This window comes from Paeniglutamicibacter sp. NPDC091659, from assembly GCF_044756805.1.
In the GTDB taxonomy this organism is placed as follows: domain Bacteria; phylum Actinomycetota; class Actinomycetes; order Actinomycetales; family Micrococcaceae; genus Paeniglutamicibacter.
In genome coordinates, this window is record NZ_JBIVTO010000004.1 from 1 (window position 1) to 114441 (window position 114441).

102 protein-coding genes, 1 tRNA gene and 1 other RNA gene (1 of these 104 only partly in view) are annotated in these 114441 nt (G+C 66.0%); 72 read left to right on the forward strand and 32 right to left on the reverse strand.

The annotated features are described in order from the left end of the window. The 3 genes from ACIQLF_RS09055 to ACIQLF_RS09065 all read left to right on the forward strand — a co-directional run. Window positions 1-1461, forward strand: a 1461-nt coding sequence (locus ACIQLF_RS09055; protein WP_400297083.1) for a biotin/lipoyl-containing protein, incomplete at its 5' end; no start/stop codon positions are given. A 235-nt stretch (window positions 1462-1696) separates the two neighbouring features. Then, window positions 1697-2368 carry a hypothetical protein gene (locus ACIQLF_RS09060; RefSeq protein WP_400297085.1) on the forward strand — a complete coding sequence of 224 codons (672 nt, stop codon included), beginning with the start codon at window positions 1697-1699 and terminating at the stop codon, window positions 2366-2368. Window positions 2369-2371: 3 nt separating this feature from the next. Next, window positions 2372-3817, forward strand: coding sequence for a mycothione reductase (locus ACIQLF_RS09065; protein ID WP_400297088.1), 1446 nt, complete (start codon window positions 2372-2374; stop codon window positions 3815-3817). Between the two features lie 173 nt (window positions 3818-3990). Here ACIQLF_RS09065 and ACIQLF_RS09070 read toward each other — a convergent pair whose 3' ends face one another. The 3 genes from ACIQLF_RS09070 to ACIQLF_RS09080 form a co-directional block, all read right to left on the reverse strand. Beyond that, window positions 3991-5805 (reverse strand): AMP-dependent synthetase/ligase, encoded by a 1815-nt coding sequence (locus ACIQLF_RS09070; RefSeq protein WP_400297090.1) that lies wholly within the window; start codon window positions 5803-5805, stop codon window positions 3991-3993. Window positions 5806-5984: 179 nt separating this feature from the next. Continuing rightward, window positions 5985-6461, reverse strand: coding sequence for a hypothetical protein (locus tag ACIQLF_RS09075; RefSeq protein ID WP_400297092.1), 477 nt, complete (start codon window positions 6459-6461; stop codon window positions 5985-5987). Beyond that, the gene (locus ACIQLF_RS09080; RefSeq protein WP_400297095.1) at window positions 6454-7236 is read right to left on the reverse strand and encodes an alpha/beta hydrolase; all 783 of its coding nucleotides are present in this window, start codon (window positions 7234-7236) and stop codon (window positions 6454-6456) included. Before ACIQLF_RS09080 ends, ACIQLF_RS09075 begins: the two co-directional genes overlap by 8 nt. Window positions 7237-7423: 187 nt before the next feature. On the opposite strand from ACIQLF_RS09080, the gene ACIQLF_RS09085 reads away from it, so the two are divergent. Together ACIQLF_RS09085 and ACIQLF_RS09090 are read left to right on the forward strand one after the other, a co-directional pair. Beyond that, complete coding sequence (locus tag ACIQLF_RS09085) at window positions 7424-8131, forward strand: lysophospholipid acyltransferase family protein (protein ID WP_387532240.1); 708 nt, start codon at window positions 7424-7426, stop codon at window positions 8129-8131. Between the two features lie 108 nt (window positions 8132-8239). After that, window positions 8240-9637: a class II 3-deoxy-7-phosphoheptulonate synthase gene (locus ACIQLF_RS09090; RefSeq protein WP_400297098.1), complete on the forward strand. Its 1398-nt coding sequence runs from the start codon at window positions 8240-8242 to the stop codon at window positions 9635-9637. Between the two features lie 227 nt (window positions 9638-9864). On the opposite strand, the gene ACIQLF_RS09095 is transcribed toward ACIQLF_RS09090, so the two are convergent. Together ACIQLF_RS09095 and ACIQLF_RS09100 are read right to left on the reverse strand one after the other, a co-directional pair. Beyond that, window positions 9865-12087 carry a PASTA domain-containing protein gene (locus ACIQLF_RS09095; protein ID WP_400297101.1) on the reverse strand — a complete coding sequence of 741 codons (2223 nt, stop codon included), beginning with the start codon at window positions 12085-12087 and terminating at the stop codon, window positions 9865-9867. Between the two features lie 160 nt (window positions 12088-12247). Further along, entirely contained in the window at window positions 12248-12496 is a 249-nt protein-coding gene (locus ACIQLF_RS09100) for a WhiB family transcriptional regulator (protein WP_068738138.1), read from the reverse strand. 325 nt (window positions 12497-12821) lie between these two features. On the opposite strand from ACIQLF_RS09100, the gene ACIQLF_RS09105 reads away from it, so the two are divergent. Continuing rightward, window positions 12822-13280, forward strand: coding sequence for a hypothetical protein (locus tag ACIQLF_RS09105; RefSeq protein WP_400297104.1), 459 nt, complete (start codon window positions 12822-12824; stop codon window positions 13278-13280). Window positions 13281-13329: 49 nt separating this feature from the next. On the opposite strand, the gene ACIQLF_RS09110 is transcribed toward ACIQLF_RS09105, so the two are convergent. Further along, window positions 13330-17406, reverse strand: a complete 4077-nt coding sequence (locus ACIQLF_RS09110) for an FtsK/SpoIIIE domain-containing protein (protein WP_400297107.1) — start codon at window positions 17404-17406, stop codon at window positions 13330-13332. 332 nt (window positions 17407-17738) lie between these two features. Between ACIQLF_RS09110 and ACIQLF_RS09115 the strand changes: the two genes are divergently transcribed. The 13 genes from ACIQLF_RS09115 (at window position 17739) to ssrA (ending at window position 28529) form a co-directional block, all read left to right on the forward strand. Continuing rightward, window positions 17739-18965 carry a CpaF family protein gene (locus ACIQLF_RS09115; RefSeq protein ID WP_400297109.1) on the forward strand — a complete coding sequence of 409 codons (1227 nt, stop codon included), beginning with the start codon at window positions 17739-17741 and terminating at the stop codon, window positions 18963-18965. Next, window positions 18962-19813 carry a type II secretion system F family protein gene (locus tag ACIQLF_RS09120; RefSeq protein ID WP_400297112.1) on the forward strand — a complete coding sequence of 284 codons (852 nt, stop codon included), beginning with the start codon at window positions 18962-18964 and terminating at the stop codon, window positions 19811-19813. Before ACIQLF_RS09115 ends, ACIQLF_RS09120 begins: the two co-directional genes overlap by 4 nt. Further along, complete coding sequence (locus ACIQLF_RS09125; protein WP_400297114.1) at window positions 19810-20751, forward strand: type II secretion system F family protein; 942 nt, start codon at window positions 19810-19812, stop codon at window positions 20749-20751. The genes ACIQLF_RS09120 and ACIQLF_RS09125 overlap by 4 nt, the downstream gene beginning before the upstream one ends. Window positions 20752-20935: 184 nt before the next feature. Then, entirely contained in the window at window positions 20936-21169 is a 234-nt protein-coding gene (locus ACIQLF_RS09130) for a hypothetical protein (protein WP_400297117.1), read from the forward strand. Between the two features lie 118 nt (window positions 21170-21287). Beyond that, the gene (locus tag ACIQLF_RS09135) at window positions 21288-21716 is read left to right on the forward strand and encodes a TadE family protein (protein ID WP_400297119.1); all 429 of its coding nucleotides are present in this window, start codon (window positions 21288-21290) and stop codon (window positions 21714-21716) included. A gap of 106 nt (window positions 21717-21822) precedes the next feature. Then, entirely contained in the window at window positions 21823-22206 is a 384-nt protein-coding gene (locus ACIQLF_RS09140) for a hypothetical protein (protein WP_400297122.1), read from the forward strand. Beyond that, window positions 22199-22732 carry a hypothetical protein gene (locus tag ACIQLF_RS09145; RefSeq protein WP_400297125.1) on the forward strand — a complete coding sequence of 178 codons (534 nt, stop codon included), beginning with the start codon at window positions 22199-22201 and terminating at the stop codon, window positions 22730-22732. Before ACIQLF_RS09140 ends, ACIQLF_RS09145 begins: the two co-directional genes overlap by 8 nt. A gap of 112 nt (window positions 22733-22844) precedes the next feature. Then, a complete protein-coding gene (gene prfB / locus ACIQLF_RS09150) occupies window positions 22845-23960 on the forward strand; it encodes a peptide chain release factor 2 (protein WP_400297126.1) in 1116 nt (371 codons plus the stop codon). Window positions 23961-24293: 333 nt separating this feature from the next. Then, window positions 24294-25100, forward strand: a complete 807-nt coding sequence (gene ftsE / locus ACIQLF_RS09155) for a cell division ATP-binding protein FtsE (protein WP_400297129.1) — start codon at window positions 24294-24296, stop codon at window positions 25098-25100. Further along, window positions 25097-26011 carry a permease-like cell division protein FtsX gene (ftsX, locus tag ACIQLF_RS09160; RefSeq protein ID WP_400297131.1) on the forward strand — a complete coding sequence of 305 codons (915 nt, stop codon included), beginning with the start codon at window positions 25097-25099 and terminating at the stop codon, window positions 26009-26011. The genes ftsE and ftsX overlap by 4 nt, the downstream gene beginning before the upstream one ends. A gap of 53 nt (window positions 26012-26064) precedes the next feature. Further along, window positions 26065-27519 carry a peptidoglycan DD-metalloendopeptidase family protein gene (locus ACIQLF_RS09165; protein WP_400297133.1) on the forward strand — a complete coding sequence of 485 codons (1455 nt, stop codon included), beginning with the start codon at window positions 26065-26067 and terminating at the stop codon, window positions 27517-27519. A gap of 56 nt (window positions 27520-27575) precedes the next feature. Beyond that, window positions 27576-28058, forward strand: coding sequence for an SsrA-binding protein SmpB (gene smpB / locus ACIQLF_RS09170; RefSeq protein ID WP_400297136.1), 483 nt, complete (start codon window positions 27576-27578; stop codon window positions 28056-28058). Between the two features lie 100 nt (window positions 28059-28158). Then, window positions 28159-28529: a transfer-messenger RNA gene (gene ssrA, locus ACIQLF_RS09175) on the forward strand. Between the two features lie 226 nt (window positions 28530-28755). Here ssrA and ACIQLF_RS09180 read toward each other — a convergent pair. Next, window positions 28756-30606, reverse strand: coding sequence for an HNH endonuclease signature motif containing protein (locus ACIQLF_RS09180; protein ID WP_400297139.1), 1851 nt, complete (start codon window positions 30604-30606; stop codon window positions 28756-28758). A 953-nt stretch (window positions 30607-31559) separates the two neighbouring features. Here ACIQLF_RS09180 and ACIQLF_RS09185 point away from each other — a divergent pair. Next, window positions 31560-32381 (forward strand): DUF2568 domain-containing protein, encoded by an 822-nt coding sequence (locus ACIQLF_RS09185; protein WP_400297141.1) that lies wholly within the window; start codon window positions 31560-31562, stop codon window positions 32379-32381. 90 nt (window positions 32382-32471) lie between these two features. Here the strand turns inward: ACIQLF_RS09185 and ACIQLF_RS09190 are convergent, their stop codons facing one another. From ACIQLF_RS09190 to aroA, 4 genes are all read right to left on the reverse strand, one after another. Further along, complete coding sequence (locus ACIQLF_RS09190; protein WP_400297144.1) at window positions 32472-33134, reverse strand: metal-dependent transcriptional regulator; 663 nt, start codon at window positions 33132-33134, stop codon at window positions 32472-32474. Continuing rightward, window positions 33134-33934: a histidinol-phosphatase gene (hisN, locus tag ACIQLF_RS09195; protein ID WP_400297147.1), complete on the reverse strand. Its 801-nt coding sequence runs from the start codon at window positions 33932-33934 to the stop codon at window positions 33134-33136. The genes ACIQLF_RS09190 and hisN overlap by 1 nt, the downstream gene beginning before the upstream one ends. 81 nt (window positions 33935-34015) lie before the next feature. Next, entirely contained in the window at window positions 34016-35119 is a 1104-nt protein-coding gene (rsgA, locus tag ACIQLF_RS09200; protein WP_400297150.1) for a ribosome small subunit-dependent GTPase A, read from the reverse strand. A 4-nt stretch (window positions 35120-35123) separates the two neighbouring features. After that, window positions 35124-36470: a 3-phosphoshikimate 1-carboxyvinyltransferase gene (gene aroA / locus ACIQLF_RS09205; protein ID WP_400297152.1), complete on the reverse strand. Its 1347-nt coding sequence runs from the start codon at window positions 36468-36470 to the stop codon at window positions 35124-35126. Between the two features lie 403 nt (window positions 36471-36873). Here aroA and ACIQLF_RS09210 point away from each other — a divergent pair, with 403 nt between their 5' ends. Together ACIQLF_RS09210 and rsrA are read left to right on the forward strand one after the other, a co-directional pair. Then, window positions 36874-37527, forward strand: coding sequence for a sigma-70 family RNA polymerase sigma factor (locus tag ACIQLF_RS09210; RefSeq protein WP_400297155.1), 654 nt, complete (start codon window positions 36874-36876; stop codon window positions 37525-37527). Continuing rightward, a complete protein-coding gene (rsrA, locus tag ACIQLF_RS09215) occupies window positions 37527-37793 on the forward strand; it encodes a mycothiol system anti-sigma-R factor (RefSeq protein WP_400297157.1) in 267 nt (88 codons plus the stop codon). The genes ACIQLF_RS09210 and rsrA overlap by 1 nt, the downstream gene beginning before the upstream one ends. A 149-nt stretch (window positions 37794-37942) precedes the next feature. Here rsrA and ACIQLF_RS09220 read toward each other — a convergent pair whose 3' ends face one another. The 3 genes from ACIQLF_RS09220 to ACIQLF_RS09230 form a co-directional block, all read right to left on the reverse strand. Then, complete coding sequence (locus ACIQLF_RS09220) at window positions 37943-38017, reverse strand: 50S ribosomal protein bL37 (RefSeq protein WP_374954809.1); 75 nt, start codon at window positions 38015-38017, stop codon at window positions 37943-37945. A gap of 96 nt (window positions 38018-38113) precedes the next feature. Further along, complete coding sequence (locus ACIQLF_RS09225; RefSeq protein ID WP_400297159.1) at window positions 38114-38719, reverse strand: GDSL-type esterase/lipase family protein; 606 nt, start codon at window positions 38717-38719, stop codon at window positions 38114-38116. A 128-nt stretch (window positions 38720-38847) separates the two neighbouring features. Then, window positions 38848-42636 (reverse strand): multifunctional oxoglutarate decarboxylase/oxoglutarate dehydrogenase thiamine pyrophosphate-binding subunit/dihydrolipoyllysine-residue succinyltransferase subunit, encoded by a 3789-nt coding sequence (locus ACIQLF_RS09230; protein WP_400297162.1) that lies wholly within the window; start codon window positions 42634-42636, stop codon window positions 38848-38850. Between the two features lie 688 nt (window positions 42637-43324). On the opposite strand from ACIQLF_RS09230, the gene ACIQLF_RS09235 reads away from it, so the two are divergent. The 5 genes from ACIQLF_RS09235 to ACIQLF_RS09255 all read left to right on the forward strand — a co-directional run bounded on the left by ACIQLF_RS09235 (window position 43325) and on the right by ACIQLF_RS09255 (window position 48516). After that, window positions 43325-44677 carry a hemolysin family protein gene (locus tag ACIQLF_RS09235; RefSeq protein ID WP_400297165.1) on the forward strand — a complete coding sequence of 451 codons (1353 nt, stop codon included), beginning with the start codon at window positions 43325-43327 and terminating at the stop codon, window positions 44675-44677. Next, entirely contained in the window at window positions 44674-45741 is a 1068-nt protein-coding gene (locus tag ACIQLF_RS09240) for a hemolysin family protein (protein ID WP_400297168.1), read from the forward strand. The genes ACIQLF_RS09235 and ACIQLF_RS09240 overlap by 4 nt, the downstream gene beginning before the upstream one ends. Window positions 45742-45808: 67 nt before the next feature. Next, window positions 45809-46831 carry a metal ABC transporter solute-binding protein, Zn/Mn family gene (locus ACIQLF_RS09245; RefSeq protein WP_400297170.1) on the forward strand — a complete coding sequence of 341 codons (1023 nt, stop codon included), beginning with the start codon at window positions 45809-45811 and terminating at the stop codon, window positions 46829-46831. 7 nt (window positions 46832-46838) lie between these two features. Then, window positions 46839-47636, forward strand: coding sequence for a metal ABC transporter ATP-binding protein (locus ACIQLF_RS09250; protein ID WP_400297737.1), 798 nt, complete (start codon window positions 46839-46841; stop codon window positions 47634-47636). 4 nt (window positions 47637-47640) lie between these two features. Then, on the forward strand, window positions 47641-48516 hold the full coding sequence (locus ACIQLF_RS09255) for a metal ABC transporter permease (RefSeq protein WP_400297173.1): 876 nt from the start codon (window positions 47641-47643) through the stop codon (window positions 48514-48516). A gap of 132 nt (window positions 48517-48648) precedes the next feature. Here the strand turns inward: ACIQLF_RS09255 and ACIQLF_RS09260 are convergent, their stop codons facing one another. Continuing rightward, the gene (locus ACIQLF_RS09260; RefSeq protein WP_400297175.1) at window positions 48649-49074 is read right to left on the reverse strand and encodes a Fur family transcriptional regulator; all 426 of its coding nucleotides are present in this window, start codon (window positions 49072-49074) and stop codon (window positions 48649-48651) included. A gap of 169 nt (window positions 49075-49243) precedes the next feature. Here ACIQLF_RS09260 and ACIQLF_RS09265 point away from each other — a divergent pair, with 169 nt between their 5' ends. Beyond that, window positions 49244-49921 carry an MBL fold metallo-hydrolase gene (locus ACIQLF_RS09265; protein ID WP_400297178.1) on the forward strand — a complete coding sequence of 226 codons (678 nt, stop codon included), beginning with the start codon at window positions 49244-49246 and terminating at the stop codon, window positions 49919-49921. 25 nt (window positions 49922-49946) lie between these two features. Continuing rightward, window positions 49947-50459: a hypothetical protein gene (locus ACIQLF_RS09270; RefSeq protein WP_400297181.1), complete on the forward strand. Its 513-nt coding sequence runs from the start codon at window positions 49947-49949 to the stop codon at window positions 50457-50459. On the opposite strand, the gene ACIQLF_RS09275 is transcribed toward ACIQLF_RS09270, so the two are convergent. Beyond that, a complete protein-coding gene (locus ACIQLF_RS09275; protein WP_400297740.1) occupies window positions 50456-51478 on the reverse strand; it encodes a PLP-dependent cysteine synthase family protein in 1023 nt (340 codons plus the stop codon). The genes ACIQLF_RS09270 and ACIQLF_RS09275 overlap by 4 nt on opposite strands. Window positions 51479-51673: 195 nt before the next feature. Here ACIQLF_RS09275 and ACIQLF_RS09280 point away from each other — a divergent pair, with 195 nt between their 5' ends. The 4 genes from ACIQLF_RS09280 (at window position 51674) to ACIQLF_RS09295 (ending at window position 54674) form a co-directional block, all read left to right on the forward strand. Continuing rightward, window positions 51674-52513 carry a sulfurtransferase gene (locus ACIQLF_RS09280; RefSeq protein ID WP_400297184.1) on the forward strand — a complete coding sequence of 280 codons (840 nt, stop codon included), beginning with the start codon at window positions 51674-51676 and terminating at the stop codon, window positions 52511-52513. A gap of 219 nt (window positions 52514-52732) precedes the next feature. After that, the gene (locus tag ACIQLF_RS09285) at window positions 52733-53023 is read left to right on the forward strand and encodes a hypothetical protein (protein ID WP_400297186.1); all 291 of its coding nucleotides are present in this window, start codon (window positions 52733-52735) and stop codon (window positions 53021-53023) included. A 47-nt stretch (window positions 53024-53070) separates the two neighbouring features. After that, window positions 53071-54249: an NAD(P)-dependent alcohol dehydrogenase gene (locus ACIQLF_RS09290; RefSeq protein ID WP_400297188.1), complete on the forward strand. Its 1179-nt coding sequence runs from the start codon at window positions 53071-53073 to the stop codon at window positions 54247-54249. Further along, window positions 54246-54674, forward strand: coding sequence for an HIT family protein (locus ACIQLF_RS09295; RefSeq protein ID WP_400297190.1), 429 nt, complete (start codon window positions 54246-54248; stop codon window positions 54672-54674). The genes ACIQLF_RS09290 and ACIQLF_RS09295 overlap by 4 nt, the downstream gene beginning before the upstream one ends. 100 nt (window positions 54675-54774) lie before the next feature. On the opposite strand, the gene ACIQLF_RS09300 is transcribed toward ACIQLF_RS09295, so the two are convergent. The 3 genes from ACIQLF_RS09300 to hrpA all read right to left on the reverse strand — a co-directional run bounded on the left by ACIQLF_RS09300 (window position 54775) and on the right by hrpA (window position 60173). Further along, the gene (locus ACIQLF_RS09300) at window positions 54775-55008 is read right to left on the reverse strand and encodes a hypothetical protein (RefSeq protein WP_400297192.1); all 234 of its coding nucleotides are present in this window, start codon (window positions 55006-55008) and stop codon (window positions 54775-54777) included. Between the two features lie 348 nt (window positions 55009-55356). Continuing rightward, window positions 55357-56010, reverse strand: coding sequence for a hypothetical protein (locus ACIQLF_RS09305; RefSeq protein WP_400297195.1), 654 nt, complete (start codon window positions 56008-56010; stop codon window positions 55357-55359). A gap of 179 nt (window positions 56011-56189) precedes the next feature. Continuing rightward, window positions 56190-60173 (reverse strand): ATP-dependent RNA helicase HrpA, encoded by a 3984-nt coding sequence (gene hrpA, locus ACIQLF_RS09310; RefSeq protein ID WP_400297197.1) that lies wholly within the window; start codon window positions 60171-60173, stop codon window positions 56190-56192. Window positions 60174-60585: 412 nt separating this feature from the next. Here hrpA and ACIQLF_RS09315 point away from each other — a divergent pair, with 412 nt between their 5' ends. The 3 genes from ACIQLF_RS09315 to ACIQLF_RS09325 all read left to right on the forward strand — a co-directional run bounded on the left by ACIQLF_RS09315 (window position 60586) and on the right by ACIQLF_RS09325 (window position 63400). Beyond that, entirely contained in the window at window positions 60586-61602 is a 1017-nt protein-coding gene (locus ACIQLF_RS09315; RefSeq protein ID WP_400297199.1) for an ABC transporter substrate-binding protein, read from the forward strand. 93 nt (window positions 61603-61695) lie between these two features. Next, window positions 61696-62616 (forward strand): ABC transporter permease, encoded by a 921-nt coding sequence (locus ACIQLF_RS09320; RefSeq protein WP_400297202.1) that lies wholly within the window; start codon window positions 61696-61698, stop codon window positions 62614-62616. Next, the gene (locus ACIQLF_RS09325; RefSeq protein WP_400297204.1) at window positions 62609-63400 is read left to right on the forward strand and encodes an ABC transporter ATP-binding protein; all 792 of its coding nucleotides are present in this window, start codon (window positions 62609-62611) and stop codon (window positions 63398-63400) included. The genes ACIQLF_RS09320 and ACIQLF_RS09325 overlap by 8 nt, the downstream gene beginning before the upstream one ends. A 174-nt stretch (window positions 63401-63574) precedes the next feature. Here the strand turns inward: ACIQLF_RS09325 and ACIQLF_RS09330 are convergent, their stop codons facing one another. From ACIQLF_RS09330 to ACIQLF_RS09345, 4 genes are all read right to left on the reverse strand, one after another. Further along, window positions 63575-63901, reverse strand: a complete 327-nt coding sequence (locus tag ACIQLF_RS09330) for a hypothetical protein (protein WP_400297207.1) — start codon at window positions 63899-63901, stop codon at window positions 63575-63577. A 144-nt stretch (window positions 63902-64045) separates the two neighbouring features. Beyond that, window positions 64046-65554: a cardiolipin synthase gene (gene cls, locus ACIQLF_RS09335; RefSeq protein WP_400297209.1), complete on the reverse strand. Its 1509-nt coding sequence runs from the start codon at window positions 65552-65554 to the stop codon at window positions 64046-64048. A 92-nt stretch (window positions 65555-65646) separates the two neighbouring features. Continuing rightward, window positions 65647-67113 (reverse strand): carboxylesterase/lipase family protein, encoded by a 1467-nt coding sequence (locus ACIQLF_RS09340; RefSeq protein WP_400297212.1) that lies wholly within the window; start codon window positions 67111-67113, stop codon window positions 65647-65649. Window positions 67114-67500: 387 nt separating this feature from the next. Next, window positions 67501-68121 (reverse strand): D-alanyl-D-alanine carboxypeptidase family protein, encoded by a 621-nt coding sequence (locus tag ACIQLF_RS09345; protein ID WP_400297215.1) that lies wholly within the window; start codon window positions 68119-68121, stop codon window positions 67501-67503. Window positions 68122-68317: 196 nt separating this feature from the next. Here ACIQLF_RS09345 and ACIQLF_RS09350 point away from each other — a divergent pair, with 196 nt between their 5' ends. The 3 genes from ACIQLF_RS09350 to ACIQLF_RS09360 all read left to right on the forward strand — a co-directional run bounded on the left by ACIQLF_RS09350 (window position 68318) and on the right by ACIQLF_RS09360 (window position 71499). Then, window positions 68318-69619, forward strand: coding sequence for a sensor histidine kinase (locus ACIQLF_RS09350; RefSeq protein ID WP_400297743.1), 1302 nt, complete (start codon window positions 68318-68320; stop codon window positions 69617-69619). 8 nt (window positions 69620-69627) lie between these two features. After that, window positions 69628-70281, forward strand: a complete 654-nt coding sequence (locus ACIQLF_RS09355; protein WP_400297218.1) for a response regulator — start codon at window positions 69628-69630, stop codon at window positions 70279-70281. A gap of 369 nt (window positions 70282-70650) precedes the next feature. After that, the gene (locus tag ACIQLF_RS09360) at window positions 70651-71499 is read left to right on the forward strand and encodes a slipin family protein (protein WP_400297221.1); all 849 of its coding nucleotides are present in this window, start codon (window positions 70651-70653) and stop codon (window positions 71497-71499) included. Window positions 71500-71584: 85 nt separating this feature from the next. Here ACIQLF_RS09360 and ACIQLF_RS09365 read toward each other — a convergent pair. Further along, window positions 71585-71660 (reverse strand) — tRNA-Arg (locus tag ACIQLF_RS09365). Window positions 71661-71862: 202 nt separating this feature from the next. Here ACIQLF_RS09365 and argS point away from each other — a divergent pair. From argS to ACIQLF_RS09470, 21 genes are all read left to right on the forward strand, one after another. Continuing rightward, window positions 71863-73503 carry an arginine--tRNA ligase gene (gene argS, locus ACIQLF_RS09370; RefSeq protein WP_400297224.1) on the forward strand — a complete coding sequence of 547 codons (1641 nt, stop codon included), beginning with the start codon at window positions 71863-71865 and terminating at the stop codon, window positions 73501-73503. 4 nt (window positions 73504-73507) lie between these two features. Continuing rightward, entirely contained in the window at window positions 73508-74929 is a 1422-nt protein-coding gene (gene lysA, locus ACIQLF_RS09375) for a diaminopimelate decarboxylase (RefSeq protein WP_400297227.1), read from the forward strand. Between the two features lie 8 nt (window positions 74930-74937). Next, window positions 74938-76224, forward strand: a complete 1287-nt coding sequence (locus ACIQLF_RS09380) for a homoserine dehydrogenase (protein ID WP_400297230.1) — start codon at window positions 74938-74940, stop codon at window positions 76222-76224. Further along, window positions 76225-77325 (forward strand): threonine synthase, encoded by a 1101-nt coding sequence (gene thrC / locus ACIQLF_RS09385; RefSeq protein WP_400297232.1) that lies wholly within the window; start codon window positions 76225-76227, stop codon window positions 77323-77325. A 29-nt stretch (window positions 77326-77354) separates the two neighbouring features. Next, window positions 77355-78290, forward strand: coding sequence for a homoserine kinase (gene thrB, locus ACIQLF_RS09390; RefSeq protein WP_400297234.1), 936 nt, complete (start codon window positions 77355-77357; stop codon window positions 78288-78290). Window positions 78291-78617: 327 nt separating this feature from the next. Then, window positions 78618-80789, forward strand: a complete 2172-nt coding sequence (rho, locus tag ACIQLF_RS09395; protein WP_400297237.1) for a transcription termination factor Rho — start codon at window positions 78618-78620, stop codon at window positions 80787-80789. Between the two features lie 131 nt (window positions 80790-80920). After that, on the forward strand, window positions 80921-82003 hold the full coding sequence (prfA, locus tag ACIQLF_RS09400) for a peptide chain release factor 1 (RefSeq protein WP_400297240.1): 1083 nt from the start codon (window positions 80921-80923) through the stop codon (window positions 82001-82003). Between the two features lie 6 nt (window positions 82004-82009). Then, window positions 82010-82879: a peptide chain release factor N(5)-glutamine methyltransferase gene (gene prmC / locus ACIQLF_RS09405; protein ID WP_400297242.1), complete on the forward strand. Its 870-nt coding sequence runs from the start codon at window positions 82010-82012 to the stop codon at window positions 82877-82879. Between the two features lie 21 nt (window positions 82880-82900). Then, window positions 82901-83686 (forward strand): L-threonylcarbamoyladenylate synthase, encoded by a 786-nt coding sequence (locus ACIQLF_RS09410; RefSeq protein ID WP_400297245.1) that lies wholly within the window; start codon window positions 82901-82903, stop codon window positions 83684-83686. After that, window positions 83683-84801: an MraY family glycosyltransferase gene (locus ACIQLF_RS09415; protein WP_400297247.1), complete on the forward strand. Its 1119-nt coding sequence runs from the start codon at window positions 83683-83685 to the stop codon at window positions 84799-84801. Before ACIQLF_RS09410 ends, ACIQLF_RS09415 begins: the two co-directional genes overlap by 4 nt. Window positions 84802-84957: 156 nt before the next feature. Beyond that, window positions 84958-85464, forward strand: a complete 507-nt coding sequence (locus ACIQLF_RS09420) for a hypothetical protein (protein ID WP_400297249.1) — start codon at window positions 84958-84960, stop codon at window positions 85462-85464. Then, on the forward strand, window positions 85448-85681 hold the full coding sequence (locus ACIQLF_RS09425) for a hypothetical protein (RefSeq protein WP_400297252.1): 234 nt from the start codon (window positions 85448-85450) through the stop codon (window positions 85679-85681). The genes ACIQLF_RS09420 and ACIQLF_RS09425 overlap by 17 nt, the downstream gene beginning before the upstream one ends. Before the next feature lie 94 nt (window positions 85682-85775). After that, entirely contained in the window at window positions 85776-86582 is an 807-nt protein-coding gene (atpB, locus tag ACIQLF_RS09430; protein WP_400297254.1) for a F0F1 ATP synthase subunit A, read from the forward strand. Between the two features lie 99 nt (window positions 86583-86681). Continuing rightward, window positions 86682-86897 carry a F0F1 ATP synthase subunit C gene (locus tag ACIQLF_RS09435; RefSeq protein ID WP_209996269.1) on the forward strand — a complete coding sequence of 72 codons (216 nt, stop codon included), beginning with the start codon at window positions 86682-86684 and terminating at the stop codon, window positions 86895-86897. A gap of 73 nt (window positions 86898-86970) precedes the next feature. After that, window positions 86971-87525 carry a F0F1 ATP synthase subunit B gene (locus ACIQLF_RS09440; RefSeq protein WP_400297256.1) on the forward strand — a complete coding sequence of 185 codons (555 nt, stop codon included), beginning with the start codon at window positions 86971-86973 and terminating at the stop codon, window positions 87523-87525. Continuing rightward, a complete protein-coding gene (locus tag ACIQLF_RS09445; protein WP_400297258.1) occupies window positions 87525-88337 on the forward strand; it encodes a F0F1 ATP synthase subunit delta in 813 nt (270 codons plus the stop codon). The genes ACIQLF_RS09440 and ACIQLF_RS09445 overlap by 1 nt, the downstream gene beginning before the upstream one ends. A 114-nt stretch (window positions 88338-88451) precedes the next feature. Further along, a complete protein-coding gene (atpA, locus tag ACIQLF_RS09450; RefSeq protein ID WP_400297260.1) occupies window positions 88452-90089 on the forward strand; it encodes a F0F1 ATP synthase subunit alpha in 1638 nt (545 codons plus the stop codon). A gap of 78 nt (window positions 90090-90167) precedes the next feature. After that, window positions 90168-91061 (forward strand): F0F1 ATP synthase subunit gamma, encoded by an 894-nt coding sequence (locus tag ACIQLF_RS09455; protein WP_400297262.1) that lies wholly within the window; start codon window positions 90168-90170, stop codon window positions 91059-91061. 58 nt (window positions 91062-91119) lie between these two features. Further along, window positions 91120-92577, forward strand: a complete 1458-nt coding sequence (atpD, locus tag ACIQLF_RS09460; protein WP_400297265.1) for a F0F1 ATP synthase subunit beta — start codon at window positions 91120-91122, stop codon at window positions 92575-92577. 2 nt (window positions 92578-92579) lie between these two features. Beyond that, window positions 92580-92864, forward strand: a complete 285-nt coding sequence (locus ACIQLF_RS09465) for a F0F1 ATP synthase subunit epsilon (protein WP_209996275.1) — start codon at window positions 92580-92582, stop codon at window positions 92862-92864. Between the two features lie 7 nt (window positions 92865-92871). Continuing rightward, on the forward strand, window positions 92872-93309 hold the full coding sequence (locus tag ACIQLF_RS09470; RefSeq protein ID WP_209996276.1) for a DUF2550 domain-containing protein: 438 nt from the start codon (window positions 92872-92874) through the stop codon (window positions 93307-93309). A gap of 150 nt (window positions 93310-93459) precedes the next feature. Here ACIQLF_RS09470 and ACIQLF_RS09475 read toward each other — a convergent pair whose 3' ends face one another. From ACIQLF_RS09475 to nucS, 3 genes are all read right to left on the reverse strand, one after another. Further along, window positions 93460-93663, reverse strand: coding sequence for a cold-shock protein (locus ACIQLF_RS09475; protein ID WP_068735141.1), 204 nt, complete (start codon window positions 93661-93663; stop codon window positions 93460-93462). 211 nt (window positions 93664-93874) lie between these two features. Next, window positions 93875-95110 (reverse strand): N-acetylglucosamine-6-phosphate deacetylase, encoded by a 1236-nt coding sequence (locus ACIQLF_RS09480; RefSeq protein WP_400297270.1) that lies wholly within the window; start codon window positions 95108-95110, stop codon window positions 93875-93877. A 152-nt stretch (window positions 95111-95262) separates the two neighbouring features. Next, entirely contained in the window at window positions 95263-95958 is a 696-nt protein-coding gene (nucS, locus tag ACIQLF_RS09485; RefSeq protein ID WP_400297273.1) for an endonuclease NucS, read from the reverse strand. Window positions 95959-96048: 90 nt separating this feature from the next. Here nucS and ACIQLF_RS09490 point away from each other — a divergent pair, with 90 nt between their 5' ends. Further along, entirely contained in the window at window positions 96049-96399 is a 351-nt protein-coding gene (locus ACIQLF_RS09490) for a hypothetical protein (protein WP_209996280.1), read from the forward strand. A 19-nt stretch (window positions 96400-96418) separates the two neighbouring features. Here the strand turns inward: ACIQLF_RS09490 and ACIQLF_RS09495 are convergent, their stop codons facing one another. Beyond that, window positions 96419-97741 (reverse strand): AI-2E family transporter, encoded by a 1323-nt coding sequence (locus tag ACIQLF_RS09495; protein ID WP_400297276.1) that lies wholly within the window; start codon window positions 97739-97741, stop codon window positions 96419-96421. A gap of 223 nt (window positions 97742-97964) precedes the next feature. Between ACIQLF_RS09495 and ACIQLF_RS09500 the strand changes: the two genes are divergently transcribed. Next, a complete protein-coding gene (locus ACIQLF_RS09500; RefSeq protein WP_400297278.1) occupies window positions 97965-99680 on the forward strand; it encodes a hypothetical protein in 1716 nt (571 codons plus the stop codon). A 127-nt stretch (window positions 99681-99807) separates the two neighbouring features. Next, the gene (locus ACIQLF_RS09505) at window positions 99808-100731 is read left to right on the forward strand and encodes a tetratricopeptide repeat protein (protein ID WP_400297281.1); all 924 of its coding nucleotides are present in this window, start codon (window positions 99808-99810) and stop codon (window positions 100729-100731) included. 99 nt (window positions 100732-100830) lie between these two features. Here the strand turns inward: ACIQLF_RS09505 and ACIQLF_RS09510 are convergent, their stop codons facing one another. Both ACIQLF_RS09510 and ACIQLF_RS09515 read right to left on the reverse strand, forming a co-directional pair. Next, the gene (locus tag ACIQLF_RS09510; protein ID WP_400297284.1) at window positions 100831-101499 is read right to left on the reverse strand and encodes a hypothetical protein; all 669 of its coding nucleotides are present in this window, start codon (window positions 101497-101499) and stop codon (window positions 100831-100833) included. Beyond that, complete coding sequence (locus tag ACIQLF_RS09515; protein WP_400297287.1) at window positions 101496-104120, reverse strand: AMP-binding protein; 2625 nt, start codon at window positions 104118-104120, stop codon at window positions 101496-101498. Before ACIQLF_RS09515 ends, ACIQLF_RS09510 begins: the two co-directional genes overlap by 4 nt. 147 nt (window positions 104121-104267) lie before the next feature. Here ACIQLF_RS09515 and ACIQLF_RS09520 point away from each other — a divergent pair, with 147 nt between their 5' ends. From ACIQLF_RS09520 to ACIQLF_RS09540, 5 genes are all read left to right on the forward strand, one after another. Then, window positions 104268-105047, forward strand: coding sequence for an ABC transporter ATP-binding protein (locus ACIQLF_RS09520; protein WP_400297289.1), 780 nt, complete (start codon window positions 104268-104270; stop codon window positions 105045-105047). Next, window positions 105029-106597, forward strand: coding sequence for a transporter (locus ACIQLF_RS09525; RefSeq protein WP_400297292.1), 1569 nt, complete (start codon window positions 105029-105031; stop codon window positions 106595-106597). The genes ACIQLF_RS09520 and ACIQLF_RS09525 overlap by 19 nt, the downstream gene beginning before the upstream one ends. 74 nt (window positions 106598-106671) lie before the next feature. After that, the gene (locus ACIQLF_RS09530; RefSeq protein ID WP_209996285.1) at window positions 106672-106968 is read left to right on the forward strand and encodes a DUF3039 domain-containing protein; all 297 of its coding nucleotides are present in this window, start codon (window positions 106672-106674) and stop codon (window positions 106966-106968) included. Window positions 106969-107050: 82 nt separating this feature from the next. Continuing rightward, the gene (locus ACIQLF_RS09535; protein ID WP_400297295.1) at window positions 107051-108847 is read left to right on the forward strand and encodes a DEAD/DEAH box helicase; all 1797 of its coding nucleotides are present in this window, start codon (window positions 107051-107053) and stop codon (window positions 108845-108847) included. A 183-nt stretch (window positions 108848-109030) separates the two neighbouring features. After that, on the forward strand, window positions 109031-109927 hold the full coding sequence (locus tag ACIQLF_RS09540; protein WP_400297297.1) for a GIY-YIG nuclease family protein: 897 nt from the start codon (window positions 109031-109033) through the stop codon (window positions 109925-109927). A 20-nt stretch (window positions 109928-109947) separates the two neighbouring features. Here the strand turns inward: ACIQLF_RS09540 and ACIQLF_RS09545 are convergent, their stop codons facing one another. Continuing rightward, window positions 109948-110598 (reverse strand): isochorismatase family protein, encoded by a 651-nt coding sequence (locus ACIQLF_RS09545; RefSeq protein WP_400297300.1) that lies wholly within the window; start codon window positions 110596-110598, stop codon window positions 109948-109950. A 53-nt stretch (window positions 110599-110651) separates the two neighbouring features. Beyond that, complete coding sequence (locus ACIQLF_RS09550; protein ID WP_400297303.1) at window positions 110652-111959, reverse strand: nicotinate phosphoribosyltransferase; 1308 nt, start codon at window positions 111957-111959, stop codon at window positions 110652-110654. Between the two features lie 270 nt (window positions 111960-112229). Between ACIQLF_RS09550 and clpS the strand changes: the two genes are divergently transcribed. From clpS to ACIQLF_RS09570, 4 genes are all read left to right on the forward strand, one after another. Continuing rightward, entirely contained in the window at window positions 112230-112526 is a 297-nt protein-coding gene (clpS, locus tag ACIQLF_RS09555; RefSeq protein ID WP_387532907.1) for an ATP-dependent Clp protease adapter ClpS, read from the forward strand. Between the two features lie 2 nt (window positions 112527-112528). Beyond that, a complete protein-coding gene (locus ACIQLF_RS09560; RefSeq protein ID WP_400297305.1) occupies window positions 112529-113098 on the forward strand; it encodes a DUF2017 domain-containing protein in 570 nt (189 codons plus the stop codon). A gap of 66 nt (window positions 113099-113164) precedes the next feature. Beyond that, on the forward strand, window positions 113165-114094 hold the full coding sequence (gene murI / locus ACIQLF_RS09565; RefSeq protein WP_400297307.1) for a glutamate racemase: 930 nt from the start codon (window positions 113165-113167) through the stop codon (window positions 114092-114094). Then, window positions 114091-114441: the 5' portion of an MBL fold metallo-hydrolase gene (locus tag ACIQLF_RS09570; protein WP_400297310.1), read on the forward strand. The gene runs 555 nt beyond the window's last position; only the first 351 of its 906 coding nucleotides appear in the window; the start codon lies at window positions 114091-114093; its stop codon lies off the right edge, out of view. The genes murI and ACIQLF_RS09570 overlap by 4 nt, the downstream gene beginning before the upstream one ends.

The following is a 114441-nucleotide window of genomic DNA, read 5'->3' on the forward strand; positions in this document are numbered from 1 at the left end:
GTCTCGCAGATGGCCCCGGCGATCAAGGCGGTCCGCGCGACCGGCACCGCGGTGGCCGAGGTGGCGCTGTGCTACACCGGCAACCTGCTGGATCCGAACGAGGACCTGTACACGCTGGACTACTACCTGAACCTGGCCCAGGAAATCGTCGACGCCGGCGCGCACATCCTGGCGATCAAGGACATGGCCGGGCTCCTGCGCCCGGCCGCCGCGGCGAAGCTTGTCACGGCCCTGCGCGAGCGCTTCGAGCTGCCCGTGCACCTGCACACCCACGACACTGCCGGCGGCCAGATGGCCACCCTGATGGCCGCGATCAACGCGGGCGTCGACGCCGTGGACGTGGCGGCGGCCTCGATGGCCGGGACCACCTCCCAGCCCTCCTCCTCGGCGCTGATCGCCGCGCTGGAGAACACCGAGCGCGACACCGGCATCTCCCTGGAGGCCGCGGCTTCCCTGGAGCCGTACTGGGAATCGGTGCGCGCCATGTATGCGCCGTTCGAGTCCGGGCTCACGGCCCCGACCGGCCGCGTCTACCGCCACGAGATCCCGGGCGGCCAGCTCTCCAACCTGCGCCAGCAGGCCATCGCGCTGGGCCTGGGGGAGCGCTTCGAGGCCATCGAGGACATGTACACCGCGGCGAACCACATCCTGGGCCGCCTGGTGAAGGTCACCCCGTCCTCCAAGGTGGTGGGCGATTTGGCCCTGGCGCTGGTGGGCATGGGCGTGGACCCCGACGAGTTCGCGGCCGACCCGAAGTCCTTCGACATCCCGGACTCCGTCATCCAGTTCCTCTCCGGTGAGCTGGGCAACCCGCCGGGCGGCTGGCCGGAACCGTTCCGTTCCAAGGCGCTGGAGGGCCGCGTCGTGCACCCGCGCCTCGAGGTGCTGGAGCCGGAGGATTCCGCGGCGCTGAACGCGGATTCGGAGACCCGCCGCGCCACGCTGAACCGCCTGCTCTTCGCCGGCCCGACGCGCGACTTCGCCGCAACCCTGGAGACGTACGGGGACCTGTCCTCGCTGCACACCCGCGACTACCTCTACGGCCTGGTCAAGGGCCGCGAGCACGTGGTCTCGCTGGGCAAGGGCGTGCGCCTGCTGGTGTCCCTGCAGTCGATCTCCGAGGCCGACGACAAGGGCATGCGCACCGTGATGGTCACGCTCAACGGGCAGTCGCGCCAGCTGATGGTGCGCGACAATTCGGTGGAGTCCACCGCGGTGCTCGCGGAGAAGGCCGACACGTCCAACCACGGCCACATCGCCGCCCCGTTCGCCGGTGCCGTCACGGCCAAGGTCGCCGTGGGCGATACGGTCGAGGCCGGCGCCACGGTGGCGACGATCGAGGCCATGAAGATGGAGGCCGGCATCACCTCCACGGTCGCCGGCACCGTGAGCCGTCTGGCCATCGGCGGCACCGCGCAGGTGCAGGGCGGCGACCTGCTGCTCGTCGTCGTGCCGGCCTAACCGGCGGAAGCGGGTACGCCGGCCGTGCACCAACCACGCATTGACTGCGGGTGATGCGCGGCCGGCGCACCGGATGGACACATGAGCGAGGATGGACCCCGAACCGGGCGTTCGTCCTCGCTCTCGTGTTATGGTGCGATTCTGCGACCGATCCACAGGTTCGGCCGTCCACGGAAAAGCTACTTCGAAAAACAAGCAGTGCGAGAACAGCCACTGCGAAAAGGGGTCGGGTTTCATGCCAGGGAGTTCTGCGGGTTTCTTCGCCAGGTTGTTCCGCAAGCGCGGTGCCGCCACGGAGGCGGCCGCGCCGTCGGCACATGAGGCGTCCGAATCGAATACGAAGGCCCCGGCGGGATTGCACGCCGCGGCAGTCCCGGCGGATTCCGTCGCCGAGGCGGCGGGGGAGCAGCCCGGAGGACGATCCGATGCCACCGCCGGAGCCCCGGGGATCGTCACCGTCGTTGCTCTGGAACCGCATGCGGGGCTCGCGACGCTGTGTGCGGCGCTTGAGTACCGGCTGGAAGACCACGGGATGCAGGTCCGCGGTGCCGGCCCTGGCCTGATGCGTGCCGCCTTCGACGGCACGCTCAAGGGCACGGACGTCCTGGTCCTGCTGGCGCCCGCCGCGGCCGCCGCAACGGGGACCTTCCAGGAGAAGCTGGACTGGTTGGTGGCCAACGACAACGCCGGGCTCGTGGAACGCACGGTTTTCGTCGTCAACTACGGCGCCACGGAGGACGGCGGCGCGCTCGAGCTGCCCGCGTCCCTGGACAGGCCCGTGGTCGTGCTGCCGCATGACGCGGCGCTGGGCCTGCCGGCACCCGAACGCCGGGCACCGCGCAGGGCCGCCCGCCACGCGCTGGACCAACTGGTTTCCGAAATTTCCGCGATCCGGGCGGGCCGCTAGGCCATGGCGCACCACGAGCCCGCACGCTACGAGGCCGCACACTACGATCTTGCGATCATCGGGTCGGGCTCCGGCAACTCGTTGATCACCCCGTTCTGGGACGACAAGAAGGTCGCCATCATCGACGCCGGCATCTTCGGCGGCACCTGCCTCAACGTCGGGTGCATCCCCACCAAGATGTTCGCCTACCCGGCGCAGCTTGCCGCAAGCGCCGTCCAGGCGCGCGAGCTCGGGGTGAACCTCGTGCACGAGGGCAGCGACTGGGCGGCGATCCGGGACCGGATCTTCGGGCGCATCGACGCGATCTCCGAGGGCGGCCGGCACTACCGGGCCGACGAGCTGGAGAACGTCGACCTCTACCAGGAGCACGTCACCGTCACCGCGGACCACCGGCTGTTGACCGATTCCGGCACGACGATCGACGCCAAGAAGATCGTGATCGCCGCCGGCTCGCGCGCCGTGCTGCCGCAGGTGCCCGGGATCGAGCTGCCCGGCATCCACACCTCGGACACCATCATGCGCCTCGAGGCGATGCCCGAACGCCTGGTCGTCGTCGGCGGCGGCTACGTCGCCAGCGAGTTTGCCGCGGTGTTCGCCTCCTTCGGCTCGACGGTGACCCAGGTGAACCGCTCCGGCGCGCTGTTGCGGGAACAGGACGCCGACATCTCCGCCGCATTCACCGACGCCGCGGCCAGGCGCTGGAACGTCGAGCTCGACGCAAACCTTTTGCGCATCGAGCAGCGCGAGGGCCACCTGCGCCTGCACTTTGCCCGCGCCGGGGGCGAACTGGTGCTCGACGCCGACACCGTGCTGGTCGCGGTGGGCCGCCGGCCCAACACCGACACTCTGGGCGTTGCCGCGCTCGGCCTGGACCTGCGCGCCAACGGCGCCCTGCGCGTCGACGAGTACCAGCGCGTGATGCGCGGCGGGGAACCCGTCGAGGGGATGTTCGCGCTGGGCGACGTGGCCAACGTCGACCAGCTCAAGCACGTGGCCAACCGCGAGGCGCGGGTGGTGGTCCACAACCTGGAGAACCCCTCGGCGATGTGGACCATGGACCGCAGCGCGGTGCCCGCCGCGGTGTTCAGCAACCCGCAGGTCGCGGCCGTCGGGCTCACCGAGGCCCAGGCGATCGATGCGCACGGGGCCAACGACGTCGCCACGTCGACCCAGCCCTTCGGGTCCACCGCCTACGGCTGGGCGATGGAGGACACCGAGGGCATCGTGAAGCTGGTGGCCCACAAGGGCACCCGCCGGCTGCTCGGCGCCCACATCATGGGACACGAGGCGGCGCTGCTGATCCAGCCGCTCATCCAGGCCATGGCGACGGACCTGGACCTCGTCGAGATGGCGCGCGGGCAGTTCTGGATCCACCCGGCGCTCAGCGAGGTCGTGGAGAACGCGTTGCTGTCGCTGGGCCTCGCAGGCCGTCCGGGGGATCCGCTCTAGGACTGTTTCCTTCCGGCGCTGCGGCCGTCCCCGAGGGGGAGCCGCCCGAAGGCCTTGCCCGATGACCTGCCCAATGGCACAAAAATGCGGGGCGGGATGGACACCGTGGGTGTCCGTCCCGCCCCGCATTCGTGAAGCGTGCTGCCGGGTCCGGCCCGGCGTTGCCGCGGCGCTCAGGCGCGCGGCTTCACGCCCCCGTAGATCTCCTCGACAACCGACTCGAAGTCCTTCAGGACCTGGGCGCGCTTGATCTTCATCGACGGGGTCAGGTGCCCGGATTCCTCGGTGAAGTCGGTCGGCACGACCCGGAACTCCTTGATCTGCTCGGCGCGCGAGACGCTGGCGTTCGCCTTGGCGACCAGCGCCGCGATCGCCTCGCGGACCTGCGGCATCACGGCCGCCTGCGCGGTGGTGGTGCCCGCCGGAAGGTGGTGGCGCTCCAGCCAGCCCGGCAGGGCCTCCGCGTCCAGGGTGACCAGCGCGGAAATGAACGGGCGGGCGTCGCCCACCACCACGCACTGGGACACCAGTGCGTCGGCGCGGATCTGGTCCTCGAGCATCGCGGGGACCACGTTCTTGCCGCTGGCCGTGACGATGATTTCCTTCTTGCGCCCGGTGATGCGCAGGAAGCCGTCGGCATCCAGCTCGCCGATGTCCCCGGTGCGGAACCAGCCGTCCACGAAGGTCTCGGCGGTGAGGTCCGGGCGGTTGTAGTAGCCGCGCATCACGCAGAAGCCCTTGGCCAGGATCTCCCCGTCCTCGGCGATCCGCACGCCGTTGCCCGGCAGCGGGCGCCCGACCGTGCCGATCTTGATCTGCTTCGGGGTGTTCACGGTGATCGGCGCGGTGGTCTCGGTGAGGCCGTAGCCCTCCAGGACCGTGAGCCCGATGCCGTGGAAGAAGTGGCCCAGCCGTTCGCCCAGCGGGGCGCCGCCGGAGACGGCGTGCACCACGTTTCCGCCCATGGCGGCGCGGATCTTCGAGTACAGCAGCACGTCGAAAAGCTTGTGCTTGAGCTTCAGGACCAGCGGCACCTTGCCGTCCTGCTCGGCGCGGGAGAAGGCGATCGCGGTGTCGGCGCCGGCGTGGAAGATCTTGCCCTTGCCACCGTCCTCGGCCTTGAGCATCGAGGAGTTGTAGACCTTCTCGAAGACGCGCGGCACGGCCAGGATGAAGTTCGGCTTGAACGACTGCAGGTCGCCCATCAGGTTCTTCACGTCGGCGGTGTGCGCGACCCTGACCCCCGCGGCCACGCTGAGCACCGAGATGTAGCGGGCGAACACGTGGGCCAGCGGCAGGAACATGATGGTCGATGCGCCGGGGTACACGCACTCGGGCAGCGCCGCGGCGGCGTTGTCGCTGAGCTCCACGAAGTTCGAGTGGGTCAGCTCGCAGCCCTTGGGCCGCCCGGTGGTGCCGGAGGTGTAGATGATGGTGGCCAGCGAGTCGAGCCCGGCGGCGGAGCGGCGTTCCTCCAGGACAGCGTCGGCCACGTCCCTGCCGGCCTCGCGCAGGGCGTCCAGGCCGTTGCCGTCGATCTGCCACACGTGGCCGAGCTCGTCCAGGCCTTCCTGGTGGGCGGCCTGGCGGACCACGTTCTCGTGGCGCGGCGCCTCGACCACCACGGCGGCGGCGTGCGAATCGCCGAGGATCCAGGCCACCTGGCTGGGGGAGGAGGTTTCGTAGACCGGGACCGTGACGCAGCCGGCAAACCAGATGGCGAAGTCGACAAGCGTCCACTCGTATCGGGTTCGGGCCATCAGGCCGATGCGGGCGCCGGGCGCGATGCCGCTGGCGATGAATCCCTTGGCCAGGGCCGAGGCGTCCGCGGCGAACTCGGACGCGGAGATGTCGATCCAGCTGCCGTTGGGTCCGGGCTTGGCGAGCAGCGGCGGATTTGCCGCGGAACGTGCGTGGCGCAGCAGCAAATCGGTGACGTTGGTCTGCGGCGGCGTCTCCACCATCGGTGGGACAACTAATTCCTGCATCGGGGCTCCTTCGGTCGGAGGGCCGGGATCTGCATGCCTGCTACCGGTCCCACTACCACCATCCTAGTGGCTTGCGTCACATTGTGTACTCACTGGTAACTTACGGGGATTTTCCGGTCTTGGCAACAGGGCCGACGGCGTTTGCGGTGGCGGGAGCGGGATGCGCGATTCCCGGCACCCTAGACGCGGGCACCGTCGTCGCCCTCGTGGCGGAAGCGCGGCAGCCGGGCAAAAAGGAATCCGCCCGCGGCCAGTGCCACGACGCACAGCCCGATCCAGAGCGGCATGGGAGCTCGCCTCCAGAAAATGGCAAGTATCAGCAGCATCAGCGGAGCCCCCGCCGCGGCCGTCCAGGCGAGGGTGAGCAGCGGGTTCCCGGAGCCGAGCGCCGGGGGGTCCTCCGGGATGAAGCCCTCGTGGTCATCGGCCGCCTCGTAGTCGCGCGGGCCGCCGAGTGCCGGGTGCATCCGGAAGAGCGTCGGGTCCACGCCGCCGGTGCTTCCGGTGCTGCCCGATCCCGGGCCCGTCTCGGGGCTTGGTTCCCGGGGCAGGGCCGGCCCGGCCGCAGGAGCTTCTTCCAGCCGGCGCACCAGGTCCTCCCAGATGGCGTCGTCTGAATCGCCGGACGATGCCGGCTCGTGAAACGGATCAGTCATGGTGCGCGCTGCTCAACTTCCTGAAAAACTCGATCGACTCGTTGAAGATTTCGTCGGCCTCGTAGTCAAGCGTGGCCACGTGGTAGCTCCGTTCCAGGCGGCGGACCTGGACGGGAAGGTTCTCGTCCAGCCCGGAGCGCAGCACCTCGATGCTGCTTTCGGGAACCACGTGGTCCTGGTCGGACCTGAAGACGATGATGGGAGAGGTGATCTTCGGCAGGCCCTGCGTCGCGGCCTTGAACAGCTTGCGCAGCTGGTGGACGCCGCCGATGGGCGTGCGGGTATAGGCATGCTCGTCGCCACCGGGCTTGGCGATGTCGTTGGCGATCGACTTGATCGACGGCAGGAAAAAGCGCAGCACGCCGGTGAACTTGACCACAGGGGATTCGATGGTCAGCCCGGGGTTGATCAACGCCAGGCCCGCCGGGGAGTGCGTTGCCGCAACGTGCAGCGCCAGTGCCCCGCCCATCGACATGCCCGCCACGTACACCCGCGAATGCCTGGCCGCGAGCGCCTCGTAGGCCCGCTCCACCGCCGAAATGATGTCCGAGTGCGGCGTCCGGGAGAGCTCCTGCCAGGTGGTCACGTGCCCGGGAAGCACCGGCAGGTCCACGGTGTATCCCGCCTTGGCGAATGCCTGGGCCCAGGGCAGCATGCTGGCCGGACCCGCGGTGAACCCGTGGATGACCAGAACGGCCTCGCCGTTGTCCCCCTGGTGCTGGAACGGCGCGTTGACTTCTGCGTCCTGGCCGGAAACCTTCTGGTTGCTTGGCACGGTTTTCTCCCTCGCATGGGTTTGGCCGAACGGCGCTCTCGGCACGGGCCGGGGTATGACCTTTGGCAATGTTTTGCCTACAGTTAGAGCCTAACGGAGAACGACTGAATCATCACTTGATTTGAGGTGCGGGCATTTTCGCGCGCCGCCAGCACAATCCCATACCGGCCCGGAAGGCACACACCACATGTTTTACCTGTTCATGAAGCGGTTCATCGTCGGACCGCTGGTAACGGTGTTCTTCAGGCCGTGGGTCAAGGGGATCGAGCACATCCCCGAAACCGGGGGAGCGATCATCGCCAGCAACCACCTCTCGGTCTCCGACTCGATCTTCCTGCCCGTGGCGGTCGACCGCCCGGTGATCTTCCTGGCCAAGAGCGACTACTTCAACGGCAAGGGCCTCAAGGGCCGCGTTACCGCGTGGTTCTTCCGGATGATCAACCAGCTGCCGATGGACCGCTCCGGCGGTGCCGCCAGCGCGAACTCGCTCGGTGCCGGCGCCCAGGCATTGGTCGACGGCCAGCTGCTGGGCATCTACCCGGAGGGCACGCGCAGCCCCGACGGGCGGCTCTACCGCGGCAAGCTCGGCGTGGCCAAGCTCGCCCTGGAGGCAGGGGTCCCCGTGATCCCGGTGGCGATGATCGGCACCGACAAGGTCCAGCCGATCGGCAAGCGCGTGCCGAACATCCGCCGCGTAGGCATGATCATCGGCGAGCCGCTGGACTTCTCCCGCTACGCCGGCATGAGCGAGGACCGCTTTGTGCAGCGCTCGGTCACCGACGAGATCATGTACGCGATCATGCGCCTCTCCGGACAGGAATACGTGGACTCCTACGCCGCAACGGTGAAGGCCCGGCTCGACGCCGAACGCCGCGAACAGCAGGGCAAGAAGTAGCCGCCGCCGGGCGCGCACCGTGGGTTGACCGCGCACTGTGAACGGCCCGATGCCTTGGGTTACGCGCCGGATACCCGCGCGGCGGGTGCGGCGGTTTACGCTTAGAGGGTGACTCAGCTATCTTCGAACTCTTCTTTGCCAGGCCGTTCGCCGGCGGGCCCCGCAGCCGACCCAGCACTGGATGTTTGGCGCACCCTGCCGATCGCCCAGCAGCCGACCTGGAACGACAACCCGCACTATGCCGAGTCCATTCGTGAACTCGGCTCCCGCCCTCCGCTGGTCTTCGCCGGCGAGGTCGACGTGCTGCGCGAGCGCCTGGCCGCCGCGGCACAGGGCAAGGCCTTCCTGCTCCAGGGCGGGGACTGCGCCGAGACCTTCGACGGCGCCACCGCCGACAAGATCTCCGCCCGCGTGCGCACCATCCTGCAGATGGCCGTCGTGCTGACCTACGGCGCCTCCATGCCGGTCATCAAGATGGGCCGCATGGCCGGCCAGTTCGCCAAGCCGCGCTCCTCCAACGACGAGACCCGCGACGGCGTGACGTTGCCGGCCTTCCGCGGCGACATCGTCAACGGCTACGACTTCACCCCGGAATCCCGCGCCCACGACCCGCGCCGCATGGTGCAGGCCTACAACACCTCCTCGGCCACGCTGAACCTGATCCGCGCCTTCACCCAGGGCGGCTTCGCCGACCTGCGCGACGTGCACTCCTGGAACAAGGGCTTCACGACGAACCCGGCGCACACCGCCTACGAGCAGCTCGCCGGCGAGATCGACCGCGCGGTCAAGTTCATGGACGCCTGCGGAGCGGACTTCGAGGCGCTCAAGCGCACCGAGTTCTTCGCCTCCCACGAGGCCCTGCTGCTGGACTACGAGCGCGCGCTGACGCGCACCGACTCGCGCACCGAGTTGCCCTACGACACCTCCGGCCACTTCCTGTGGATCGGTGAGCGCACCCGCCAGCTCGACGGCGCGCACGTGGACTTCCTCTCCCGCGTCCGCAACCCGATCGGCGTCAAGCTCGGCCCGACCACCTCCCCGGAGGACGCACTGGCGCTGATCGACAAGCTGGACCCGAACCGCGAGCCGGGCCGCCTGACCTTCATCACCCGGATGGGCGCGAAGAACATCCGCGAGAAGCTGCCGAACCTGGTCGAGAAGGTCACCGCCTCCGGCGCCCAGGTCCTCTGGGTCACCGACCCGATGCACGGCAACACCGTGACCAGCGGCAACGGCTACAAGACCCGCAACTTCGACGACGTCATGGACGAGGTCCGCGGCTTCTTCGAGGTGCACGACTCGCTGGGCACCTTCCCGGGCGGCCTGCACGTGGAGATGACCGGCGACGACGTGGCCGAATGCCTCGGCGGCGCCGACCCGATCCGCCAGGAACAGTTCGACGACCTGTACGAGTCGGTCTGCGACCCGCGCCTGAACCACCGCCAGTCCCTGGAGATGGCGTTCCTGGTCTCGGGTGCGCTGGCCAAGCGCGGACAGCGCGGCTAACACCACCACGGCTTAAACACGATGGCCGGGTTCCTTCCACCATTCAAGGTGGAACGAACCCGGCCATCGGACTTTGTGCGGCCTTGTTCCAAATCCCGGGAGGAACCCTCGACCGGTGGATCGCGTAGAACTCCGGCAGGCCCGCATCCTCGACGATCCGCGGGGCCGGTTGAAGCCCCATGGCTGCAGCCGGCCGGCAGGAATGCGCGAGCCAGGCCGGCAGTTCGCTAGACGACGACCAGCTTGATGGTCGATCCCTCCGGGGCGGTGCCGCCGGACGGGCTCTGGGTGCGCACGGTGCCGAAGAACCCGCCGAGGAACTCCTCGACCTCGACCTGGAAGCCGAGCGCCTCCAGCGTCGTGCGGGCCTCGCCCACCTGTTTGCCCTGCACGTCCGGGACCTCGATCATGCGCGGGCCGCGGGAGACGACGTAGGTGACGGTGGAACCGCGTTCCGCCTTTCCGCCCGCGGGCTTCTGCGAAATGATCGCGCCCTTGGGGACCGTGCGGCTGTACTCCTTGGAGTCCTCGGAGCCTTTCAGCCCCGCATCCTTGAGCGCGGCGTTGGCCTTTGCGGGGCTGAGCCCCAGCACCGAGGGCACATCGACGGGCGCCGGCCCGCGGGAGACGACAACCGCGACCTTGCTGTTGCGCCGAACCTTGTCGCCGACCTCCGGCTTGTGGCTGATCACCACGCCCTTGTCGACCTCCTCGGAGTACTTCCTGGACACCTCGCCGAGGGCCAGGTGGGCCTCCGCCAGGTCCTTTTCGGCAGCGGCCAGCTTGCGGCCGGTCAGGTTCGGCACGGCAAAGAGCTCCGGGCCCTTGGAAACGCTCAGCTCCAGGCCTTGAAACCTGCGGATCGTTTCCCCTGCGGCGGGTTCACTTCCCACCACGAGGCCGCGCTCGATCTTCTCGTCGAAAACTTCCTTGGTGGTGGCGGCGACGCCCTGGGACTCGAGCCGCGAGACGGCGTCGGCGCTGGCCAGACCGGTCAGCGTCGGAACCGTGAAGGGAGCGCCCGGGCCCATGCCGAAGAACAAGCCGATCGCCACTACCGCCGCCGCAAGCATCGTCAGCAGCACGGCAATGAGCCACTTGCGCCGCGCGGGGGACTTCGGGGCGAGCTGGTGCGTGGGGATCTGTGCTTCCTTTTTCCACGCGAGTTCGGCAGCACGGGCGCTCTTCTTGGCCTGCCGAGCCGAGAGCGGGCGCTGGCCCGACACCGCTTCAAGCTGCCCGGTGTTGCCGCCGGCCGAACCCTGCCGCGAAAGCACGCTTGTCTGGTCGGACCGTGGCTGCAGCAACGTGGTTTCCTGCGACGGCGCGAGCATCGCCTGCGTCCTGTCATCGGAGAGCGACGCCGCTTCCGGACCGCCGTCCTGCGCGAACGCCGGGAGGGCCGCGGTGGCGTCGTGCTGCGCCACATGGACGGCGGTTTCGCCCGCCGCGCCGGCCAATGCTGCGGCCGCCGCGCTTTCTGCGGCGGAATTGCGGAACAGCTGCGCCTGGGCCAGCCGGTCGTGCACCGTGGTGTGCGGGACGGCGGCCGGTGGAATGAGGTCGGTGATGCCGCCCAGGGTCTCCGCATCGAGGTCCAGCTGGTCGCGGGTCAGCGACTGCTGGATCTGCTTGAGATCGCTGAGCAGGAACGATGCGTCCTGCGGGCGGTCCTCCGGGTCCTTGTTGGTGCAGTAGGCGACCAGCTCGTCGAGCTCGGGGGAGAGCCCCGGCACGATCGCCGAGGGAGCCGGCACGCGGTCGTTGATGTGCTTGAACGCCAGCCCGTAGGCGCTTTCGGAGGTGAACGGCTGCTGCCCGGTGAGCAGCTCGTAGGCGATGATGCCCACCGCGTAGATGTCGCTGCGTTCGTCCGCCGGGTCGCCCACGGCAAGCTCGGGGGAGATGTAGGCGGCGGTGCCGAAGAAGGTCGTGGCGTTGGTGTGCGCGGAGGCGGCGCGGGCCAGCCCGAAGTCGGCGACCTTCACGCGTCCGTCGTCGGAAATCAGCACGTTGGCGGGCTTCATGTCCCGGTGGACGATGCCTTCGGCGTGCGCGACGGAGAGCCCGGTGCAGATTGCCTGCAGCACGGCGAGGGTCTGGCGCGGGGTGAAGCGGCCGCGTTCGGCCAGCACCTCGCGCAGGTTCAGCCCGCGCACGTATTCCATGACCAGGTAGGCGGCGTCGCCCGAGACGTGGTGGTCGCGGACGCCCACGATGTTCGGGTGGGTCAGCCCGGCGGAGATGATGGCCTCGGCGGCGAAGCGCTCGAGCACCACCGGGTCGGAGGCCATGTGCGCGTGCAGCACCTTGACGGCCACCGTGCGGTGCAGGCGGGTGTCCATGGCGCGGTACACGGTGGACATGCCGCCGTCGGCGATGCGTGCATCCAGCCGGTAGCGGCCATCGAGCGTGGCGCCAATGCGTGGGTCGGTTCGGGGCTCTGTCACTTATCGATCGTAACTATGGGTGCGGATATCGGGTCGTTCCAACACGAATCCGTACAGGTTTATTGCTGCCGGTGTTCGGATCGGGAGGTACGGAGGTGCAAAATCGGGGGCCGGCTCCAATGGAACCGGCCCCCGATCGAAATCTTGGTGCTGTGAAGCGTCAGGAAGCGCGACGGGCGCGTGCAGCCCGGCGCTTGAGCGCACGGCGCTCGTCTTCGCTCATGCCACCCCAGACGCCGGCATCCTGGCCGGATTCGATGGCCCATTGCAGGCAGGTGTCGACGACGGGGCAACGTCGGCAGACACTCTTGGCTTCTTCAATCTGGAGCAGGGCCGGTCCGGTGTTTCCAACCGGGAAAAACAGCTCCGGGTCCTTGTCCAGACAGGCCGCGCGGCTACGCCAATCCATGCTTGATGATGCTCCTTGAAAGTAGGTCTGAGGAAGAACTGCCCAAGGCTTGCAGCCGGGGCGAAAACAGCATGACGGGAGAATTGAGCTCGCCCGAACGACTGCCTAACAAGGTTTTCATGTTACGTTCACGTAAACAAGGGGCCGGTGTTGTAAATAGGCCCGCAGTCTTGAGTGCTTCGTCACAAGCTGCCGAAACGGGGTGTCGACTAACAGGTTTCGACGCCGCTGACAAGGGTGTTGTTCGGCACCTTCGCCGCAGTTCGGCCCGGTTCCGGACCCCTCCGCTTTCGCTTCGCCCGGTGCGCCCGGCTAGATTTGAGTGGTGATGAACCAGCCTGCCGTGCAACCTTCCAATCCCGCTCCCAAGCGCCGTCCGGTTTCGGTGCTGATCATCTGCGCCCTGCTGGTGCTCGAGGGCGCCGCGGTGCTCGCCTACGGTGCGGGCTATGCGATGCAGCTGGGCGATCCCGGGGCGTTGGGCCTGGGCGCGCGGCTGTTCATGCTGGTGCTGATCCTTGGTGCCGGCGCATGGCAGCTGCTGGTCGCCCACTTCTTCTTCCGTGCCCGGGCCTGGACCCGTGCCGCGGTGCTGGTCTGGCAGGTCTTCCAAATCATCCTGGCCTTCCAGTTCGTCATGCCCGGCAACGCGCTGATGGCCTGGCTGTGGCTGGTCCCGGCCGCGGTTGTCACGGTGCTGCTTTTCGATCCGCGCACCACCGGGTTCCTGGGTGACCGGCCCTCCGCGGGCAGTGCCGAAGGACGATCCGGCGACGCCGCCTAGCCCAACCGACGCCCGGGCCCAACCGCGGGTTGGTCCCGAGGGCGAACCGTCATGAACCGTCCGCGCACTGGATCTGGCGCAGCGTTCCGTTGTCGACGACCAGCGCCCTGCCCGGAATGCTGCGGGGATCGGGAACGAACCTGAACCCGGCAGGGTCGGCGTCGGTAAGCGAGCGCGGATCGAGCACCAGGAAGCTGCGCTGGTCGCGCACCGCCGCGCCGAGGCCCAGCTCCATGAGGATACGCGCGGAAGGCTCGGTGCTGAAGACCACCTGGATCCGCGCCGCGCCGAGGATTTCCAAGGCCCGTGCCGCCTCCCGCACGCGCAGGTCGGCCCTGTCGATCAGGACCAGGCCCACCCGCCCGTCCGTGGCCACGATCGGGCCGGATGCGAGACGCACCTCCTGCAACTGCCCGGGGTGCGAGGGAAGCACGTCGTCCAGCCCGAATCGCAGGCATGATTGGTTCCCGGCCAGACCGCACGCCGACAGATAGCTGAACAATCCGCCCTTCCCGGAGCCGTCATGCCCGATGACCACCCCGATCGGCCCCGGCGACCACATGAACGCCCGGTTGTCCGGACCGCACACGCCGACAGCCAGTGCCGACGGGCGCCAGCCCGACCCGTTCCCGGGCGGCATCCCTGAGGCCAATGCCGGTGCCGGTGCCGAAATCGCCGGGCGGAACGCGTCCAGATCCGAGGGCCGCAATAGCTCCGGCAGCGGGTCAGAGTGCAGCCACCCGGTCGGAACCGGCCCCGGGGGATGGCCGGCCACGGCCGTCGGATCGAGCAGCTGGAATTCGGTGCCCGTCTCCGGTTCGCCCGGGCCCACCAGCAGGCCGCGTCCCGGAACCGGGCCGACTCGTTTGAGCTTGGGCCAGCCCATCAGGACCTCGGGTCCCGCGCCGCGGGGAAAATACCAACGCGTTTCGCACAGGGACGCGGCCCTGGAGCCGGCCAGTTCGCGGTCCCCGCAGAGCACAAGCGCCCGGCCCGGTGACTGCGCGGTGCGCGCAAAGGCGCCAAGCGCGGCCTCCAGCAGCGCATAGCCGGAGGCCCCCAACGCCTGCGCCCAACCGCCGAGGCCGCTGACCACCAGCACCAGCGGGGCGGTGTGTGCGGCATCGTCCAGTTGCCGGACGAGTTCCTGGATGCGCCAGGGATCCTGCGGCCCGAAATACCCGCCGACCCCGGGATGCGCGGCGAGGTCCGGCTGCGTGCCGTTGCCATCGAGCACGAGGCAGGGCGCGGTCCATGCCCGCCGGTTCAGTGTCCGGACCAGGAGCTCCGGCACGTTTTCGGCGCCGGACCCGGGGAGGCCGCACACCGCCAGCCCGCCGCATGAGTCGAGGTCAAGGAGCATCGCCGTGGGACGGGCCGATTCCACGCGGTCCACCAGCCCGACGACGACGGCGTCGCCGGGGACCGCAAGCAAGGACGCCCGGGGCAGCTGCACCAGCACCTCGGGCAGCGCGGGGGAGAAGGGGCTTGCCGCGCGTTCATGGCCGGACCAGATGAGGCGGATTTGTTCGACGGCCGCCGCAAGCCCGCCGATCGCAGTCTGGGGTCCCGACGCTTGTCCATCCTGCCCTGGTGCATCCAACCGTTGTTCATCAGGAACTGGCCCGTCGAGTGCTTGCTGCCACAGGCGCGCGCGCAGGCTCCTGCCCCAGGCCCGGAGCGTTGCCCCGGTGCCGGCCACGGCGTTGATGTGCACCCTGAACTTCAGCGGGGCCTCGCCGCCGAGCCGAAGGAACGCCCAGCCCGGTTCACCGGGATCCAGGTGAGCGGCCGCGTCGGTGCCGATCAGGTCGGTCGACTCGAATTCGCCGGTCGTGCGCAGCGCGATGACACTGGAAATGTTGGCGCGCAGCTGCGCGTTCAGGGTCCCGGCGGGGCGTTGGGTGCTGAGCACCAGGTGGATGCCCAGCGACCTGCCCACGGTGGCCACCTGAACGATCTGCTCCAGAGCCCCGGGCAGCTCGGTGGCGAAGACGCGGAATTCGTCGATGACCACCACCAGCGCTGGCAGCAGCGGGTCGGCCTCGGTGCGCGATTCCAGGTAGCCGGCGATGTCTGTGGCGTGGTGCGCCGCCAGCAGGCGTTCGCGGCGGCGCAACTCGCAGGAGAGCTGCTCCAGCACGCGGCGGGCAGCCGCGGCGTCGAGATCGGACACCAGGTTTTGCACGTGCGGCAGCGCGGCCAGCGGAGCCAGTGTTGCCCCGCCCTTGAAATCCACCAGCACGAAGGCCAGTTCGTGAGGTCCGTGGCCGCGCGCCAGGCCAAGGACCAGCGAGCGCAGCAACTCCGACTTGCCGGATCCCGTGGTCCCAGCGACCAGCAGGTGCGGCCCGTGGCGGATCAGGTCCAGCCGGACAGGACCGGAGGCCGCATCGCCGATGACGGTGCCCAGGGCCTGCGGGAGCGGCCCGTGTGTCCGCTTGCCGGTGTCCGTCGGGAGCCCCGGCGCGGGAAGCCGCGGCCAACCCCCGGTTCCGGCCGAGAACTCCCGGCGGACGGCCCGGGCCAGGGCGTCGAAGCCCAGTGCGGCCGACTCGATCCGCAGACCCTCGGTGGTTGCCGCCACCCCGAGCCACGGGTTGCGGGCCAACGCCGCTTCGTCGAGCAGCAGCAGGCCCGAGGCGCCGAGGGTGACCTGTGCGTGTACCTGGTTCGGTGTTCCGCCGCAGTACACCCAGGCCATCGGAGCACCCGATTTGGTTCCCGGCGCCGCGGCGGAACCGGGCGGCGGCTCCGGCCGGGCCGCGTTCCCCGCGGCGGCGGTTCCCTCGACGGTGTTTCCGTTTCCCGGTGCCACCAAGACGATGGTCGGCACCGTCCCGACGCCGCCGATCCCGACGCCGCCGATCCCGACGCCGCCGATCTCAACCCCGCGGAGCATGAGGAACTCGGCGGGCAGGAACTCCGCCGGACCCACCACAAGCATCCGCAGCGCCCCGCTGTGCAGCAACGGCAACCAGCGCACCAGCACGGCCCGCAGTGGCCCGCCCCACTGGGCGGCCCCGCCCTCAAGCGCCAGGACCAGCCCGTCGTGTATGGCCAACAGCGCCGGGGAACGGTGCTCGGGATCGCCGCGAGGTTCGGGCGACGCGGCCCCCGAAGCCGCCCCGGATACCGAGCGAACCCATGCCCGCTGCAGCGCATGCCCCGGCACCATCGGCGGGAATCCGTCCGGGGCCGTGGTGGTGGCCCGGCACAGGCCGGCGGCCACCGCGCCGATCGGGGCGGCCAGCTCCTCGCGCCGTTCCGCGTCCCTGGCGCGGGCCAGCGAGGCGGCGCGCCGGTAGGCCCGTCGGGCCCGGAGCATGAAAAACGCGGGCAGACCCCCGGTGAGGAGGGACAACGTGGAGAAGAGCAGGAAAAAGGCGCTGCCGGTCATCAGGTAGAGCCCGGCGCCCAGCACCAGCGGGGTGAGCGCCCCCAGCAGCACGGTGCCCGGGTGCGACGGCGGTTCCCGTCCGTCGATCGCGATGGGCTGCAGGGGCCAAGGGCCGCGACCGGTCTCGCGAGGCTGCGCGGCCAGCAGCGCAAGGGTGCTGCCGCCGGCCGTGAAGCGCTCCCCGAGCAGCATCCGCCGTTCGCGGATCCTTGCCCCGACCAGCCAGAGCCCGTTTGCGGAGCCCTCGTCGCTGAGCACGATGGAGGTCTCCGACACCCGGAGCACCGCGTGAAGCCGCGAGAGCCACGGATCGTCGATGCGGAAATCGACGTTGCCGCGCCCCAGCGAATACACGCCCCGGCGCAGAGGCAGCATCCCGCCCGGATCGGGGCCTTCCACGACGACCAGCGCGGCGGCCGCACCGGGGCCGTTGCGCTCCGCCAACCCGCCGGGCTGCCCTTCCTGCAACCCGTCAGCCAACCAATCAGCAGGCCCGTCCGGCTGTCCCTCCATCGGCATGTCGCACAGGAAGATCTCGCCGGACGCGGGCAACCGATCGACCTCGGACAGGGGGATCGGCCCCCAAAACCAGCAGGCCTCCGGCCAGCGCCCGCCCAGCGCCCCGGCCAGCAGCGGGCCGCTGCACTCCCGGACGGAAACCAGTTCAAGCAGGGCACGTCGCTGCGGATGCCCCGAGCACAACCGGATGAATAGCCGATCGGCCATTTTCTGCCTTTCTGCGCGGATCCACGGCGGCGGGCCCCGGCGCCCCGCCGCATCGAAAATTCCTGACTCAACCGTAAGAACGCAAGTGGGAAGCCGGTACCCGGGTGGCGCGGACTGTGGACGAATGCCCCGCGGCCCGCACCGGTTATCAACAGATTCCCCCGCGCCCTTGTTTGGCCGCCGCGGCCGCGGGTATTCTCGCCGTAAATGTGGGGATCCCGGCGTCACATGGGGCAAGACAGACGGCCCGAAGCACACGCGTTCTACGACACGCCGGATTCCGCCGAACCTTGGGTGGAACGGCTTGGGTGGAACGAAGCGGGGGCGAAGTTGTGGACGCAATAAACATCGTGGTCGATGAGGTGCGCGAACTCATCCGCCGGCACGGGCTGGATCCGTCCACCCAGCTGGGGGACGTGCGCCGGCTGGCCGAGGACGTGGTGCGCGACTACGACGAGCGCTCGCTCATGGGGGTGCTGCCCCCGCTGGGGGACCTGACGGCCGCCAGGCGGCGCGTGCTCGATGCCGTCGCCGGGCTCGGGGCGCTGCAGCCGCTGCTGGACGACCCGGAGATCGAGGAAATCTGGATCAACGGCCCGCACGAGGTCTTCGTGGCCCGCGGGGGCACCTCCGAGCTGACGTCGATCAGGATCCCCGAGCCCGAGATCCCCGCGCTGGTCGAGCGCATGCTCAAGGCCTCGGGCCGCCGGCTTGACCTCTCGCAGCCCTTCGTCGACTGCCAGCTGGCCGACGGCTCCCGCTTGCACGTGGTCATCCCGGACATCACCCGGAGGCACTGGGCGGTGAACATCCGCAAGTTCGTCGCCAGGGCCAGCAGGCTGGAGCACCTGGTGGAGCTCGGGACCATCACCCCGCAGGGGGCCCACTACCTGGACGTGGCGGTCGCGGCGGGGCTGAACGTGCTGGTCTCCGGCGCCACGCAGGCCGGCAAGACCACGATGCTCAACTGCCTGACCTCCTCGATCGGCAGCCGCGAACGCGTGATCACCATCGAGGAGATCTTCGAGCTGAAGGTCAACCTGCGCGATGTCGTCGGATTGCAGACCAGGCAGCAGAACCTGGAGGGCACCGGCGAGATCGACATGCGCAAGCTGGTCAAGGAGGCGCTGCGCATGCGCCCGGACCGGCTGATCGTCGGGGAGGTGCGGCAGGCCGAAGCCCTGGACATGCTGATTGCCCTGAACTCGGGCCTGCCCGGCCTAAGTACCATCCACGCGAACTCGGCGCACGACGCCGTCACCAAGCTGTGCACGCTCCCGCTGCTGGCGGGCGAGAACATCTCCAGCGCTTTCGTCATTCCGACCGTCGCCGCGTGCATCGACCTGGTGGTGCATTGCCGGCGCGATGCCCCCGGGCGGCGCTACGTGGGGGAGATCCTGGGCCTGGGCCGCCGGGTGGAAAACGGCGCCATCGAGACCACCACGCTCTTCGAGGCCGTCGACGGGGTGCTGCAGCTGCAGCCGGCCGCCGACCTGGCCCACCAGAAGCTGCTCGACGCCGGGATCGACGTGGCCGAACTCGGGCGGGCCGTGGCATGAGCCTGCTGCTGGGACTCACCCTGGGATTCGGGCTGCTGCTGATCTTCCGGTCCTTCACCCCCGCCACGGCGCGCACCCGGGAGGCGCGCCCTTCGCGGATCGACACCCTGCTGCTGCACGCCGGGATGGACAAGGTCACCCGGGCCGGCTTCATCTCCGCGTCCGTCACCAGCGCCGTGGTCGCCGGACTCACGGTGCTGGTGCTCACCGGCGCGTTCATGATCGCGCTGACCTTCACCGGGTTCGGGGCCTTCGCGCCCTGGGCCATCGTGCACCGGCAGGCCGGAAAGCGCCGCGCCGCCCTGCGCGAACAGTGGCCCGACGTCGTGGACCACCTGCGCTCGGCCATCCGCGCGGGGCTCTCGCTGCCGGAGGCGCTCACCCAGCTGGGCAAGCAGGGGCCCGAGGCGCTGCGTCCGGCCTTCACCGACTTCGGGCTCGACTACCGGGCCACCGCCCGCTTCGAGGAGTCGCTCGAGCGCCTGGCGCAGCGGCTCGCGGACCCGGTTGCTGACAAGATCGTCGCGGCCCTGCGCATCACCCGTGAGGTCGGCGGCACCGACCTGGGCGAGATGCTCGGCACGCTCAGCTCCTTCCTGCGAGACGCTGCCCGCACCCGCGGGGAGCTGGAGGCACGCCAGTCCTGGACCGTGTCCGCGGCGCGGCTGGCCGTCGCGGCCCCCTGGGTCATCTTGTTGCTGCTGGCCGGACAACCGGCGGCCGTCGCCGCCTACTCCACCGTGACCGGCATGCTGGTGCTGCTCACCGGCCTGGGCGTGTCCTTCGTCTGCTACCGGGCGATGATGCGCATCGGTCGGCTCCCGGCCGAGGAACGGGTCTTCACATGAGCCCCACGACGATCCTCGCGCTGGCCCTGGGACTGTGCCTGGGCAGCGGCCTCTGGCTGGTGCTGGTCAGGCTGCCTGCCATGCGCCCGATCAGCTTCGCGGACCGCATGGCCCCGCACCTGCGCACCGGACGCACCAGCTCCCGCACGTTCGGCGAGCCGCTCGCGGCGCAAACCCCGTTCGGTCCGCTGGGCCGCATCCTGGGCCCGGCGCTCGCCGACCTCGCCCGCTTCACGCACCGGCTGAACCCCGGCAACGAGGCGTTGGCCCGGCGGCTGGCCCGCGCCGGCCTGGCGATCGGCGTGCTGGATTTCCGCGCCCAGCAGCTGCTCTGGTCCGCGGGACTGACCCTCGCCGGTGCCGGGTACATCGGTCTCAACCTGGCCAACGGGGCCTTCAACCCGATGCTGGCGCTGGTGGTGCTGGCCTTCTGCGGGCTCGGCGGCTACCTGCTGCGCGACTGGTACCTGGGCGAGCAGATCGCCCGCCGCAGCAAGCGGATCCTGAACCAGTTCCCGACGATCGCCGAGCTGATGGCGCTCGCGGTCGGCGCGGGGGAGAGCACCATCGGCTCCATCGAGCGCGTGGCCCGCACCTCCAAGGGGGCGCTCAGCGAGGAGTTCTCGATGGCGCTGGCCGATGTCCGCTCCGGCTCGACGCTGGTGGCCGCGCTTGCCGCGATGTCCGACCGCATCCAGCTCACCGCCATGACCCGCTTCGTCGACGCGATCACCGTCGCCAGCGAACGCGGCACGCCGATCGCCCAGGTCATGCGCGCCCAGGCGCAGGACGTGCGCGACGCGGCCAAGCGCGACCTGATGGAAACGGCGGGCAAGAAGGAGATCGGCATGATGGTGCCGATCGTCTTCGGCATCCTCCCGCTGACCATCGTCTTTGCCGTCTACCCGGGGCTGTCGCTGATCGACATGAGCTACTGATGTCTGCCGGCCGGGGGTCCACACGCGAAACAGCCCGGATCGCCACGCGAATCAACACGCGAATCAGCACGCGGGGCACTTCGTGCAACACCACGATGGGCACCCCGCCCATCCGCCGCTTCGCCGCATTCCAGACCCCGGGCGAAGGGGCACAACCACGGGTCAAACCCTAGGAGGAACCGTCATGCGAAAGACACACAGGATCGGCTATTTGTTGTTCGGCGTTGGCTTGTGGGTGGCCGCCTGCACCGGCAACCTGGCGCGACGGGTCCGGCGCGACGAGCGCGGCGACGTGCCCGGCTGGGTCATGATCACGCTCATGAGCGCGCTGCTGGTTGCCGCGCTGCTGGCCATCGCGGGCCCGCGCCTGCAAGAGCTGTTCAACCAGGCGATCGACAGCGTTTCGGGCCTGGGCTAGAACGGCGGCGGCCCGCCCCATGTTCCCGTTACACGCCATGTCCCCGTACCGGGCCGTGCCTTCGTCCCGAGGAAGGTCGGCGCGCCGAGCGGAGTCCCCGCGCCCTCGCGCGGCCGCCTTGGACCGCGCCGCCACGACTGCCGCTGACCTCGGAACCGGAACCGGAACCGACACCCGCGGAAGCCAGCGGGGTTCCGCGGTGGCCGAATTCGTCATGGTCAGCGCATTGCTCATCGCCGTCTTCCTCGGGGTGGTGCAACTGGCGCTGGCGCTGCACGTGCGCAACACCCTGATGGATGCCGCCGCCAGCGGCGCCCGCCACGGCACGCTGGCCGACCGCGGTGCCGCCGACGGGGTGCAACGCACCAGGGAACTGATCTCCGGGGCGTTGAACGACGGGTTCGCCCGCGACGTCGAGGGTCGGATCATCGAGATCGGCGGCCGTCCGGGCCTGGTGATCACCGTGCGGGCGGAAATCCCGTTGATCGGCATGGTTCAGGGCTTCGGCGAGTTCGTGGTGCACGGGGAATCGGTGCGTTATGGGTAGGCGACGCACCCTTGCCCCGAAGCCTCCCCACTCTGGCCGCGGTGCCGGCACGGGGACGGGCCACATCCGTTCGGCGCCGGCCGGAGACCGTGACGCCGGATCGGCGGTGATCGAGTTCATTTTCCTGGTGGTGCTGCTCATGGTGCCGCTGATCTACCTGGTGATCGGTGCCGCACAGCTCCAGTCGGCGACCTATGCGGCGGTGGGCGCGGCCGACCACGGGGCCAAGGTCTTTGTCACTGCCGACACCGAGGCCCAGGCCGGTGACCGCGTGGCCGATGCGGTGAACCGCGCGGCTGCCAACATGGGCATCGACCGCGGCCGGGCGAGCTTCAGCTACAGCTGCAACGGGGCGTGCCTTTCGCCGGGCAGCACGGTCACGGTGAGCGTCTCGATCGACACGGTGCTGCCGTTGCTGCCGCAGGGCTGGAACTGGCGGACCGGTGAAATCAGCTCAAGCACCACCCACCGGGTGGACCGGTATGGGTAGCCCGGGCGCTGGCCGCCGCCACGGCGCCACCGGCAACCGCAACGCCGACCGCACTCGGGGCCGTGTGACCCGTGCCCGCGGAAGCGCCTTGCGGGTGGCGGACGCCGAAGCCGGGCAGTCGATCATCCTGATCATCGGCATGATCGCGCTGGCCCTGCTCACGATCAGCGTCGTGTTGGCCGCCACCGCCGTCAACGTCCAGGCCCGGAAGCTGCTCGCTGTGGCCGACGGGGCCGTCGCCGCGGCGGCGGACAACTTCGAGCTCGATGCCACGGGGCAGGCGGATGCAACGCTGCGCCTGGACCCCGCCGAGGTCCGGTCGGCCGCTGGAAAGTACCTCGACGACATCGGCGCCGGTTCGGATTTCGCGGAATTGCGCATTGTGTCGGCAGGCGTCCAGGGCGACGGGCTGACCGCGCACCTGCGGCTCGGCGCCACGGTCCACCCGCCGATCGTAGGCTGGGTGGTGCCCGCCGGGGTGGGCATCTCGGTGGAATCCAAGGCGCGCACCCTGCTCTCCAGATAGCCGGATGCCCCGGTGCCGTTTCTCCAGCGGGGGAGGGCCGAACACCTGCCGGGCGGAAATAACCCGTCGTCCGCCAAGAGATGGCCCGCAAATGTCGTAGGCTGGAACCACCATGGCTTCAACTGACTTCCCCGCAGAAATCCGCGCACTGCGCTCCACCTACGCCTCGATCGAAGAGGTGTCCGATGTTCCGCGCATTCGCGCCGACATCGAGATGCTCTCCGAGGAAGCCGGCGTGCCGAATCTCTGGGACAACCCTGCCGCCGCCCAGGTCGTGACCTCCAAGCTTTCGCACCGCCAGTCGGAACTCGAACGGCTGACCACCATCGCCACCCGCATCGACGACCTCGAGGTGCTTGTCGAGCTCGCAGAGATGGAGGCCGACGAGGATTCGCTGCGCGAGGCGGAAGACGAGCTCAAGTCGGTGCGCAAGGCGCTCGCCGACCTCGAGGTCGTCACGCTGCTGTCGGGCGAATTCGATTCGCGCGAGGCCGTTGTGACGATCCGCGCCGGCGCCGGCGGCGTTGATGCCGCGGACTTCGCCGAAATGCTGATGCGGATGTACCTGCGCTGGGCGGAAAAGCATGGCTATTCCACCCGGGTCATGGACACCTCCTACGCCGAAGAGGCCGGGCTGAAGTCCGCGACCTTCGAAGTCAACGCGCCCTACGCCTTCGGCACCCTGTCCGTCGAGGCCGGCACCCACCGCCTCGTGCGCATTTCCCCCTTCGACAATCAGGGGCGCCGCCAGACCTCGTTTGCCGCGGTCGAGGTCATTCCTCTGATCGAGCAAACCGACTCCATCGAGATCCCGGAAAACGAGATCCGGGTCGATGTGTTCCGGTCCTCGGGCCCGGGCGGCCAGTCGGTGAACACCACCGACTCGGCGGTGCGCATGACCCACATTCCCACGGGCATCGTGGTGTCGATGCAGAACGAGAAGTCGCAGATCCAGAACCGTGCCGCGGCCCTTCGCGTGCTGCAGTCCCGGTTGATGCTGGTGAAAAAGGCGGAGCAGGACGCCCAGAAGAAGGAAATGGCCGGCGATGTGAAGGCGTCGTGGGGCGACCAGATGCGCTCCTACGTGTTGAACCCGTACCAAATGGTCAAGGACCTTCGCACCGAGCACGAGGTCGGCAACACCTCCGCCGTACTTGACGGGGACATCGACGACTTCATCGATGCCGGCATCCGCTGGCGTGCAACCCAGCGCCGCCCGGTCGCCTAGAAACCAAACGCCGGATGAGGCGATTCTCCCGGCTCGAAGCCCTCGTTGATATCCGTATCGACGAGGGCTTCTTCGTATTCGGTCGCACATCGGCCCCGAACGCGGCCTGGCCACAGCCGGCGTTTTCGCTGTTTCGGGGCATGCCTCGAGGGCGGGCTGGATCAGGCTCGCAGCGTTCTGCGATGAGACACACAGTTTCGTGACACGCCTGTTATGAGCGCCGTGCAGCCGTCGCGGTGCCGATAGAGTGCAAGAGCTGGCCTTGAATCTCCCTTAAAACAAAAGTCCCGTTCCATGGATCCTTCTGCCGGCGATCCGACGGGCAGAGCTGTGATGATTAGATTCGAAAACGTCACTATGGTCTACGACCAGAAGTCACGTCCAGGTTTGGACAACATCAGTATCGAGATCGATCGTGGCGACTTTGCGTTCCTTGTCGGCGCCTCGGGATCCGGTAAGTCCACTTTCCTGAGCCTGGTGCTGAGGGAACTCGTCGCAACCAGCGGTTCGGTACACGTGGCCGGGCAGAACGTGGCGCGAATTCCCTCATGGCGCGTGCCCAAGCTGCGCCGCGGCATCGGCGTCGTTTTCCAGGATTTCCGCCTGCTTCCGCAAAAGAACGTTTTCGACAACGTTGCCTTTGCCATGCAGGTCATTGGCGAGAGCCGAAATTCCATTCGCGAGCACGTTCCCGAGGTCCTGAAAATGGTGGGCCTTGAGGGGAAGGAAAAGCGAAAACCGAACGAGCTTTCCGGCGGCGAGCAGCAGCGTGTCGCCATTGCCCGTGCCATCGCCAACAAGCCGGCGATCTTGTTGGCCGATGAGCCAACCGGCAACCTGGACCCCGCAACCAGTGTCGGCATCATGAATGTCCTGGACCGCATCAACCAGAACGGCACCACGGTCCTGATGGCCACGCACGATGACGGCATCGTGAACTCGATGCGTCGCCGCGTGATCGAGCTTTCCGCAGGCAAGATCATGCGTGACGAGACGGCCGGTGAGTACACCTCGATGATTCCGGTGATCAACCAGGACGGCACACGCGAGTTGCGAGTTGCCGGACCCGGCGAGCTGAGCAAGGGCGCACCCAGCAGCCAAGCCTTCGCCCCGTTCGACACAGAGGATGACATGCCATGAGGCTCGGATTTATTCTTGGCGAAGTAGGCTACGGCCTGCGCCGCAACCTTTCCATGGTGATTTCCGTTGTGCTGGTCACGTTTGTTTCGTTGACCTTCGTGGGCGCCGCAGCCCTCTTGCAAATGCAGATCACGCAAATGAAGGGCTACTGGTACGACAAGGTCCAGGTTGCGGTCTTCCTTTGCGGCGAAGACTACGGATCGGCCACCTGCGCCGACGGTGCAGTGACCGACGCGCAGCGCAGCGACATCCAGGCCATGCTCGAATCAGCCGCGGTCAAACCGTACGTGGCCAGCTTTGAACACGAATCCAAGGAACAGGCGCTCGCGCACTTCCGTCAGCAGTTTGAAAACTCTGCCATTGTCGACACCGTCACGGCTGACCAACTTCCGGAATCTTTCCGGGTGTCCCTGGTCGACCCCGAAAAATACGACGTGATCAACGAGCTCTTCTCATCCATGAAGGGCGTTGACGTCGTGATCGACCAGCGTGACCTTCTTGAAAAAATCTTCTCGATCATCAATATCGCTTCGGTCGTGGCCATCGGCATTGCCGGCGTCATGATTGTTTGCGCGGTGCTCTTGGTGGGAACAACGATCAGGCTGTCCGCGTTCACGCGGCGACGCGAAACAGGGATCATGCGTTTGGTCGGCGCGTCAAAGGCCTCGATCCAGCTGCCCTTTGTGGTGGAGGGCGTTATCGCCGGCCTGTTGGGTGCGCTATTGGCATCCGGCGTGCTGTGGGGCATGGCCAGGTTCTTCATTGACGGCAAGCTTGCCCAGGAGTATCCGGATACGGCATTTATCTCCACCGGCGAGGTTTTCATGGTCGCACCGGCGTTGATCCTACTCGGCGTGGTTTTGGCTGGTGTATCGTCGATCGTAACCTTGCGGCGCTACTTGAAGGTTTAGTGCGTCGTATTTTCATGTTTGTCACTAAGAAGTTATCGGGACAAAGGAAACTTATGTTGGCCAAAGCAGTATGGTTTCGGGTCGCACGTGCAGGAGTAGTGGGCGCGATTTCAGCTGCACTGCTGGTCTCAGGCGGGGTAGGTGCACACTCTGATGAGCTAGACGATCGCAAGGTCGAGATCCAGCAAAACATCGAAGACTTGTCGGAAGACATGGAATTCCTTGACGCCGACATCAAAGCTGCCGACTCGGAGCTCCGGGAATATCAGGCCCAGCTGCCGAGTGCCCGTCTGGCATTGGCCGATGCCCAGGGGCGTGTGCAACGAGCTTCCGATGAGGTTGCCGATCTTGAGCGGCGTCTCCAAGCAGCGCGTGAGACGCGTGACCAACTAAACGTGAAGATGGCTGAGGACAAGGCCAAGCTCGAGGACACCAAGAAAATCATCGGCCAGATCGCAACCCAGGCCTACAAGCGGGGCGGCGTTTCCTCAGACTTGACCTTGATGCTCAACGTGAGTTCAACGGGAAATCTTGCGACCGGAATGGACTTGGCGGATCAGGCCATGCGTTCTCAGAACGCTGCCTTGGATTCCCTGAGCCAGCAATCGGCAACGGACGCAAACGCGAAGCTGCGCCTTGCTGCAGTCGAAAAAGAGATTGCCGATTTCAAGGCCCAGGCAGACGCGGCATTGGCCCGCGAAGAAGTAGCGCGCAATGAGGCTGAATCCAAGAAACAGGAACTTGATGGAATCATTTCCAAAACGGAGTCGCTGAGTGCCGAATTATTGGCCAAGCGTCCACAGATCCAGGAAAAGCTGAAGGCGCAGGAGTCCGCCCAGGCCCGGAACAATGCGGCCCTCAAGGAACGTCAGGATCGAATAATCCGCGAGGCCGCGGAAAAGAAGCGCAAGGCCGAGGAAGCCGAACGCCAGCGGATTGCCGAGGCAAAGGCCAAATGGGAGCGTGAAGAAACCGCTCGGGCGGAAAAGGCTAGGAAAGAGGCTGCTGCCACCAAAAAGCCGAACAAGTATGTGAAGCCGCAGTATGTCCCTCCCAAGTCCCAGGCTCCTGAAGCCGAACGTAGTTCTTGGGGTTTGATCAAGCCCGTTAGCGGAGGTCGTCAGACTTCGAGCTTCGGTTGGCGTCCAACTCCCGCGGGGACCATCGATTATGGCGGACGCGGTGGTTACGTACATGCCGGTGTGGACTGGGGCTTTGGCGGCCAGTGCGGTTCGCCGGTGCGGGCTGCGGCTGACGGTGAGGTTTGGTTTGCCGGATGGGGCGGAACTTCCGGCAACAAGGTCACAATCAGCCATGGCGTGATTCGAGGCAAGGCCCTCGCAACGAACTACCACCACATGCAGAGTCTGAACGTCAGAAACGGGCAGCATGTCAAGCAGGGTCAGGTCATTGGCTATGTCGGCACGACAGGCAACTCCACCGGTTGTCACATGCACTTCGAGACCATCGTCAACGGTACAGCCGTGAACCCATTGGGACTTCTCTAGCGGTAAACTGTAATTTCGCAGAACTATGAAGTCTTACGTGGAGAGGAGCTGCCGACATGGCTAAAAAAGACCCGGAGGAACGGATCATTGCGAGCAATCGCAAGGCCCGGCATGACTATGAAATCCTCGATACCTTTGAAGCCGGAATGGTGCTTAGCGGCACCGAGGTGAAGTCGCTTCGCGAAGGCAAGGCATCGCTTGTTGACGGGTTTGGCCAGTTCTACCGTGACGAGTTGTACATCGAGAACGTCTACATTCCCGAGTACCTCAACGGTTCCTGGACCAATCATGCGGCACGCCGCCGACGCAAGCTGCTGCTGCACCGCCAGGAACTGACGAAGATCGAACGAAAGATCTCCGAGTCCGGCCTGACGATCGTTCCACTGAGTCTTTACTTCAAAAACGGGCGCGCCAAGATCGAGATCGGCGTGGCCCGAGGCAAGAAGGAATACGACAAGCGCCAGTCCCTGCGGGAGAAGCAAGACAATCGCGAAGCGTTGCGCACCATGCGTGAACGCAACCGGGGAAACCGCGAGTAAAATTGGGAATAGACGTAACGCATTTGTGCGTTATACTAGGTATCCACGGATAAAACCGTGGAGTTGGAACGGTGCAAGCCGTTCGTTGACAACAAAATACGGGGATGATCGGTTTCGACGGTGTGAGTCGCGACATGTGAAGCGGGCCGAGGATGCAAAGTTATCTCGTAAACGCTCTTTGCAAAACAATAAGTGCCGACTCAAAGCGCACTGACTTCGCTCTCGCTGCCTAAGCAGCCAGACCAGTCCGTTAGCCAGGGGATGCTATCGCCCCTGATCCTAACGTCATTTAGATAGCCACTGCGGGAAGTTAGTGTTACCGGAACGACCTGCATAATTTAGGTAACTGTGCTCGGATCAGCCGCTTGTTTGCGTGACGGCTGGAGCAGAGAAATTCCACTGCAAACTGCGCCCGGAGAAGACCTGGCAACACCACATCGGACGGGAGTTCAATTCTCCCCATCTCCACAATTACCGGCTCCGGAATCCACGTGATTCCGGAGCCGGATTTGTTTAACTTGCAGTGGGCCTCGGTCGGCGAATTCTAGGGGTGTTGCAACGACCACTAGAACTCAAGGTCCCTTGAGTTCTAGCTCCCTGCTTGTCCCGTGCCCTGTGCGAAAGCTTGTAGCCGGTTCCCTAAGCGGGCAGTGTTCGCAATGCGCAGGGGTGATTCGCCAGCGGAATCCGCTTCGATTCAGAAAAGTGGTCGCTGGGTCTGTGCCTGTTGTCCCCAGTAGGAGTTGCGTCGTGGCTTTTGCTCGGGGTCGATGTACTCGGGCAGGATCACGGCAGGCAAGCCGTCATCGTTAAGGACATCCTTGATCTGGCTCGTATGGACGGCATGGTGATGCGAGCTGCAATGAGGAGCGCCGTCTTTCACGCGGGTCAGCCCGCCCTCCGACCACGGCTTGAGGTGGTGGATCTCGCAGTGCTCCGGAGGGACCGTGCACCCCGGAACGATGCATCCGCCGTCCCTGGCCAAGATGGCTTGGCGCATGTAGTCGGGGAAGTATCTTTCGGCGCGCCCGAGGTCCAGGATCTGGCTTTGGCCGTTGAGCACCATGGGGATCACTTCCGCCTCGCAGAGTGCGCGGCGAAGATCGCCCGGCGAAACGGGTACCCCGTGCTGGGTGAGGCCCGCGTCCCCGGCCAAGCCGAGCAACGTGGTGAGCTGGCAGTATACGACCATGGTGGATCGGGGCAACCCGGTCTTGCCCGGTTGGTTGGCGCCGCCGGCCGACCGCATGATGTTGAGCAGAGTTTGCAGGTGTCGCATCGCCGGGGTGAGTCCGTCATCGCCCGGGGAGGTGCTGTTGAGCCCGCCTGGCGGGAACTCGCCGTTGTCCCCGGTGTGATCGCCGGTGGGGGCGGTGCCCGGAACTGGATCGCTCGATTGGGTCCCGCGTCGGGGGATGGCCTTGCCAAGATCCGTGTAGGCGGCCACCGGGCGCTCTTCGACGGGGGTTCCCGGCGCCACTGCCCATTCGGGAATGCGGGGCGAGCGGTCCTGGTCGGACGTCGTGCCGGCATCGGCTTCGGCCCCACCGGAGGAGCCGGTCCAGCTGCCATTCTCCTCGGCGATGGTGGAGCCCGGCTCAGCGCTGCGAGCGTCGTCGGCCAGGGCCCTGCGATTGCCTGCGTTGGTGCGGGGGTTGTCAGAGAGCGCGAAGTGCGAAAAGAACAGCTCTGCATCGACATTGCGCACGCAGATGCTCAGGTAGGTGAAATGGGTGGTGCGGCGGGTGAGGAAGATTCCGGTCTTCGCTCGGATTTCCTCGTCACCGGGCTCGGCTTCACGCACTTGGGTGAGGTTCTGCTCGATGGTGTCGAAGAGCTTGTTGGTGGCTTGCTCGTTCTGCGTGAGCATCGAGTCGAGGATCTGCGCCTCTACCTCCGCGGCGAGGCGCGCTGCGTGGGGTTGCCGGAAGATGGCGGGGCGCAACCTGTCGAGTTTCTTGGCCCCGCGTACTGCCTCGCGTGCACCGAGCCTGCCGTTGCACAGGGCTCCGGCGATTCCGGGGTACCGGACGGGCTCACGAATCCCATTGATGTCGGTGTGCGGCAGCAGGACGTCGGCTGCCTGCACGCGATCACGGGCCTCGAAGAAGCTGATGCCCAGGGACTTCTGCAGGAAATCGGGGGTGTCCTTGTGCGGCGGCCGGCCGGAGGGAACCGACCGGGGATCCTCCGGAAGTGCCTCCGTGCCCGCGAGGAAGCCCTTCGGGTCGGTGACGATGCCGCGCAGCTGGTTCAGGGTTTCGATGGGCAGCTCATGGGCAAGGGTGGACCGTGCCGCGTCCGCGGCCAGGATTTGGCTGAATCCGATGCGCCTGTGGGCCCGCTCGATGACCATGCCCAGCAGTGCGGCGATGGTGGGGGAGCCGTGGTCGGCAGCGATGTCGGTGGCGAGTCCGACGAAGAGCTCTTCCGCGGCGAGCAGGGCGCGCACCCGGTCGGCCCGGGACCTTGGAGGCCCGGGCCGACCGGGTGACGCGGATTCTCCGCGCTCCTTGGCCAGGAGATCGACGAACTGCTCGGTGTTCATGCCACGATCATGGGCCGCGTGCGGTGTGTGCCGAAAGCACGTGGCAGCGCGATGTGGAAAACCCGCCAGTGGCGGACCGTGGGGCCGGGCAGCGTGTGGCTCGTTGGGGTCGCCCGGAGCGTCGACATAGACTTGAGATGTAAGTGTTGAGCTTGGCGAAGGCTCAGCAATGACGAGTTTTGGTGAGGTTAGACCACATGCAGCAGCAACCAGCGTCCAGCAATGGGAAACCATCGGAGAATTCCGGTGTCGCAGGTGCCCGAGGCGATGTTGTGCGCCCTGCCACGGAGGAAGTGACAGTCCCGAAACCGGGGCCACGGCAACCGGCCAAGACGAAGGCACAAACGCAGGCACAGGCACACGAGAAGCCGGCACTGAGGCCCGGACCAAAGTTCGCTTCGAAGCCGGGCAAGCCGGTGGAAGCGGTCACGCGCGTGGTGAAGTCCGGACCCGGGGAAGCGCCCAAGCCTGCCGTCGGCCCGAAGCCGGGTGCGGGGATTGCCGCCGGGCCTGGGGTCGCCGATGGTGCGGGTGCCCGGCCGGGTCGCGCCGCAGGCGGGCAGGCGACGTCGGTCGTGAGGCCCACGCCGGCCATGATGAAGCCGCACCGTGTCCAGCCCGCGGCCAAGGCGGGTGCCGCTAGCGAATCGACCGCAGGCCCGGCCGCGGCCGCACAGCGCCCTGTCGCGGGTAGGCCGCAGGTCGTGGTGCCGGTGGCGAAGCCCGGGAAACCGGCACCGGCAAAGGTGCCCGCGCCTAGCGCCGCTGCGCCGGGGACCGTCGCTGTGCCCGCGCAACCCGTTCCCACGGTGGAAACACTGCCGGACAGCTCCGCTCCGGGAACACATGCCGTTGCGGGTGCCAAACCAGTTCGAGGAGGCAACGCGGTTCCGGGCGCGAAGCCTGCTCCCGTTGTGCGGGAAAGCGGCGATGCGCCTCGGACGGCGGATGGGGTGGCCGACCGGGCCGCAGCATCCGTCCCGGAGGAGCCGGTGGTCACCGGGGAAGACAAGCAGGTTGCCATGCCGGAATCGGTTGTTCCCGCTGCCGATGAATTGCCGGATGCGCACGTCCTCCCGGAATCCGACGAAACGGCCGCAGAAGGACGTCCGGGAGAGCCCGCGCCGGACGCGTTGGTGCTGCCGGCCGAAGACGCCGCAACCGGACAGGAAACCGTCTCGTCCGCTGAGCAGGCGTCGTCCGCTGGACCGGCCGCCGGGGGAACGCCCGTTGAAGATGCCGAAACGGCGGTGGCGGAAGTCCCTGGGACTGCAGGTGAGCCTGTGGTCGTGGAAGCCCCGTCGGCTGCATCGGCTGCATCGGCCGAGGGCCGGGCGAGCGGCAGCGTGCGCACCGCGGCGCTCACGGCGCTGATGGCCGTCTCGTTTGTGCTGGAGGTCGCGCTGCTCGGCGCCGGCGCGCTGTGGGCCCTGGGTGCGCTGCCGCTGGCTCCCGTGCTCGCCGTGCTGGTCACGGTGATCCCGCTGATGGTCTTCTGGGGCCTGTTCATGTCCCCGAAGGCGCGCTACCGAGTTTCCCCCGTGCCGCACGCGTTGCTGGGCCATGCGCTCTTCGCCGCGGGGGCCGTGCTGCTGGTTGTTGCCGGGCAGCCGGCGTTGGCGATCGCCATGGGCGCGCTCACTGTGGTCAGCGTCGTGTTGACGATGCTGGTTCGCGGCCAGGATTCCGCGGGGAATGCCGGGAAGCCGGGGCATGCCGCGGCCGCGAAGCGCCGACGGAAATCGAAGGGCTCGGGGCGCCGCGCCGCCCGTTAGAAGTTCCGGGGGCGCCGCTTCGGCGTGCAATCGGCGGGAGCCGTGTCGACCCAGGTCGCGCCTGTGGTCGACACAGCCCGCAGCAGGGGTTTACGACCCGGAATCGGCGGGCAGGACCCACATCATGGTGGCGTCGATGTCGCTGAGCTGCGGGTGCGGCAGCTCGATGACGGCGCCGGGGGCGATGCCGAGCTCGGTGCAGCGGCGCAGCCAGGCCGGGTCCTCATCGCTGATCCGGCTCACGATCGCGCGCGTGGGCGCTGCGGTTCCGGCGTCGACATGGATGAAGCGGTCAAGCCGGATGGCCGGCGGCATCGCCACGGTGCCGTCGGGCCCCGGGATAGGGTCGCCGTGCGGGTCCGCGGCCGGGTGGCCGAGCCGCGCGGCGAGTGCCTCGATGAAGCGGTCGGAGACCGTGTGCTCGAGCTGTTCGGCCTCGTTGTGCACCTCGTCCCAGGAGTAGCCGAGCTCGTTGAGCAGGAACGTCTCGATGAGCCGGTGCCGGCGCACCACGGAGAGCGCCGCAAGGCGCCCGGCGGGGGTGAACTCGATGGCGCCGTAGCGCGGGTGCACCAGCAGGTCCTTGCCGGCGAGCTTGGCCACCATGGAGGTCGCCGAGGCGGGCGCGACGCCCAGTTGCGCGGCGATGTTCCCGGTGGTCACGGGGTCGTTTTCCCACTCGGTGAGCGCGTGCAGCGCCTTGAGGTAGTTCTCCTCGCTGGCTGTCAGCGCGTCTGGATGCGGGCGGTGCATCAGCGGCCGGCGTTCAGGATGTCCAGGGCCGCATCGTGCAGCAGGCCGTTGCTGGCGACGGCGTTGCCGCCGTCGCAGCCCTCGACGCCCTCCACCGAGGTGAAGCGCCCGCCGGCCTCGCGCACGATCGGCACCAGGGCGGCCATGTCGTAGAGGTTCAGCTCGGGTTCGGCGGCCAGGTCCACGGCGCCCTCGGCGACCATGCAGTAGGACCAGAAGTCCCCGTAGGCGCGGGTGCGCCAGAGGGCGTCGGTGAGCTCGATGAAGTTCTCGCGCTGCCCGCGCTCCTTCCAGCCCGAGAGCGAGGAGTAGGACAGCGAGGCGTCTTCCAGCTTGGAGACCGAGGAGACCTGCAGCTTGTGTGCGGAGGACATCGACTTGCCGGTGTAGGCGCCCATGTCCTTTGCTGCCCACCAGCGCCGGCCCAGCGCCGGGGCGGAGACCAGCCCGACCACCGGTTCCCCGTCCTCGATCAGCGCGATCAGCGTGGCCCAGACCGGGACGCCGCGCACGAAGTTCTTGGTGCCGTCGATCGGGTCGATGACCCAGTGGCGGTTCGACTTGCCGGTGGTGCCGAATTCCTCGCCGGTGACGGCGTCGCGCGGGCGGGCCCGGTGCAGGTGCGAGCGGATCGCTTCCTCGGCGGCCTTGTCCGCGTCGGAGACCGGGGTGAGGTCCGGCTTGGTCTCCACCACCAGGTCCACGGCCTTGAAGCGGGAGAGGGTCAACGAGTCGACCGAGTCCGCAATCACGTGGGCCAGCCGCAGGTCGTCGTTGTACGTCATCACATCGGAGTTCATGCTGTTAAACCTATCCCACCCGGGCCCGCGGGGGCCGATCCGTGTCCGGCCCGCGTCGGGCCGGACGGGAAGCCGCGCCGGCTAGAAGGAGCCCAGTTCCTTGGCCTCGGTGGTCTCGTCCTGGCCGAGCAGGCGGCGGAAGGAATCCAGCCGGGCGGTGCCGATCGGACCCGCCTCGCCGGAGGCCACCCAGGCGTCGAGCGCGCAATGCGGCTCGGAGGCCTTGTGCGTGCAGCCGCGTTCGCAGTCCGCGGCGATCGGCTCCAGGTCGTCGAACGCCTTGAGGATGTTCTCCGGGTCCACCAGGGCCAGCCCGAAGGAGCGGATGCCCGGGGTGTCGATGATCCAGGTGCCCGACGGGGCGTCGTCCACGCGCAGCGCGAGCGCGGAGGAGGAGGTGTGGCGGCCGCGGCCGGTGACGGCGTTGACGTTTCCGGTGGCACGCTCGGCGCCGGTGAGCGCGTTCACGAGCGTCGACTTGCCCACGCCGGAGTGCCCGATGACCACCGAGACCTTGCCGGCGAGGTGCTCGCGCAGCAGCTCCACGGGGGTGCCGGCCAGGCGTGCGGAGAGCCCGTCGGCGCTTCGCGCGTCGATGCCCGTGGCATCCTGCGCGGTGGTGCGGGAGATGACGATGTCGATGTCCAGGTGCCGGTAGTTCTCCAGGAACGGCTCCGGGTCGCGCACGTCGGCCTTGGTCACGCAGAGCAGCGGGCGGATGCCGGCGTCGAACGCGGCCACGACCGCGCGGTCGATGAAGCCGGTGCGCGGCTCCGGGTTCGCCGCGGCCACCACGATCACCAGCTGGTCCACGTTGGCGACCACCACGCGCTCCACCGGGTCGGTGTCGTCGGCGCTGCGGCGCAGCAGCGTCGAGCGTTCCTCGATGCGCACCAGCCGGGCCAGCGTGTCCGGCTCGCCGGTGGTGTCGCCGACCAGCGCGACGAAGTCCCCGGGCACCACGGGGTTGCGGCGCAGCTCGCGGGCGCGGGCGGAGATCACGATGCGCTCGCTCGCGGTGTCCTCGTCGAGGATCGCGGTGTAGCGTCCGCGGTCCACGGTGATGATGCGGCCGATCACCGCCTCCTCGTACGCGGGGCGGTCCTTGGTGCGCGGGCGGGTGCCCTTTTTGTTCGGGCGGGTGCGGACCGTGAAGTCTTCCCAATCCTCGGTGTTGCGTGCCATGTGCTTAGTGTGCGGCCTTTCCGCTGGTGGCCAGCGTCATCCAGAGTGCGGGGAAGTCGGGCATGGTCTTGGCGGTGGTGGCGATGTCGATCACGCGCACGCCCTCAACGGCCAGGCCGATGATGGCGCCGGCGGTGGCCATGCGGTGGTCGGCGTAGGTGCCGAAGTCCCCGCCGTGCAGGTTTGCCGGTTCGATCAGCAGCCCGTCCTCGAGCTCGGTGACCTTGCCGCCCAGGTTGTTGATCTCGGTGGCCAGCGCGGCCAGCCGGTCGGTCTCGTGCCCGCGCAGGTGCGCGATGCCGGTCAGCCGCGAGGGGCCGGTGGCCAGGGCGCAGAGCGCGGCCAGCGTGGGTGCGAGCTCGGAGGCGTCGGCGAAGTCGATGCCGTTGATCTCGGCGGGCCCGGTGACCTCCAGCGTGCCGTCGGCCAGGTGGCGGACCTGGGCGCCCATGGCGCCGAGGATCTCGCGCCAGCGGTCGCCGACCTGCGTGGTGGCGGCCGGCCAGTGCGGGATGCGCACGGTGCCGGCGGTGACCAGGGCCGCGGCCAGGAACGGGCCGGCGTTGGAGAGGTCCGGCTCCATGACCTTGTCGAAGGCGCCGATGGTTCCGGGTTCGACCTTCCAGCTGCGCGCGTCGGGCCGGGTGACGGTGACGCCGAGCTCGCCGAGGGTCTGCACGGTCATTTCGATGTGGTCGGGGCTGGCGATCGGGCCCGGGGCCGCGGTGATTTCCAGCCCGTCCGCGGTGCGGGCGCCGATCAGCAGCAGCGCGCTGATGAACTGGGAGGAGCTGGCCCCGTCGACCACGATGGATCCGCCGGCAAGGGTTCCGGTGCCGCTGACCGTGAACGGCAGCATGCCGGCGGCGCCGTGCTCGGCCACCTGCACGCCCAGGTCCTTCAGGGCGGCGACGATGGGCGCCATGGGGCGCAGGCGCGCGTGCGGGTCCCCGTCGAAGGAGAACTCCCCGCGCACCAGGGCCGCCAGCGGCGGCACGAAGCGCATCACGGTTCCGGCCAGGCCGCAGTCGATGGCGACGTTTTCAGGAGCGGCTCCCGTGTCGGCGGTCTCGCCGGCCGCGGCCAGCGGGGTGACCAGCAGGTCGATCGTGCCGTCGGGCTGCGGAAGCACCTCGATGCCCGCGCCGATCGCGCGCAGCGCCGCGATCATCAGGTCGGAGTCGCGCGAGGCCAGGGCGTTGCGGATCCGCGAGGTGCCGTCGGCCAGGGCCGCGAGCAGCAGATAACGGTTGGTCAGCGACTTGGAGGCGGGCACGACGACCGTGCCGTTCACTGGCGTGCCCGGATGCGGGGCGTCCCATAACTGATCAACGGTGTTCTGCATGCTCATCGGCTGCCTCCGGTGGTGAACGTGTGGCCGGGGTTGGCCCCGGCCAAGGGGGATCGGGTGTGCTGTGTAAAACACGGGCGGACCGCGAAACCTGGGCCGTGGCCCGGACGCAGTGCCTGCCCTCAATCCTAGCCGTTCGCGCGGCGCGCCGGGGGAGCGTGCGCCGAGCGGGCGGCACGCGGGCAACGGGAGCCGGCGGGGAGCGATGGAATAGTGCGGGGATGCCCGGTGTTACCTCTTTACCGGATGTTGCGTTTGTCCGCACCCGCCCCGATGTTTGGGCGGCGGCGAGACGCGATCGGCCGGTGTCGAAGGTTGCCAACAGGTGGAGGAACATATGGTTGTGCTAGAGGCCGCTGCCCCGAGTGCCGTAGCGGCGCCGCTACGCGTAGACTGGGCCGTGATGACCGAAGATACCCAGGGCACCGACACCGTACCGGCAGCCGATGAGACCGAAGCACAGCGCCGCGAGCGCTTCGAGCGCGATGCCCTGCAATATGTCGACCAGCTGTATTCGGCCGCAATGCGCATGGCACGGAACCCCTCCGACGCGGAAGACCTGGTCCAGGAGGCCTACACCAAGGCGTATTCGGCGTTCCACCAGTACAAGCCCGGGACCAACCTGAAGGCCTGGCTGTACCGGATCCTGACCAACACGTACATCAACCTGTACCGCAAGCGGCAGCGCGAGCCGTTGCGCACCAGCACCGACACCGTCGAGGACTGGCAGATGGCACAGGCCGCCGAACACACACCCACGGGGTTGCGATCGGCCGAGGTCGAGGCGCTGGACCACCTCCCGGATTCGGACGTGAAAAACGCGTTGCAGGCCATTGCGGAGGAATTCCGTCTCGCCGTGTACTTCGTCGACGTGGAGGGCTTCCCGTACAAGGAGGCAGCGGAAATCCTGGGTGTGCCGATCGGCACGGTGATGTCACGGCTGCACCGCGGACGTAAACAATTGCGAGAATTGCTGGCCGACTACGCCCATGAGCGTGGCGGCGGCCAGCCACCAAAGACCCAAGGGGCGGCCAAGCCCGGAGCGGAGAAGAAGTAATGGGTGACTGCTATTCATTGGGCGACTGCGACGACAAGCGCATCGTTCGCCTCTACGAGTACCTCGATGGCGCCCTGTCGCTGCAGGACCTCTCGGAGGTCAAGGCCCACCTGGAACACTGCAACGAATGTGCCGAGGAATACGACCTGGAGTGCATCATCCGTTCGGTGGTGCGCCGCAGCTGCCAGGAAATCGCGCCTGAGACGTTGAAGTCGAAGATCATTTCCCGGATCAGTGAGATCCGCGTGGAAATCGGCCACGGCTAGGTAGCCCGGCCCCCGCGGGGAGCCCCGGGCCGTCTGCCCTCGGTTGGCCCGCGGAAACATAAAAGTGTGGCCCCGAGACTTGTTTGCAGGTCTCGGGGCCACACTTTTATTCGTGGCGCGGTGCCCGGCAGACGGGAACCAGCGGCGAATTAGCTGTTGGGACGCTTGCCGTGGTTGGCGCCGCCGCGCTTACGGTCTTTACGCTTACGTGAACGCTTGCTCATGTGATGACTCCTTGTGTGTCGCAGGCCATAGTTGGACTTTTGCAAGTCTTTCACAGACTGCGCCAGATGCCCAATATGCGCGCCGACGCGCGGAAACTAGCTTGCAGCGGGCTCCGGCAGACCCAGCCAGGAGTACCAGCCGCGGTGCAGCACCAGCCACGCCATGAGCCCGTAGCCGGCCTGGCCGGGGAGCCCGCCGTTGGCGTTCAGGTCGCTGCGCCACTGGGCGTGGTTCTGAAGCGGGGTAAAGGTGTCCACGTAGTGGTGGCGCCGGCGCGTGGCCACGTCCCCGTACACGTGGGAGAGCTCGGCCAGGCGGTGGTTGCGTTCGGGATCCAGGCCCGGGGCCGGTCCCACGACGAGTGCCTTGATGCTCATCTGGGATGCCGAGTCGAGGATGTTCGCCAGGTTCAACCGGCTGCGCGCCGTGGAAAGGCCCAGGTCAAGGTCGCGGTCGGAGAGCGCGACGACAAGCCGGTTGTCGACGTTCTCGCCGAAGCGGCGCGACGCCTCGTCGAACCATCGGGTGCTCAACGCCTCGGAACCCTCGCCGGGTGCCGCGAGCGTGTAGCTCTCGATGCGCACCTCGTTGCTGGTGGTCCGTGCCAATACGCGCCCGTACCAGCCCAGGGCCCGGGGATCCCCGTGGCCGGCCAGGAGTTCGTCGCCAATGGCGGTGAGTCGGATAGTGCGGTATTCCACGAATGACCTTTCTGGGGCGGGTACGCACCAACACTAGCAGTCGGTTAAGTGCCTCAGGGGCGGGACACTGTCGCGTCCCGCCCCTGAGGCACTGTCAATTCACCGTTTCACCGGTGCCATCCGGCGTTCTAGCGCTGGAAGGCCTTGGTGATCAGCTGGGCCTGCTCCACTTCGTGGCGCTTGTGCGTGCCGGTCGAGGTGGCGGCGGAGGCCTTGCGGGAGACCAGGCGGATGTGCTTGTTCAGCTCGCCCGGCAGGTTCAGCCCGACGAACGGCCACGGGCCCTGGTTCGCAGGTTCGTCCTGCGCCCAGAGGACCTCGGCGTTCGGGTACTTGGCCAGCTCGGCGGCGATCGCCTCGGCGGGCAGCGGGTAAAGCTGCTCGACGCGGATGATCGCCGTCTTGGTGTCCTCGGCCTTGGTGCGGGCCGCGGCCAGGTCGTAGTACAGGCGGCCGGAAACCAGCAGCACGCGATCGACGTCGGCCGGGTTCAGGTTGGCCGTGTCCGCGATGACCTCCTGGAAGGTGCCGGTGGTGAAGTCCTCCACCGAGGAAGCCGCGGCCTTCAGGCGCAACAGCTGCTTCGGGGTGAAGATGACCAACGGCTTGCGCGGACGGGCGTAGGCCTGGCGGCGCAACAGGTGGAAGTGGTTGGCGCCGGTGGACGGCTGGGCCACGACCATGTTCTGCTCGGCACACATCTGCAGGAAGCGTTCGATGCGGGCGGAGGAGTGGTCCGGGCCCTGTCCCTCGTAGCCGTGCGGAAGCATCATGACCAGCGAGGAGCGCTGGCCCCACTTCTGCTCTGCGGAGGAGATGAACTCGTCGATCACGGTCTGCGCGCCGTTGACGAAGTCGCCGAACTGCGCCTCCCAGAGCACCAGGGCGTCCGGGCGTTCCACCGAGTAGCCGTACTCGAAGCCGAGCGCGGCGTATTCGGAGAGCAGGGAGTCGTAGATCGCCAGCGGTGCCTGGTCCTCGGAGAGGTTCAGCAGCGGGTACCACTCGTCGCCGTTGAGGCGGTCGTGGAAGACCGCGTGGCGCTGCACGAAGGTGCCGCGTCGCGAATCCTGGCCCACCAGTCGAACCGGCACGCCTTCCATGGACAGCGAACCGAAGGCGGCGATTTCAGCCATGCCCCAGTCGATGCCGCCCTCGCGGCTCATCTTCTCGCGGCGCTCCAGCAGCACCTTGAGCTTCGGGTGCACCGTGAAGTCGGCCGGGATCGCCACGTGTGCGGCACCGATGTGGGCCAGTGTCTCGGCGCTGATCCGCGTCGGGTTCTCCCTGACAGGGGCGGCCTCGTCGTCGCGCTGGGCTGCGGGCAGTTCCAGGTCGTTGACGGCGGAGGTGCCGGCGGTGATCACCGGGATCGGGGAGGTCTGGGCCGCGTGGGTCTCGGCGAAGACGCGCTCCAGGCGTTCCTGGTAGTCGCGCAATGCCTGGTCGGCCTCGTCCTGCGTGATGTCGCCGCGGCCGACGAGGGCCTCGGTGTACAGCTTGCGGGTCGAGCGCTTTGCCTCGATCAGGTTGTACATCATCGGCTGCGTCATCGACGGGTCGTCGCCCTCGTTGTGGCCGCGTCGGCGGTAGCACACGAGGTCGATGACGACGTCCTTGTTGAAGCGCTGGCGGTACTTGAATGCCAGCTGCGAGATGCGCACCACGGATTCCGGGTCATCGCCGTTGACGTGGAAGACCGGTGCCTGGACCTGCTTGGCGACGTCGGTGGCGTACACCGAGGAGCGCGAGGAGGTCGGGGCGGTGGTGAAGCCGACCTGGTTGTTCACGATCACGTGGATCGTGCCGCCGGTCTTGTAGCCCGGGAGCTGCGAGAACGCGAGGGTCTCGGAGACGACGCCCTGGCCCGCGAAGGCCGCGTCGCCGTGCACCAGGATCGGAAGCACGTTGTAGTCGGCGGAATCCGACTTGTCCTGCTTGGCGCGCACGATGCCCTCGAGCACCGGGTCGACGGCCTCGAGGTGCGAGGGGTTGGCGGCCAGGTAGACGCGGGTCTGGTTGCCCGAGTCCGAGGTGTAGGAACCCTCGGTGCCCAGGTGGTACTTCACGTCGCCGGAGCCCTGGACCGAGCCCGGGGTCGCGGTGCCCTCGAATTCGCGGAAGACCTGTGCGTAGGTCTTGCCGGCGATGTTGGTCAGCACGTTCAGGCGGCCGCGGTGGGCCATGCCGATGCCGACCTCGTCGATGCCCTCGTCGGCGGCGTCGGAGATGATGCCGTCAAGCAGCGGAATCAGGGATTCGCCACCCTCGAGGGAGAAGCGCTTCTGGCCGACGAACTTGGTCTGCAGGAAGGTCTCGAACGCCTCGGCGGCGTTCAGCTTGCCCAGGATGCGGAACTGTTCCTCGCGGGTCGGCTTGGAGTACTTGTGCTCCAGCTCGTCCTGGAACCACTTGCGTTCCACCGGATCCTGGATGTGCATGTACTCGATGCCGGTGGTGCGGCAGTAGGCATCGCGCAGCACGCCGAGGATGTCGCGCAGCAACAGGCGGTCCTTGCCGCCGAAGCCGCCGGTGACCCATTCGCGGTCCAGGTCCCAGAGGGTCAGGCCGTAGGTCTGGATGTCAAGGTCCGGGTGGCGGCGCTGGACGTATTCCAGCGGGTTGGTGTCGGCCATCAGGTGGCCGCGCACGCGGTAGGAGTGGATCAGCTGCTGGATGCGGGCGATCTTGTTGACCTGGAGCTCGACGTCGACCTGGTTGTCGACTGCCCAGCGGACCGGCTCGTAGGGGATGCGCAGCGCTTCGAAGATCTCGTCGTAGAAGCCCTGTTCGCCCAGCAGCAGGGACTCGATCAGGCGAAGGAACTCGCCCGAGCCGGCACCCTGGATGACGCGGTGGTCGTAGGTGGAGGTCAGCGTGATGACCTTGCCGACGCCCTGGAGGGCGACGGTCTTTTCGGCCGCACCGCGGAAGGCCGCCGGGTATTCCAGCGCGCCGACGCCGACGATGGTGGCCTGGCCCTTGGAGAGGCGCGGGACCGAGTGAACGGTGCCGATGCCGCCGGGGTTGGTCAGCGAGACGGTGGTGCCCGCGTAGTCGTCCGCGGTGAGCTTGTTGGCGCGGGCGCGCTTGATCAGGCCTTCGTAGGTGTCCCAGAACTCGTTGAAGTTCAGGGTCTCGGCGGCCTTGATGTTCGGCACGGCGAGCATGCGCGAGCCGTCCGGCTTGGGCATGTCGATGGCGATGCCGAAGTTCACGTGGCCCGGCTGGATGGCAACGGGCTTGCCGTCGATCTCGGCGTAGGTGACGTTCTGCGAGGGGAAGAGCTTCAGTGCCCGCACCACGGCAAAGCCGATGATGTGGGTGAAGGAGATCTTGCCGCCGCGGGCGCGCTTGAGGTGGTTGTTGATGACCACGCGGTTGTCGATGAGCAGCTTGGCCGGCACGGCGCGCACGGTGGTCGCCGTCGGAACCGTCAGGCTCTGCTCCATGTTGGTGACGATGGCCTTGGCCGGGCCGCGCAGCGGGGTGCGCTTTTCCTCGCCGGTGGCCGCGGGAACCGCGGTCTTCGGCAGCTGTGCCGGGATCGGCTGTGCCTTGGTTATCGGGGCCGGATCCGCAGGCACCCGGGGGGCTGCGGCAGCCGCAGGGGTGGCCGTGGAGGATTCAGCGGAGGAACTGGCAGTGGAGCCGGTCATGTCCACGATGCGGGCCTGGGTGGCCGCACGGGGCGTTCCCGTCGGTGCACTGGTAGCAGGCGCTGGCGCGGCGGCCGGAGCCGCGGGGGCCGGGACGTCGGAGGCACTTGCCTGATCCGAATTGAGGGACGCGAAGATGTCCCACCATTTCTTGTCTACCGAGTTCTTGTCCTTGAGGAACTGCTGATACAGCTCGTCGACTAGCCATTCGTTCCCGCCGAACTCTTCGGTGAGTCGGTGGTGCGATTGATCTGGCACGGTATTACGCCTCTTCCCTGATTTCCGTTTGTCCAAGCGCCGCCGTGACACTAACCATCACGAGGGCATAGTTCTAGACCTGCTAAGTAGTCTAGTGACTATTGACCCGCAGATGGGAATCATTGAGTTGGGCATCACACGCCAGTTGCGCCAAGCGGTCGGATCCGGCGCCGGGGCGGTCCGGGCGGGATCTCGGGCGCACGTCTCCTCCCGATGCCGTGCGCGGCATCAATGCCCGGTTTCGCCCCACGTCAGCAAGGAGCGGGACAAGCTTGTAGGGTGCCTGGCCAGCAGCGGCCGGCGTGTTGAATGGCCCCGGCCGGGCCGAAGATGAGGGTCGGGGCTACGGCGTGTCGCGGGCCCCACAGTCCAGGGAGGGCCGTCCTGCGCCGTCACGGCGCCGGAGCAGGGGCGGGACCTCTTCGAAGGTCGCATGGCCAGGGATTGTTTCCGCGTCGGTTCGGGCGAATGCAGGTCGGGGTTCGGTTAGACTGAATCCATAATGGACAGCCACTCTCTGTGCCGGCCAGTCGTGAATACACGCGGTGCCGGCCATATACGTCAATGTTTGCCCAGTTCTGCATCAGCATCGGAGCCTTCTAGTCCGGCGCAGACAAAGCATAAGAACCACTGCACGCCATCGCTGATGCGCCAGTGCACTACCGCCGCCGGGGCGGTGAAACACTAAATGGAATGGTTACTCCTGGTCGTCGGCCTCCTGCTGATCCTTGGCACGGGCTTCTTCGTCGCAGTCGAGTTTTCCTTGGTTGCCCTTGACCCCGCCACCGTCGAAAAGGCCGTGAAGGACGGGGACAAGAAGGCCGAAGCACTGCTTCGCTGCCTCAAGTCGCTCTCCACGCAACTTTCCTCCTGCCAGCTCGGCATCACCATGACCACCCTGCTGACCGGTTACGTGATGGAACCCTCCGTTGGCAAGCTGCTGCAGGGCCCCCTGCATGCAGCGGGCCTGGGGGACTCGGCGGTTCCTGTCAGCCTGGTCACCGCCATGGTGCTTGCCACGCTGCTCTCCATGGTCATCGGTGAACTGGTGCCGAAGAACCTGGCGATCGCCAAGGCCTTCCACATCGGCCGCGCCGTGGCCCGCCCCCAACTGGTCTTCACCGCGATCTTCAAGCCCGCCATCGTGATGCTCAACGGGTTCTCCAACAAGGTGCTGCACCTCTTTGGTCTGGAGGCCAAGGAGGAAATTTCCGGCGCCCGTTCCCCGGCGGAGCTCGCTTCGCTGGTGCGCCGCTCCGCGGAGCTCGGAACCCTTGACAAGGACGCCGCGCTGTTCGTGGACCGCACGCTGCGCTTCTCCGACCGCTCGGCGGCCGACGTGATGACCCCGCGCACCAAGATGCGCACCATCGAACACGACGCCCACGTCCAGGACCTCATCGCACTGGCCAAGGAGACCGGATACTCGCGTTTCCCCGTCACCGACGGGTCCAGCGACGAAATCAAGGGCGTCTGCCACGTGAAGACCATCATCGCCATCCCGCGCGACAAGCGCGAGGGCAAGGAAGTCGGCGAGAACAAGACCCCCGTGATCTTTGTGCCCGAGACCGTGCACCTTGACCACCTGCTGGTGCAATTGCGCTCGGCCAACCTGCAGATGGCCATCGTGCTTGACGAGTACGGCGGAACCGCCGGAATGGTCACCCTGGAGGACCTGATCGAGGAAATCGTCGGCGAAGTCGCGGATGAACACGACTCGGCGCTGCCCGAGGTGCGCCAGCTCGAGGACGGAAGCTGGATGATCCCGGGCATGTTCCGCCCCGACCAGGTCAATGAACTGATCGGCGAGGTGGAAATCCCCGAGGATGCCGCCTACGAAACTGTGGGTGGATTTGTCATGGCCGAACTCGGCAGGATCCCGTCGGTGGGCGAAGAGGTCGCCACGGAAGGCGGCACCTTCGTTGTCACGGCGCTGGACAGGCGCCGCGTCGCGGAGCTGCACTTCACGCCGCGCGCCAACCCCGATGACGACGAGGCTGTCACCATCAGCCCCGATGAGGATTCGGAGGCGGGCGCATGAGCGACTGGGCGGGAATCTTCTGGCTTGTCATCCTCTTGCTGGGCAACGCGTTCTTCGTGGCGGCGGAATTCGCCGTCATGTCGGCGCGCCGTTCCCAGATCGAACCGTTGGCCGATGCCGGCGACAAGCGCGCCATCCGTGCGCTGCGCGCCATGGAATCGGTGTCCCTCATGCTGGCCGTCTGCCAGTTGGGCATCACCGTCTGTTCACTGTTGATCCTCAACGTGGCCGAGCCTGCGATCCACCACCTCTTCGTGGTGCCGCTGGAATTCGTCGGCATACCCGAGGCGCTGGCAGGAACCATCGCGTTCATCTTTGCGCTGCTGATCGTCACGTTCCTGCACGTGACCTTCGGCGAAATGGTCCCCAAGAACATCTCGGTGTCCATGGCGGACAAGGCCGTGCTGGTCTTGGCCGGCCCGCTGCTGCTGCTGGCCAAGCTGGTGCACCCGGTCGTGGTCTCGCTGAACGCGATCGCCAACGCGTTCCTGCGCCTGATGAAGGTCGAGCCCAAGAACGAGGTGACCTCCGCGTTCACCGCCGAGGAGGTGCAGTCGATCATTGCCAGCTCCGCGAAGTCCGGGGCCATGCACAAGGAGGATGCGCTGCGGCTGTCCAAGGCGCTGGAGTTCTCCAACCTCACGGCCGAGGGCACCATGGTCAAGCGCGACCGCGTGGTGTCCCTGGAGCTCGGGGCCACGGTGGAGCAGTTCGAGCGCACCGTGGGACGCACCGGGTTCTCCCGCATCGTGATCAGCGACGGCAACGACTTCGTCGGCTACTGGCATCTGAAGGACGTCATGTCGCTGCCCGATTCCCAGTACCGCGAGCCGGTGTCGAACGTCGAGCTGCGCACCATGGGCGTGGTGGCCCCCGGCGCCGAGATCGAGGACGCCATGGAACAGATGCGCGCCGCCGGCGAGCACCTGGCCCGAGTGGTGGATCCGTCCGGAAACACGCTCGGGGTCCTGTTCCTTGAGGACGTGCTGGAGCAGTTGGTCGGCGAGATCGACGACCAGAACCAGAAGCGCGGCATCCGGCGCGAGAACCGGAGCGCCCAATAATGCGAATGACTCGCATTTGAGATAGTCTGGTGTTCCAGCTTCCTCCGAAAGGGCCCGCGAACACCGCATGCGCAGACCACTGAGCGTCCTCACCGTCCTCGTCTCGGCATTGTTGCTTTCCGCTTGCGCCACCACGGCGCCGGCCGAAGGCGCCGCCGGGACCGGCGGTGGGGACTCCGTGCTTAACGTGGTCGCCTCGACCTCCGTGTATGCCGACGTGGCACGCGCCGTCGGCGGGGAAAACGTCGAGGTGAAGGCGATCGTCGACAAGACCTCGCAGGACCCGCACTCCTACGAGGCCACTGCCCGGGACATGCTCGCCCTGTCCAAGGCGGACGTGATCATCGCCAACGGCGACGGCTACGACCCGTTCATGGAATCGCTGGCCGGCGGGCTGGAATTGCCGCCGGGCGCGATCATGCATGCCGTCGACTTCGCCGAAAGGTCCGACTCCCACGAGGGCCACGACGAGCATGCGGAAGCCGACGAGCATGCCGAGGCGGAGGTGCAGGAAGAGGCTGCCGAACCCGCCGGGGGATCCCACGCCGGGCACGACCACTCGGGCCCCAACGAGCACGTCTGGTACGACGTGCACACCGTCGGCGCCCTGGCCGAGGGCCTCGCCGACAAGTTCGCGTCGCTCAAGCCCGAGAAGGCCGCCGAGTTCGAAGCCGCGGCGCACGCCTTCGAAGCCCGGGTGGATTCCCTGGCCGGACGCATCGACGCCCTGCGGCCCGCCGCCGAGGGCAAGACGTTCGCGATGACCGAACCCGTTTCCTACTACCTGCTCACCGAGGCCGGGCTGAAGGACGCGACGCCCTCCGGCTTCAGTGCCGCGATGGAATCCGGCGACGACGTGTCCCCGCTGCTGCTCAAGCGCCTGAACGACGGCCTGGTCAACAGGGAGTATGCGCTGCTGGCGCTGAACACCCAGACCTCGGGACCGCAGACGGACAAGGTGCGCTCGATCGCCGAGGCAGCCGGCGTCCCGATCATCAGCATGACCGAAACACTGCCCCCGGGGCAGGACTACATTTCCTGGATGGATTCAAACGTGCAACAACTCGAGGTGGCCCTTGGAAACCAGTGACCCTTTGATCGAACCCGTCGTCCGGCTGCGCGATGCCTCGCTGAGTTTCGGGAACCGCCTGCTCTGGGACGGGTTGAACCTCGACATTGCGCCGGGCGAGTTCCTGGCCGTGCTGGGTCCCAACGGATCCGGAAAGACCACGATGCTGCGGACCCTGCTGGGGCTGCAGCAGCTCTCCGGCGGAACCGTCGAGGTGGCGGGGAAGCCCGCGACCCGTGGCTCGCGCCTGGTGGGAACCATCCCGCAGCAGCGTCCCTTTGCCGAGAACACCCCGTTGCGCGCCCGCGACCTGGTGGCGCTGGGCATCGACGGCCACCACTGGGGCATCAGGATCAAGCGCAAGGCCATCCGCAAGCGCGTCGACGAGCTGCTTGAACTGGTCGGGGCCTCCTCCTACGCGGACCGGCCCGTCGGGGTGCTTTCCGGCGGCGAGCAGCAGCGGCTGCGCGCGGCGCAGGCACTGGCGGACAACCCGCGGCTGCTGCTCTGCGACGAGCCCCTGCTCTCCCTTGACCTGCACCACCAGCAGGCGGTCTCCGGGCTGATCCACCGCCAGGCCTGCGACCGCGGGTCCGCCGTGGTGTTCGTGACCCACGAGATCAACCCGATCCTGCAATACGTCGACAGGGTGCTGTACCTGGCGGGCGGCCGCTTCCACGTGGGCACCCCCGCCGAGGTCATGCGATCGGACGTGCTCTCGGACCTCTACGGAAGCCCGATCGAGGTCTTCGAATCCAACGGCCGCATCGTGGTGGTCGGCATGCCCGAGAACGTCAGCCACACCCACCCGACGGCAGGAGCCTGAGCGCATGGATCTGCAAGATATCTGGAACACGGTCTTCAGCTTCCAGGACTACGCCGAAATCCTGCCGCTGGTCACCAATTCGCTGATCGCCGGCGCCCTGCTGGGCCTGGTGGGAGGCATGATCGGCATCTTCGTGATGCTCCGCGACATGGCCTTCGCGGTGCACGGCATCGCCGAGCTTTCCTTTGCCGGTGCGGCCTTTGCGCTGCTGATCGGCGCGAACGTGGTGTTCGGTTCGCTGATCGGGTCGGTTGTCGCAGCCCTGGTGCTGGGCATGATGGGCGCCGCGGCCAAGGACCGGAACTCCATCATCGGGGTGCTCATGCCCTTCGGGCTTGGCCTGGGCATCCTCTTCCTGGCCCTCTACGAGGGGCGCAGCGCCAACAAGTTCGGGCTGCTGACCGGGCAGATCGTGGCCGTCGACCAGGTTCAGCTGGGCCTGCTGGCCGTCTGCTCCGTGGTGGTGCTCATCGCGCTGGTTGCCATGTGGCGCCCGCTGACCTTCATCAGCGTGGACCCGGCGGTGGCGACGGCCCGCGGCATTCCCGCCGCGAAGCTTTCGGTGGCCTTCATGCTGGTGCTCGGCCTGGCCGTGGCTCTGTCCATCCAGGTCGTTGGTTCGCTGCTGGTGCTTTCCCTGCTGATCACCCCGGCCGCCGCGGCCATGCGCGTGAGCGCAAACCCGGTCATCACCGTGAGCCTTTCGGTGTTCTTCGCGGTGACGTCCGTGGTGGGCGGCATCCTGCTGGCACTGGCCGGCAGCCTGCCGATCAGCCCCTACGTGACGACGATTTCGTTCCTCATCTACGTCGTCTGCCGGCTGATCGCCTGGCGCCGCGACCGGGTGCGGCACCTCAAGACGGCGGCGCTGGCGGCCTAGCAGGGTCCCGCCGGCCAGACCGGACCGTTAACGATCTCGGGCGGAACACCATCCACAGGATGGGGTTCCGCCCGAGGCGTTTAAGATGTGTGGCGGTCTTGCGACCGGCCGGATTGCCGCTGGCGCTTGGTGCTATTGGACGGCCGCAGAGCAGGCGGGGCACAACCCGTAGATCTCCACGGTGTGGGTGGGATCGGTGAAGCCGTTCTCGGCTGCCACGCGCGCGGCCCATTGCTCGACGGCGGGCGCCTCGACCTCGACGGCCTTGCCGCAGGTGCGGCACACCAGGTGGTGGTGGTGGTGCTCGGCCTGGCACTGGCGGTACATGGACTCGCCGTCGGCGCTGCGCAGCACGTCCACCAGGCCGTCCTCGGCCATGGACAGCAACAAGCGGTAGACGGTTGCCAGCGAGACCTTGTCGCCCTCGTCGACGAGCCAGCGGTGGAGCTCCTGGGCCGTCACGAAGTCGTCGACTTGGCCCAGGGCCGCGACAACCGCCAGGCGCTGTTTGGTGACGCGCTGCTCGGAACCGCGCCGCTCGGTCGTGGGATTGGTCATGGGTGGAAGCACTCCTATAGATCAGCACAACATCGTCGGTGGGCGTCATGGGCGCCGGAAACGGCGCGGCAACAAAACACCGATGACTCCCCAAGTTTACCAGTGGGCGTCTTGTTCCGGTCGGGTCGGGTGCTGGTGCGAACGCGGCCCCCGCATTTAGGGTGGCACCATGGATCTGCAAAAGTTCTCCCATGCATGTGTACGCATCCAATCCGCCGGCAGGGCCCTGGCGATCGACCCGGGAAACTTCAACCCGGTGGCCGAAGCGCTGGAGGGGGTCGAGGCCGTGCTGGTGACCCACGAGCACGCCGACCACCTGGACCTCGAGCCCGTGGTGGAGACGCTGAAAAACCGTCCGGACATGAGCCTCCACGCGCCTGCGTCGGTGGCGGCGCGGGTGTTGGAGGCTGCCGTCGCCGCCGGGGTGGCCGATGCGACGGCGCGCATCCACGCGGTGGCAGCGGGGGAGTCCTTCAGCGTTGCCGGCCTGGAGGTCTCGGCCCACGGCGGCGAGCACGCGCTGATCCATGCGGCGCTCCCGCGGGTTGCCAACCTCGGGTACTTCGTCGATGGTCGGCTCTACCACCCGGGGGACAGTTACCACGTGCCCGAGGGCATCGACGTGGAAACGCTGCTCATTCCCGCACACGCTCCGTGGGCAAAGATCGGCGAGACCATCGATTTCCTTATCGCGGTGGGCGCCGCGCAAAATTATCCGATCCACGACGGGCTGCTCAACGCCCGCGGCCTGGCGATGATGGACGGGCACCTGACCCGGGTGGCCAACGAACACGGGCTGTCCTACCGGCGGATTGCCGACGGCGAACCCGTGTCGCTGGACAGCTAGCGGGCCCGGAAGCGGGGCGGCGCGCATGGACGCACGGCGGCGGTGGGCCACGGCGGCAGCGCTGGGCGGCGTCCTGCTGCTGGCCTCCGGGTGCGCCGGCCAACCCGGGGTCGCATGCCCGGAGCTGGCCTTGCTGGAAGGATTCCCCGTGGTGGTGGAAGCCGGGGTTGCGCCGGCCGTTGCACTGGAATACGTCGAACTGAAGGCCTGCCAGGACGGAACCTGCCACCGGCAGGACATCGTCGTGGTTCCCGGCAGCACCAGTGTGGATGCGGGTTGTTCCCCGGCGGCATCTGCGAACGGCGACACCCCGTGTTCGGCATTGGCAGTGCCCGACGGGACGCTGGTTGGCTACTGGGCCACCGGGGACTTCGGACCCGGCCCTATCGACGTCGAAGCCTCGGCTCCGGGGTTCGGCCCGGTCCGCGGCACGGTGGAGGGCCGCCTGGAAAGTTCTGGCAGCGGAGCCTGCCTGCAACGGGTCTTCCAGACGCCGCTGCGCATCGGTGCCGGCGGGATCGAATCGCCGGCGGGTTAGCCCCAGATGCCGGTTTCCAGCAGGCGTTCGATCCGTCCGGCGTACGGTGCCGGGTCAAGCCCGGCACCGTCAAGCCAGGATTCGTTGTAGTAGGACGCGGCGTAGCGGTCCCCGTTGTCGCAGAGCAGCGTGACAACCGAGCCGCGCTCGCCCTTGGCGCGCATGTTGGCGATGATCTGCCAGGCCAGCCAGAGGTTGGTTCCCGTGGACGGACCCGCGCACAGGTGGGCGAAATCCTGCAGGTGGCGCATCGCGGCCACGGAGGCCGCATCCGGCACGGTGGCGATGAAGTCGATGACCGAGGGCACGAAGCTCGGTTCCGGGCGGGCCCGGCCGATGCCCTCGATGCGGCTGGCGCGGCCCGTGGCCAGCGCCGGGTCGGTGCCCGCGTCCCAGGCGTGCCAGGCGGCGCTGAAGGCCGACCCCTCCGGGTCCGCAACGGCCAGCCGGGTGGGGTGGCGGTGGTAGCGCGCGTAGCGGCCGATGGTTGCCGAGGTGCCGCCGGTTCCGGCGCCGACCACGATCCACGACGGGATCGGGTGTTCCTCCATGGCGAGCTGTTCGAAGATCGACTCGGCGATGTTGTTGTTGCCGCGCCAGTCCGTGGCCCGCTCGGCGTAGGTGAACTGGTCCATGTAGTGGCCGTTGGTCTCCGCGGCCAGCTGCTCGGCCACCTGGTAGACCGCGGACGGGTTCTCGACCAGGTGGCAGGTGCCCCCGGTGGCCTCGATCAGCGCGATCTTCTCGCGGCTGGTGCTTGCGGCCATGACGGCGATGAACGGCAGCCCGAGCAGCTTGGCGTAGTACGCCTCGGAGACCGCGGTGGAACCGCTGGAGGCTTCCACGATCGTGGTTCCTTCGGTGATCCAGCCGTTGACCAGGCCGTAGAGGAAGAGCGAGCGGGCCAGCCGGTGCTTGAGGCTTCCGGTGCGGTGCGTCGACTCGTCCTTGAGGTACAGGTCGATGCCCCATTCGCGGGGCAGCTCGAGCCTGTGCAGGTGGGTGTCCGCCGAACGCATGGATTCGGCGTCGATGGTGCGCACCGCCGCATCGACCCACGCACGGGAGGAGGAGGGCTCGGGCAGCGAAATCAGGGGTGTTTTGTCCACGCTTCCACCCTACCCAAATACCCGGCCGGATGGCGCGAATGGGCGTCCCGGCACCGGTAGAGTCGTGGTGACCGCAGGTATTTTCACACGTTCAGGAGATCGTCCATGGCACTGCACCCGCTGATCGAGGCACAGGAATTGCACGCGTTGCTCGCTGCACCGGGCGACGTGGTGTTGCTCGATGTGCGGTGGGCCTTGGACGACCCGAACGGGCACGCGCACTATCTGAACGGGCACCTGCCCGGGGCGGTGTTCGTGGACCTGCACCATGAGCTCGCGGCGGAACCGACGCCGGAGTCCGGCCGCCACCCGCTGCCAACGGCCGGGGCATTCCAGGCCGCCGCACGACGCTGGGGCATCAATCCGGACTCGCAGGTCGTCGTCTACGACGCAACGCGCGCGCTTGCGGCCGCCCGCGCCTGGTGGCTGCTGCGTCATGCCGGGTTCGAGAACGTACGCGTGCTCAACGGAGGGCTGGACGCCTGGACCGGCGCCGGATATCCCCTCGAACAAGGCGAACACACGGCGACTGTGGGGACAGTGGAGCTGGGCTGGGGCGCCTTGCCGACCATCGACATCGACCAGGCCGAGCATTTTCCTGGCGCGTTGCTTGATGCGCGCGCCTTCGAACGCTACACCGGTGCCACCGAACCCATCGACCCACGCGCGGGCCACATTCCCGGCGCGCTGAGCAACCCGACCACCGAAAATCTGGGCGCAGACGGCAGGTTCCTGGAATCGTCAGAGTTGGCCGAACGTTTCGCGCGGTTGGGCGTTGCGGCCGGGGGAGCGCCGGTGGCTGCCTATTGCGGCTCCGGAGTCACCGCGGCACACCAGATCCTGGCTTTGGAAACCATCGGCATCAAGGCCGCGCTTTTCCCGGGCTCGTGGTCGCAGTATTCATCTGACCCGGCGCGCACCCCGGCAATCGGCGAGACTCCGTAGGCCTTCGTCGGCCTGTTGCTTTCAACCGGTGCCCGGCTGCTGGATGCAGGTTCCATCCGTTGTCCTGCGTGTCCGCCGGGAGTTCGCCGCAGAAAGTGAACAACCAACACGTCAGGCATTGTTTTTGTTGCCGGTATCACCGGCTTTTGTCCAAGGTCGGCGGGCGGGGATAGGCTCGTTCCAAGGACAGGATCCAGCCGTCGCACCAGGAGCAGACAAATGGCCATGCAAACCGGTTCGGTGCGGGCATCGGGCAAGGCCCAGGCGCCCGGGCCCGTCGTGGCCCTGGGGATCCTCGGTATTTCAATCTGGTTCATCACGATCAGCGACAACACGTTTCTGCTCTTGCTGCCGTTGGGTATCGCGGTGCTCTCCGCCAAGCGGGTGCGGGCCAACACGTGGTATCTGCTGCCGCTGCTTCCATGCGCGCTCTTTAGTCCTTTGGCTGGCGTTGGCGACGGTCGCCATGTGGACGGCTCTGGGGTAGCGGCCCGTGTCTCGTTTCGGTAGGCGTAGCGCGCTGGCACCCGCGCCCGCCAAGGAGTAAGTTCAAAAGCATGATTGGTCGCCCGGTACCCCCGCCACACAATGCCGCACAACGCATCAAGGACCGCGCCGAGACGCTCGCCAAACGGGCCGAAGCTGCAGCGTCCGGCGAAGCCCATAGCCCGAAGAAAGTCCGGGCGCTGGGCATCGTCGAGGAACACGGACCGCTCACCGAGCTGGAAATCGAGCGCCGGCAACCCGGTGCCCGGGACGTGGTCATCGAGCTTGAATACTGCGGGCTGTGCCACAGCGATGTCCACGCCGGACGCGGCGAGTGGGGCGCCAAGAAGCTGCCGCTTGTCACGGGACACGAAATGGTCGGCATCATCCGCGAGATTGGCGGACAGGTGAACGACCTCGCCGTCGGGGCGCGCGTGGGCGTGGGATGCCTCGTGGATTCCTGCCGGGAATGCGAAGCCTGCCTTGCGGGACTCGAACAATTCTGCCGACGCGGCGTGGGCACCTACGGGTCCACCGACCCGAAGACCGGCGAATACACGCAAGGCGGCTACTCGCAGAGCATCGTGGTGGACCGCGATTTCGTGCTGCGCATCCCCGATTCGCTGGACCCGGCCTCCGCGGCCCCGCTGCTCTGCGCCGGCATCACCAGCTACTCGCCGCTGCGCCACCACAAGGTCGGGCCCGGCAGCAAGGTCGGCGTGCTGGGTCTGGGCGGGCTCGGACACATGGCGGTGAAGCTGGCCGTGGCCATGGGCGCCAGCGTCACGGTGTTCACGCGCAGCGAGGAGAAGCGCGAATCCGCGTTGGCGCTGGGTGCCGAAACCGTTGCCAACACCTCGGACGCGGCGCAGTTGAATGCGGCCGACGACTCGCTGAACCTGGTCATCGACACGGTCTCCGCGCCGCACGACATCGGCGTGTACCTGCGGACGCTCAAGCGCGACGGGGCGCTGGTGCAACTCTCGCTCCCGGCCGACGGCATGCCCGCGTTCGACACCCGAGCACTGCTCTTCAAACGTCTGAGCTACACCGGATCGCCCATCGGATCGATCCGCGAGACCCAGGAAATGCTGGACTTCTGCGCGGAGCACGGCATTGCCGCCGACATCGAACTCACCGACGCAAACCACGTCAACGAGGCCTGGGACCGCATGGTCGCCTCCGACGTGAAATACAGATTTGTCCTAGATATCGCCACACTCGGCGAGACAGCCAAGGAGGGTGCATGAGCACACTGTTCACCAAGATCATCAACGGGGAAATCCCGGGCCGCTTCGTCTGGAAGGATGAGCAAGCCGTAGCGTTCCTGACCATCGGTCCGATCACGCACGGCCACACACTGGTGGTTCCGCGGGAGGAAATCGACAAATGGACAGAGGCTCCCGCCGAGCTGATGAACCACCTCACCGACGTCGCGGGCAAGATCGGCCACGCCCAGGTGCGTGCCTTCGGCGCCGAGCGCGCCGGGCTGATGATCGCGGGCTTCGAGGTTCCGCACCTGCACCTGCACGTGTGGCCGACTAACTCGCTGGCGGACTTCGACCTGGCCCGCGCGGATGCCAACCCGAACCCGGCCACGATGGATGAAAACGCGGAGAGGCTGCGCGCCGCACTGCGCGAGGACGGCCACGGGGAATTCGTTCCGGCCGCCTAACCAGCGCATGTAGCGAGCAAGCCTCCGTGTCGATCACCCGATCGGCACGGAGGCTTTTTGCTGCCCGGACACCCACATGGCGGGTGTCCGGGCCACCTGGCTACAGGTCCGGGCTTTCACCGTTCGCTATTTCCTCGATCCAGTCCACTGCCGTATCCGAGAGAAAGAACCCCTCGGCATCATCGGACCCAACCCATGGGGCATGGGCTGCGGAATCGCCCGTCACCGCCATGATCCGCTGAAGGATTTCTGCCGGCACGGCATCCCCGTTGTTGTTGATCATCCATTGCCGGGTTTCGGCATCCAGCCGGGGCCACCATTCTTCAATGCGCATGAACCCCATCATGGCATCGCCCCATCGCGAGGGGAACCGGCGTTCGGGTGTTGGTCGATACCCGCACGTCGGTTCGACCGACATTGAGGTCACCAGCCCCAGAACCCGGTGAGCTACCCGACAACGGCCTTGCCTTGGTCATAGCCGGCGCGGGCAGCGGGCGGACGCGTGGAGAGGTCCATCATGGTGCTGCCGAACGCTTCCAGGAAGGCGGCATCGGGCAGGACGGTCTCGGCCCGGCGGTGCCTTCGTCACCTGCCATTTGCCGAAAACCCGGGCGGCGGATCAGCCTCGGACGATCGGGACCACACGTCGTGAAAGTCCGGTATTGGATCCGGCTTCCCTGCCTCAACCGTTGAACTTGAATTCAACGGCAGTCTCCGAATCAACGCCGTTGATGATGCCCTTGTAGAAACTCTCGGCCTGCTCTTTCAGTTCCGTTTCCTTGGACTCGACGTATTGGTTCTTGGTTTCGTCGTCGAGAATGTCATTGACTATCTCGGTGGCGTCGATCTCCGGGGTGATCCAACTCAGTGCGCCGTTGTCCTCGTCGACCAACTTGAAGCTCTCGTCGTCGTGCCCGATGAAGATGAAACGGGGAATGGACACAATGTAGCTGTTATCGCCGGTCTGCTCGATTTCTACGGCCCTGCCATCGATACCTAGTTTGGCCTGGAAGCCATACTGCATGAGCGACATACGGTCGCTGCCCGGAATATCGATCCCGTGGAATTCGGTTTGCTGGTTCTTCTCCCGAAGGCCCTCGATGCCCAAACCGAGAAGCACAACCTGTTCATGGCGAGTTACCGCATCGCGGATTTGTGAATCGTGGCTCTCAGAGCTTGAATCAAGACTCAGGAAATTCGACAGCGCCAACGGTAGCTTGATCGCGCCAAACGCGGCCAATGAAACCAGCATGATGGACCCAACAATGCAGAACGTGATCAGCAGAACAGGCCACAGAAGCACTTTCTTTCTGAAGAAATTCAACGACGATTCCACACTTTCACTCAGCTGTTTTGGCTTTTGCCGTGTCCAAGTGTATTGCTCGACTGAGCTTGCGACCGCGACGTGACGCCGTGGTGAAGCCCTGCACGTCAAAGCCGAACGGCCAGGCAAGCTGCAAAACGGCAGCCGGCCCGGCCATTGTGGTCCGGAACAGGTTCGAATTTTCCCCTGTCTTAGCGGGCCGCGGCCAAGCCGTCCTTGATGGCCAGGCGGATCCGTTTCTCGGAGACCGAATACGCGGTGCCGAGTTCCTGGGCGAAGAGCGAGACGCGGAATTCCTCCAGCATCCACTTCACCGAGGCCAGCAGCGGGGGAGTGCTCATGCCCGGGATCAGCATGTCCAGCGCGGCGTCGTACTCGTCCTCGAGCGCCTGGATCTGCAGGGTCGCGGCATTGTCGCGGGTGACGTTGCCAGCCTTCAGCTTTTCCAGGCGCGTCTCGATCGCGGTGATGTAGCGCGGCAACTGGGCCAGCTGGGCGTACCCGGTGGCCGCCACGAAGCCGGGGTAGACCAGCTGGGACAGCTGGGTCTTCACGTCGTTGAGCGCGTTGATCAGCGCCATCGAAGACGCCGACTTGATCTCCTTGTTGATCTGGCGGGTGCCCGAAAGCACCTTCTCCACGATGGCCGTCACTGCGAAGACCGTGTCGATCAGCTCCGCACGCACCCTCTCGTAGAGGGCGTCGAAGTCGGCCTTGTTGAACGGCAGGGCCTCGGGCACCAGCTTGTCGACCGCTGCCATGGTGCAGTCCTGGATCAGCGACTCGACGCTGCCGTGCGGGTTCTGCGTGAAGACAAGCTTTTCCTTGTTGCTCAGGTGGTCCAGCACGTACCGGGACGGGGACGGCACCTTGAGCAGCAGCAGGCGGATCACGCCGGTGCGGTGGGCCGCGAGCTGCTCGGCCTCGTTGCGGAACACGGTGAGCCGGACATTGGTCTTGTCATCGCGTAGCGCCGGGTATGCAGTGACCTGCTGGCCGGCGACCTCGGAGACGACCTTGGGCGTGATGGTCCCGTTGAGGCCCAGCTGGTTGTCCCAGTCTGTGAGGCCCTTGCGTTCCCATACCGTGGTGGCCACTGCGCCGGACTTACCGCGGGCTGTCTGGGAATTTGCGGGTGCGTTCTTCCCGTTCCTGCCTGCGGTTCCCTTGGCGTCCCCGTCTCCTGCCTGCTTGCCCGAAGGCATCGAGGCGCCCGGCTTCACGCCGAGCGAGCGGGCGAGGGCCGACCGGTTGGCCGCGGCAAGGGTCTGCTGCAGCATCGCCAGGTCCTTGGCTTCGTCAAGGATCTTCGCGTCGGAGTCGATCACCTGGAAGGAGAACTTCAGGTGCTCCGGCAGGGCGTCCCAGTTCCATGAGTCCGGCGGGATCACCACGCCCTTGAGTCGGCGCAGCACCAGTTCCAGGGACGCGGCGAGGTCGTCGGTCTCCGGGTTGAAGTCCTTTTCCAGCGCTGCGACGGCGAGGCGCGCCACGTCCGGTGCCGGCACGAAGTTCTTGCGGATGGCCTTGGGCAGCGACTTGATCAGCGCCGTCACCAGCTCCACGCGCAGACCGGGGATGAGCCAGCGGAATCGCACCGGGTCGAGCTGGTTCAGGAAGAGCACCGGCACGCGCACTGACACGCCGTCGGATTCCCCGGCCGTGGCCGCCGGGTTGTACTCGTAGACCAGGTCCAGGTCCAGTGAACCGTGGCGCCAGGTGCGCGGGAACGCGGTCTCGTCGAGTTCCTGGGCATCGGCGAGCAGCAGGGCCTCGGGGTCGAAGTCCAGCAACGTCGGGTTCTCGTGGCGGGCGGTCTTCCACCAGCGGTCGAAGTGCCGTTCGGAGACCACGTTGGGGCCCAGCCGCTTGTCGTAGAACTCGAAGAGGTCTTCGTCGCTCACTCGCAGGTCGCGGCGGCGCATGCGGGTCTCGAGTTCCTCGATGTCCTCAAGCACTCGGCGGTTGCGGGCGAAGAACTTGTGGTGGGTCTTCCAGTCGCCTTCCACCAGGGCATGGCGGATGAACAGCTCGCGGCAGAGCTCGGGGTCGACCCGCGAGTACTGGATGCGGCGGCGCGGGACGATCGGCAGGCCGAAGAGCGTGACCTTCTCGTACCCCATGACGGCGCCGTTGTTCCGCGACCAGTGCGGTTCCGAATAGCTGCGCTTGAGCAGGTCGCCGGCGACCTCCTCGACCCACTTGGGGTCCAGTCGGGCGGCGGTCCGGGCCCAGAGGCGGCTGGTTTCAACCAGCTCGGCGGCCATGACCCACTCTGTCGACTTCTTGAACAGGGCGGAGCCGGGGAAGACGGAGAAGCGGGTTCCGCGGGCGCCGACGTACTCGCGCTTGCGCTCGTCCCAGGAGCCCACATGGCTCAGCAGGCCCGAGAGCAGCGAGACGTGGATGGCGTCCTCGTTGCCCGACGGGTCCACCGGGTCGGGGGAGAGCGTGATGCCCAGCGGCTTGGCCAGCTGGCGCAGCTGTGCGAACAGATCCTGCCATTCGCGCACGCGCAGGTAGTTGATGTATTCGTTCTTGCACAGGCGCCTGAACGCGGAGGAGGAGAGTTCCTTCTGCTGTTCCTGCAGGTAGCGCCAGAGGTTCAGCAACGAGGAGAAGTCGGACTTGTCGTCCACGAAGCGCTTGTGCAGTTCCTGGGCGCGTTCGCGCTTGCCGGTTTCCTCGCTGGGTCGCTCGCGCGGATCCTGGATGGACAGCGCCGCGGCCAGCACCATGACTTCCTTGGCGCAGCCCCGCTTGCCGGACTCGACGATCATGCGTCCCAGGCGGACGTCGACGGGCAGCTGGGCCAGGTGCTTGCCGACCTCGGTGACGGTGGCGTCGGTGCCCGTGTTCAGGGCGCCGAGCTCGCGCAGCAGGGAGACGCCGTCGGCGATCGACTTGGAATCCGGCGGCTGGACGAAGGGGAAGTCCGCGACGTCGCGTGCGGTGCGGACCACGCCCATGGAGCTCATCTGCAGGATGACCGCGGCGAGATTGGTGCGCAGGATTTCCGGGTCGGTGAACTCGGGGCGCGACTCGTAGTCTTCCTCGGAGTACAGGCGGAACGCGATGCCGTCGGACACGCGGCCGCAGCGGCCCGAGCGCTGGTTGGCGCTTGCCTGGGACACGCGTTCGATGGGCAGGCGCTGGACCTTGGTGCGGTGCGAGTAGCGCGAGATGCGGGCGGTGCCGGTGTCGATCACGTACTTGATGCCGGGCACGGTCAGCGAGGTCTCGGCGACGTTGGTGGCCAGCACGATGCGCCGGGCGGAGCCGGGGTGGAAGACGCGGTGTTGCTCGGCCAGCGAGAGCCTTGCGAACAGCGGCAGGATCTCGGTGCCGGAGAGCCGCTTGTTGGTCTGCACGCGGGCGCGCAGGGCCTCTGCAGCGTCGCGGATTTCGCGTTCGCCGGAGAAGAAGATCAGGATGTCTCCCGGGGCTTCCATGGCCAGCTCGTCGACCGCGTCGCAGATGGCGTCCAGCGGGTCGCGGTCCTCGACCTGGGCGTCCGGATCCAGCTCGTCCTCGTCCATGCCGTCGGCCGGGTTCAGCGGGCGGTAGCGCAGTTCCACGGGGAAGGTGCGCCCGGAAACCTCGATGATGGGGGCACCGACCGGCTCCGCACCGTCGGTGCCGGGGGCCGCGAAGTGCTCGGAGAAGCGCTCCGGGTCGATGGTCGCGGAGGTGATGACGATCTTGAGGTCCGGGCGCTTGGGCAGGATGCGGCGCAGGTAGCCCAGCAGGAAGTCGATGTTCAGGCTGCGCTCGTGGGCCTCGTCGATGATGATCGCGTTGTACTTCTTGAGCAGCTTGTCGCGCTGGATCTCGGCCAGCAGGATGCCGTCGGTCATCACCTTGACCTTGGTGTTGCGCGAGGTTTCGCCGGTGAACCGCACGTGGAAGCCGACCTCGTCGCCGATGGTCGTGCCAAGTTCCTCGGCGATGCGCTCGGCCACGGTGCGCGCGGCAAGGCGGCGCGGCTGGGTGTGGCCAATCATGCCCTTTTCGCCCAAGCCGAGCTCGAGCAGCATCTTGGGCAACTGGGTGGTCTTGCCCGATCCGGTCTCGCCGGCCACGATGACCACCTGGTGGTCCTTGATCGCCGACATGATGTCTTCACGACGTGCGGAAACGGGCAGTGCTTCGGGATAGGAAATCGTCAGAGCCATGGTCTCTCCAGTCTAGGCCAGCCCCGGGGCCCTCCCCGTTCCGGCGCACCGCCGGCACCGGCGCCGACGGATTACGCAGCCATAACGGCACGTGGCTTGCGGTTTTCGAATCGAGTGGGGGAAATCATGGCGAGATTCCCGAGTATCCGTCTGAAAGTTGGTGCAGTGAGATACAAAATGTCAATTTTGAGCATGTTTTGATCGTACTTTTTATCATCCGGGCGATTCTCAAGACCAATTCGTCTGGTATTTCATGGTTGATGGAAGAAATGTGAGTTGATTCACATGTAGTATCTAGGTGATTCATGAGGAGAACTTCCGGCCGCAGGCAAGGACGTACGAATCCTGAACGGGCCCCGACGCGGCAATTGTCGAAGACCGGGCATGACTCGCATGTCGTGAAAGGAAAAACATGAAACTCTTCAAGTCCGCCCAGATCGCTGCCGGCCTCGCCGCCACCGCCTTGGTGCTCTCCGCCTGTGGCGGTTCCACCCCGGCGCCGGGCGCCTCCGGTTCGGCCCCGGCCGCCGAAGGACCGGTTGTCATCGGCATCGGCCAGTACGTCTCCCACCCGTCCCTCGACGCCGTTGTCACGGGATTCAAGAAGGGAATGGCGGACGCCGGCTACACCGGCGACGACAAGGTGAAGTACGACTTCGCCAACGCCCAGGCAGATCAGGCCAACAACACCGCCATGATCGGCAAGTTCGCCGCCGACAAGGACATGGACCTCGTGCTTGCCGTCGCCACGCCGACCGCACAGGCCGCGGCCCAGGCCATCACCACCATTCCGGTGCTCTTCTCGGCAGTGACCGATCCGCTGGCAGCCAAGCTCGTTGCGAGCCTTGAGGCCCCTGGCGGCAACGTCACCGGCACCTCGGACAAGAACCCGGTCAAGGAACAGCTGGAACTTCTCAAGAAGATCAAGCCGGAAGCCAAGACCGTCGGCATCGTCTACTCCTCGGGTGAAGTCAACTCGCAGGTGCAGGTCGAGTGGGCCAAGGAAGCCGGCGCAGAGCTCGGCCTGACCATCGAAGCGAAGGCCATCTCGGCTTCCTCCGAGGTCCAGCAGGCCGCTGCCGGCCTGAACGTCGACGCCTTCTACGTTCCGACCGACAACGCGGTTGTTTCTGCTCTCGAGGGCCTGCTGCAGGTCTCCCAGGACAAGAAGATCCCGGTCATCTCCGCAGACGGCGAGTCCGTCAAGCGCGGCGCCACCGCCACCTACGGCCTGAACTACGAGAAGCTCGGCGAGCAGACCGCTGCCATGGCCGTGAAGCTGCTCAAGGGCGAGGCGAAGGCGGAAACCATGCCGGTTGAAACCATCACCACGGTCGAGCTGTACGTCAACACCGCCGCTGCCGAGAAGATCGGCCTGACCTTCCCGGCCGACCTGCTCTCCGAGGCAGTCGAAACCTACACCAAGTAATCCCGACCGGATTTTCGGTCTTCCGGTGGCCGGTCGGTCAACACCGACCGGCCACCGACATTAACCCAACACTCGAAACGCAAGGATCCACCCATGATCACCGCGGTTGAACTAGGCCTGATCTACGCGATCATGGCACTCGGGGTCTACTTGACCTTCCGCATTCTCGACTTCCCGGACCTGACGGTCGACGGAAGCTTCACCACGGGCGCGGCTGTCGCCTCCATCTCGATCGTCAATGGCGTCAACCCGTACATTGCCACGATCCTCGCCTTCTTCGTCGGCTCACTCGCCGGCGTTGTCACGGGTCTGCTCCACACCAAGGGCAAGATCGATGGCCTGCTTGCAGGCATCCTGACGATGATTGCCCTGTACTCGATCAACCTGCGCATCATGGGCAAGGCCAACACCCCGTTGTTGGGCGAAACAACCGTCATGTCGTTCCTGCGCGAAAACAAGCTGCTGGGGACGCCGACCTCGATCGGGCTCATGGTCCTCGGCTGCCTGGTCGTCGTGGCACTGATCGTCTGGTTCCTGCGCACCGACGTCGGGCTGGCCATGCGTGCCACCGGCGACAACGAGGAAATGATCCGTTCCTTCGGCGTCAGCACCGACAACCAGAAGATCCTCGGCCTGGCCATCTCCAACGGCTTTGTCGGCCTCGCCGGCGCGCTCATCGCCCAGTACCAGGGCTTCGCCGACATCGGCATGGGCATCGGCGTCATCCTGATCGGCCTGGCCTCGGTCATCGTCGGACAGGCGATCTTCGGCCAGAAGGCCATCTGGATTGCCTGCATCGCCGTGGTCTTCGGCTCGGTCATCTACCGCCTGGTCATCCAGTTGGCGCTGAACGCCGGCCTGGAGGTCAACGACATGAAGCTGATCTCCGCCGTACTGGTTGTCATCGCGCTGATCCTGCCACAATGGAAGGGCTTTTCGAAGTTCGCCAACCGCATCCGCATCAACGGAAAAGCAGTTGCTCCAAAGGAAGACGCGGTGAAGACCAATGCTTGAGATCAAGAACCTTAACAAGACCTTCTTCCCCGGCACCGTCAATGAGCGCAAGGCCCTGCGCGACGTGAACCTCACGCTCAATGACGCCGAGTTCGTCACGGTCATCGGCTCCAACGGTGCCGGCAAGTCGACAATCCTGAACATGGTTGGCGGCAAGCTGCGCCCGGACACCGGAACCGTGAGCATCGACGGCAAGGAAGTCACCAGGCTTCCGGACCACGCGCGCGCCAAGTACATCGGCCGGGTCTTCCAGGACCCGATGGCCGGCACCGCGCCGAACATGTCGATCGAAGAGAACATGGCGCTGGCCCTGGGCCGCGGCAAGTTCCGCGGCCTGGCCATGGGCGTGAACAAGGGCAAGCGCGACTTGTTCGTCGAGGAACTGAAGTCCCTCGAGCTCGGGCTGGAAAACCGCCTGAAGGCCAAGGTCGGCCTGCTCTCGGGCGGCCAGCGCCAGGCGCTGAGCCTGCTCATGGCGACGTTCTCCGGACCGAAGATCCTGCTGCTCGACGAGCACACCGCGGCCCTTGACCCGCAGCGTGCCGCCCTGGTGGCCCGGCTGACCGAGGAAATCGTCGAACGCCACAAGCTCACCACGCTGATGGTCACGCACAACATGGAACAGGCGTTGCGCCTGGGCACCCGCTTGATCATGATGCACGACGGCCAGATCATCCTCGACCTGGACTCGGAGCAGAAGGCCAAGATGACGGTTCCGGACCTGCTGCACGAGTTCGAGAAGATCAAGGGCGCACAGCTCGATGACCGGACACTGCTTCAGTAGTTCCAGACTGATCCGCAAGACCTGAAGAACGAAGGAGCCGCATCCCACCGGGTGCGGCTCCTTCGTCGTCCGTGCGACGGTGCGGTTAGTTTTATCAACGCACATGCCTACATGTGTGCGGGATATCAGAGTGGTGAGCACCGCGGCATGAAGGCGAAGTTCAGGCTGCCGCAGTCATCGATTGCGCCGGGCATTGGGGTCGATCGGATACCCAAATTCCTCCAGGCAGTCCAGAACCTCCTCCGGGCGGTAGGTGTAGAACGACCACCAGACGTCGTTACTGACGAGGATTCCTATGGTGTGATACGTGTTCAATCCCCTCGGCTCCCTGAAGACTAACTTGACCTTTGAATGCTCAAGAAACCACGGACCAAAAAAGCGGTCCAGCCCGTAGCGGAGTCTGAATTCGAGCTTTTCCTCCGAAACTTTCAGCCGTATCCCGCGCGGGAAAACTCTAGCGACCGAGGGCATCCAAGCTCCTCCAATGAATTCCGTGGTCATGCGATTATCTCCATGGGTTGAACTGGTGCGGTGTCTTAGTCCAGGTGTTGCTCATGCCGCCATGGACCTCCGCTGGAAGAATTGGGGCAAAGCCCAGTCCTAGGTTGAGTTCCCCTCCGACCTCGTCGCTGCGCGGAAGGGAGCCTATTGCAGCGCCGAGGTGAGCCGGGCGATGTTGTCCAGCACCGTGGAGCGCAGCGGCTGCCTGAGCCATTCCTCGAGGGTCAGCAACCGGCTGATGTCCCGGTAGTGGTCCTCGACCTCGCGCATCTGGTGCACGAAGCCGACATCGCGGACCAGCATCGAGACCTCCATGTTCAGGCCGAACGAGCGCATGTCCATGTTGCTGGACCCGATCAGGGCCACGTCGTCGTCGATCGTGAAGTGCTTGGAGTGCAGGATGTAGGGTGCCGGGTACATGTAGATGCGCACCCCGGCGCGCAGCAGCTCCTCGTAGTACGAACGCTGTGCGTGGTAGACCAGCGCCTGGTCGCCGATCTCGGAGACAAACAGGTCAACCGGCACGCCGCGGGCCACTGCCGAGGTGATCGCGTACATCAGCGCCTCGTCGGGCACGAAGTACGGGGAGGTGATGACCACGCGCTGCTGCGCGGAATGGATCATGCCCAGGAACAGGCGGAGGTTGTTCTCGCGCTCGAACCCGGGTCCCGAGGGGACCACCTGGGTGAGCATGGTGCCCTGGTCCTCCCGGTGGTCGATCAGCGACCCGCCGAGCCGGCTCAGCGAGTCGCCCGCTGCGACGAGTTCGGCGCGGCGCACGCTCTCGGTGAGCACCTCCCCGGTTTCCGAGTACCAGTCGGAAATGAACACGGCATCCAGGGCTGCGACGCCGGGCCCGCGGAGTTCGAGGACCAGCTCCTGCCACTTGAGGCCGCGTGCGATGTTCTTCTTCACGTTGTAGTCGCGCGAGATCATGTTCAGCGATCCCATGTAGCCGACCCTGCCGTCGACCACGAGGATCTTGCGGTGGTTACGCAGGTCCGGGCGCTGGAACTTGCCTTCCAGTGGCAGCAGCGGAAGCATCAGGGCCCACTGGGCCCCCATGCCGTCCAGGCGTGCCTTGGTTTCCTTGTAGAACGGCTTGCCGCGGCAGGCCCAGTGGTCGAAGAGGACATTGACGCGCACGCCTCGTGCCACGGCGCGTTCGAGCGCATCGAAGAACGGGGCGGTCGTCGTGTCGAGGCTGAAGATGTAGAACTGGACGTGGACGTAGTCGGTGGCCCGGTCCACGGCCTCGGCCATGACCGCGATGGTGTCGTCGTAGTCTTCCAGCAGGCGGCCGCTGCTTCCATGCGTCAGGGGGAGCCCGCCGTACTTCGAGTTCATTTCGGCCAGGGAGTTGAACCAGGCCGGGTTTCCCGAGAGGTCCTGGTTGCGGCGTTCCTCGATGGACACGGCACGCATGAAGGCGTTGATTTCGTCCTGCACCTCGCGGCGCTTGCGGGGGAGCTTGGGGCTTCCGATCAGGAGGAAGAAGACCACCCCGACGTAGGGGATCAGGAAGATGGCAAGCAGCCAGGCCATGCCGGAGGTCGGACGGCGGTTGCGCGGCACGAAAATGATTGCCAGCACGCGGATCGTGATGTCGATGACGATGAGCGTGATGGCCCACCACAGTGCGTTGTTGAACATTCGTGCTTCTTTCCCCTGCCGAGAACCATGATCTTGATGTTCACGCTAGTCGATGTGGGAATGATTGTCGGGGAAAACCCCGCAGAACACGGTTAACCGAGTGCCTCGCATTCGTCGTCGCGCGGGGAGAAGACCACCTGATTATTCTTTCCGTCAAAGGTCTTGACCGGCCGGCTGAAGTCCCAGGCCGGCCATCCCGGATCACCCATGGTTGCAAAGCAGACCCACGCCTCGTGCATGGCGCTGGCCAGGGAATGGGGTGCGGAGTTGCCGACCAAGCCCACGGAGTCCGGCAATGCGAGGTTGTCGAAGACGAAGGGCAGCTCGACGGCATGGGCCGCGCCGAGTTCCTCGACCGGGCTCTTCCATGCGAATTCGTAGACATGGGTCTGTGCCCGGGCATGGTATCGGGCGTCGGCGACCTTGCTCATCGGGACCCGAAGCAGTTTGTCCGTCAGCAGTGCACCGAGGATCTCGCCGGCGGTCGCACCGGGGCGGTTCCGCTGGAACACCTTCAGGGCGGAGCGCGGAATCCCGACCTTCCGTCGGGCCATTGCCAGGTAGAGTCCGTTGACCTTGGCGCCCAAGCCCGTGGGGACCAGCCACAGCCGGGCCTCCTCGGTGGTCGTTCCGATCATGAGCGGCACGTTGCTGCCCTCGCCGTCAATCAGCGCGGCCATCGGATCCACTGGAACCAGCTCCGGCTCGATGGCCAAGGCGAATTGCGGCCCGCCGGACAGCGCGGTGGCCCCGGAAAGGACCCTGGCTTGCGACGCAAGCAGCTCGGCTGGGGACTTCGCCAGGAAATCCTCGCGGGCATCCAGGATGCCAAGATCCTGGGCGATGCGTTGGGAAACCCGCCGTGCCTTGGACACCGGCTGCGCGCTCAACGGGGCACTTTGGATGATCGCCCGGGCCATCAAGCTGTTGGCCCGGGGATGGGCCAGCAGGGCGGCGAGCGTGTTGCCGCCGGCGGATTGGCCGCATGCCGTGACCTGGGCCGGGTTCCCGCCAAAGGCCTCGATGTTGGCCTTGACCCACTCAAGGGCGGCGATTTGATCGGCAAGGCCCAGGTTCATCGGTGCGTCCTCGAGCACCGAAAACCCTTCGATGCCCAGACGGTAGTTCACCGAAACAAAAACGATCGCATCCCGCGCAAAGGCGCTTCCGTCGTACCCGGGGAGTGCATTGGACCCATGGCTCAAGGATCCGCCGTGAAACCAGACCATGACCGGCCGCAAGGTGCTGCCCCTGTGGGCCGGGGCAAAGATGTTCACATTCAGGTACTCGTCCCCGGGAATGTTGACCGTGGGCAAAAGGCGTCCCAGGGGGCCTTCGTAGGCAACCTGCGGTGCCGTGGGACCCATGTTCGTGGCAGGCCGGGGCTCGGTCCAACGGTGGGGAAGGACCGGTAACGCAAAGCGAAGCTCCCCGACCGGCGCCGCGGCATAGGGAACGCCCAAATAGTGCTCGATCCCGCCGGCCAGGAATCCCTCGACCGGACCGGAGAGCGTTCGCCTGATCACCGGCACGATTTGCTGCTGATCGCTGACGCTCATGAGCTTCCCCTCCCACCTGTTTGCGTAGACAGATCCAAGACCAGATTAGCCGCGCAAGGTGGACATTGGCAGGGGGTCAAATGCGACCGGCGCCTCGCGGTCCGGAGGACGTGTTTTCACGGGCCCGGCCGAAGCCCCGGCTTGCTTCTGCCTCCGTCGCGGACCGTGTCCCGAGGGAAACGGCAACCGTCCGGGGTACATGAAGGCGTGGGCTGCCTGGACGCAACGGGGGATTGCCCGACTTGCCGGATTCCAGGGAAAGGCCACACCTCCGCGATCCCTGGTTTCGCGGGCTGCGCTCGCCGGAGTGCCGCCGCCGGGTCAGCATCCGATGGCGGTCGTGGCATACGGGGATGACGACCCGCCCGCGGGCACGCCGAGGCAGGGCTAACTCTCACCCATGTAGGTCCAGTGCCACGGTTCACCCTTGACCGTGTTCTTGAAACCAAAGGACCCGGCCCGCGATTCCATCCAACGCAACGCGTCGCCGTCCAGCTTCAAATCGACGCTCAGCCCCAAACCGTGGTCGCTTTCACCGACGGGTGCCGCGGTTCCTCCGTCCGAGAGCAAGCCATGGCGTTTGATGAGTCCTTCCTGCTCGGACAGGGTGCGGTACGCGGAATTGACCTGAAGCTCGTGTCCATCCCTGTGCAAGGCCCGTTTCATTTTCATGAACCGTTCGGCAGCCACGGGAATCAATTTGCGGCCGGGAGCTATTTCCTCCAACTCGGATGCGGGGATTTTCCCGTTGCCGTAGATCGCACCGAGCATGCCGATGTCCTCGGCGCCAAACCCTGCCGCTGTGGCCGTCGGCGTATTCGCAAAACCGGATGCCCCTGGATCCTTCGGCGGCCACAGCGCGTACGCGAAACCAAGCAACGAGACGATGAGTATCGACAGTGAGGTCGTCACAATGCCAATTCGCAGCATTCGGGAGAAAGGCGAGCGTGGTGTTTGCGAAGGAAATCTCATCATGCTCCAATCCTTCGCGTTTTTGGCTTCGGGCACATCAGGCCACGGTATCTATGTAAAAACCGCGGATGGTACCCAGGGATGATGGGTCCCGGTACCTCAGGTCGATCACGCCGGCACGCAATTACGCCTAACGTTGGAGTATGCAAACCCCTGTTCCTTTCGCCGCCGGCGTGGTGCCACTTCCGCAAACCTGCGCACCGGCGCGATCGGACGCAGGCATTTGGGCGTGATGAAGGCCCTGCCCGCCAAGCCGACCCGTTCCTGGATTCGATGGCAGCCCGATGCAATAGTTGCGGTTGTTTTCATCTCCGTCGTGGTTTTCGGACACGAATACTTCCTCGGGTGGCCGGGCTCCTGGCGCGGGCCCGATCCCGCGGACGCGGTCGCTTTCATCGGCATTGCAGCGCTCGGGGTGGCATGCGCCCGGGCCATGCCGGGCCTGGCGATTTCCTTGATCTGGCTGTCTACATTGCTGCAAGTCAACAACAGGTTCGACATCCTCCTCAGCCAGTTGGCCGCGCTCTATGTGGTGGGCATGGCCGCCCGTTTCGGCAGCAGGACCTGGGTTGCGCTCTCGGGATTGTCGATCCTCCTGGGCTCGGCACTCGGAACGCTGTACATGATCCGCATCGATTCATGGCTCGTGGGACCCGTCATTCGTGCCGTGGAATACAACCAGTGGCCCAGCAGCAACCAGGTCATCGCGGTTTTTGTTGCGACCGCGTCGATGATGACGCTGCCCTGGCTGCTGGGCCTGATGATCAGGCTCTTTGCCGGCAAGCAATCGGCCGAGCTCTACACGGCCCAGGCGCGTGAAGAGGCCGACAACGCGCTGGAACTTGCCCGGCTGCGGGCCGAGAACGCGGCCCTGGCACGAGACGTGCACGACGTGGTGGGGCACTCCCTGGCCGTGATCATTGCCCAGGCGGACGCGATCCGATTCATCCCGGATTCCGATGTCGCAAAGATCCGCGAAACGACGGGAACCATCGCCGAGGCGGCCCGCCGTTCCCTGGGGGAGGTGCGCCACGTGTTGTCGCAAACCGCGGAAGCGACGACGCCCGACCGCGGGAGCGAAAGCAGCGAGGCCCTGAAAACGGCGCAGCTCGGCCTCCTGCCCCCGAGGACCTCGGACATCTCGGCGATCCTGGACAATGTCAGGGCGACCGGATACGACGTCACGGAGGAAACTCTGGGGGAGCCGGTGCCGTTGCCGGCGGGGCTGCTACCGGTCATCAGGCGCATCATCCAGGAGATGCTGGCAAACGCACTGCACCACGGGACGGAAACAACGCCGATCTACGTCCGCCACTACTGGGGCGCCACGAGCTACACGCTCAGCGTGACAAACTATTTCGAGGTTTCCGCGCCGAATCCGCGAAGCGGAACAGGCCTCGGAGGAATGCGCGAACGGCTTGCCTCCGTTGCCGGAACGCTCAGCATCGATACGGACGAAGGCGACGGGGGTGCCCCGAGCATCTTCACGATCGCCGCAACATTTCCGCTAAACAATGAATGGACGGGCCGTTGAACGACCAAATGATCAGTGTTGTGTTGGTCGATGACCAGCAGCTTTTCCGGTCCGGGCTGGCAATCATCGTGGGCGCGCAAAGGGACATGGAAGTGGTGGGTCAGGCCGCCGACGGCACCGAGGCGCTGGAAGCCATCGCCGCGCACAAGCCGGACGTGGTGCTCATGGATGTGCAGATGTCGCCAATGGGCGGCGTCGAGGCAACGCGGAAGATCTTCTCCGACACCACCGGCCGATTCGAAAAGGTCCCGAAGGTCATCATGCTCACCACCTTCGACTGGGACCACCATGCGGCCACGGCGGTCCGGCATGGAGCCAGCGGGTTCCTCCTGAAAGACAGCACCCCGGAATTCGTCTGTGAATCGATCCGGGCGGTGCATGCCGGGAATTCGGTGATTGCCCCGCAGAATCTTGCCGCGCTGCTTGAAGCCGAACCGGTGCCGGTGCCCGATGTCCCCGCGCTTTTCGACGAGCTCACGGAGCGCGAAAAGGAGGTCTTTGCGGCGGTGGCACTGGGCCTGGCGAACCAGGAAATCTCGGCAAAATTGTTCCTGAGCGAGTCGACCGTCAAGACCCACATCGGGGCGATCCTGCGCAAGCTCGACCTGCGCGACCGGGTCCAGATTGTCGTCTACTCATACGAAAACGGGATCCGGCGCTAACCGGAATCGGCCCGTCCGCTTCCGGTGTATCGAGTATCACGTGGCGTGGATGCGGGGGATTGTCGGCATTGGCTGTAATGTTCGTAGCAGCCAATACGCCTTTCTCAAGGTTTGTTGCGGCTAGACCCCCACTGAGATTCGCCGTCGCTGTGGGGGTCGCTCTATTTAGCCTCCAAGCCGAATTCGGCTCTTCTCCGCAGATGCTCCAGGGTCTTTCGACTCTCCACCGCAGGCAAAGCCCGTCATACATTGGTGGTAGCGACCATGCGCTTCACACGGACGCGTAGCGGCGTCCCTCCATCGGTCCGACCGCCGCCTGCGGTTTGCGTGTCCAGCGTCTGGAAACTTCAGTCGTCATAAGGACATGCCATGACACTCACCGTCGTCATCTACGCGGTCATCACCTTCCTGGTCATCATTCTTGCCAGGCTGGCCGTCCACGTGGTCAAGCAATATGAAAAGGGCGTGGTCTTCCGCCTGGGCCGCGTCATCGGCGCGAGGCAGCCGGGCCTGATCGTCATCATCCCCGTGATCGACAGGCTGACGAAGGTCTCCCTGCGAATCATCACGCTGCCCATCCAGTCCCAGGGCATCATCACGCGGGACAACGTCAGCGTCGACATCTCCGCGGTCGCGTACTTCCGTGTCGTTGACGCCGTGAAGTCGGTGGTCGCCATCGAAAACGTCTACGCGGCCATCGACCAAATCGCCCAGACCACCCTGCGCAAGGTGGTCGGCCAGCACACCCTTGATGAGACTCTGGCCGAAACGGACGTCATCAACTCCGGGATCCGCGAAATCCTGGACGTGACAACGATCGAGTGGGGAGTCGAGGTGACCCTGGTCGAGCTCAAGGACATCCAGCTTCCCGAGAGCATGAAACGTGCGATGGCCCGCCAGGCCGAGGCAGAACGCGAGAAGCGGGCAAAGATCATCGCCGCACAGGGTGAGTCCCTGGCCGCAGCGGCGCTCGGTGATGCATCGGACACCATGATGGCCCACCCGCTGGCCCTCCAGCTGAGGAACCTCCAGACGCTGGTGGAGCTCGGGGTCGACAAGAATTCGACCGTTGTCTTCCCCGCCCCGCTGATGAGCACCATCAGCGAACTGGGCGCCTTCCTGGCCCGCGAAAACGACTCGGCGAACCGCGCGGCTGCATCCGTGACGGCGATTGCCGCGAAGCAGGGCGACGAGGAAGCCCGCCACCTGGCCGCGTAGCGCAGGGCCCGTCGGCGGACGGATCGGGGCAAAACAAAAAACCCCTTGTTTCGCGCATGATTGCTGCGAAACAAGGGGTTTTCCTTGGTGCCCTCGAAAGGATTCGAACCTTCGACCTTCCGCTCCGGAGGCGGACGCTCTATCCCCTGAGCTACGAGGGCGTGCTGGACTTCGACAACCGATTTCTCGGCGGATGTTTCATTTCCAGCGGGGAACGTAAAAGAGCTTAGCAGGTGTGAAGTGCCGAATCACAAATCGGGGGTCGGCGCGGCGGGAGCATGGGCCAAATGCCGCGTTGAGGTGTGCGACATGGCGGCGTCACAACAGCAAAAGACGCGCGCGACCCCGGGTTATCCTTGAGGGGTGACTCCTGAAGAACTCTCCACAGCCATTTCCGCTTGCCTCCGTGACGCTGTCGACGCCGGCCAGATTTCCGTTGAAGTACCCGAGACTGTGCGTGTGGAGCGACCGAAGAGTCGCGAGCACGGCGATTGGGCCACCAACATCGCCCTGCAGCTGGGCAAGAAGGCCGGGATGAACCCGCGCGACTTCGCCCAGATCCTTGCCACGCGCCTGGCCGACGCCGCGGGCGTCGCCAAGGTCGACATCGCCGGACCCGGCTTCCTGAACATCACCCTCGAGGCAGGTGCTGCCGGCGAGCTCGCCAAGGCCATCGTCGAGGCCGGCGCCGCCTACGGCACCAACGAGGCCCTGGTCGGCCACAACATCAACATGGAGTTCGTCTCCGCCAACCCGACCGGCCCGCTGCACATCGGACACACCCGCTGGGCCGCGCTGGGCGACTCGATCGCACGCGTGCTCAAGGCCAGCGGCGCGACCGTCACCTCCGAGTACTACATCAACGACGCCGGCAACCAGATGAACATCTTTGCCCAGTCCGTCTACAACCGCCTGCACGGCCTGCCGGTGCCGGAGGGTGGATACCCTGGTGGATACATCAAGGAACTGGCCGACACCGTCCTCTCCGACCACCCGGACATCCGCGAACTCACCGAGGTTGCCGCCCTGCCGGTCATCCGGCACGCCGCCTATGTGGCGCAGATGGCCGACATCAAGGAGACGCTCAACGACTTCGGCGTCGAGTTCGACATCTTCTTCTCCGAGGAGGAACTGCATTCCGGCGGCGCCGTCGAGGACGCCGTGGCCCGCCTGCGCGAGCAGGGCCACATCGACGACACCGACGGTGCCGTGTGGCTGCGCACCACCGATTTCGGTGATGACAAGGACCGCGTGCTGATCCGCGCCAACGGCGAGCCCACCTACTTCGCCGCCGACGCCGCCTACTACCTCTCCAAGAAGGACCGCGGCTTCACCGAGAAGATCTACCTGCTCGGCGCCGACCACCACGGCTACGTCAACCGCCTCAAGGCCATCGCGGCCGCCGCGGGCGACGACCCGAAGGTCAACATCGAGGTGCTGATCGGCCAGCTGATCTCCGTGAACGGCGCACGCCTTTCCAAGCGCGCCGGCAACATCATCGAGCTGCGCGACTTGATCAACTGGCTCGGCGCCGACGCGCTGCGCTACTCGCTGGGCCGCTACCCGGCCGACTCGCCGATGACGATCGACCCGGAGCAGCTGAAGAAGAACACCAACGACAACCCGGTGTTCTACGTCCAGTACGCCCACGCGCGCTCGGCCGCCGCTGCCCGCAACGCCGTCGAGAAGGGTGTCACCCGCACCGATTTCGATGCGACGCTGCTGACCCACGAAACGGAAAACGACCTGCTGGCAGCGCTGGGGCAGTTCCCGTCCGTCGTCGCCCAGGCCGCCACACACCGCGAACCGCACCGCGTGGCACGCCACATCGAGCTGCTTGCCGGCGCCTACCACTCCTGGTACGCCGCCTGCCGCGTCACCCCGATCGGCGACGAGCCGGTCGAGGCCATCCACCGCACCCGACTATGGCTGAACGACGCCACCACCCAGGTACTGGCCAACGGCCTTGGCCTGCTGGGCGTGTCCGCGCCGGAGAAGATGTAATCCCATGGCTATTTCCCCCCTTGCACCCGAGTGGCTTTCCTTCCCCGAAGACGCCAACGCCCTGCGCCCCATCGAGTGGGCCGCGGGCGTGGCCCGGACCGAGGGCGGGGAACTGGCCGTCCAGGGACTGCCGGTCTCGGAACTCGCCCAGCAGTTCGGCACCCCGCTGTTCGTGCTTGACGAGAACGACTTCCGGGCCCGTGCCCGCGGGTTCAAGCAGGCCTTTGACGCTGCCTTCGCAGACCTGTGCGGCGGCGTGGACGTCTACTACGCCGGCAAGGCATTCCTGAGCACCGAGGTGGCCCGCTGGGTCACCGCCGAGGGCCTGCGCCTGGACACCTGCTCCGGCGGGGAAATGGCAGTGGCCCGCGTGGCCGGCGTGCCCGCAGCGAACCTCTCGCTGCACGGCAACAACAAGTCGGTCACCGAGATCCGCACGGCCCTCGAGGCGGATCTGGGCCGCATCGTCGTCGACTCGCTCGACGAGCTGGAGCGCGTCGCGTTGCTGGCCCGGGAAACCGGCAAGCGCGCCAACGTCATGCTGCGGCTGACCCCCGGCGTGCACGCCAGCACCCACGAGTTCATCGCCACGGCGCACGAGGACCAGAAGTTCGGGCTCTCCATGATCCCCGTGGGCGGGGACGTTTCCCCGGCCGCAGCGGCCGTCAACTTTGCGCTGGAGCACGAGGAGCTGAACCTGCTGGGCCTGCACGCCCACATCGGCTCGCAGATCTTCGAGGCGGAGGGCTTTGCCCTGGCCGCGCAGAAGATGCTCGGCTTCCTGGCCGGGATCAAGGAAATCCATGGCGTGGAGCTCCCGGAACTGGACCTGGGCGGCGGCTACGGCATCGCCTACACCGAGGTCGACACCCCGAGCGCCCCGGCAACGCTTGCCGCGGCCATGGCCAAGGTCGTCGGCGAAACCGCCCTCGAGCTGGGCATCGCCGTGCCGCGCATCTCGATCGAACCGGGCCGCGCCATCGCCGGCACCTCCACCTTCACCCTCTACGAGGCCGGCGTGCGCAAGTCCGTCCAGGTGGAAACCGAGGACGGCATCCTGGTGCCGCGCCGCTACGTTTCGATCGACGGCGGCATGAGCGACAACGCCCGCCCGGTGCTCTACGACGCGGACTACACGGCCGTGCTGGCCTCGCGTGTGACGGCAAGTGAACCGATTATTTCCCGCGTGGTTGGCAAACACTGCGAGTCCGGTGACATAGTCGTAAGGGACGTTTACCTGCCCGAGGATGTTGCCGCCGGCGATCTGCTCGCCGTACCGGGAACCGGGGCCTACTGCTGGGCATTGGCCAGCAACTACAACTACCTTGGCCGCCCGGCCGTTGTTGCGGTGCGCGACGGTGCCGCACGCGCCATCATCCGCAGGGAAACCGAAGCCGATCTGTTGGCCCGCGACTTGGGAGCATAGTTAGAAACGTGAAGACACTGAAGGTGGCCCTGCTTGGCTGCGGCAATGTGGGGGCCCAGGTTGCACGCATCCTGCTGGACGATGCATCGGTGCTTGCCGACCGCGCCGGGGCAAAACTCAAGTTGACGGGCATTGCAGTACGCAATGTAGCAACCCAGCGCGACGGGCAGATTCCCGCCGAGCTGTTCACCACCGATTCGGCCGCCCTGGTCGACGAAGCGGACATCGTCATCGAGCTGCTCGGCGGCCTCGAGCCGGCCGGCGAGCTGATCGGCCGCGCGCTGAGCCGCGGCGCCTCTGTCATCACGGGAAACAAGGCGCTGCTTGCCGCCCGCGGCGCGGAACTGAGCGCGCTGGCCTTCGCCAACGACGCCCAGCTGCGCTACGAGGCCGCAGTCGCCGGCGCCATCCCGATCCTGCGCCCGATCTCCGACTCGCTCTCCGGAGACCGGATCACCAAGGTCATGGGCATCGTCAACGGCACCACCAACTTCATCCTCGACGCGATGGACACCACCGGCGCCCAGTTCGCTGACGTGCTCGCCGAGGCGCAGGCCCTGGGCTACGCCGAGGCGGACCCGACGGCCGACGTCGAGGGGCACGATGCCGCGGCCAAGGCCGCGATCCTCGCATCGCTTTCCTTCCACACGGATTTCGCCCTGGAAAACGTGTACTGCGAAGGCATCTCGAAGATCACCGCCGGCGACGTGGCCGCGGCCAAGGACGCCGGCATGGTCATCAAGCTGCTGGCCATCGCCGAACGCGGCGAGAACGGCATCGGCGTGCGCGTGCACCCGACGCTGCTGCCCCGCACCCACCCGCTGGCAGCCGTGCACGGCGCGTTCAACGCGGTCTTCGTCGAGGCGGAAAACGCCGGCGAGCTGATGTTCTACGGCCGCGGCGCCGGCGGATCGCCGACCGCATCCGCCGTGCTGGGCGACACCGTCGCGGTGGCACGCCGCGTGGTCTCCGGCGGCCCGCTGCCGGCCATCGCCGCCCAGCAGTCCGTCAAGGTCTTGGACTTCAGCGAGGCCGCGACCAGCTACGCCATCGGCCTGCGCGTCTCCGACGAACCGGGTGTGCTTGCCTTGATCGCCACGATCTTCGCCACGCACGGCGTCTCCATCGAGGCCCTGCGCCAGACCGTGAACCGGGATGCCGACACCGCGGTCGCCGAGCTGCGCATCGTCACCCACCGCTCCACCGAATCCGCCCTCTCCGCCACCGTTGCGGCAGTGGCGGAATTGGCTGCCGTCCAAGAAGTAATCTCTGTCCTGCGAGTTGAAGGAAACTAAGTGGCCCACCAGTGGCGCGGAGTCATCCGCGAATATGCCGACCGCCTGCCCGTTGACGAAAACACCAAGGTCATTACGCTCGGCGAGGGCGGAACACCCCTGGTGTTCGCCCCGGCACTGAGCGAACTGACAGGTTCGTCGGTCTACCTCAAGGTAGAGGGCATGAACCCGACCGGGTCCTTCAAGGACCGCGGCATGACCATGGCCATGACCGCCGCCGTTGCGGCCGGCGCCAAGGCAGTGGTGTGCGCATCCACCGGCAACACCTCGGCCTCCGCCGCCGCCTACGCAACCCAGGCCGGTCTCAAGTGCGCCGTGCTGGTTCCGGACGGAAAGATCTCCATGGGCAAGATGTCCCAGGCGATCGCGCACGGCGCGGACATCATCCAGATCGATGGCAACTTCGACAACTGCCTCGAGGTTGCCCGCAAGCTCAGCGAAAACTACCCGGTGTTCCTGGTGAACTCGGTGAACCCGGCGCGCATCGAGGGCCAGAAGACCGGCGCCTTCGAGGTCGTCGACTACCTGGGCGACGCCCCGGACTACCACGTGCTTCCGGTGGGCAACGCGGGCAACATCACCGCCTACTGGAAGGGCTACAAGGAGTACTCCTCCGAGTACACCAACCAGGCAGGCGACGTGCTGGCACCGGTGTCCACCAAGACGCCGATCATGTGGGGCTTCCAGGCCGCCGGCGCGGCACCGATCGTGCTGGGCCACCCGGTGACCGAACCCGACACCATTGCCACCGCCATCCGCATCGGCAACCCCGCATCCTGGAAGCAGGCCGAGGAAGCCCGCGACGAGTCCGGCGGGTTGATCGACTCGGTCACCGACGAGGAAATCCTCGCCGCGCACCGCTGGCTCTCCTCCCGCGAGGGCGTTTTCGTGGAGCCGGGCTCCGCCGCCGGTGTTGCCGGGCTGATCAAGCACCACGCCGCGGGCGAGGTGCCGACGGGCAAGACCATCGTGATCACCGTGACCGGCCACGGCCTGAAGGACCCGGACTGGGCCCTGAAGACCGAAGACGGTTCCGAGGTTTCACCGACCAAGGTCGATTTCGATGTTGTCGCCGTCGCCGGCGCGCTCGGCCTTGCTTAAACGCAATTCACCAAGGGAATAAACGCAACATGGCGCAAATACAGGCCGGACAGACGATTGCCGTGCACGTGCCGGCAACGACGGCCAACCTGGGGCCGGGCTTCGACGTGTTGGGCATGGCGTTGTCGGTGTTCGACACGCTGGTTGTCCACACCGTCGCGGAGCCCGGGGTAGTGGTCATGATGACGGGGGAGGGCGCAGACACGCTGCCCACCGATGAGACCCACCTGATCGCCAAGACCATCCTGGAACGCTGGGCCGAGCTCGGCTACGAGGCCTGCGGCCTGCGCCTTGAAGCGACAAACCGCATTCCCCACGGCCGCGGCATGGGCTCCAGCGCCGCTGCCATGGTCAGCGCCTTGGCTGCTGCCAACGCGCTGCTTCCCGCCGACGCGCAGGAGGGCCTGGAGGAGATCTTCCAGGCCTCCGCGCGCTGGGAAGGCCACCCGGACAATGTGGCGCCCGCCGTCTTCGGCGGACTCACGCTGTCATGGGTCGACGGCAGCGGATTCGGCACCCTGAACGGGGTGCTGCACGAATCGATCGTCCCGGTCATCGCCATTCCGGACGTCGAGCTTTCCACCCATGCGGCCCGCGGCCTGCTGCCGGAGACGGTTCCGCATGCTCTGGCCGCCGCCAACGGCGGGCGCGTGGGCCTTTTGATCCACGCATTGGCCCACGAACCGAGCGCATTGCTGCTTGGCACCGAGGACTTCCTGCACCAGTCCTTCCGGGCCCCGGCCATGGCGCCGAGCGCCGCACTGATCGCCCACCTGCGCTCGCTTGGCCACGCGGCCGTCGTATCGGGTGCCGGTCCCACGGTGCTGGTGCTTTGTGCCGGGACCGAGGAAGCGGAAACCGTCGCACGGACCATCGCGGAACACGCGGCGAACCACCGCGAAACTTCTTGGCGTGTCCAGATTCCGTCTGTGCCGCAAAGCGGTGTTAGAGTAGAAGTGCTTTAGCACAAGTCTCTAAAAGAACCACTCCAGATCTTGGGGATGGTTCATTGCGTTTAGTGCAACCGTCAAACGCCGCGTATTTGCGGCGCGCGACCGCCGCCAAACCAGTTTTAGCCAGGCGCGCAAGCACCCTCACACCATCCGATTGAGTTCATCGTCTTTGATGGGCATTCAGTCCTTTGATGTGTCCCACGCACGATCGACCGAGGTATTGGCCTTCACAGGGTCCGTGCACGGTTCAACCTTTCCCGCATCTGAAGCGGGCAAAGGGCAGTCAAACGTTGCGGATCTCTCTGATGCGATCCGCCCGACGAGGGGGAAGGAACCTTCGTGACCGAAACCACCAGCCTTAATGCAGGCGTGGAAGAAAACAACGCATCCAAGGGCGGCGGACTTGCCGGCCTTAAGCTTGCACAATTGCAGGCGCTTGCGTCCCAGCTGGGTATCACCGGCGGATCCCGGATGCGCAAGAGCGATCTTGTCACCGCGATTTCCAACCACCAGCGTGGCGGCTCCGTAGCCGACCGCGATGCCAAGGCCAAGGCCGAACCGAAGGTGGAAGCGGCAGCCGAAACCAAGACCGAGTCCAAGGCCAAGGCCCCGGCCCGGCGCACCGCCAAGTCGGCCGTGAAGACCGAATCCGAGGCTCCGGCCGAGGTTTCGGAGGCTCCAGCCTCCGAGGAACGCGCACCGCGCCGCGGCCGCAGCCGCCGTGCAGAATCCACCGGAACCGTTGCAGCTCCGGCAGCAGTGGCAACCGAAGCAGCAGAAGCCGTCGAGGCCCCTGTCGCTGAGGAGCGCGCACCGCGCCGCAACTCCCGCAACCGCCGCGCCGAGTCCGCTCCGAGCGCGCCTGCAGCCGAGAAGCCGGCAACGGCAAACGCCGAGGCCGCCGAGACCGCGACCGCCGTTGCAACCGAGGGCGAGACCGCCGAGGGCACCCACGAGGGCCGCCCGGAGCGCACCGACCGCCACGACCGCAATCGCAACCGCCGCGACCGCAACCGCAACCGCCGCGAAAGCAACGTCGAGCACGCCGAAACCGTCGAGGCCCCCGAGGCCGTCGAGGAAAAGGTTGCCGAGAAGCCCGCAGCACAGGCCGAGGAGCGCGTCCGCGAGTCCGCCGAGGACCGCAACGCCAACCGCCGCGAGCGCAACCGCGAACGCAACGAGCGCAACCGCGAACGCAACCGCGAACGCAACGAGCGTGGCGGCAACGAGCGCGGCAACGACCGCCCCGAGCGCAGCGAACGTGTGGATCGCAACGACCGCAACGACCGCAGTGACCGCAATTCGCGCAACCGCCGCAACCGCAACCAGCCGGATGTCGACGACACCGAGATGAACGAGAACGACGTGCTGTTGCCCGTCGCCGGCATCCTGGACGTCCTGGACAACTACGCGTTCATCCGCACCACCGGCTACCTTGCCGGCCCGAACGACGTCTACGTCACCCTGAACCAGGTCAAGAAGTACAACCTGCGCAAGGGCGACGCCGTGGTCGGTGCCATCCGTGCACCGCGCGAGAACGAAAACGTCAACACCCGTGCCAAGTTCAACGCACTGGTGAAGCTGACGGCCATCAACGGCAAGACCCCTGAAGAGAACGTCAACCGCGTTGACTTCTCCAAGCTGGTCCCGCTGTACCCGAAGGACCGCCTGCGCCTGGAAACCGACCCGAAGCTGGTCGGCCCGCGTGTCATCGACCTGGTTGCCCCGATCGGCAAGGGCCAGCGCGGCCTGATCGTTTCGCCGCCGAAGGCCGGCAAGACGCTGATCCTGCAGTCGATCGCGAACGCCATCACCATCAACAACCCAGAGGTCCACCTCATGATGGTGTTGGTTGACGAGCGTCCCGAAGAAGTCACCGACATGCAGCGCACCGTCAAGGGCGAGGTCATTGCCTCGACCTTCGACCGCCCGGCCGATGACCACACCACCGTCGCCGAGCTCGCCATCGAGCGCGCCAAGCGCCTGGTGGAAATGGGCATGGACGTCGTGGTCCTGCTTGACTCGATGACCCGCCTGGGCCGTGCGTACAACCTGGCGGCCCCGGCCTCCGGACGCATCCTCTCCGGTGGCGTCGATTCCTCGGCGCTGTACCCGCCGAAGCGCTTCTTCGGTGCCGCACGCAACATCGAAAACGGCGGCTCGCTGACCATCCTTGCAACCGCGCTCGTCGAGACCGGTTCCAAGATGGACGAGGTCATCTTCGAGGAGTTCAAGGGCACCGGCAACATGGAGCTCCGCCTGTCCCGCAAGCTCGCGGACAAGCGCATCTTCCCGGCCGTCGACGTCAACGAGTCGGGCACCCGCCGCGAAGAGAACCTGCTGTCCCCGGACGAGGTTCGCATCATGTGGCGCCTGCGCCGCGTGCTCTCGGGCCTCGACACGCAGCAGGCACTGGAAACCCTCACGGGCAAGATCCGCGAGACCTCTTCCAATGCCGAGTTCCTGATGCTCATCAACAAGACCACGCTGGGTTCCAAGAACGACGCCTAGCTACGCCACACGCCCGGTTTTGCCGTGCCCGCTTTCCAGCGGGCACGGCGGACCGGGCGTCGGTCGTTAACACCGCATTCCCCTTTTTGTTCCTAGAATGGAACTAGCCGTCGTGAAAGAAGTTGAAACCCATGTTTGAGTCCGTCAAGGGACTACTCGATGAGCACGCAGCCCTGCAGGCGCAGCTCTCGGATCCCGCCGTTTACCAGGACCAGGGCCTTGCCCGCAAGCTCGGCCGCCGTTCGGCCGAGCTCAACGGCATCGTCGAGGCGCACAAGCGCTGGAAGCAGATGACCGAGGACCTCGAGGCCGCCCGCGAAATGGCCGAAGAGGACCCGGACTTCGCCGACGAGGTCGCCGAGCTCGAGGAGCAGCTGCCCGCCGCCGAGGAAAAGCTCCGCCGCCTGCTGATCCCGCGCGACCCCAACGATGCACGCGATGTCATCCTTGAGGTCAAGGGCGGCGAAGGCGGCGACGAGGCCGCGCTGTTCGCGGCGGACCTGTTGCGCATGTACACCCGCTATGCGGAAACCAAGGGCTGGAAGACCGAGATGATCTCGTTCAACGAGTCCGACCTCGGCGGCTACAAGGACGCCCAGGTTGCCATCAAGGGCAAGTCCAACGACCCCGCCGAGGGCGTCTACGCACACCTGAAGTTCGAGGGCGGCGTGCACCGCGTGCAGCGCGTGCCGCAGACCGAGTCCCAGGGACGCATCCACACCTCGGCCGCCGGCGTGCTGATCCTCCCCGAGGTCGACGAGCCGGAAGAGGTCGAGATCCACGCGAACGACCTGAAGATCGACGTGTACCGCGCCTCGGGCCCGGGCGGCCAGTCGGTCAACACCACCGACTCCGCCGTGCGCATCACCCACCTCCCCACGGGCATCGTGGTGGCCATGCAGAACGAGAAGTCGCAGCTGCAGAACCGCGAGGCCGGCATGCGCGTGCTGCGTTCGCGCATCCTCGCCCACCACCAGGCGATCATCGACGCGGAGAACTCCGACATCCGCAAGTCGCAGGTGCGCACCATGGACCGCTCCGAGCGCATCCGCACCTACAACTACCCCGAAAACCGCATCGCCGACCACCGCACCGGGTACAAGGCCTACAACCTTGACGCCGTGATGAACGGCGACCTGGATCCGCTGATCAACTCCTGCATCGAGATGGACGAGCAGCAGCGCCTGGACGCCATCGGCGGGGACAAGGACTAAACAGCCATGTCCGACAAGTGTTTCGGCCAGCCTCTGGCTGAGGTGTTGGCCGAAGCCACGGCAACCTTGGCCGCGGCCGGCGTCCCCTCCCCGGCAGTGGACGCCGAGCTGTTGGCCGCCCACGTGCTGAACACCAGCCGCGGGCGGCTCAAGAGCCTGCAGATGATGGGGGAGTCCTTCTCCGTCGCGGACGATGTCGCCTATGCCAAGCTGGTGGCACGGCGGGCAACGCGCGAACCGCTGCAGCACCTCACCGGCGTCGCGTACTTCAGGTACCTGGAGCTCGAGGTGGGACCCGGCGTGTTTGTGCCGCGGCCGGAGACGGAAACGGTGGTGCAGATCGCCGTCGACTTCGCCAAGGAGCTGGAAGGTCCGCGCCTGGTGGACCTGGGGACGGGGTCCGGCGCCATCGCCGGTTCGCTGGCCCACGAGCTGTCCGGCGCCGAGGTGCACGCGGTGGAGCTTTCAGACCTCGCCTTCCCCTATGCGCAGCGCAACCTTGCCCCGCTGGGGGTCCACCTCATCCAGGGCGACATGCGGGACGCGTTTGCGGAACTCGACGGCACCTGCGACGTGGTGGTCTCCAACCCGCCGTACATCCCGGCCAACGCGGTTCCGCGCGAGCCGGAGGCCCGCGACCATGACCCGCGGATGGCGCTCTACGGCGGCGGCGAGGACGGCATGGTCATGCCGCGCGCGGCCGAGCGTTCGGCGGCAAGGCTGCTGCGTCCCGGGGGACTGTTCGTGATGGAGCATGCCGAGGTGCAGGCGCCGCAAATGGCCGCACTGTTTGAAGAGGGCGGCGTCTGGAGCAACATCCAGACGCACCGCGACTTGACCGGTCGAGACCGCTCGACCAGCGGAATCCGCCGCTAGCAGGACCCTACACATGGAAGAATGGACAGCGTGACTTCACGTTTTGACGCCCTAGATAGCCAGCAACGGGATGCCGGACTGGCCGCAGCGCAGGCTGCGCTCTCCGCGCAACGTTGCATTGTGATGCCCACGGACACCGTCTACGGCATCGCCGCCGACGCATTTTCCGCGCAGGCTGTGTCCACATTGCTGGCTTGCAAGGGCAGGGGACGGAACATGCCGCCCCCGGTTCTGATTCCCGCGATCCAGACCATGGACGGGCTTGCCGTCGATGTGCCCGACGATGCCCGGGCCCTGGCCGAGGAATTCTGGCCCGGCGCCCTCACCCTGATCCTGCAGGCCCAGCCGTCGCTGACCTGGGACCTGGGGGAGACCCGCGGAACCGTGGCGCTGCGCGTTCCCGACGACGAGGTGGCCCGCGACCTGCTGGCCGTCACCGGCCCGCTGGCCGTGTCCTCGGCCAACCGCACCGGCCGGCCCGCGGCGGCCACCGCGGCCGAGGCCTTCGAGCAGCTCGGCGAATCGGTCGACGTCTACCTCGAGGCAGGGCCGCGCCCCGTCAGCGGCGAGGCCCTGAGTTCCACCATCATCGACTGCACCCTGAATCCGCCGCGCTTGGTTCGCGAGGGCGCGCTCGGCCTGGAAGCGTTGCGCGTGGTCGTTCCTGGCCTGCTGGGTCTCGGCGAGGAGCCGCCGGTGGCGAATGCCGACGCTGAGCCGGAAACCGCCGCAGACCCAGAATCCGAAACGACTGAAGAAGACGCCGGGGAGGCCCGCGCGGCAACGGAGCCGGCCACCGACTCATGAGAACTTATCTCCTGCTGATCGGTGTCGCGTTCATAACCTCATACTTGCTGACGCCGGTGCTGCGCGCCGTCGGCGTCCGGTTCCTGCCCGAGGGCCCGGTGCGCCAGCGCGACATGCACAAGCGTCCGACCCCGAAGCTCGGCGGCGTGGCCATCATCGGAGCGATCTACCTCGGTCTCGCGATGGCCAGCCGGATCCCGTTCTTCGACGGGATCTTCCGGAACCCGGAACCGATCCAGGGCGTGGCCATTGCGCTGGCCGTGGTGTTGGTCATGGGTGTCATGGATGACCTGATGGACCTGAAATGGTGGATCAAGCTGATCGGGCAGACGTCCATCGGCTTGATCATCGCCGGACACGGGATCGTCATCAAGGCCCTGCCCGTCGGATCCGTGAATTTCGAATCGCAGGCGGCGCGCGTGGCGGTGACAGTCATCCTGATCGTCTTGATCATGAATGCCATCAACTTCATGGACGGCCTCGACGGGCTGGCCGCAGGGGTTTCCGCCATTGGCGCTGCAACGTTTTTCATTTACAGCTACTACCTGGCGACGCGCGTGAGCGCCGAGGACTACTCAAACTTCTCCGCGCTGCTGTGCGCGATACTCCTGGGTGCTGCGCTCGGGTTCCTGCCGCACAACTTCAACCCGGCCTCGATCTTCATGGGGGAGAGCGGGGTGCTCGCGATCGGGTTGCTGCTCGCGGTGTCCTCCATCGCCGTCACGGGCGACGTGTTGGGGGAGGACGCCTTCCGTTTCCGAAATGTACCCGCCTACATGCCCGTCATCCTTCCTGCCGCGGTGATCATACTCCCGCTCTTGGATCTGGGGCTGTCCGTCATCCGGCGCATGTCCCGCGGGCAGTCGCCGTTCCACGCCGACCAAGGACACATGCACCACCGCATGGTCCAGGGTGGGCACAGTGAGCAGACCACCGTCATTCTCATGTACCTTTGGGCTGCACTCTGCGCTTCGGGTGTGATGGCGTTTTCGTTGCTCAACCGCAAGATCGTTGTCCCCATTTATATTGCGGCGCTAATTTCTGTGGGGTTCGCCACATGGTGGCCGAAGATCCGGCTTGGCTACGCGCAGTTCAAGGCCGGTCGCGGGAAGTAGTCCCAGCGGCGCTCGGGCGAGTGTGGATTCCTCACGTCGAGCGGCCGTTCTATCTCGTGTAGAATTCAATGAGGCTTCCATTGGAGGCCAATCCCCACCAAACTCCTTGTTGCGCGGCAACCCTGCGTCAGGGGCTGCTGTATGCAAGGGAATAGGATGCAGATGATCAAGCCGGTTCGCGGCTCGAAGGCCAACGGTGCGCTTGCCGCCTCGTCGGCTCCGCGTTCCCCTTGGATGGGCATCCTGAAGACATGCACCGCCTACACGATCAGTGTCGGTACTGCCGCTTCCCTTGTGCTGTGGCCAATTCTCGGCGCGCAATTTGCTGGTTCCATCGGGTTTGGCATGGGTCTGGTCATCATATTTTTTGGTGTCAGCCTGCTCATCGCCGAACTGGCTGGCCGATATCGCAGCAGCTGGGCCCTTCCGGCCTTCTTGTTCACCTACGTGCTCAAGATCTTCGGCATGGGCTTCCTGGTTCTGTTTTCCGGGCTTCCCGATTGGGTTCACCGCCCCGCTTTCATGTGGGGGGCCATCGGATCCCTGGTCCTTTGGCAATTTGGTGAGATCCGCGCCTTCTCCAAGGCTCGCCTCCCCATCTTTGACGACGAAGAACCGACCACGCCCGGAAGCGGAGAGGCCCAGCATGGAAACCCACGCTAAGCACCCCGATGAAATGCCTCATGAACGACCGGTGCGTGAGTTCATCAACTACACCGTTGGCGGGCTCATCGCTTGGGGTTTGATAGGCTGGGGTCTGGATCTTTTACTGGACACCCGATGGATACTCTTCGTTGGTGCGCTGCTTGGTGCCACCGCGGGATACTTCTTGGCTAGCCATCATCAACGGCACCGACGCCGCGAAGACAGTACCGAGTAATGAGATCGACCACTAGAACTTCACACGGTGAGCGGCGCCCTGCGCCGAGTCACCAACTTTGCCCCATGACCGAAACTGCAGAGAGGACAGCGCGTTGACCGCGTTTGCGCTTCCGACGGCCACAGAACCATATGTCCCGCCGACAATTTCCGACACCCACCTTCCCGAGGTGTTTCCTTGGCTAGCCGAGTACGGGACCGGTTTCGGCAAGCAGATGATCATGATCATCCTTTCGATCATCTTGATCGTGTGGTTCTTCAAGTCCGCAATTAAGAACCCGAAGTTGGTTCCAGGCAAGGCTCAGTTCCTTGCAGAAAGCGCCTACGGCTTTGTTCGCAACTCCGTTGGCCGCGACATCATCGGCGAAAAGAACTTCCGCCCCTGGGTACCGCTGCTTTTCGCAACCTTCTTCTTCGTCCTGCTGAACAACCTCTTCGGCGCGATTCCGTTCCTTCAGATCCCATCGTTCTCGCACGCCGGTTCGGCGTACGCAATGGCGATCATCATCTACGGCACCTGGATTGCCGTAGGCGTGAAGAACCACGGTATCCGCTACTTCAAGTTGGCAGTCGTTCCTTCCGGCGTGCCGGGCTGGATCATGCCGCTGATGGTGCCGTTGGAAATCATCTCCAACTTCATCGTTCGCCCGCTGACTCACTCGCTGCGTTTGATGGCCACCATGCTGGCCGGCCACATGATCGTGATGCTTGCCGCCACCGGCGCACGCCACCTGATCGTGGTCCAGGAATCGCTGGCCCTGAACGCCGTTGGCGTTGCGGTCATCGCCGGTTCCGTTGCGATGTACTTCCTTGAACTCTTGATCATGGTCCTGCAGGCCTTCGTATTCACCCTGCTGACCGCCATCTACATCCAGGGTGCCCTGGATGCAGACGCCCACTAAGCATTCGGGCGCGCACTAAACCAACACAAAGCTTTCCCCTTCATCAGGGAATGACCTCACAACCTGCCGACAAAGTGTCGGTATCTTGAAAGGAACGAAATGGAACTCCACGGCTCCCTCAACATGATCGGCTACGGCCTGGCTGCTATCGGTTCGGCCATCGGCGTGGGCATGATCTTCGCTGCCTACATCAACGGCGTTGCTCGCCAGCCGGAAGCACAGCGCATCCTTCAGCCAATCGCCATGCTGGGCTTCGCCCTTGCAGAAGCACTGGCAATCTTGGGCTTGGTCTTCGCCTTCGTCATCGGCGCTTAGTTCCTTTGGTGGTGGCCCTGCCACTGTCGCAGGGCTATTGCAATTGGAACTTAAGAGATAAGGAAGAGTGAGAATGATCAGCAACGAATTGATCCTCGCTGCAGGTGCGGGTGCCAACCCGCTGCTTCCGAACCCGTGGGAAATTCTTGTCACTGCTGCAGGCTTTGCTGTCCTGTTGTTCATCGTGGTCAAGTACATTGCCCCGGCATTCGAGAAGTCCTACCAGGACCGCGTTACGGCCATCGAAGGTGGACTTGAGAAGGCTGAAGCCGCACAGGCAGAAGCCAACGCCACCCTTGAGCAGTACAAGGCCCAGCTGCTGGAAGCACGCACCGAAGCCAACCGCATCCGTGAGGACGCGCGCGAAGAAGGTGCCCAGATCCTGGCTGAGCTGAAGACCAAGGCCTCCGAGGAGTCCGCTCGTATCACCGAGCAGGCCCACCGTCAGATCGAAGCCGAGCGCGTTGCAGCAGTTACCTCGCTGCGCGCCGAGGTCGGAACCCTGGCAACTTCGCTGGCCAGCAAGATCGTCGACGACGCTCTTGAGAACGACGAGCGCGCAGCTCGCGTGGTCGATAAGTTCCTGGCAGATCTGGAAAACCAGCAGAACGCAGGTGCATCGAACTAATGGCAGGTGTATCGAGCGAGTCACTCGCCGCGGCGCTGGCGTCGTTGGAAACCAAGCTTGCACACGCGTCCTTGGAATTGTCGACAGAGCTGTTTGGTGCCCTTCGGGTCATCGACGGCGATGCAGGCCTGCGTCGCGCACTGACTGATCCCGCCCGTGGGGCATCGGACAAGGCAGGGCTTGTAGCCCAGCTGTTGCGCGGAAAGGTTTCGGCTGACGCCGAGGCCACCGTCGCTGGTCTTGCCACTTCGCGCTGGAGCTCGGCACGAGACATTGGCGATGCATTGGAGATCGTGGCAGCTAACGCTGCAATCATGGTCGCCGAACGTCAGGGCGGTTCCGCTGGCTTGGAGAGGCTCGAAGAAGACCTCTTCGCGTTCATCCGTGTTGTTGGGTCCAGTCATGATCTGCAGCGTGCACTTGATGATGCTCAGGCAACGACGGAAGCGAAATGCGCCTTGGCGCTCAAGCTTGTCCCGACTGCCAGTGAAGCATCTGCACTGCTGATCCGCCAGGCCGTCGCTTCGCCGCGTGGGCTCAAGCCCGTCGCACTGCTGGAGCGCTTCGTGGAATTGGTGGCTAAGCGTCAGGATCGCTGGATTGCCCAGGTAAGCGTCACCCGTGACCTCACCGCCGAGCAGTTCACGCGCCTGCAGGCAGGCCTGAATAACCTTTACGGTCGAGACTTGAAGATCAACGTCAACATCGACCCGGAACTAGTCGGCGGCCTCCGCGTGAAGGTGGGCGATGAAGTGGTAGACGCTTCCATCGCAACCCGCGTGTCGGATCTTCGCCGCCGGTTGGCAGGCTAGGTAGACCCCCTTCGGGGTCTGCCAGCCGGCCAGTCACCATAGACTGAATCAATTTTCGGTTACCGCACACGATAGAACCGCGGTAATCACAACTTAGGAGAGCAGGGACTGCAGATGGCCGATTTGACCATCAACGCCGACGACGTCCGCATTGCCTTGAATGAGTTCGCAGCGTCCTACGAACCGGGCAAAGCTGAGCGCACCGAGGTCGGCCGCGTAACCACGGCAAGTGACGGTATCGCCAAGGTGGAGGGTCTTCCCTCCGTCATGGCAAATGAGCTGCTTCGCTTCGAAGACGGCACCCTGGGCCTGGCCCAGAACCTTGACACCCGCGAAATCGGTGTCGTCGTCTTGGGCGACTTCACCGGCATCGCCGAAGGCCAGCGCGTAGAGCGCACCGGCGAGATCCTCTCGGTTCCAGTGGGCGACGCCTTCCTGGGCCGCGTGGTTGACCCGCTGGGCGAGCCGATTGATGACCTTGGACCGATCGCGTCCACCGGACGTCGTGTACTGGAAGCCCAGGCTCCCGGCGTAACCGAGCGTAAGTCGGTTCACGAACCGCTGCAGACCGGCATGAAGGCCATCGACGCGATGATCCCGATCGGCCGTGGCCAGCGTCAGCTGATCATTGGCGACCGTCAGACCGGCAAGACCGCTCTGGCCGTGGATGCCATCATCAACCAGAAGGCCAACTGGGCTTCGGGCGACACCAACAAGCAGGTCCGCTGCATCTACGTGGCAATTGGTCAGAAGGCTTCGACCATTGCCGCAGTGCGCCAGACCCTTGAAGACCACGGTGCACTGGAATACACGACGATCGTTGCCTCCCCGGCATCCGATCCGGCTGGCTTCAAGTACCTGGCACCGTACGCCGGCTCGGCCATTGGCCAGCAGTGGATGTACGACGGCAAGCACGTTCTGATCGTCTTTGATGATCTGTCCAAGCAGGCCGAAGCCTACCGCGCCGTTTCCCTGTTGCTGCGCCGTCCGCCAGGACGCGAAGCTTACCCGGGCGACGTGTTCTACCTGCACTCCCGCTTGCTCGAGCGTTGTGCAAAGCTCTCCGACGAGCTCGGTGCGGGCTCGATGACCGGTCTTCCGATCATCGAAACCAAGGCAAACGACGTATCGGCGTTCATCCCGACCAACGTCATTTCCATCACCGACGGCCAGATCTTCTTGCAGTCGGACCTCTTCAACGCCAACCAGCGTCCGGCAGTCGACGTGGGCGTTTCGGTGTCCCGCGTTGGTGGCTCGGCGCAGATCAAGGCCATGAAGAAGGTTGCCGGTACGTTGAAGCTTGAATTGGCTCAGTACCGCGACATGCAGGCCTTCGCCATGTTTGCCTCGGACCTGGATGCCGCTTCCAAGCAGCAGCTGACCCGTGGTGCACGCCTGATGGAACTGCTCAAGCAGGGACAGTACGCACCGTTCGCGGTCGAGGATCAGGTTGTCTCCGTGTGGGCCGGTACCAACGGCTACCTGGACGATGTCCCGGTTGAAGACGTTCGCCGCTTCGAGACCGACTTCCTGGCTCACCTCCGTCACCGCACCAACGTGCTGACCGTGATTGCCGAGACCGGCAAGCTCGAGGACGAGACCGTGGAATCGCTCAAGTCGAACATCGCCGATTTCAAGGCCGGCTTCTTCGGTGAAGGTGACGACAAGCTTGTCGCCGCCGGCCACGAAGAATTCGACGCCTTGGCCGAGGGATCCGTCGACCAGGAAAAGATCGTCAAGCAAAAGCGCTGACATCACCTTTAAGTAAGGGTTGCCGCGCCACCTCGCGCGGCGCGGCAACCCCTACAAAGGGATAAGGAAAGGACAAACATGGGAGCCCAGATCCGGGTCTACCGCCAGAAGATTGCATCGACGACGTCGATGGGCAAGATCTTCAAGGCGATGGAACTGATCGCTACTTCCCGTATTGGCAAGGCACGCGCGCGTGTCTCGGCTTCGCTGCCTTACGCCAATGCGATTACCCGTGCTGTTACTGCCGTCGCGTCACAGTCCGAGATCGATCACCCACTGACCACCGAGCCGGAATCAATCCGTCGCGCGGCAGTCTTGGTTATGACCTCGGACCGCGGACTCGCCGGGTCCTACTCCGCCAGCGTCTTGAAGCAGGCAGAGCACCTCGTTGAATTGCTCCATGAAGAAGGCAAGGACGTCAAGACCTACTTGGTCGGCCGCAAGGCGCAGGCGTACTTTGACTTCCGCGGACGCGATTACGCGAAGGTGTGGACCGGTGGAACCGACGCCCCGGAGTTTGAAACCGCACGCGAACTGCGCGAGGTCCTGCTCAAGGACTTCGCCGACGAATTTGAAGTGGGCGGCGTGGACGAAATCCACGTTGTATTCACCCAGTTCAAGTCCATGGTCGTTCAGGAACCGACGGTCATTCGTTTGCTGCCGCTTGAGGTTGTCGAGGAGGAGTCCGAGACTCCTGCCGACGAGCTGCTGCCGCTCTACGAATACGAGCCGGAACCGGAGCAGGTGCTTGACGCACTGCTTCCGCGTTACATCGAGTCGCGCATCTTCAATGCAATGTTGCAGGCAGCAGCTTCCGAGCTTGCCGCACGCCAGCGTGCCATGAAGACCGCCGGTGACAACGCCAAGGAACTGATCAAGAAGTACACGCGTCTTCGTAACAACGCCCGCCAGGCCGAGGTTACCCAGGAACTCTCCGAAATCGTTGCCGGCGCTGACGCGCTGAACGGCTAACCGAGATCTTCCCAAACACTTACATCCACGCCATCTACACAAATGAAGTGAGAGAGAGATGACTGCCCAACTTAACGAGCAGGGTACCGCTGCCACGACCGGTGCAACCGGCCGTATCGCACGCGTTATCGGCCCGGTTGTCGACGTCGAATTCCCCGCCGACTCCCTGCCTGCCATTTACAACGCTCTTTCCGCTGAGATCACCCTCAACGGCGAGACCAAGACCATCACCTTCGAAACCAGCCAGCACCTCGGTGACTCAATGGTTCGTGCGATCGCCCTGCAGGCCACCGACGGACTTGTCCGCGGTACCTCGGTGCTCGACTCGGGTGCCCCGATCTCCGTGCCAGTAGGCGACGGCGTCAAGGGTCACATCTTCAACGTTCTGGGCGAACCCCTCGACGTTCCGGCTTCGGAAATCCAGGTTTCCGAGCGCTGGCCGATCCACCGCAAGCCACCGGCATTCGCGAGCCTCGAAGGCTCGACCGAAATGCTGGAGACCGGCATCAAGTCGATCGACCTTTTGACCCCTTACATCAAGGGCGGCAAGATCGGTCTGTTCGGCGGCGCAGGCGTTGGCAAGACCGTGTTGATCCAGGAAATGATCACCCGTGTTGCACGTAACTTCGGTGGTACTTCGGTATTCGCCGGTGTTGGCGAGCGCACCCGTGAAGGTAACGACCTCTGGGTCGAAATGGAAGAAGCCAACGTTCTGAAGGACACCGCCTTGGTGTTCGGCCAGATGGATGAGCCGCCAGGAACGCGTCTTCGCGTGGCACTGTCCGCACTGACCATGGCGGAATACTTCCGCGATGTCCAGAACCAGGACGTTCTGCTCTTCATTGACAACATCTTCCGCTTCACCCAGGCCGGTTCCGAGGTGTCGACCCTTCTGGGCCGCATGCCTTCGGCCGTGGGTTACCAGCCGAACCTGGCCGACGAGATGGGTCTCCTTCAGGAGCGCATCACCTCGACCAAGGGCCACTCGATCACGTCGATGCAGGCCGTTTACGTGCCTGCAGATGACTACACCGACCCGGCTCCGGCAGCGACCTTCGCCCACTTGGACGCGACCACGGAACTTTCCCGTGAAATCGCTTCCCGTGGTCTGTACCCGGCCATCGATCCGCTGACCTCCACGTCGCGAATCCTTGACCCGCAGTACGTCGGTCACGACCACTACAACACCGCCGTGCGCGTCAAGCAGATCCTTCAGAAGAACAAGGAACTGCAGGACATCATCGCCATCCTCGGTGTCGACGAACTGTCCGAAGAAGACAAGATTGTTGTTTCGCGCGCACGTCGCATCCAGCAGTTCCTGTCCCAGAACACCTACACTGCAAAGCAGTTCACCGGTGTCGAGGGCTCGACGGTTGCCATCAAGGACACCATCGAAGGCTTCAACGCGATCTGCAACGGCGATGTCGACCACATCGCAGAGCAGGCATTCTTCAACATTGGCGGCATGGACGATGTCGAGCGCCAGTGGGCCAAGATCCAGGAATCGACCAAGTAATCATGGCCGAACTCCAAGTCGAAATTGTTGCTGCCGACCACTTCGTGTGGTCCGGCGCGGCAAAACTGGTCAAGGGACGTTCCAGCGAAGGCGAGATCGGGATCCTTCCCGACCACGCGCCGATGCTGGCCGTGCTGGCTGCCGGAGATCTGGAAATCGTACCGGTTTCCGGTCCCCGCTTCACGGTCCAGGTTGACGGCGGGTTCTTCTCCGTTGATGCCAACCGCGTTGTGATCGTTGCCGATAACGCCGTCATGGCCGAATCTGCCCCGGCGGGAACTCGATAGTCCTGCCTTGAACGAACTCGGCATTCCTGTACTCATCGTTCTGGCAGCCTTGCTGCTGGTGGTGATGTTCTTGGGCGCCATGGGAGTGCGCCGTATTCAGTTACGGCGCACTCTTGGCACATTCGACGCATCGATCTCCACGGCCCCCGGGAAGTGGATGATGGTTGTCGCTCGTTATGGAGCCGGAGAGCTTGAGTTTCTCAAGCTCTTTTCCGTCTCCCCGATTGCGGTGCACAAGTTTTTGCGTAGTTCCATTGAACTCAATGGATGGCGAAAGCCCGCGGAAGAAGAAAAGCACCTGGTACAGCCTGGTAGCGTCATCGTGATGGTGACCTATGAAGGCCGAGAAATATTGATTGCCATGGACTACGGGACCTATAACGGTCTCTCGGCCTGGCTGGAGGCCGGCCCCGTTGCGGGCGTCGGCACCTGGCGGCAAGACTAAACGCATTAAAGCAGTGGGGCGGGATGATGTTCATCATCCCGCCCCACTGCTTTAACTTTTCTTCGGGCCGGGCCGCGATTGCAACCTTTGCCGGCGTATGAAACGCCGGTGTGTTGCGACGGCCCGGGGGTTCAAAGAGTTTCTGAAGTCCTAGAGACCGACAACGCCGGTTGCCTGAGGACCCTTGGCGCCCTGGCCAACTTCGAATTCAACGCGCTGGTTTTCTTCCAGCGTGCGGAAGCCATTGGTCTGGATCTCCGAGTAGTGAACGAAAACGTCAGCCTCGGCGCCATCCGGAGTGATAAAGCCGAATCCCTTTTCGGCGTTAAACCACTTCACGGTTCCCTGAGCCATGTATTTCTCCTCATTTAGTGCGAAAAGCCGACCGGCGCACCGTGCGCCGGCCGTGATTGGTACAGAAGTGAGAAGAACACTGACATGGACTAAACCGCATCAGCCGCTTCACACCCGCAACCTAGCTTTGGCGGGTATGACTAACCAACACAAAGACTGAGTCCAGCATCACATGGCGATGTGATCTGGGTCAACACCTTTCGCATCGGTGCTAAACAGAAACTTCATAAATTGATTCACCGTTGCGGATGACCTGCAACAGGTTTAGGTTCTCATCCAGCAAAAGCAGGTCGGCGGCGAACCCCTGGTGGAGTTGTCCGGCCTCGTCGATCAGCCCAAGCACCTCTGCCGGGACCTTGGTGGCGGAGACCAGGGCCTCGGAAAGCGGGACGCCGCCTGCAACCGCCGAGCGAAGGACATCGAGCATGGTGGCCGTGCCGCCGGCCAGCGAACCGTTGGAGGTCAGGCGTGCCTCTCCGTTTGCGACGGTCACCTGTGCCGGGCCCAGGGTGTAGTTCCCGTCGGCCAGGCCCGCGGCCGCCATGGAGTCGGTGACCAGGGCGATGGAGTCGGCGCCGACCAGGTTGAAGACCGTGCGAACCGTCACCGGGTCGAGGTGCACGCCGTCGGCGATGAGCTCGACGATGATCTTGTTGGCTGCCGCGAGTTCCAGGCAGGCGGCAACGGGGCCGGGGGAGCGGTGGTGCAGCGACGGCATGCCGTTGAACAGGTGGGTCACGGTGGGGCGTTCGGTGAAGCCGTCCACTCCGGCGCTACCGAGTTCCTCGCGGGCCAGTTCCAGGGAGCTGGTCACAGCGGTGGCATCGGCGTCGGTGTGACCCAGTGAAGGGACGACGCCCTGGGACACCAGCTGCTCGAGCAGTGCGTCCGAGCCCCGGCGTTCGGGGGCATAGGTCATGGTGCGCAATTGTCCGGCCGAGGCTTCGATCAACGCGTCAACGAAATCGGGTTCCGGATCGGACAGGAATGACGGGTCCTGCGCACCGCAGCGGACGTCCGAAAGGTACGGGCCTTCGGCGTGGATGCCGGCGATGTCGCCGCGCTCAGCGAACTCGGCCAGCACCCGGGCGGATGCAAGCATGTCGCCGCGGTCCGCGGTCACCAGGGAGGCCAGCAGGGTGGTGGTCCCCGCGCGGTGCAGGAAGTCGATGGCCTTGCCGATGGCCTGCGCATCGCCTGAGGGGAAGTCCCCGCCCACGGCGCCGTGGCAGTGGAGGTCGATGAGGCCCGGGGTGATGATGGTTCCCTCCGGGGTGGTCCGCAGGTTAAAGCTGGCGGCATCCTCGAGGAAGGCAAACTCCGTTGCGTTCCCTGCGAAGGCGATGCGGTTGCCGTCGACCGCAACGATGCCGTCGGTGATTTCGGTTCCGTGCGAGAGGATGCGTCCGGTGAGTGCGTAGCGGGCCGGGGAGGCTGATGGAGTCATGACCCCATTCTAGGTCGCGGTGCGCATCTGACTACGGATTGACGTCCGCAATCGGCCGCGTGCCAATCGGGCGGCGCGCGGCCGGCACGTACGACAAAGGGTTGCCGGTTCAGTGGAGAACTGAACCGGCAACCCTTTGGGTTGGTGGAATCCTAGAAGAGCCGTGCGGCGCTGTCGTCGACTCCGCGCATGGCATCGTAGTCAAGCACGAGGCAATCGATGCCACGGTCGGTGGCCAGCGTGCGGGCCTGCGGCTTGATCTTCTGCGCGGCAAACACCCCGCGCACCGGCTTGAGCAGCGGGTCGCGGTTGAGCAGTTCCAGGTAGCGGGTCAACTGCTCGACGCCGTCGATGTCACCCACGCGCTTGAGCTCGATGGCGACGGTGGAGCCCCCTGCATCGCGGGCCAGGATGTCCACCGGGCCGATGGCCGTCATGTATTCGCGGCGGATCAGGGTGAATCCTGCGCCGACGGTCTCGATCTGGTCGGCCAGCAGTCGCTGCAGGTCGGATTCGACGCCGTCCTTGATCAGGCCGGGGTCGGTGCCGAGGTTGTGCTCGGTGTCGTGGATGATTTCCTTGATGTGCACCACCAGACGGTCATCGGACTTCTGGTGGGCGACGTGCCAGAGCTCGACGTCGCCCTCGGCGGCCTGCTCCTCGTCCGGTTCCACGATCCGCATGACGGCGGGCGGGCTCATCCAGTTCAGCGGCTTGTAGCTGCCGCCGTCTGAATGGACCAGGACCGAGCCGTCGGCCTTGACCAATAACAGGCGGGTCGCCAGGGGGAGGTGGGCACGCAAACGGCCCTCATAATCAACTGAACACTTGGCAATCACTAAACGCACACCGTGCACTCTACCGGGTTTCGGGCATCGGCAGTGGCCAAGAGTGTGCAGCGGCACAGGCACCACCGGGACTTGGGGCAGAATTGAGATATGGCCCGCTCGAATCGCCCCCGACGTTCAACCGCCCCCGCACCGCGTGGGGGACGGTCCAATAAATGGACCCGTCCGGAGCTCGGAAGCGACGAGCCGTGGCTGGAGAAGGCGCGCTACGGCGTGCAGCGCCTGCAGGACGCTCCGGACGGCCAATGGCACGTGCGCAAGATTTCTGCCACCGGTGCCGCCAAGACCTACAAGTGCCCCGGCTGTGACCAGTTCATCAAGCCGGGCATCGAGCACGTCGTGGCATGGCGCGCGGACCACTGGTCCGGTGACGACGCCTCGGCCGCGGCCCGCAGGCACTGGCATTCCAAGTGCTGGGATTCGCGTTCCTACAAGTACTAGCCGTCGGGGAACCGCGTGGCTAGCGGTGATCCTGCCGGGCGATGAAGACCTCGCGCAGGATGAGCATGGCGGCGGCGGCGGTGGGAATGGCCATGAGCGCCCCCGCCACGCCCATGAGGGTGCCGCCGGCGATCACCGAGATGACGGCCACGGCGCCGGGGACCGACACTGCTTTCTGCATGACCTTCGGGGAGACGAAGTAGGCCTCGACCTGCAGGTATCCGAAGTAGCAAATCGCATAGACGACGGCGCTCTGCCAACCCAGGGTCAGCGAGATCAGCGACACCAGGATGCCGGCGATCGCGGCGCCGATCAGCGGGATGAACGCCAGGATGGCGACCAGCAGGGTGAGCAGCGCGGCGAACGGGACCTGGAGTATGCTCATCAGGATCAGTGCGACGGTGGCGTTCACTACTGCGACAAAGGCCTGCCCCATGACGTAGTTGCCGACCGATCGGGTGATGGTGCTGCCAAGCTTCTCGATGTTTGCCCGCTTGGAGCGCGGCGCAAGCCTGTAGCCGAAGGCCATGAGCGACGGAAGCGAGGCGAGGAAGTAGATCGCCAGCACCAACACGATGAAGACACCGAACAGGCCCTGGGCAACGACGCTGCCGACACCCAGGACGCCGCCGAAGATCCCGCCCACGGCGCCGGTGTCGGAGAAGAACTTGCCGATTTCCTGGCTGAGGCGGTCGGAGACGTGGTACTGCTGGTCCAGTGAAACGAAGAATTCCGACTTCAGGAATTCGTCGACGATGCTCGGGGCACGTTCGATGAACTGCGCCGTCTGGGTGACGATGGTCGGGATGATGATGCCGATGAATCCTCCGGCAACGCCCAGGAGCAAGGCCATGGTGATCAGTACGCCGGCCGTGCGTGATAGCCCCCTGCCGACGAAGAACCGCACCACCGGGTCGAGCCCCAGGGCGATGAACAGGGCTATGGCAATCCAGATGACCAGCGAACCCACGTTGGTGAGCAGGAAGAATCCGAGCAACGCGAGACCGACGCCGACCGTGAAGAGGAATCCGAAGGCCACCGGGTGTGCCCGGTAACCGTTGACGGTTTCCGGCGCGGTTCCCGGGTCGTCGTGGCCGGGAGCCGGCGGGAACCCGAAGTTCTCGGGTGGCTTGATGCGCGAATCCAAGGTGTGTTGCGCTCTGCCGATCACGCGGCGCCACAACGGAGCCGCCGCCGCGGCCCCGTCAACTTCGTGGTCGCCTGCCTGCGGCTGCCTGCCCGTGAGTTTCCCGGGAATCTCCGGTGAATGGGTGCCGGGGTCGATTGGGCCGTTGGCGGGCACTTCCGGTCCCTTGGGTTCGTCCGCATCATGAGTAGTCACAGCCCGAGCCTAATACCTTTTGCGTTGGGCCGGAGGCGACGGGTGTCGGCATGCAGGGGCATGGAAAAGGATTGATCGGGTGCCGAAGACTCTGGTGGTTCTGGTTACATCTTGGAACACTAGGGAGTGCCCACTCGTTAGACTTAGGGTGTGCCACCAGTTCGAATTTTTTCGGTTGGCGCACTGAGGCCGATTCTCGACCCCCGTTCCGTTAGGTGTAATTGTGCGAAAGATTTTTTCAGCGATCGCGATCATTCTTGGGCTGGTAGCCCTGGTAGTGGGCATCGGTCAGCGAACCATCTGGGCTCCGCCCGAGACGCTGACCGCTTCCTTCTCCCAGCCTCCCGCTGCAGCCCCGGTGACTCTGATCCAGTCAGGCGTAGGCACTGTTTCCGGGCAGCCGGCGGTGATCACCATCAACGGCGAAGGCAAATTCAGCGCATCCATGGTGCGTAGTTCCGACGCCGAGGCATGGGTGGGCAAGGCTGCACACACCAACATCACGGGCATCGACGTCAGCAACAAGGTGCTCGAGGCGAACGCCGTCACGGGTGAGGACAACGTGCCGAACCCCGTCGGTGGCGACATCTTCGAGGCCACCCAAATGGCCGACAAGTCCATGACGTACCACTGGACGAACCCCGATGACGGTTCCTGGACGCTGCTGGTGGCTGCAGACGGCAAGGCCGCTGCGCCGACCGACATCACCGTCACCTGGCCCGGCGACACGGCGACCCCGTTGTCGATGCCGCTGATCATCATCGGCGCGCTCCTGCTTGCCGGCGGCCTGGCCGGTGCCGTTTTCCGCCCCAAGCCGCGTGGCGGAACCGGCGGTGGGCGCCGTGCGGCAGCCCGCGAAGCGGAAGCTGAAGCTGTAACGGGAACCCTTCCGCGGGTCCAGGAACCCAAGGACACCAATGGGTCCTCGACCACGCAGAAGGTTGTGGCAACCCTCGGCGTCCTCGCCATGATTGTGTTGCCCTCGACCCCGGCGTTGGCCAGTGCCGCTCCGAGCCCCAAAGAGGGTGTGAAGAAGGAGGAGCAGGTGTACCCCGTCGTGATGCAAGGCCAGCTTGAGCGGATCCTTGAAGCCATCTCGAAGTCAGTTGCGACCGCCGACAAGTCCAAGGATGCCAAGGACCTCGAAGAGCGCACCGCGGGTGCCCTGAAGATCCTGCGCACCGAAAACTACGGGCTGCGCAAAGACGGCGTGAAGGTCGACGCCGTTCCGGCCGTCAACACCTCGGTCATTCGGTCCGCGGCGGTGCCGACCCAGAATGCCGCCACCTTCCCGCGTTCCATCATGGTTGTCACGGCCAAGGACTCCGAGGCGTCGACGATCCCGATGGCGATGACCCTGACGCAGACCGCACCGCGCGAGGACTACAAGCTCGTATTCGCAACACCGATGCTTCCGGGCTCGACCTTCCCGGGTATCGCCGTGGGTGACACCGCGGTGAAGATGGCAACCGGCGATGCCGAGGGCCTGACCATGACCCCGAAGGACGCGTTGACCCGCCTGGCAAGTGTCATGGATGACGAGAAATCCAAGTATGCCGACGAGTTCTCCAAGAGCGCCTTCCTGACGCTCAACGCCAAGGGCCAGAACGAGCTGGTGAAGGCCAACAAGAACGCGAACATCACGTTCAAGCGAACAGTCAACGACAAGCAGACCACCGTCCTGGCGGTTCCCGGCGGAGGCGTCCTGGTCTCCGGCCACATCACGTCCGAGACCACTGCCAAGCCCAAGGAAACGGGCGGAACCATCGGATTGGATGCGACAACCGCCAAGATCACCGGGGCGAAGGAAACCAAGAAGGGCATTTCCATCACCTACGGCGAGCCGGTGCTGCTGTTCATCCCGGCCGCGGATTCCAAGGACAAGGTCAGCGTCGTCGCTGCCGAGGTCGTCACCAGGCGTGCCAACCTGCTGAAGTAGCCACTGCGGGCCCGTTCGGGGCCGGCCAGGCCAAGGCGAAGTGGATCGAATGAAAATTTCGGTCCACTTCGCCTTTCTTGTGGTCGCAGGTTTTCCCAGCGGGCGTGCTGCGGCCTAAAGTAGAAGCATGACCTCCAGCATGCCTGAACCCACTGCACCATCCTCACGCGGCGCCATTGATCTGGCGGCCCTGAAAAAGGTTCACCCGGAGCAGATCGATGCTCCGGAGAACAATGCCCCCAGCTGGGTGCGCACGATCGACCAGGCGCTCTTCCCCGAGATCGTTGCCCTCTCCCAGCAGGTTCCGGTGATCGTATCCCTCGGCAGCCCGCGCTCTCCGGCCTCGGTGCAGCTCGACGGGTTGCTGGCCTCGGTGGTCAACGCCAAGAACGGCTCCGTCGTCATGGCCACCGTCGACGCCGAAACCGAATCGACGATCGCCCAGGCATTCCAGGTCACCCAAATTCCCTCGGTCATCGCGCTGATCAACGGCCAGCCCGTCCCGATGTTCCAGGGCAGTGCCGAGGTCTCGCAGATCCAGTCGCTGCTCGACGAATTGCTGTCCCTGGGAATCCAGCACGGCGTCGCCGGTACGGTTGCACCCTTCAGCACCGGGACGGCGGCCGCCGAGGCGCCGCTGCCGCCGCTGCACCAGGCTGCCCTTGAGGCCATCGAGGCCGGGGATTTCCAGGCCGCCGAGATCGCTTACAAGCACGCCCTGAACGACAAGCCCAACGACACCGACGCCGCAATCGGCCTGAACCAGGTGCGCCTGCTCATGCGCGCCCAGGACCAGGACCTGGCCGCCGTCCGCGCCGCGGGCGCCGCTAACCCCGACGACCTCGAGGCCCAGCTGGCCGTTGCCGACATGGACGTCGTCGGCGGACACGTCGAGGACGCATTTGGCCGGCTGGTGAACTTCATCGGACGCAACTTCGGCGACGAGCGCGAGGCCGCCCGGGCACGCCTGGTCGAGCTGTACTCGATCGTGGGCGTCCACGACGAGCGCGTCGTGGCATCGCGCCAGAAGCTTGCGCGCGTGCTCTTCTAGCAAGAACCGGCGGTCGATTCCGCCGCGGCACGGGAAGGGGGAGGCCGGTCAGATTGACCGGGCTCCCCCTTTTTTCGTCTTCTTGGCTTCCCGGGGTTCTCAGCTTCCGGACCAGCGCCGCAGCGTGCTGTTGAGCAGTCCGATGAGCACCGCGGTCCACCAGCAGGCCTGGGACACGCTGAGGGCGAGCACCAGCCGGGCGCGCAGGCCGCGGGCGACCTCGCCGAACCTGGTGGTGCCGGGCATGGCCAGCAGCCGGTGCATGAGCGGGGCGATGGCCAGGCCGTTGAGCAGGATCACCAGCACGCAGACCAGCTTCACCCGCGTGGGGATGCTGCCGAGGTCCGGGTTGATGAACGCGCCGGAGGCCAGCAGCATGGCCAGCCCGCCCCAGATCAGCGGCTTGGCCGCCGACTCGAGCCGGCCGGGCTCGTGGATCTCGCGCTTGCCCAGCAGCCAGAGCAGGCCGATCCAGTCGATCACCAGGATGGTGCCGAACGCGACGACCAGTGCCAGGATGTGCACGGCGAGCCCGATGCGGTGCACCTCCTGGGCGGTGTCCAGGTTGTGGCCGATGAGCACGGAGGCCGACCAGCCCGCCGTGCAAAGGAGGGCCAGCAACACGCCCCTGGCCCGACCTGTCCGTGATGCCGTGGATCCGGGGGAAGGTGCGGGCTCGCGGGGAGGTGCGGACTCTCGGCTGGTCGCTTCCCCGGCGGGAAGCGCGGGTTGCTCGCGGGCAGGCGCCTGCGCCAGGGAACCGATCATGGTTGTTCCTTCACGACGGCGTCGGTGGCGCGCGCGGGCCGCCGGTTTGCGAGGAGTCGTTCGGCCAGGTTCATGGCTCGGGTGGCGAGCGCGCCGTAGGCGATGCCGACCACCAGCGAGACCGCAACGGCCAGTGCCGCGTACTGCTTGTCGAACAGCGGGAAGACCAGCCAGTGGGTGACGTAGATGTACAGCGAGGCCCCTGCCAGCACCGCGACGGCCCGGTGCAGGAAACGCGGCACGGAGATGGTCCCGATCCAGATGAGCATCAGCATGCCCACCATGATCGTGTTGTTGCGCAGGTCGTTGTCGAACAGCCCGGGAACGGAAAGCAGCGTCACCGCGGAGACGGCCGCGCGCTGCCACGCGGTGCGGGAAGCCGCGGCGGCCCAACCCAGGGCGAAGAGCCACAGCATCGGTCCCTGCCAGGGCATCCGGAGGACAACCACGTCGAAGCGCAGCAGCAGGTCGAGCCCCACCAGCGCCATCGGGAACGCCCAGGGCCACCTGCGCAGGAGCCGGTCGGCGGCCGGGATGGCCAGCAGCGCGGCAAGCCCCAGCAGGATGTAGACAAGTGCCTCCACGAACCAGAAATGTTCGTTGGTGCCGAACTTCGGTGTTCCCAGCAGCGAGTTGAGCAGGAGCACATTTGTCCAGTTGTACTTGTCGTTCACCGTCAAGGCGAACGCGATGACCGCCACGGTGGGCACCACGACCCGCGCCACGGCGCGCAGCTGCCGGCGCAGCCGCTCCCGCCGCGTGCCGGCCAGCATGAAGCGCGCAAAGTTGTAGCCGGCCAGTCCCATGAGCACATGGGCCGTGCCCTGCCACTTGAACAGGCCGATGTGCGAGGAAATGATGAAGACGATCGCCACTGCGCGCAGCACGATCCCGGTGTCCATCGGCGGCACCAGGGAGCGCAACGCGCGCAGGGCCTTGCCGCCCGTTTCCTCCCGCCGCGGCGCCGCGGCCAGGGCCTCCAGCTCCGCCACCGGCATCAGGTGCCACCCCGGCGGCAGGGCGCCCATCAGCTGCTCGAGCCGGACGGAGGCCGCGACGTAGGACAGCGAATCGCCGCCCAGGGACACGAACGTGTCGGTGCCGTCGATGTCCCCGCGCTCCAGGGCGTCGGCGATCGCCAACCGGACGGTGTCCCGTTGCGGGGCTGCCTTCCGCGAAGGATCGGTGGATGGGGTCGCGCCGCCGGGGCAGCGAGGCCCCGCGGCGGAGGGCGTGCCGCCCAGGGCCAGCACCGCGGGGTAGTCGGGCTTGCCGTTGGCCAGCCGGGGGAGTTCCTCCACCGGGTGCAGGGCGACGGCCCCGCGCGGCAGCCCGAGCTCCCGGGCCAGGATCCCGGTGATCATCGGAAGGTCGTGTTCGCCCTCGACGGCCGCAACGATGCCGTCGTCGGTGCCGGCGACGGCCGCGGCAACGCCCAGTGCGGTGAGCTTCCGCTCCACCTGTCCCAGGTCCACGCGCAGGCCGACGATCTTCACGAAGCGGCTGCGCCTGCCGGTGATTTCATACAGGCCCTCGGGGGTCCGTCGGGCCAGGTCCCCGGTGTGCAGCCTTTCCACGGTGCGCCCGGCGGCAAGGTCCTCGGGGGACTCGGCGTATCCGAGCATGACGTTGGGCCCGGTGTAGACCAGCTCGGAGGCGTCCATCCCGGGAACCGGTTCAAGGTGGAATTCGCCGCCCGGGATGGGCACGCCGATGGACGCGGGGTTGGCCTCCGCGAGGTCCGGCGGAAGGTAGGCCATGCGCGCGGTGGCCTCGGTCTGCCCGTACATGACAAACAGGTCCCAACCGCGGCTCTGGCCCAGTTGAGCGTAGGAGCGCACCTTCTCCGGGGCCAGACGACCGCCCGCCTGGGTGATGTGGCGCAGGGACGGCAGCTCCATGTCGGCGAACCCGACCCGTTCCAGCAGGTCGAAGGTGTAGGGGACGGCGGCGAAGGACGTCACCTTCCGGGAATGCATGAGATCCCAGAAACACGGGTCGACCACGGACAAGTTGGTCAGCGCGATCGCCGCGCCCATGGCCAGGTGGCTGTTGACCACCGACATGCCGTAGCAATAGGACAGTGGCAGCGTCGTGGCAGCCGTGTCGCCGGGGCGCAGGTCGAGGTAGTCGGCAATGGCCCGCGCGTTGGCCTGGATCCCGGCGGCGGAGAGCCGGACCAACTTGGGGGAGCCGGTGGAGCCCGAGGTGCTGAGCAGCAGCGCCAGTTCGGGGTGCAGCCGGTGGCCGGTGCCCTCGCGCCGCTCCTGCACCAGGGATGCCTGCCCGGCCGAGGTGATGACGACGTCCGGGTCGTAGGCCTCGACCAGTGCGGCCGAGGCGTCGCCCCCGCCCGCGGGGAGGACCAGCAGCGGGTGTCCGGCGGAGAGCGCTGCCAGATAGGCCACCAGCGACGGCAGGGAGTTCTCGGCCTCGAGCGCCACTAGCCGTCGAACCGGTCCCAGGGACCGCGCGGTCGACTCCACCCGGGCGGCAAGCTCGGCGTAGCTCAGCGACCCGTGGTCGTGGTGGATCGCGGTCCGGTCCCCGAAGCGCGCCAAACCGGCGGCGAAGGAGACGGCGGCCAAGGGGGCCGCGGCTAGGTCAGTTTGTGTTGTCATCGCCCCATAATTTATTAGGCATGGCTAACCTAATGCAAATGGATTAGCCCCCTCCGGCATGCCCTTAGTTGTCAACCTTCGGGCTGACGTCCGGATTAGTCCGTTGGGATGACTCCTCGGGACACGTCACACTGGTACTTTTTAGCCATGAGCAACTCTTACCTGGATCCCGGCACAGCGGCCCTGTCGATTCGTTCGCTGGGCAAGCGATTTGGCGAGAAGGTCGCCGTGAACGGCATTTCCCTGGATGTGCCCACAGGGTCGTTCTTTGGCCTGGTGGGGCCCAACGGCGCCGGCAAGACCACCGCCCTGTCCATGGCCACCGGGCTCATGCGCCCCGACGCCGGGCAGGTGTGGATCCACGGGATCGACGTCTGGGCCGAACCCGCAAAGGCCAAGGCGTCCCTGGGCGTGCTCGCCGACGGCGTGCGCCTCTTCGACAGGCTCTCGGGCCGCCAGCTCGTCACCTACTCGGGGCTGCTGCGCGGCATGGACCGGGCCACGGTCGATACGCGCACCGACGACCTGCTGCGCGTGCTTGACCTGGCCGACGCGGGAAGCAAGCTGGTCGTCGACTACTCCGCCGGCATGACCAAGAAGATCGCTCTGGCCACGGCGCTGATCCATTCCCCGCGAGTGCTGGTGCTCGACGAGCCGTTCGAGGCCGTCGACCCGGTCTCGGCGGCGAACATCCGCGACATCCTGTCCGACTACGTGGCGCACGGCGGCACCGTCATCGTCTCCTCCCACGTGATGGACCTGGTCCAGCGCATGTGCAGCCACGTCGCGGTGATCGCCAACGGCAACCTGCTGGCCGCGGGATCCGTGGACGAGGTCCGCGACGGAATGTCCCTGGAAGACCGCTTTGTCGACCTGGTCGGCGGGCGCGGATCGAATGAGGGACTCTCGTGGTTGCACACCTCCTAGGCCTCAAGCTCCTGCTGCTGCGCAATTCCTTCAGGCGCAGCCCTTGGCAGCTGGTCGGCGTCATCATTGGCGGTCTCTACGGCCTGGGCCTGATCATCGCGCTCGTGGCCGCCCTGGTCTACGTGGCCACCCTGGACACGGCCGACATCCTCCTGTACCTGGTGCTGGCAGTTTCGGCGATCACGCTGGGCTGGGCGCTCATCCCGCTGGTGGCCTTCGGGGTGGACCTGACCCTTGACCCTGCGCGCTTCACGACCTTCACGATCTCCCGGCCCAAGCTCGCCGCCGGCCTGCTGCTCTCCGGCTTCATCGGCATCCCCGGCCTGCTCACCCTGCTGCTCCTGGGCTCGCAGTTCCTGGCCTGGCGCTTCGACGCGGCGGCGCTGGCGGCCGCGGTGGTCTGCGGAGTGCTGGCGGCACTCATGTGCCTGGCGCTGGCCCGGCTGACCACCACCTCGATGACCCGGCTGACCGGCTCGCGGCGCTTCCGGGACGTGGCAGGCATCATCGCGATCGTCCCGCTGATCCTGCTGGGCCCGATCATCGGCACCGTGTCCGGCGGATTCGAATCGGCGCTCGGCTGGCTGCCGCGTCTCGCCGACGTGCTGGCCTGGACTCCGCTGGGCGTCTTTGCCGCCGTCCCGGGCGACCTGGCCGCCGGCGCGCCGCTGCTGGGCCTGCTGCGCTTCGTGCTCGGGCTGGCCTACCTCGGCGTGGTGGTATGGGCATGGGAGCGCTCGCTGCACAAGGCCATGGAGACGCCGATCGCCCCGTCCGCCAGCACCAAGGCCGTGGGAATGGGGCTCTTCAACTTCTTCCCGGCCACGCCGACCGGCGCCGTCGCGGCCCGCGCGCTGACCTACTGGCTCAAGGACCCGCGCTACGCGGCGAGCATCGTGATCGTCCCGCTGCTGCCGGTGGTCCTCTGGTTCGCGTCCTCGAACTCGGGATCCGGATCTCTCATGCTGGGGCTCGGCCCGTTCCTGGCCATCCTGCTGGCGTTCTCGATCTCCGCCGACGTCTCCTACGACTCGACGGCGTTCTCCCTGCACGTGCTCACGGGCGTCAGCGGCGTGGCCGACCGTGCCGGGCGGGTGATCGCCTGCGGCATGTTCGCGCTGCCCGTGACGCTGCTGGCCGCGATCCTGCCCCCGCTCTTCCTGGGGCGCCCGGAACTGCTGCCCGCCATGATCGGGCTGTCCGTGGGGGCGCTGCTCTCCGGATTCGGCGTAGCCTCGGTCTCCTCGGCCCGATTCACCTACGCGGTTCCGCTGCCGGGGGACAGCCCCTTCAAGACGCCGCCGGGCGCCGGGGCGCGCATGGCCGTGGTGCAGCTGTGCACCTTCGGCATCATGTTCGTCCTCCTGGTTCCGGCCTTGGGCCTCACCGTCGCGCAGCTCGTCACCGGGCAGGCGATCTACGGCTGGCTGGCGCTGCCGGTCGGGATCGTCCTCGGCGTGGTGCTGCTCATTCTCGGCATCAGGCTGGGCGGCCGCTGGCTGGAAAGCCGCATGCCGGAACTGATGCAGGCGGTCATGGTCAACAAGTAGGCATCCGGTGGTGCGACTTACCGCACCACCGGATTTCGACCTGTTTCGGTTTCCGGGTTGTTAGACTGGTGGACATGAGCATGCCCCTAGATCCGTTCAAAGACGACCCGCGTACAACTTCCGGCGGCGGTGCCACGACCATCGAGCGCACCGAAGTTGCCCAGGAAGTGGAGGCCGGCGACCACGAGCGCTTTGCCCACTATGTGCGCAAGGAAAAGATCATGGAGTCGGCCTTCTCCGGCGACCCGGTGATTGCCCTGTGCGGCAAGGTCTGGGTTCCGGGCCGCGACCCGAACAAGTTCCCGGTCTGCCCGGAATGCAAGGAAATCTACGAGTCCCTCTCCGGCGGCGGAGACAAGGGCAAGAAGTAACACCCCACACCAATCAAGTCCCTGGCCAACCCGTGCGCTTTTGCGCGGGCGATGGTTCCCGAGCGCCACGGAGGGTGTGTGCATGACAGATACGTTGTTCTCCCTTGGAGACAAACTGCCCATGGAGGATCGTCTTCCTCCGGCTTATCCCGAACGAGCTGCCTGGGGCACCGGCCCCAAGCTGCGTGCCTGGCAGGCGGAGGCTCTTAGCAAGTACTTCACCGCCGAGCCGAAGGACTTCCTGGCTGTGGCAACGCCCGGTGCAGGCAAGACGACCTTCGCGCTGCGCCTGGCCAAGGTGCTGGTCGACGCCAAGACCGTCAACCGCATCATCGTCGTGGCACCCACCGACCACCTCAAGAAGCAGTGGGCGGATGCCGCGGGCCGCGTGGGCCTGTCGATCGACCCCAACTTCAAGAACGCGGACGGCCGCCACGGCGACGGCTACATCGGCGTGGTGCTCACCTATGCCCAGGTGGCCTCCAAGCCGCTGCTGCACCGCGCCAAGACCGAGGCCGCACGCACCCTGGTGATCCTGGACGAGATCCACCACGGCGGCGACGCGCTTTCCTGGGGCGACGGCATCCGCGAGGCCTTCGAGCCCGCCACCCGCCGCCTGGCGCTGACCGGAACCCCGTTCCGCTCCGACACCGCGGCGATCCCCTTCGTCGACTACGTCGAGGGCAACGACGGCATCCGCCGTTCCAAGGCCGACTACACCTACGGCTACGGCAACGCCCTGAAGGACCACGTGGTCCGCCCGGTGCTGTTCATGGCCTACTCCGGATCGATGCGCTGGAAGACCAGTGCCGGCGAGGAAATGGAAGCCCAGCTCGGCGAGGGCTTCACCAAGGACATCACCGCGCACGCCTGGCGCACCGCGCTGGACCCGGCCGGCGACTGGATCCCCTCGGTGCTCGAGGCCGCGGACAAGCGGCTGACCCAGGTCCGCCGCACCGTGCCCGACGCCGGCGGCCTGGTCATCGCCACCGACCACGAGGACGCCCGCGCCTACTCGGCGCAGCTGGAGAAGATCACCGGCGAAAAGGTCACCACGATCCTTTCCGACGATGCCGGCGCCTCGAAGAAGATCGACGAGTTCTCCGCCGGCGACAGCCGCTGGATGGTTGCCGTGCGCATGGTGTCCGAGGGAGTCGACGTGCCGCGCCTGTGCGTGGGCGTGTATGCGACGTCCACCTCCACCCCGCTCTTCTTCGCCCAGGCGATCGGCCGCTACGTGCGAAGCCGGAAGCGCGGCGAGGTCGCCAGCGTGTTCCTGCCCTCGGTGCCGATCCTCATGGCCCTGGCCAACGAGATGGAAGCCGAGCGCGACCACGCGCTGGACAGGCCGGAAAAGCATGTCGAGGACCCGGACTACAACCCCGAGGATGCCCTGGTTGCCGAGGCCAACCGCGAGGAAAAGGCCAGCGACGAGCTGAACAAGCAGAAGTTCGAGGCGCTGCATTCCAACGCGTCCTTCGACCGCGTGCTCTTCGACGGCGGCGAGTTCGGAACCGGCGGTGCCGTGGGCTCCGAGGAGGAACAGGACTTCCTGGGCATCCCCGGGCTGCTGGACGCCGACCAGGTGGGCGTGCTGCTGCGCCAGCGCCAGGCCGAACAGGTCACCCGGCGCAAGGTGCGCAAGAGCCACGAGGAGGCAGCGGCGGCACCGGTCATCGACCACCGCGCGCTCATGGACATGCGTTCCCAGCTCTCTAAGAACGTGTCGGCCTGGAGCGCGCGCACCGGAACCCCGCACGGGGTCATCCACACCAAGCTACGCGAGGTCTGCGGCGGTCCGGCCGTGGCCCAGGCCAACGCCGAGCAGCTGCAGACGCGCCTGAACAAGCTGCAGGGCTGGTTCATCGGCAAAAAATAGCAGTGCATGCAACAAGGGTCCGCACCGAACGGAAGACCATTCCGTTTGGTGCGGACCATTCGTTTTTGATCGACGGCAAGAGCATCGCCGACGTCGAACGTTGTGTATTCGATGTCGGCAAGCAGCAGCGCACAGCATCTGCGGGTGTCCTGAATATCGGGGCCGATCTTCAGCGGGAACACATTGAGAACTACAGACGGGATCCAGTTCGTGGGAACAGCCACCAGCCAGGCAAAACCAACTACGTCCTTTGAAGGGCACCTCACGTTCGGCAGCATCCTGGAATCATCCGGAGTCGACCCGTCCCAAGTGCTGCTCCTCCGGCACACCTACAAGAAGGATGGCTTGACCGGGCCAGAGGACCTCACACCGGAGCGGGTCATGGCGTACGCCCGCGAGCAGAGCTCCGTTGTCTACAAGTTCCCCAAGGACCCGCCGTGCATCTGGCTGAACTTCATAGCGGCCGGCGGCACCCGCTGCAGGTTCATCGGCGCCTACGAGAATCACGGCGAATCGGATGCCGAGCGAACCGAAACCCGGCGTTTCTACAACCTCACGCCGTCGGATTGCCTCGCCGCATTCCGCGACCGACTGGTTATCGACTGGGGCACGGGAGCCATCAATTGGGCGAAACGTGGTGAATCAGGAATCGGCTTACAGGTCACCGAAATCGCAGACGCCCAGGCCGAGGGTTTCCCTGGCTTCGACAACCTGCTGCTCTCGTTCAGCGAGTTGCAAGCCGTCATTGAGGACTCACGCTACGGCGCCTGGCGAGAAGTGCTCAAGTCTGTCCAAGGCATTTACCTGATTGCAGACACAAGCACAGGGCAGCTGTACGTGGGGAAGGCCGATGGGGCGGAGCGTCTACTGGGACGTTGGGGCTCCTATGCGAAGACCGGCCACGGCGGCAACGTCGCGTTGCTTGAGTTGGACGCCTTGGACATGTCACACCGAAAGCACTTCCAGTTCAGCATCCTGAGGGTGTTCAGCCCCGGCGCCTCGACGGCAGAGATCGATGCCGCCGAGGCGCACTACAAGCGTGCATTTCTCACCCGGCAGTTCGGGTTGAACCGAAACTGACCGCGGCGCGGGCGCCGTCGTCAGCCCAGGGTCAACACGGTGACGCCCGCGGCGCGCAGTTCCTCGAAGACGGCTGCATTGTTGGCCGGATCCACCGCGGCGGTCAGCGGGGAAATCACCGTGGTGCTGAAGCCCTGCGCCCTGGCATCAAGGGCCGTGGCGCGCACGCAGTGGTCGGTGGCGATGCCCACCACGTCCACGGCGGCGATGCCTCGTTCGCGCAGCCAGTCGCCCAGCAGCGGGCCGGACTCGTCCTCGACCCCGGCGCCGGCGAGGGCCATGCGCCCCTCGAAGCCCGAGTAGGCCGCGTTGTAGCGCCCCTTGAGGAACGCCGCATCGATCAGGTGCACGGCCGGTGCCAGATTCGGGTGGAGGGCAGCGCCGTCGGTGCCGGCGACGCAGTGCACGGGCCAGGAATCCACGAAGTCCGGTGTGTCGGAGAAGTGGCTTCCCGGATCCATGTGCCAGTCCTGCGTGGCAACAACCGCGGAATAGCTCGCGCGCCGCGCCAGCAGGTCCTCCGCGATGGCGGTTGCCAGCAGGGAGCCGCCGGCCACCGCGAGGGAACCGCCCTCGCAGAAGTCGTTCTGCACATCCACGATGACCAGTGCACGCGGCTCTGGGTGGTGCGCCGCGGGGGAGTCGGTCTGGTTAAGTGGTTCGTTGCTCATGGTTGCTTTCCTTTCGGTGTGCGCACAACGCTGCCGGAGGGCACTGGCCCGGGTCAGTCGATGTAAACGGTCGGGATGACCGGCTCGCCGCGCTGCAGGCGGCGCGAGCTGCCGGGCATCTCCAGGATGGAGTCCTTGTGGCGCTGGGTTGCCCGGCGCACGCCCTCGGCGCCCATCCAGCCGTCCTGGATCTCGCCGTTGACGACGAACTGCCGGAGCAGCACGCGGTCGTTGGCGTCGGCTTCGGGCAGTTCGCCCACGCCGACCAGTTCCTCGGTGGCGCGCCCGCGCTCGTTGAGCCGGCGCAGCGCGAACTTGCGCCCGCCCACGGAGGCCTTGTTCTTCGCGGCCTTGGCGACCGAGACGAATTCGCCCGCGTCGTTGTGGCGGGCCACCAGCTTGTAGACCATCGAGGCGGTCGGGTGCCCGGAGCCGGTGACCAGCGAGGTGCCCACGCCGTAGGCGTCGACGGGGGCGGAGCCCAACGCGGCGATCGCGTACTCGTCCAGGTCGGAGGTGACCAGGATGCGGGTGTTCTCGTTGCCGAGGTCATCGAGCAGGTCGCGGACCCAGCGGGCCTGTTCCACCAGATCGCCCGAGTCCAGTCGCACGGCGCCGAGCTCCGGGCCGGCGACCTCGACAGCGGTCCGCACGCCGTTCTCCACGTCGTAGGTGTCGACCAGCAGCGTGGTGCCCGCGCCCATGGACGCGACCTGGGCCTTGAAGGCGGCGCGCTCGGAATCGTGGAGCAGCGTGAAGGAGTGGGCTGCGGTGCCGACGGTCTTCAGCCCGTAGCGGTGGCCGGCCTCGAGGTTGGAGGTCGAATCGAACCCGGCGATGATCGCTGCGCGTGCCGCGGCAACCGCCGATTCCTCGTGGGTGCGCCGCGAGCCCATTTCGATGCACGGGCGGGTGCCGGAGGAAGCGATCATGCGCGAGGCGGCGGAGGCGATCGCCGAGTCGTGGTTCAGCGCCGAGAGGATGAAGGTCTCCAGCACGCAGGCCTCGGCGAAGGTCGATTCGACGATCAGCACGGGCGAGTTGGGGAAGTAGATTTCCCCCTCGGCGTAGCCGTAGATGTTTCCGCTGAAGGAGAAATTGCGCAGGTAGTCGAGGGTCGTCTCGTCCACCACGTGGGTGTCGCGCAGGAAGGACAGTTGTTCCTCGCCGAAGCGGAACTCCTTGAGCCCCTCCAGGATGCGTCCCGTTCCCGCAACCACGCCGTAGCGACGGCCCTCGGGCAGGCGGCGGGCGAAGGCCTCGAACACGCTGGGCCGGTGGGCCGCGCCGGAGTGCAGGGAGGCCTGCAGCATGGTGAGCTCATAGTGGTCGGTGAACAGGGAGGTTGGCTGCTGCCACATGCGGTTGGCTCCTCGCAATGGGGAAGTGGCGGGGCCGCGCCGGGCGCGCCCCACGGGCTCGTGTTGCCGGTGGTCGGCCGCATGTGAGCTGGTCAGGAGCATGCCGCGCCGCCGGTGTCTTAGTAGATACTCTAGACCCGCCGGACCGCTTTCCGCCCCTCGGCGGCCGGGGCGCACGCAGCGCCGGTTGGGCGTCGCGGAGACGGGCCGGCGCCGCGCACGGCGGTTCGCACGGACCGAGTCCGGTCGTAGAATGGGAGCATGCCATTCATGACTGCGATGCCCGATGTGCTTGAGCACGTAGAGCAGGCCCAAGCGCTGCAAGCCGACCAACCCTACGTCTTGATTGTCTGGAACGATCCGGTCAATCTGATGAGCTACGTCAGCTACGTCTTCCGCTCCTACTTCGGCTACTCCGAGGCCAAGGCCGACGAGCTGATGATGCAGGTGCACCAGCAGGGCCGCAGCGTGGTGTCCACCGGCACCCGCGAGAAGATCGAAGCCGATGTCGCGGCCATGCACGGCTTCGGCCTGTGGGCGACGCTCTCCAAGGCGGACGCCGCATAACCATGGCACGAGCGTTCAAGAACACCATGCGTGGGTACTCCGCATCCCTGGAGAGTGCCGAGCGCAAGCTGCTGCGCGGACTCTTTGAAGACGTCATCCAGCTGCTGGAACCCGAACGCGAGGCGGACGAGGACCCGTTGTGGGCGATGGTCGGTCTTGACCCCAACGCCCACAAGGACCACTTCGCGGCCCCCACGGACCCGGCCACCAAGCGACTGCTTCCCGACGCGGACCCGAACGACCCGATCGCGGCCCTGGAATTCCGGCGCCTGAGCGAACGCGGCATCAGGGAACGCAAGATCGGCGCCCTGCGAGAGGCCGCGCTGCTCATGGAGTCCTCCACGGTGCTGCTCAGCGACGAGACGGCCCCGCGCTTTGCCGCGGCCATCAACGACGTGCGCCTGGTGCTGGCCGAGCGGCTGGGCCTGGAATCCGAGGAAGACGCCGAGCGCATCCACGCCCAGGACGACTGGTCCAAGGCCGACACCGTCGACGAGTACCTCGCCCTGGTCTACAATTTCGTCACCTGGCTGCAGGAATCCCTCATGCAGGCCATGCTTAAATCATTGTGAGCTGGGCTACAGTGTGGCGCGCTTGCTAGTTGTTGGGCGCGCCCACCTAGTAGTCTTTCGTAAACCATGACAAGTACGTCCACCAGCGAAACATTTCCGCTCGACAAGCCCCGGGCCAACGCCCCGCTCGGCATCTTTGATTCCGGGGTCGGCGGCCTGACCGTTTCGCGTGCCATCATCGACCAGCTTCCCGGCGAATCCACCATGTACGTGGGGGACACCGCGAACTCGCCCTACGGCCCGCTTCCCATCGCAGAGGTCCGCGCCAACGCGCTCGGCGTGATGGACGAACTGGTCGACGCCGGGGTCAAGCTCCTGGTCATCGCGTGCAACTCCGCCTCCGCCGCCGTCCTGCGCGACGCCCGCGAACGCTACACCGCCCGCTACGGCATCCCCGTGGTCGAGGTCATCCAACCCGCGGTGCGCCGCGCCGTCTCAGCCACCCGCAACGGCAAGATCGGCGTCATCGGCACCCTGGCCACCGTCGGATCGCGCGCCTACGAGGACGCCTTCGCCGCGGCCCCGCACCTGTCGGTCACCTCCGTGGCCTGCCCGCGCTTCGTCGAGTTCGTCGAGAACGGCATCACCACCGGCGCCGAACTCATGGAAACCGCCGAGGAATACCTGGCCCCGCTGAAGGCCGCCGGCGTGGACACCCTGGTGCTCGGCTGCACCCACTATCCGCTGCTCACCGGCGTGATCTCCTACGTCATGGGCGAGGACGTCACCCTGGTCTCCAGCGCCGAAGAAACGGCCAAGGACGTCTACCGCGCACTGATGCGCCACGACCTGGCCCGCGACGAGGCCGACGCGCCCACGCACCAGTTCCTGGCCACCGGGAACGCAGCAAGTTTTGAGGTCTTGGCCCGGCGTTTCCTGGGCCCCGAGGTTTTGGCGGTTGAACAGGTCGACCACGTCGCCGCCCACTATCCGACCGGCTCCATTGCCATGATCACTCCGGCAATGGTCGCCCTTTCGAAAGCGAGTGTGTCATGAAGCTGACGATCATAGGCTGTACCGGGTCATTCCCCGGTCCGGGATCGCCCGCCTCCTGTTATCTTGTCAGTGCGTTCGACGGTGAACGCCAGTGGAAGATCCTGCTGGACCTGGGCTCCGGGGCGCTTGGCGTGCTCCAGCGCTACACGGACATCAAGGACCTGGACGCGATCTTCATCTCGCACCTGCACCCGGACCACTGCATGGACCTGTGCGGCATGCACGTGGCCATCCGCTGGGATCCGGCCGGCTGGGGGCGCGAGCGCATGCTGGTGCACGGGCCCGCGGCGACCGCGGACCGCATGGCCACCGCCTACGGACTGCCGCTGGAGGAGGGCATGCACCCT

What these genes read in the sequence shown, in the direction of transcription:
- ACIQLF_RS09550 (WP_400297303.1), bottom strand. Translation starts at nt 111,959, where the DNA reads ATGTGGCAGCAGCCAACCTCCCTGTTCACCGACCACTATGAGCTCACC.
- clpS (WP_387532907.1), top strand. Translation starts at nt 112,230, where the DNA reads ATGACTGCGATGCCCGATGTGCTTGAGCACGTAGAGCAGGCCCAAGCG.
- ACIQLF_RS09085 (WP_387532240.1), top strand. Translation starts at nt 7,424, where the DNA reads ATGTTTTACCTGTTCATGAAGCGGTTCATCGTCGGACCGCTGGTAACG.
- ACIQLF_RS09410 (WP_400297245.1), top strand. Translation starts at nt 82,901, where the DNA reads ATGGACAGCGTGACTTCACGTTTTGACGCCCTAGATAGCCAGCAACGG.
- ACIQLF_RS09340 (WP_400297212.1), bottom strand. Translation starts at nt 67,113, where the DNA reads ATGAGCGTCAGCGATCAGCAGCAAATCGTGCCGGTGATCAGGCGAACG.
- ACIQLF_RS09125 (WP_400297114.1), top strand. Translation starts at nt 19,810, where the DNA reads ATGAGCCCCACGACGATCCTCGCGCTGGCCCTGGGACTGTGCCTGGGC.
- prfB (WP_400297126.1), top strand. Translation starts at nt 22,845, where the DNA reads ATGGCTTCAACTGACTTCCCCGCAGAAATCCGCGCACTGCGCTCCACC.
- ACIQLF_RS09445 (WP_400297258.1), top strand. Translation starts at nt 87,525, where the DNA reads ATGGCAGGTGTATCGAGCGAGTCACTCGCCGCGGCGCTGGCGTCGTTG.
- ACIQLF_RS09240 (WP_400297168.1), top strand. Translation starts at nt 44,674, where the DNA reads ATGAGCGACTGGGCGGGAATCTTCTGGCTTGTCATCCTCTTGCTGGGC.
- ACIQLF_RS09285 (WP_400297186.1), top strand. Translation starts at nt 52,733, where the DNA reads ATGGCCATGCAAACCGGTTCGGTGCGGGCATCGGGCAAGGCCCAGGCG.
- ACIQLF_RS09530 (WP_209996285.1), top strand. Translation starts at nt 106,672, where the DNA reads ATGAGCATGCCCCTAGATCCGTTCAAAGACGACCCGCGTACAACTTCC.
- ACIQLF_RS09255 (WP_400297173.1), top strand. Translation starts at nt 47,641, where the DNA reads ATGGATCTGCAAGATATCTGGAACACGGTCTTCAGCTTCCAGGACTAC.
- ACIQLF_RS09110 (WP_400297107.1), bottom strand. Translation starts at nt 17,406, where the DNA reads ATGGCCGATCGGCTATTCATCCGGTTGTGCTCGGGGCATCCGCAGCGA.
- ACIQLF_RS09355 (WP_400297218.1), top strand. Translation starts at nt 69,628, where the DNA reads ATGATCAGTGTTGTGTTGGTCGATGACCAGCAGCTTTTCCGGTCCGGG.
- ACIQLF_RS09145 (WP_400297125.1), top strand. Translation starts at nt 22,199, where the DNA reads ATGGGTAGCCCGGGCGCTGGCCGCCGCCACGGCGCCACCGGCAACCGC.
- ftsE (WP_400297129.1), top strand. Translation starts at nt 24,294, where the DNA reads ATGATTAGATTCGAAAACGTCACTATGGTCTACGACCAGAAGTCACGT.
- ACIQLF_RS09535 (WP_400297295.1), top strand. Translation starts at nt 107,051, where the DNA reads ATGACAGATACGTTGTTCTCCCTTGGAGACAAACTGCCCATGGAGGAT.
- ACIQLF_RS09475 (WP_068735141.1), bottom strand. Translation starts at nt 93,663, where the DNA reads ATGGCTCAGGGAACCGTGAAGTGGTTTAACGCCGAAAAGGGATTCGGC.
- ACIQLF_RS09065 (WP_400297088.1), top strand. Translation starts at nt 2,372, where the DNA reads ATGGCGCACCACGAGCCCGCACGCTACGAGGCCGCACACTACGATCTT.
- ACIQLF_RS09300 (WP_400297192.1), bottom strand. Translation starts at nt 55,008, where the DNA reads ATGCGCATTGAAGAATGGTGGCCCCGGCTGGATGCCGAAACCCGGCAA.
- ACIQLF_RS09415 (WP_400297247.1), top strand. Translation starts at nt 83,683, where the DNA reads ATGAGAACTTATCTCCTGCTGATCGGTGTCGCGTTCATAACCTCATAC.
- ACIQLF_RS09360 (WP_400297221.1), top strand. Translation starts at nt 70,651, where the DNA reads ATGACACTCACCGTCGTCATCTACGCGGTCATCACCTTCCTGGTCATC.
- rsgA (WP_400297150.1), bottom strand. Translation starts at nt 35,119, where the DNA reads ATGGCACGCAACACCGAGGATTGGGAAGACTTCACGGTCCGCACCCGC.
- rsrA (WP_400297157.1), top strand. Translation starts at nt 37,527, where the DNA reads ATGGGTGACTGCTATTCATTGGGCGACTGCGACGACAAGCGCATCGTT.
- ACIQLF_RS09325 (WP_400297204.1), top strand. Translation starts at nt 62,609, where the DNA reads ATGCTTGAGATCAAGAACCTTAACAAGACCTTCTTCCCCGGCACCGTC.
- ACIQLF_RS09350 (WP_400297743.1), top strand. Translation starts at nt 68,318, where the DNA reads ATGAAGGCCCTGCCCGCCAAGCCGACCCGTTCCTGGATTCGATGGCAG.
- ACIQLF_RS09290 (WP_400297188.1), top strand. Translation starts at nt 53,071, where the DNA reads ATGATTGGTCGCCCGGTACCCCCGCCACACAATGCCGCACAACGCATC.
- atpD (WP_400297265.1), top strand. Translation starts at nt 91,120, where the DNA reads ATGACTGCCCAACTTAACGAGCAGGGTACCGCTGCCACGACCGGTGCA.
- prmC (WP_400297242.1), top strand. Translation starts at nt 82,010, where the DNA reads ATGTCCGACAAGTGTTTCGGCCAGCCTCTGGCTGAGGTGTTGGCCGAA.
- ACIQLF_RS09235 (WP_400297165.1), top strand. Translation starts at nt 43,325, where the DNA reads ATGGAATGGTTACTCCTGGTCGTCGGCCTCCTGCTGATCCTTGGCACG.
- ACIQLF_RS09520 (WP_400297289.1), top strand. Translation starts at nt 104,268, where the DNA reads ATGAGCAACTCTTACCTGGATCCCGGCACAGCGGCCCTGTCGATTCGT.
- ACIQLF_RS09465 (WP_209996275.1), top strand. Translation starts at nt 92,580, where the DNA reads ATGGCCGAACTCCAAGTCGAAATTGTTGCTGCCGACCACTTCGTGTGG.
- ACIQLF_RS09165 (WP_400297133.1), top strand. Translation starts at nt 26,065, where the DNA reads ATGTTGGCCAAAGCAGTATGGTTTCGGGTCGCACGTGCAGGAGTAGTG.
- prfA (WP_400297240.1), top strand. Translation starts at nt 80,921, where the DNA reads ATGTTTGAGTCCGTCAAGGGACTACTCGATGAGCACGCAGCCCTGCAG.
- ACIQLF_RS09295 (WP_400297190.1), top strand. Translation starts at nt 54,246, where the DNA reads ATGAGCACACTGTTCACCAAGATCATCAACGGGGAAATCCCGGGCCGC.
- lysA (WP_400297227.1), top strand. Translation starts at nt 73,508, where the DNA reads ATGGCTATTTCCCCCCTTGCACCCGAGTGGCTTTCCTTCCCCGAAGAC.
- ACIQLF_RS09490 (WP_209996280.1), top strand. Translation starts at nt 96,049, where the DNA reads ATGGCCCGCTCGAATCGCCCCCGACGTTCAACCGCCCCCGCACCGCGT.
- ACIQLF_RS09060 (WP_400297085.1), top strand. Translation starts at nt 1,697, where the DNA reads ATGCCAGGGAGTTCTGCGGGTTTCTTCGCCAGGTTGTTCCGCAAGCGC.
- ACIQLF_RS09180 (WP_400297139.1), bottom strand. Translation starts at nt 30,606, where the DNA reads ATGAACACCGAGCAGTTCGTCGATCTCCTGGCCAAGGAGCGCGGAGAA.
- thrB (WP_400297234.1), top strand. Translation starts at nt 77,355, where the DNA reads ATGGCGCAAATACAGGCCGGACAGACGATTGCCGTGCACGTGCCGGCA.
- ACIQLF_RS09260 (WP_400297175.1), bottom strand. Translation starts at nt 49,074, where the DNA reads ATGACCAATCCCACGACCGAGCGGCGCGGTTCCGAGCAGCGCGTCACC.
- ACIQLF_RS09420 (WP_400297249.1), top strand. Translation starts at nt 84,958, where the DNA reads ATGCAGATGATCAAGCCGGTTCGCGGCTCGAAGGCCAACGGTGCGCTT.
- ACIQLF_RS09515 (WP_400297287.1), bottom strand. Translation starts at nt 104,120, where the DNA reads ATGACAACACAAACTGACCTAGCCGCGGCCCCCTTGGCCGCCGTCTCC.
- ACIQLF_RS09070 (WP_400297090.1), bottom strand. Translation starts at nt 5,805, where the DNA reads ATGCAGGAATTAGTTGTCCCACCGATGGTGGAGACGCCGCCGCAGACC.
- ACIQLF_RS09100 (WP_068738138.1), bottom strand. Translation starts at nt 12,496, where the DNA reads ATGGATTGGCGTAGCCGCGCGGCCTGTCTGGACAAGGACCCGGAGCTG.
- ACIQLF_RS09245 (WP_400297170.1), top strand. Translation starts at nt 45,809, where the DNA reads ATGCGCAGACCACTGAGCGTCCTCACCGTCCTCGTCTCGGCATTGTTG.
- ACIQLF_RS09545 (WP_400297300.1), bottom strand. Translation starts at nt 110,598, where the DNA reads ATGAGCAACGAACCACTTAACCAGACCGACTCCCCCGCGGCGCACCAC.
- ACIQLF_RS09315 (WP_400297199.1), top strand. Translation starts at nt 60,586, where the DNA reads ATGAAACTCTTCAAGTCCGCCCAGATCGCTGCCGGCCTCGCCGCCACC.
- aroA (WP_400297152.1), bottom strand. Translation starts at nt 36,470, where the DNA reads ATGAGCATGCAGAACACCGTTGATCAGTTATGGGACGCCCCGCATCCG.
- ftsX (WP_400297131.1), top strand. Translation starts at nt 25,097, where the DNA reads ATGAGGCTCGGATTTATTCTTGGCGAAGTAGGCTACGGCCTGCGCCGC.
- ACIQLF_RS09480 (WP_400297270.1), bottom strand. Translation starts at nt 95,110, where the DNA reads ATGACTCCATCAGCCTCCCCGGCCCGCTACGCACTCACCGGACGCATC.
- ACIQLF_RS09505 (WP_400297281.1), top strand. Translation starts at nt 99,808, where the DNA reads ATGACCTCCAGCATGCCTGAACCCACTGCACCATCCTCACGCGGCGCC.
- ACIQLF_RS09455 (WP_400297262.1), top strand. Translation starts at nt 90,168, where the DNA reads ATGGGAGCCCAGATCCGGGTCTACCGCCAGAAGATTGCATCGACGACG.
- ACIQLF_RS09120 (WP_400297112.1), top strand. Translation starts at nt 18,962, where the DNA reads ATGAGCCTGCTGCTGGGACTCACCCTGGGATTCGGGCTGCTGCTGATC.
- ACIQLF_RS09320 (WP_400297202.1), top strand. Translation starts at nt 61,696, where the DNA reads ATGATCACCGCGGTTGAACTAGGCCTGATCTACGCGATCATGGCACTC.
- ACIQLF_RS09510 (WP_400297284.1), bottom strand. Translation starts at nt 101,499, where the DNA reads ATGATCGGTTCCCTGGCGCAGGCGCCTGCCCGCGAGCAACCCGCGCTT.
- hrpA (WP_400297197.1), bottom strand. Translation starts at nt 60,173, where the DNA reads ATGGCTCTGACGATTTCCTATCCCGAAGCACTGCCCGTTTCCGCACGT.
- ACIQLF_RS09425 (WP_400297252.1), top strand. Translation starts at nt 85,448, where the DNA reads ATGGAAACCCACGCTAAGCACCCCGATGAAATGCCTCATGAACGACCG.
- ACIQLF_RS09130 (WP_400297117.1), top strand. Translation starts at nt 20,936, where the DNA reads ATGCGAAAGACACACAGGATCGGCTATTTGTTGTTCGGCGTTGGCTTG.
- ACIQLF_RS09440 (WP_400297256.1), top strand. Translation starts at nt 86,971, where the DNA reads ATGATCAGCAACGAATTGATCCTCGCTGCAGGTGCGGGTGCCAACCCG.
- smpB (WP_400297136.1), top strand. Translation starts at nt 27,576, where the DNA reads ATGGCTAAAAAAGACCCGGAGGAACGGATCATTGCGAGCAATCGCAAG.
- murI (WP_400297307.1), top strand. Translation starts at nt 113,165, where the DNA reads ATGACAAGTACGTCCACCAGCGAAACATTTCCGCTCGACAAGCCCCGG.
- ACIQLF_RS09265 (WP_400297178.1), top strand. Translation starts at nt 49,244, where the DNA reads ATGGATCTGCAAAAGTTCTCCCATGCATGTGTACGCATCCAATCCGCC.
- hisN (WP_400297147.1), bottom strand. Translation starts at nt 33,934, where the DNA reads ATGAACTCCGATGTGATGACGTACAACGACGACCTGCGGCTGGCCCAC.
- cls (WP_400297209.1), bottom strand. Translation starts at nt 65,554, where the DNA reads ATGTTCAACAACGCACTGTGGTGGGCCATCACGCTCATCGTCATCGAC.
- ACIQLF_RS09210 (WP_400297155.1), top strand. Translation starts at nt 36,874, where the DNA reads ATGACCGAAGATACCCAGGGCACCGACACCGTACCGGCAGCCGATGAG.
- ACIQLF_RS09280 (WP_400297184.1), top strand. Translation starts at nt 51,674, where the DNA reads ATGGCACTGCACCCGCTGATCGAGGCACAGGAATTGCACGCGTTGCTC.
- ACIQLF_RS09190 (WP_400297144.1), bottom strand. Translation starts at nt 33,134, where the DNA reads ATGCACCGCCCGCATCCAGACGCGCTGACAGCCAGCGAGGAGAACTAC.
- ACIQLF_RS09435 (WP_209996269.1), top strand. Translation starts at nt 86,682, where the DNA reads ATGGAACTCCACGGCTCCCTCAACATGATCGGCTACGGCCTGGCTGCT.
- ACIQLF_RS09270 (WP_400297181.1), top strand. Translation starts at nt 49,947, where the DNA reads ATGGACGCACGGCGGCGGTGGGCCACGGCGGCAGCGCTGGGCGGCGTC.
- ACIQLF_RS09275 (WP_400297740.1), bottom strand. Translation starts at nt 51,478, where the DNA reads ATGCGTTCGGCGGACACCCACCTGCACAGGCTCGAGCTGCCCCGCGAA.
- ACIQLF_RS09330 (WP_400297207.1), bottom strand. Translation starts at nt 63,901, where the DNA reads ATGACCACGGAATTCATTGGAGGAGCTTGGATGCCCTCGGTCGCTAGA.
- ACIQLF_RS09075 (WP_400297092.1), bottom strand. Translation starts at nt 6,461, where the DNA reads ATGACTGATCCGTTTCACGAGCCGGCATCGTCCGGCGATTCAGACGAC.
- atpA (WP_400297260.1), top strand. Translation starts at nt 88,452, where the DNA reads ATGGCCGATTTGACCATCAACGCCGACGACGTCCGCATTGCCTTGAAT.
- ACIQLF_RS09560 (WP_400297305.1), top strand. Translation starts at nt 112,529, where the DNA reads ATGGCACGAGCGTTCAAGAACACCATGCGTGGGTACTCCGCATCCCTG.